This window comes from Bacillus sp. ISL-35, from assembly GCF_018613355.1.
Classification (GTDB): domain Bacteria; phylum Bacillota; class Bacilli; order Bacillales; family Cytobacillaceae; genus Mesobacillus.
In genome coordinates this window covers 77263-192295 of record NZ_JAGGQK010000001.1, presented here as the reverse complement: position 1 = coordinate 192295, position 115033 = coordinate 77263, and the positions used below count along the sequence as shown (strand labels likewise).

Genomic DNA, 115033 nt, shown 5'->3' with positions numbered 1-115033 from the left:
TGGCCGCTGAACTGGCCCATTTTTGCAATTGCCGTTTCAAAGTCAGAAGTGAATAGTTTCATGACAGGAGACAGGATGATAGCAATCAAAATCAGCCCCGTCACCATTTTTGTGTATTTTTGGAAACTTGAATTGGGCAGCAGCATATCCAGGACGGTCGCCAGGAGAATGAAAATGATGATATTCGTAACCCACTCTTTTATAAAATCCATTCCTTCTCCTCCTTACCTCACCATCATCGTTAAGTTTCCAGCGGCAATAATGACCGTGATCGTCAGGAAAAACATCAAAGACACAATGCCAAGCGCGGCAAAAACATAGATGATGCTTTTACTGATAATATCTAGACAGGTTATGACCGGCCCGCCACCAAGCGGCTGGAGGATTGCTGCTGCGAATTTATAGATAAAGGCAACCATGAGGATTTTGACTGCCGGGAAGGCTGCGATGATCAGCAGAATGGCAACACCCGCTATTCCAACCGTATTTTTCAGGAGCATAGAAGCGCTGATGACCGTATCGGTCGCATCTGTGAAAACGCGGCCTATGACAGGGACAAAATTGCCTGTAATGAATTTTGCTGTTTTGACAGTCACTCCATCTGTTATCGCTGAAGATGCCCCCTGTACGGAAATGACGCCAAGGAACACTGTCAGCAGGATTCCCAGAAGGCCGACGCTCCAGTTACGGAGCATGCTGGCGAGCTGCGTGACCTTGTAATGTTCAGACAGGATACTGACGATGCTCAAAAGTGTTGATAAGAATAACAACGGTAAAACCACATATTGGATGAACATCCCGCTGGTGTTCATCATAAACAGAATGACAGGATGGAAAAAAGCTGCTGAAATCAACCCGCCGGAAGTGGCCATCAATGCCAGCAGCAGCGGGATCAGGGCAAGGATGAACTGGATCATTGTCCCAATCGCGTCATTCGTGTAATCCACTACTACATGGAAGCTGTTAAGAGCGATGATGATCAGAACCATGAACACAATGGAATAAGCTACCTTGCTGATGGTGCTTTTTTCGAAGGAGTTTTGCAGGGCTTGAAGAAACATGCTGAAAATAGTCAGGAGGATCAAGGACCCCAGCAATTTTCCGTTTACAATGAACTCGTGAAAGGCGAAATTCACGATGCCTTTGAACCATTCTTTCAAAGAGAACTTCTTTTCACCGCTTATAAAATCATACAGGCTACCTTTCTGGCTTTCTGGCAGATATCCATCATATTTATTGATGATATCTTCCCAGAATCCCTTAAGCTCATCGATATTTAAATCTTCAAGCTGGGCTCTTGCGATTTTATCCGGGTTGATCACCGTGTTTGTTTCCGGTTCATCACCCGCAGCTTGTACACCCGGGATGAAAAAAAATAGCTGGATCAATAGTATGCCAAGTATGAACTGCAGACGCTGCTTCAACTTCTTTCACCTCTTTAGGGGCGGGACTTGAGTCAGCCCGGAATCAAGCGAATGATTGTTTCAATCATTACCGTAAGAATCGGAATGGCCATGGCCAGAATAAGGATTTTGCCGCCAAGTTCGATTTTTGAGGCGATTGCACCCTGGCCGGCATCCTTTGTGATTTGGGCTGCAAATTCGGCAATATAGGCGATGCCGATGATTTTCAGGATTGTTTCCACATAAACAACATTCACCCTGGCATTGGCCGCCAGCTTCTGGATCATCGAAATGATTTGATAGATTTGATCGACCAGGAATAGGAAAATAGCTGAACCTGTAAAAACAATCAGCAGAAAGGCAAAATTGGGCTTTTGCTCTTTGACAATCAGTGCCAGAAATGTCGCAATCAGCGCTACACCTGTTATTTGAAGGATTTCAATCGCAAAGCCCTCCCTTACCCCTGAAATAGGAATACCGATTTAATTTTTTGAAAAAGATCATCAACAATTGATGCAACCATGAAAAGGATATAGATGAATCCAAACAATGTTACCCACTGCGCATATTCCTTCTTCCCCACCTGATCGAGAATCGTATGCAAAAATGCCACCACAATGCCTACACCTGCTATTTTAAAAATAATATCCACTTCTAGACCCATCTTGTCCTCCTCCTAAACGCTACATCAGTAAGATGATTAATAATAAGCCAGATAAAAAGCCGATGCTCTTCACCATTTTTTCGTATTTCATCTGTTTCTCGCAGGCATCTGCTTCTTCTCTTTCAAGATGGGAGATCGTCAGGAGAATTTGTTTCTGCTGAGAATGCCTGTCATGCCTGCCAAGCGTTTCTCCAAATTGCTTCATGATTTCAAACTCTCCCTGTTTGAAGGCTGTCAATTTCCAGACTTCCTTCAGGCTCTCTTCCCATGCAGATTTGACTGTGGTTTCAGATTCAGTCAGCTTTTTGGAAAACGTCTCAAAAAACCATGAAAGGGGCTTCGCCATTTGCTCAGACAGCTTCCTAGAGGCTTCATGGAGCGGTGTATGCCCATACATGATTTCCGCTTCCAGTGACTGCAATGCCGACTTCAAAAGCCGAAGCTGCCTGGGCCGTTCACTAAGATGCCTTGAAGCTTCAAAACCTGTCCAGGTCGTCGACAGGATTATCAGTATAGCGCCGATTATTTTTATCATTTATGTCACTCTCACTTTTTGGCGGATTTCTTTTCCGCTTCCATCACGAATCGATGTGATTGTCCCAGGGCCAGAAATTCTTCCAAGTTCTACGAACCGGTCAAAGATACCCATGTCCAGAATTGGTTTCAAGGTTGGCCTTTTTTGGATATCCTCAAGAGAATCCCCATGTGTTGTCATGATCAGCTTGATTCCTGCATTGACAGCTTCAAGAATCGCATCGGCATCCTCTTTCCGCCCAATTTCATCCACGACAAGGATATCCGGACTCATTGAACGGATCATCATCATCATGCCTTCTGCTTTCGGACACGAGTCCAATATATCCACCCTGGGTCCGAAGGTTAGCTGCGGAACTCCCTTTACACATCCGGCAATTTCTGATCTTTCATCGACAATGCCTGCTTTTAAAGGCGGGACTTTTTTCTCGGGAATACCGCTTGAAATCATCCTGGCTATATCCCTGAGCAAGGTTGTTTTTCCTGTTTGCGGAGGACCGATAATCATCGTATGTTTCCAGCCGTTTTGGTATAAATGTGGCATCAGTGGTTCAGCACTCCCGATTTTTTCCCTTGCGATCCTGAAATTGAATGAAGAAATATCCCTGATTGCTTTTACAGAACCATTTTCCAGAATGACCTTCCCGGCAATCCCGACTCGATGGCCGCCAGCAATCGTAATATAACCGCGCTTTAATTCTTCCTCCAGGGTATACATAGAAAAATGCCCGAGCTTATTCAACAGCTGGACAGCATCCTCAGGGGGAATGATATACGGGAGGAATTTCGGTTTTCCTCTTACCGTTATTTCTAGCGGCCGGTTGATCCGGATCCGCACTTCTTCCATCCCATCTTTGTCATTAGGAGGCACTGCATCCAGCAATTCAGCAATCCGTTTCGGCAAATAAGATAAGATATCATCCATCATTGATCCTCCTGATTTTCGCTTACTTAATATGTATGCCTGCTTGGCCACTTTATGACCTGCACATTCATTCAGAACCGCTCCACAACCGATATTTCAATAGAGGACAAACCGAAAAAAAGAAAATAAATTCAGTTTTCAATGAAGAGACTAGTATGGAAAGGAGTTGATCAATATGAATGAAGATCATCAGAAGTTCCAGAAAGTACAAAGAGCGGACCGTGCCACGTACCTTGGAGGAGGCCGGAGTCCCAAGGAATCGCCAATGACCGACCCAAAGTATAACAACAAAAATGATACGGACAAGGCACCCGGGGCCGGCGAGTAAGATTTTTCCGTAAGTTCATCAATGTGATCCCTCCGCGTTATTTGTTTTTCTTTTCATACATAGATATGGGTAAGAGACAATAAATGTGGAGGGATGATGGATGGTTAATGGAGGATATGACGTCTACCATACGAACAATTCTGGAAACAAAAGAAAAATCACCGTCAGCGGCGAAGGGATTGTTTACTCTGCACCAAACAGGGCAACAGCTACAGTAGGAGTTCGGACAGAAAATCCAAACCTTCAAGCCGCCCAGACAGAGAATGCCGAAAAGTCTACTTCGATGTTAAGAGCATTACAAAACCTGGGGATCGCAAAGGATGATATAAAAACGGCAGATTTCCGGATCGACCCCATCTATACCTATGAGGAAGGCAAGCAGTTATTTCAGGGGTATCGTGTCACGCATTTGTATACCGTCACCATCAGGGATCTTGCCCAGGCGGGATTGGTCATTGATACGGCTGTGGCCAATGGTGCGAATGAGGTCATGAACATTCAATTCTCAGTCGCAGAGCCTCAAGCCTTATATAACCAGGCACTTTCAATGGCAGTAATCGATTCATACAACAAAGCACAAACAGTCACCCGGACGCTGGGATACCAAACTTCCATTTCCCCTCTCTCCATTACCGAAGAAACCCAAAAAGGATCTCCAGGCCCATTCCTGGTTGCTTCAATGGACACAAGCAGTGCAAAAGGAACGCCCATAGAACCGGGCAAGCTGGAGATTAAGGCAACCGTGACCGGAACGTATATTGTTTGATAAAAATCGAAGCCAGGCTGTCCGCCTGGCTTCTGTATTGCTTGAATACTTGACTGAGGACCACTATAAGCAGGAAAACTCTGAAGGTAAAAAGGACCATCACCAAAATGTGGATCTCTCTTTTCTCCTGACACAATTTGTCTATATTCACTTTTTGATTTTTAAGTTAAAATACCTCTATAAGTATATCTGGGAGGTTCATCATGAAGAAGTTATTCGCAGCATTCCTGTTCGTCTTATTAATCACCGGCTGTTCTGGCGGTACTTATACGGATGTTTCAGTCGACAAGGCAAAAGAATTGATTGATAGCGGAGAAGTTCAGGTCCTGGATGTCCGGACACCGGATGAGTTCGCTGCCGGCCATATACCCGGCGCAAAATTAGTTCCGCTGCAAGTCATCGAAAGCATGATTTCAGAGCTTGACCAAGACGAAAAATATCTGGTCGTTTGCCGCAGCGGAAACCGCTCAACCGAGGCTAGTGGTATTTTGGCGGATAAAGGATTCAAGAATATCTATAATATGACCGGCGGATTGAATGAGTGGAAGTATGATCTTGAACAATAATCCAAAAAGCATCTCGTGATTTTAACGAGATGCTTTTATTATGCTAGTGAAATAAAAAAAGGAACCTGCTGGCAAAATGCCGCAGATTCCTGAAAAATTATGCACGTGATACATAAGATGAATCTGTAGTGTTGATGATCAGTTTGTCGCCCTGGTTTATGAAGAAAGGAACCTGTACTGTCAGGCCAGTTTCCAATGTCGCAGACTTAGTGCCGCCAGAAGAAGTGTCACCTTTGATACCAGGTTCTGTTTCTGTTACTTCCAATTCAACACTGTTAGGAAGCTCGACACCAAGAGTTTCATGGCCGAATTGCATGATGTATACTTCCATGTTTTCCTTAAGGAATTTCAACTCATATTCAATAGAAGCGCCGGGCAATTCAATTTGCTCGTAAGACTCATTGTCCATGAATACGTGCTGGTCGCCGCTTGCATACAGGTACTGCATTTTGCGGTTCTCGATTTGTGCTTTCGCTACCTTTTCACCCGCACGGAACGTTTTTTCCTGGATTGCTCCAGTACGAAGGTTACGAAGTTTTGAGCGAACAAACGCTGCTCCTTTTCCTGGCTTTACGTGTTGGAAATCAAGAACACGCCAAATGCCATTGTCCACTTCGATTGTTAAACCGGTACGGAAATCGTTAACTGAAATCATTATTTGTCCTCCTAATGTGTCCTATAGTATGATGAGCTCTTTCGTAGAATGTGTCAGTGACTCATTATGGTCGAGGGTAATCACCGTATCATCCTCAATCCTTACCCCGCCAAGGCCAGCAATGTAAATTCCCGGCTCGACCGTCACCACCATACCTGTTTCAAGTATGGTGTCTGAGCGGAATGATAGGCCAGGCCCTTCATGTACTTCCAGACCAATTCCATGACCCGTAGAATGGCCAAAATACTCGCCATATCCCTTTTCAGTGATCAAGTTCCTTGTCAAAGCATCCGCTTCCTTGCCTGTCATGCCAGGTTTGATGCCTGCCATACCGCGAAGCTGGGCTTCAAGCACAATATCATAGATTTCCTTAAGCTTATCAGAAGGATTCCCTATTGCTACTGTACGAGTGATATCAGATACATACCCATTATAATATGCCCCATAATCCAGGGTTACAAAGTCTCCTGTTTCAATCACCTTGTCACTTGCTACTCCGTGCGGAAGGGCCGAACGATAGCCAGAAGCCACAATAATATCGAATGATGACGAGGTTGCTCCCTGTTTTCTCATAAAGAATTCAAGCTCATTCGATACTTCCAGCTCTGTTCTTCCAGGACGGATAAACTCAAGTATATGTGTAAACGCAGCATCTGCGATGGCTGCTGCTTCCTTTAATATCTTAATCTCTGAATCAGTCTTTATCAAGCGTAACTTTTCAATTTCACCAGACACAGGCACTAATTCTGCTTCGACGGCTTTATCGAAGGTTTTGTAAGCTGAGTATGTAACATGATTTTCTTCAAAGCCTAGCTTCTTGATCCCCAGTTTTTTAGCCTGCTCGGCCACCTCATCCTGGATCAATCCTTTATGCAGGACGACTTCATATCCTTCGCACTGCTTGGCTGCCTGCTCTGTATACCTGAAATCGGTGATGAATAAAGCCTTATCAGCACTAATCAGCACCATGCCTGCCGAACCAGTGAAACCCGTCATATATCGGCGATTGTAGTCGCTTGTAACGAGCATCCCATCAATTCCAAGCCTTTGGAAACTTTCGCGCAACTTTTGTATTTTTTCCATAACCTATTCCTCCTCTTTAACTTTCTTCTCTTTTGAATGCTTCAAGCGCGAGTTCATAGCCAAGAAGCCCCAGTCCTGCAATCTGTCCCTTGGATACAGGGGCGACCACTGATTTGTGCCTGAATTCTTCCCTCTGGTATACATTAGAGATATGTACTTCGATAACCGGACAGGTAATTCCTGCTATCGCGTCCCTTATGGCATAGCTATAATGGGTGAATGCCCCGGGATTGAAGATGATTCCGTCTATACCAGTGTCCTCTGCCTCATGGAGTTTGTCAATCAGTTCCCCTTCATGATTGGATTGAAAACAGACAACCTCCATTTGCTTCTCGGTCCCTAGCTGGATCATACGTTCTTCCAAATCCCTCAAAGTGCTGACACCATATATTCCGGGCTCTCTTTTCCCAAGGCGGTTCAAATTTGGACCATTGAGCATAAGTATTTTTTTCATGTTCAGGCTCCCGTAAAAAAAGAATGTTCACTAAGAACATTCTATCATAACTATTTTTGCGAAAACTACTTCCAGCCGCCTCAAGAGGTGATCTCCTGACGATTTTTTTCCTTGTTGCGATTCTCATTTTCCTCATAGGATATAGAATAACCGACAAACACACCATATAGCACATAGAAACAAAGCGAAGTGACCAAGGTGTTTTTTGACAGGTCCCAGAATGGTTTGATACCAGGGAACAGCGGATTGAGCACATAAAATACAAGGAAAAACAGCGCAACCCCAAAGGCGGCACCAGCCCACATGGTATTCAGCTTCCTCATAGCCACATAATAGACCATGGCGGCACCTGCTGAAAAAATGCCAATCGCTATGATTGAAATGACTGTCCCAAGCCACTGCTGCTTCCATTCTCCCAATGCCCAGGGTTCCAGGATCACGTTTGGGCGGATCTCGGTAAAATTAAATATATAGGCCAGATAAGCCAGCGCGCTCCAAAAAATCCCACCGAACAATCCTGTAACGATGCTCATCGCAATGAATGACATCGGTTTTTCTCTTTGATCCTGTTCTAAGTTGCCATGATTTTCTGCCATTTGTTGCACCTCCGGTTTTAGTATGTCCCTGTTGTTCAAATGAATTGCATATCTTGAAAAAATGTTACGGAGGCTTGTTCTTCATATAGAGGTTTTTTAGGATTTTTAGTAAAATGAAATTAACAGAAATCTTTCTCGTCTTAAGTCCAAATGCCATGAAAATGGAAATCTTTCGTTTAAGTCGCTTTTAAAAAGGAAAAAGTAGCAGGAGAAGAGTATAATATCGAAGAATTTGTATAAAGTAATCGATGGTAAGTTTAAAAGCTGGTGAAATTGCTCATGATGCTAGTAGGGAGGTGGCTTTCTTCGATGAATCGAACTTTTAAGTATATTTTTTCAGGGCTGATTGTCCTTGCAATTTTTGGTTTCGCCTTTACGCTGTTTACCGATCCTGTAAGTATTCTTGTTACGATGGCAACAATTGCGTTGATTGGTGCTGCAATCTATTTCCTCGTGACCCGCCTGTCGGGATCAAGTGCGGGCAGGGAGCAAAAGCGCGCATTCCAAAAGGCAGCAAAGCGGTCCAAAAAACGGTTCCAGGCAAAAGAAGCAAATGCATCCTCTAAGCGTTCAAAGATAAAATCCCTTGCATCGGCTCGGAAAAAGAAGGATGCTTCGCACTTGACAGTCATAGACGGTAAGAAAAGCAGGAAAAAAAATCGGGCTTCCTTTTAGAGCTCGATTTTTTTGATTTATAAAGAATCAGTAGCACCATGATTTGAAAAATTTTTCCGCATTCTTCTTTCCCAGTTCGATCAACTCTTGTTTTCTCTCATCCGACAGTTGGAATTCGGTGGTCAAATTCCCCTCCGTTGGAATGAATATGATATTCTTTTCATGCTTTCGCGAAATGTATCTGGAATCATGAGCATCCTTCATCGTCTCAAATAATGCTTCAAATAATTGCAGGGCATTTTTTATTTTATTCGTTGGCTGCTGGATCAGGTTTTGACTTAGCTTGACACCAAGTACTGGGCGTACTTTTTTCACATTTTCCTGGTCAAATAACCACATCGGAAAATTGCTTAGCACTCCGCCATCTACAACGATGTTCGCACCGACCCGGTCCCGCAGTTTTACCGGCTCGAAAAAGAACGGGAGACTGCAGCTCATTCTGATCGCCCTTGCCACAGGGAACGTCCTTGGATCAACACCATACTTTGGAAGATCATCAGGCAGGATCAATAATCTGCCGTTTGTGAGGTCCGAAGCGATGATCCGCAATGCATCAGGGGCGAGATCGCCAAATGTACGAAGCCCTCTGGCAGCCAGCACCTCCGCTATCCACCATTCCAATTCGTCTCCTTTATACAGTCCCAGCCGCCAGTATACAAAAAGCCATTTCGTCAAGGCCGACGGGAAGATCGTTTTCCTCGAATCGAGAAATTTTTTTAGGTCCAGTTCATCCAGAATGCCGGCCATCTCCGTACTTGTGTAGCCGGCAGCAAGCAAGCCAGCGATCAACGAACCCGCACTTGTTCCTGCGACTCTTTTAAAACGGAACCCTCGCTCCTCAATCGCGGCACAGGCACCAACCAGTGCCAATCCTTTGATTCCTCCGCCGGAAAAAACGCCGTCAATATACATATGAGCCACTCCCGTCGATGTAATCCCATCTTTACATCTTTAAGCGCTTCATTTGTAAAATAGTACGGCGTACAAGTAGAAAATTTCGGTTCAGTACCACAATAGAATTTAAGTGAAAATCACCTTAGCTATGCTGTGTACAGGAAGAGACAATCTTAATTTCTCCTTAAGTGAAATATTGTATTTCTGCTTCCGGAAAAAAGGAATGGATATAGCCGCGGATAGTTTCTTCAAGGTCTTTTGCTTCATCGGTCTGATAGACATACTTGCCAATTCCGTACCTTCCCCATTTGTATTTCCGTTTCTCTTCATCCATTTCCAGTTTAGATTTAGGATAACGCTTCTGAATGACATTTTTCGCAGGCTTGGTGAAGCGGTGCTGAATCAGCTCAAAACTTAGCCCAGTCAGGTCGATTCCTTCCAGCGAATGGCTCAGCCTTTCGAATAATTCCTGATAACCTTCTCTCCAGCCCTCATGGATATAGATTGGCGCCACGATGAAACCAAGCGGGTAACCTGCCTTTGCCACCTTTCTCGCCGCCTCCAGCCTTTCATCAAAAGATGATGTTCCTGGTTCAAAGTTTTTGATCACGTAACGGGCATTGACGCTGAAGCGGAATCTTGTTTTGCCATTATGTTTTGCGTCTAGCAGGTGATCAACATGATGATACTTAGTAACAAAGCGAAGCTGTCCATACTCTGATTCACCAAAGAATTCAATCGTTTTCTTTAAAGCGTGGGTTAAATGGTCAATGCCAACGATATCAGAGGTACATGCAGCTTCAAACCTGGTGATTTCAGGCTTCCTTTCATCCATGTACTTTTGAGCCTGATCGAAAATCTCCTCGAGATTCACATACGTACGGATATAAGGCTTGCTGCCAAGTGTCGTCTGCAAATAACAATAATGGCAATGGCCCATGCAGCCGGTCGCAAGCGGGATGGCGTATTCAGCGGACGGTTTGGAGGTGTCAAACTTCAGCGTCTTCCTGACCCCGACAACCAATGTCGATTTGGCATTCCGGTACTGCTGCAGTTCATTGTCGCCAGGGATATTTCGCACCTGATTATGTGAAGTTGTCTCCCGGATTTCCAGTCCCATTTTCTCGAACTTTTCCTTTAATTCCCGCCCGAGCGGATATTCCAATGCCCTCGGCTCGATATAAACAAGCTGTGGTACAAAAGCTTTCATCTTTAATTCCTCATTTCATTCCATATGTCAGTAGTGTTAGTATGGGCAGAAATGAAAAAAGAGGATGGAAAAAATATTTCCATCCTCCTGGCTCATAGAGATTACAATACGGTCAACCAGTTAGAAAATAAACAGGACAATATAATAAAGGAACATTGTAAGCAGACCGACTGGGACCCCGAAAGCCGACCATTCCCTGCTGGTTATATTTAGTTTTCCAGCAGCGATAATATTCGGGATATTACCCGGAATCAGCATGCCCCCGCTAATGACCAGGCCAAGCAAAACGGCCCGGATTGTTCCAGAGTCCATTGCAGGACTAATTTCTGCTGCAGCAAGGGTAGCATTATCCAGGATCGCAGATATCATGTTAATCCAATATAACATTGCTGGCGAAAGACCTATAACATATGTTTTGATAAGTAGCTCAAACCCATGTCCAAGAAATGTAAGACCCATTACGAATAGATAGATTTTAAAAGACCGAACAGCAATTTCCTCGTATGACTCAGGACGAGAGGCAGACTTCAAATTGCTTTTTTCACCATTTGGTCTTACAAGGATAATGGACATCACGCCAAAAATAATTAATGCTGGAAGAACTTCTCTCCCTATCAACTCCAGTAAATAAAAGAAGTCCTTGTCCAATCTGCTGATTGTGATTGTGGCTAATGGCTCACCAATCGGTGTCAAGGCAGCACCAAGTCCGATCGAGAAGCATGCCAATACGGTAAAACGAACTTCAGATTTACGATCGAGCGGAAGAACCTTTATAATCATAACCAGAATAATAGCAGCAATGATGGCAGTTATAACACTAGATGCCAGTCCAAGAAAAACAACCGTCAAACCGAAAAATAACCTGGGAGACAGTAATCTGCTTCCCCATAGGATCGATTTTTCCAATTCCGCCTTAAACCACTTGGCAAGCAGACCAGCTGCTAATACCGCAATCGTGATATTGATAGGGTCTATCACCGCTTTTTCGATGAGCTGCCGATCCATCACCCCACTAATAGTTGCTGACGCAAGACCCATAGCAAATAAAAAAAACTCCAAATTATGTTCAATCGTTTTTATGGAAAAAGGCAAAAATAAAACCAACAGCAAAATAATAATTAACCCAATCATCGCTTCCCCTGTCCTTTTTTCTACTTCTTTTACTATATACATAGGAGCAATCCTAATATTTAGAACATGGAGTTTTATGTTTCATGGAAAGGAATTGAGAATTTAAGCATAGAAATAGCCACGGCCTGGGCCGTGGCTATACTATTGATTCTATTTTATAAACCACACTTTAATTGCGCGTTACAGTTTGTGCAAGTATTACAGCCGCCGATTTCCTTCACTTCGCCTTTGCGGCACACCGGACATGTGTTGCCGACTTCAGAGCCGATCGTTACGTTAGTAGAACGCAATTCATTGATCGTGTCGACAAGCACAACATGCTGCTTTTGTTTCTCTTTCTTTTCAACGTCATCGTCCATTGAGTTCTCTTCTGCTTTAAGCGTCAATACTTGAGAATCGCGGGAGCCGTCAACATAAACAGTTCCGCCTTTCGCTCCTCCTTTATAAAGACGCTCATATACCTTTTCCACCTGCTCAACGCTGTAACCCTTCGGCGCGTTGACTGTCTTGCTGATCGAGCTGTCGATCCAGCGCTGGATGACACACTGCACATCAGCATGTGCTTCAGGAGCCAATTCCATCGCAGATACGAACCAGTTCGGCAGGTTCTCCGGATCTGCCTCCGGATTACAGTCAAGATATTCCTGGACGATATCCGCCTTCACCTCGATGAACTTGCCCAGCCGGCCGCTTCTAAAGTAAGAGAAGCTGAAGTACGGCTCAAGGCCTGTACTGACCCCAACCATTGTCCCAGTTGATCCCGTAGGAGCAACAGTCAATAAGTGTGAATTGCGAATTCCGTTCTCAAGGATTGATTCACGAATATCCTCAGGCATTTTCTTCATGAAACCAGTGTTTGTGAATGCCTTACGAAGTCTGTTTGTTTCTTCTTCTGTTCCGCCTTGAAGGAATGGGAAGCTTCCCTTTTCCTTGCCCAATTCTACGGATGCTCTGTAAGCAGAAGTCGCAATTGTTTCAAATACTTTATCGACAAGCTGGTTCCCTTCTGGTGAACCATATTCTGTCTCACAATAGATCAGAAGATCGTGAAGGCCCATGACGCCAAGACCGACACGGCGTTCGCCCAATGCTTGTCTCTTATTATCTTCAAGGAAGTAAGGAGTCGCATCGATGACATTGTCCTGCATGCGAACACCAACTTCTACCGTACGCTTCAATTTTTCAAAGTTAACTGTTTTGGTTTCCTTGTCCGCCATTTCTGCAAGGTTAACAGCAGCGAGGTTGCAGACAGAGTTTGGTGCGAGAGGCTGTTCCATTTGTTATCCTAAAGGCTTTTTATCCCTTAGTTCTAACGGTTCGGTTTTCCCGTTAGTTCAGCATATCTTTTCATTACATACTTTTTTCATAAATTGGAGTAGTTCTTTTCTTCCTTGATCTTTACCAAAAACAGCTTTAGAAATCACCCTTAAATCTTTAATCCCATACAGCCTTTCAATTTCAGTTGTCATTTCATTAATGGTAGTACTAATCTTATTAAATGGTGTGCTTAGTACCACGTCAGTATGAATAATTGACCAGTTAATGACAAACTTTTTAATTTCCTCATGAATAAACTTTCTTTTATTAACATATTCTCTCGTAGCAATTTCAATTGCATTTTTACCTGCACATACTTTACCGCAAAACTTTTGACTGGAAGTAACCAACACGTCAAACTCAGAATTGCAAATAAGGCATCGTCGCGTTACTCTAGGTGTTTTAATTTTACCTTTCTGAGAAAGACCTGACTTTCGGAGACCTTCTAACATTTTTCTTTTCACGTCATCGTCAGTATTCCAAAGTTTTCTTGTATGCTCTCCAATTTTTTTCTTTGCATCCAGAGTATGTTTTAGGTTATAGTGCGCATTCAATTTACCAGAGAATGATTTGTTAATAGTGGTATTTTCAGATTTTATCCAATGAGTTAAGACCGAATTAAGTGAGAATGGCATTTCCTTATAAATTCCCAAAAGTTCTTCATAAGAAAGCAATTCACACTCAATTTCAAATAGGGTTTCAATCTTCTCTAAAGCTTTTCTAGCGCTTATCTTCGCATTTATATTTCTTGACTTTATTTCAACTATTTTGAGTAAAGATCCTTTTTTATCATAGATGAAAAAATCCGGCTTATATATTTTATAGCCAATATCATAAGTTTTAGTTTCATAACTCCAGCTAATCTTATGATAATCAAGATATAGGGCGTATGCATACTCATAGGAACTACGTAAGTAAAATCCTTTATAAAAGCCTGCATAGCCTCTATTCATATAAATTCTCTCCAATTTATTTATCAGATTTCAAGTATTGTAATGTTGCGGCCTCGTGGATGGATTATATTCTGCTCGTGCAGGTTCACCATCTATGCGTTGCCCCTGACCTTGTTTTTACCCAAGGCCTTCGGTTCGGATTCCCATCACAGGGTTCCCGCTTTATTCCGCAATTTTTAACGTGAGGCAAACTAAGCTGCTCTACCACACGGGTTTGTCGCTACAACCTTCTGTCCATATGCCTGTGCGTTCGTCATGTCGTTGGCATTGTCGATGAAGAAAATACCAGGCTCCGCAGAGTACGTCGCACAGATGTTGATCAAGTTCCATAATTCTTTAGCTTTAATTTTTCTATAGGTACGGACTTTATAGCCAAGCTTTTCCCACTCGCGAACGTCCCCTACTTTGTGCCACTCTTCATTATAAATTTTCATCGTCTCAGCATCGTAGCTTTCTACATCTGGGAAGCGAAGTTCATAGTCTGCATCGTTGTCGACCGCATCCATGAAATCTTTTGTCAGTGTGACTGAGATATTTGCACCAGTCAGGAATTCTGAGTTATGAACTGTATAAGTTCCGCCTGTTGCAAGCTTTTCTTCAGCGGACTTGATAATATCTGCGCTGAATCCGCCATATCCTGGGATAGTTTTATAGTTCACAATTCCCTGGTACATTGCTTCTTCCTGAAGCGTCAGCGGCGTGAATTTCAGTTTTTCTTTTGCCATTTTCTTGATGGACTCATCGTTTGTGTTTTCAATCAGGAAACGAAGGATCCTTGGATTTTGCATTTTTGAAATGATGAATTCCACAATGTCAGGATGCCAGTCAGAAAGCATGATCATCTGTGCGCCCCTTCTGGACCCACCCTGCTCGACTAGATGTGTAAGCTTTGCGATGTCATCAAGCCATGAGACCGATCCGGATGATTTTCCGTTTACGCCTCTGGCTAGTGTGTTGCGCGGTCTTAATGTAGAACCGTTCGTTCCTACTCCGCCGCCGCGGCTCATGATTTCCATGACCTGCTTGCGATGCTCGGAGATGCCTTCGCGGGAATCCTTTACGAAAGGCATTACATAGCAGTTGAAGTAGGTAACGTCTGTGTCAGCGCCTGCTCCGTAAAGGACACGCCCTGCAGGAATAAAGTTCATTGATACTAGTTCCTGATAGAACTTTTCAAACCATTCCTGGCGCTTCTCTTCTGTTTTTTCAACAGCTGCCAGCCCAGTCGCATTCCGTTTTGCGATTTGTTCGTAGAATACTTCCAGAGGCTTTTCAATCACATCCAGGGATCGTTTGATAATGCCTGTGGCTGATTCTTCGGGGTCATCAAGCACTCCGCGAAACTCTTCGTCTACAAGAACTTTCGCTGTCTTGTTCTCCCAATCAATATCTTGTATGAATCCAAGTCCGCGTGCCGGGAACTTTGGGTCTTCCTTGATGGTGAGGACAACAAAATCCCCATTTGATAGTGTGATTTTTTCTGTGTCTTTAAAAGTATAGCGGTCCAGCATGACAAGTCGGGAGACGCCTTTGTGGGTAAGTTTCATTTCAGGTGTGATGGGGTGAACCTGCGGGAACAACTTGATATCCTCGTTCAGACTCTCAACATTCAGGCTCATTTTTTGTCCAATAGTAACAGACATTTCTACAACTCCTTCAAAGGTTTTAAATCTATTCTTTAAAGTGATACTAGAAGTATGTAACTCTAGCTGCTTTTTTTGAATTACCCTTACGTTATCATATCAAAACATCAAAAATCAATATATAGTGTATTTTTTATTTTCGACAACACTATATATGGTGTTTAGGTCAAAAGAACTTAATTTTGTCAAACATGAAAACTACTAAAAAAGAGAGATAAAAAGAGAGAAAGGCAGATTTTTTCCCTTAAACGATAAAAAACAACAAATTTCGAGGGTTGCACTTTTTACATTCCCCTCGACCTCTAGAAAATACTGGATAAACTAAAAAAAGCGGTTCACCCGCTTTTAAAATTTTTATCTTTTAAAATTCCACTCATCAGTTTCGTACTTGTTTTTCGCAAGTGCATTCACATAATCCAATTCTTCTTTACTTAAGGTATAAGGTTCCAATATAATTCCTAGTCCGTCCTCGAAACCTTCCTTGAATGCTTTCTTTGCTTCTTCTAGTTCAATCTTCCGGTTGCTGATCTCATTAATTGCTACTGCCTTAGTCTTGAAGGCGCGCTGCATCCTTTCTTTGACTCTGTCATTCGGGTACTTGAAGAGGCTGAATAGTTTATCCTCATCCAAATCCAACAGTATGGAACCATGCTGAAGGATAACCCCTTTCTGACGCGTTTGGGCACTTCCAGCAACCTTACGCCCCTCAACAACCAGCTCATACCAGCTTGGTGCATCAAAACAAACCGCAGATCGCGGGTTCTTGAGTGCATCTTTTTCGGCAGATGTTTTTGGCACGGCAAAATAAGCTTCCAGTCCAAGTTTCTGGAACCCCTGTAAAATCCCTTCTGAAATGACGCGATATGCCTCAGTGACTGTTTTCGGCATTTCAGGGTGGTCTTCTGTAACGATGACACTATATGTAAGTTCGTGTTCATGCAGGACTCCCCTGCCTCCGGTCGGCCGGCGCACAAATCCCAGTCCGTGCCGCTGTACAGCATCCATATCAATTTCGCGTTCAATTCTTTGGAAATAGCCAACTGAAAGTGTCGCAGGGTTCCAACCATAAAAGCGGACAACAGGCGGAATCTTTCCGGCACCATGCCAATCGAGTAACGCCTCATCTAACGCCATATTGAATGACGGTGAATTGTCTCCTGAATCAATAAATCTCCATACCTCTTTTTCCATTTCATTACCCCATTTAAAATTGTTCAAAGCTACGATTTTTTTAGTCTAACAAAATAATTTTCAAAAGCAAAGCAGCATGTTTGAAAGAATTTTGTTAAATTCCTTTGCTCTTAGGCAGGAAGGCTTATATAATTAAAGGTGGCTCAGCTAAGCTTGAAAGGAGAAATATGTTTTGGATACACTTATTTTTTTAATCGTCCTGACAGTTGCGGTGATTCTTTACTCTGTGTTTATGTATTTCCGCCAAAAGAAAATCCTAAAGACTTTGACAGAGGAAGAATTCAAAGCAGGGTATCGTAAAGCGCAGCTCATTGATGTCCGTGAACCTAATGAATTTGCAAACGGCCATATTCTTGGCGCAAGAAACATCCCGCTTACCCAGCTAAAAGCACGTCTGAAGGAAGTCAGACCGGACAAGCCAGTCTATCTTTATTGCCAGAGCGGATCCCGCAGCGGCCGTGCTGCACAGCTGCTTCACAAAAAAGGCTATAAAGACTTATCCCATCTTGAAGGCGGCTTCAAAAAATGGGGCGGCAAAATTAAAGCTAAATAAGCAATCTTCCCATAAAATAACCCCTCAGCAGAAATGCTGGGGGTTAGCTTTTTTATATAATAGCAATCTTTTTGGATTTGCTTCTTCTAGTAAAAATGTCTATAGTACCTCAGGTTTGTAAACCTGTCTGAAGTTGCTCCTGGTTCGGATAGCTTTCCGCTGACTTCCTTCAAACCTGTCCGAAGTTGCACCAAGTTCGGACAACTTTTCGATGATTCCCTTCAAACTTGTCTGAAGTTGCTCCTGGTTCGGACAACTTTTCGTTGATTTCCTCCTAACCTGTCCGAAGTTGCACCTAGTTCGGACAGCTTTCCGCTGATTTCCTTCAAACCTGTCCGAAGTTGCACCAAGTTCGGACAACTTTTCGTTGATTTCCATCAAACCTGTCTGAAGTTCCTCCTAGTTCGGACAGCTTTTCTCTGATTTCCTTCAAACCTGTCCGAAGTTGCACCTAGTTCGGACAACTTTTCGTTGATTTCCATCAAACCTGTCTGAAGTTCCTCCTAGTTCGGACAGCTTTTCGTTGATTTCCATCAAACCTGTCCGAAGTTGCTCCTGGTTCGGACAGCTTTTCGTTGATTTCCATCAAACCTGTCCGAAGTTGCACCTAGTTCGGACAGCTTTTCTCTGATATCCTTTAAACCTGTCCGAAGTTGCTCCTAGTTCAGACAGCTTTCCTCTAACTTCCTCCAAAGCTGTCTGAAGTTGCATCGTGTTCGGACAGCTTTCCCCTAACTTCCATCAAACCTGTCCGAAGTTGCACCTGGTTCAGACAGCTTTTCGCTGATTTCCTTCAAACCTGTCCGAAGTCTCTCTGGATCAGCCACAAATCAAAAATAGTCCTGCCGATGCTAACCGGCAGGACTGTTTAAAAACTATTCAGCTTTCTGATAGCGCAGAATTGGCTTCCTTGCAGCTGTTGTTTCATCCATACGGCCTACAACTGTAGAGTGTGGTGCTTCCTGGACGATTTCTGGATTCTCTTCTGCTTCTCGAGCGATCTGGATCATCGCATCGATGAAGGCATCAAGAGTTTCCTTGGATTCTGTTTCTGTCGGCTCGATCATGATCGCTTCTTCTACATTCAATGGGAAGTAGATGGTTGGCGGATGATAGCCGAAGTCAAGCAGGCGCTTGGCGATGTCCAACGTGCGGACGCCAAGCTTTTTCTGTCGCTTGCCGCTAAGGACGAATTCGTGCTTGCAGTGCCTGTTGAAAGGCAGGTCATAATATTCAGCAAGCCTTCTCATCATATAGTTGGCATTCAGTACTGCGTACTCTGTTACAGCCTTCAAGCCGTCTGGTCCCATTGTCCTGATATAAGTATAAGCACGGACATTGATGCCGAAGTTTCCATAGAAAGGTTTAACCCTACCGATTGACTGCGGACGGTCGTAATCGAATTTGTATACGCCATCCTGCTTCGTAACGATAGGCTTTGGCAGGAATGGAATCAGATCTGCTTTTACACCGACTGGGCCTGATCCCGGGCCGCCGCCGCCGTGTGGGCCTGTGAATGTCTTGTGAAGGTTCAAGTGAACAACATCAAAGCCCATGTCGCCAGGACGAGCCTTGGACATTACAGCGTTCAGGTTCGCTCCATCGTAATAAAGCTTTCCGCCTGCGCCGTGGACAATCTCGGCCATCTCAAGGATATTTTCTTCAAATAACCCCAGCGTGTTCGGGTTTGTCAGCATCAATGCAGCAGTATCTTCCCCAACAACCTTTTTAAGGTCCTCAAGGTCAACAAGGCCGTTTTCATCAGATTTTACCGTGATCGTTTCAAAACCGGCGACAGTAGCTGAAGCAGGATTGGTTCCGTGAGCAGAGTCAGGAACGATTACCTTCGTACGGTTTTGGTCACCATTGGCTTCATGGAATGCGCGGATCATCATTAATCCTGTCCATTCACCGTGTGCACCAGCTGCTGGCTGCAGGGTAACTTCATCCATACCGGTGATTTCAATCAAGTGTTCCTGCAGGTCGTACATCAATTCAAGCGCACCTTGCACAGAACTCTCATCCTGCAATGGATGTAAGTGTGCAAAGCCATTGAAGCGAGCGACATTTTCATTCATTTTTGGATTGTATTTCATTGTACAAGATCCAAGCGGATAGAATCCGGAATCAACACCGTGGTTGCGCTTCGATAATGCAGTATAATGGCGCATGATATCAAGCTCGGAAGCCTCAGGAAGTTCTGGTTCCTCTTCACGAAGGAACCCTTCAGGCAAAAGCTCTGATAAATCGGCTTCTGGAACATCCATTTCCGGAAGGCTGTAGCCGACACGGCCTGGTGTGCTTAATTCAAAAATGAGTGGCTGATCTTCCTTATGCATTGATATCCCCCATTTCCTTTACAAATGTATCGATTTCTTCTTTTGTCCTTAATTCAGTCACTGCAACAAGCATGTGATTCTCAAGTCCGGAATAATCACGGCCAAGGTCATAGCCGCCAATGATGTCCTTTTCGAGAAGCTTTTGGTTCACTTCTTTGACCGGCTTATTCAGCTTAACAACGAATTCATTGAAGGAATGGCCTTCAAATGCAATTTCAAAGCCATTTTCCTTGAACGTCTTTTTAGCGTAATGGGCTTTCTGAATATTGGCTACAGCCATTTCACGAACACCTTTTTTACCGAGGGCAGTCATTGCCACAGAGGCAGCAAGTGCATTTAATGCCTGGTTCGAGCAGATATTGGATGTCGCTTTATCACGGCGGATATGCTGTTCCCTCGCCTGAAGCGTCAATACGAATCCTCGGCGTCCCTGGTCGTCCTTAGTCTGGCCGACAAGTCTTCCCGGAACTTTTCTCATCAGCTTTCCAGTTACTGCAAAGTATCCGCAGTGAGGGCCGCCGAAAGCTGTCGGAATCCCGAACGGCTGTGCGTCTCCTGTCACAATGTCAGCGCCGAATTTCCCTGGAGGTGTCAATGCCCCAAGTGCAAGCGGATTGCTCGATACTACGAACAGAGATTTGTTTCCATGGACAATTTCTTCGATTTCTTTCATTGACTCTAGACCGCCAAAGAAGTTCGGATACTGGACGATAACAGCAGCGATATCTTCGCTTGCCATATCCTTCAATGCATCCAGGTCTGTTACACCATCTTTATGTGGCACTTCGACTACATCGATGTACTGTCCTTTTGCATAGGTTTTGACGACGTCCTTATATTCCGGATGGACTGCGCTTGAGATCAATACTTTCTTCCTTCTGGTATGGCCCGCACTCAGCATAGCTGCTTCTGCCAGTGCAGTTCCGCCATCATACATGGAAGAGTTCGCTACCTCCATGCCAGTCAATTCGGCGATCATCGTCTGGAATTCAAAGATTGCCTGTAGTTCACCCTGCGAGATTTCCGGCTGATATGGAGTGTAGGCAGTGTAAAATTCCGAACGTGACAGAACATGGTCAACAATGACCGGAATATAATGATCATATACACCTGCGCCAATGAATGAAGTATTCATTTTCAAATCAGCATTTTTGGCAGCCATCTGTGCAAGCTCCTTCATTAGAGCTGTTTCTGGCTTGGCTTTCTTGATATTATATTCTCCGGCAAAACGGACTTTTTCAGGAATATCGCTGAACAGTTCATCGATCGATGATACGCCGATGCTTTCCAACATTGCATTTTTGTCACTTTCCGTCAGCGGTAAATAGCGATGCTTCATAACTTTTTCCCCTCTCCGGCTTTTACTTTTTGTCCCTTTTATAAAAAGGTGTAGCTGAAACAGCAGCTTTCAAGCGTTTGCCGCGGATTTCAACTTCTACTTCGTTGCCTAACTCAGTTTCCTTTGTATCAATGAGTGCAAGCCCGATGTTCTTCTTGAGTGTAGGGGATTGCGTTCCGGTGGTAACCTCACCAATCCTGACTTCCCCTTTGTAAACAGGATAGCCATGACGCGGAATGCCACGGTCGATCATTTCAATGCCGACAAGCTTTCTTGGCAGGCCATTTTCTTTTTGCTGCTTAAGCGCATCTTTTCCAATGAAATCAGCTTCTTTGTTGAGCTTGACCGCAAAGCCAATCCCTGCTTCAAGCGGGCTGATTTCCGGCGACAGCTCCTGGCCGTACAATGCAAGGTTCGCTTCGAAACGAAGTGTATCCCTGGCACCAAGTCCGCATGGGAGGACGCCATCTTCTTTGCCGGCCTCAAGAATCTCTTTCCAGAGGCTGACAGCATCTTTTGAATCGCAATAAACTTCGAATCCGTCTTCCCCTGTATACCCTGTGCGAGATACAAGCGCCTTCTTTCCGTTCAAATCGACTTCTTCACTGAACTTGAAAAAGCCAATACTGCCGAGGTCATGTTCCGCGGACAGCTTTTGAAGGATCTCTTCAGCCTTCGGTCCCTGAATAGCAAGCTGTGCCATGCCTTCGGACAAGTTTTCAATTTTCACATTGCCTTCAAGATGTTTCTGCATCCAATCGAAATCCTTTTCAATATTGGAGGCATTCACTACTAGGAGGTAATGGTCATCTTCGATTTTATAGACAAGCAAATCATCCACAGTGCCGCCGTTCTCATAACACATGGCTGTGTACTGGGCACCGCCGTTCTTAAGCTTTGAAACATCGTTTGTCATCAATTTTTGTAAATAATCCAGACTATCGGGGCCCTTCACTTCGATTTCCCCCATATGGGAAACATCGAATAAACCAGCTTTTGTCCTTACTGCTTCATGTTCTTCCTTAATGCTTGAAAACTGGACTGGCAGCTCCCAGCCTCCAAAATCAACTGTTTTCCCACCATATTCCTTATACACTTCAAAAAGCGGTGTCCGTTTTAATTCCGTCATTATGTATCCCCCTTCGTCTCAGCCAAAATATCAGTTTACATCCATCCCAAAAGCTGCATTCAGTTAAGAAAGCAGAAAAGGACAGAGCACCCCCTCTTAATCTGAGAAGGTCTCTGTCCTTTCACCTGAAAGTTTACCTGTAAAGGCTTTCCCCTTTGGTGGCTCACACGAATGGAAGCGCTCTCCAGAGATGCGTCAAACAAGAGTTCTTTTGCCTGAGAGATTCACAATTTGCTTGCTCCTTCGGCGCTACCGGAGTAGTCTCTCCCCTAGTCGTCATCCGCATTTATATAATTTTCACATTTGGGCATGCTAGACGTTATTACCTATGTCTGCAAACTGATGTTTTCGGCCATAAAGTGACAAATTTCAAAACATTCAAAAGCTAACTACATCCTACCATTAGAAAGCCGATTTGGGCAATATTTTTTATATTAAAAGAGGTGGATAAAATGACCGTGCAAATTAACTATGATTCTTCCTGGCAGGACGAAATGGCTGAAAGAATAGAGAAGGACGGACCATGGGGAAATTGGGAGCTGTATAAACTTGCCGTTGAAATAGAAAAACATACCATAATCCCTGAATTTGAAGGTCTCCAGGCACCGATTCATCTCCCGGAACTAACCCCATTGCCGCATCAGCTTGAAGTGGCAAAGCAGGTTGTCGAAAATATGAATGGAAAAGCGATCCTTGCTGATGAAGTGGGACTGGGGAAAACGATCGAGGCCGGATTGATTTTGAAAGAATATATGATCAGGGGGCTGGTGAAAAAGGTCCTGATTTTAGTCCCAGCTTCGCTCGTCTCCCAATGGGCCATGGAACTGAACACCAAATTCCATATCCCTGCAATTGCCCAGAAGAAAAGCTATGTATGGGAGCAATGCGATGTGGTGGTTTCTTCAATTGATACGGCCAAACGTGCCCCTCACAGGGACATCATCAACAACTTAAATTATGACCTTATCATAATTGATGAAGCACATAAATTGAAAAATAATAAAACGAAAAACTATGAATTTGTCCAAAACCTGAAAAAACGGTTCTGTTTGCTGCTGACGGCCACTCCAATCCAAAACCGGATCGAAGAAATTTTCAACCTTGTATCTCTGTTGAAGCCCGGTCATCTCGGCAGTGAATCAGCGTTTTTTGATAAATACAAAAAAGATGCCCGGTCTGTCAATGATGATGAGCATTTAAGAGAACTTGTGAATAAAGTGATGATTCGCAACAGGCGTTCCGATACTGGAATCGAGTGGACAAAGCGACATGTAGAAACCATTCCTATCCATTTTTCCAATGAAGAGCGGGCTTTATATGATTCGATACAGGACTTAAGAAGTTCCGCTGGCGGTCTTGCGTCAAGCCAGTTCTCACTCATGACCCTCCAGCGGGAAGCATGCAGCAGCAGGGAAGCTGTCTTTTATACACTGAGAAATATGCTTCAACGGCAGGAAAACCCGTCCGTCGGATTTCAAAATACCATTGCCGGACTTATCAAACGAGTGGAAGCTGTAACGAAAAACTCCAAAGCCGAAAAAGCGCTTGAGTTGATCAAACAAATAGATGATAAAGTCATCATTTTCACCGAATATCGGGCTACCCAGCTGTACCTTCAGTGGTTCCTTAAGCAAAATGGCATCACCTCGGTTCCCTTCCGCGGTGGGTTCAAACGCGGCAAAAAGGACTGGATGAGAGAACTCTTCCAGAAGAATGTCCAGGTGTTGATCGCGACCGAGGCCGGTGGCGAAGGAATCAACCTGCAATTCTGCAGTCATATCATCAACTTTGACCTTCCCTGGAACCCAATGAGACTGGAGCAAAGAATCGGCAGGATCCACCGTCTTGGACAGGAAAAAGATGTGAAAATATACAACTTCGCAACGAAGGATACGGTCGAAGAGCATGTTATGAAGCTGCTTTACGAGAAAATCAACCTGTTCGAAAAAGTGATCGGCGAACTTGATGATATCCTGACAAAATTGGAGTTTGGCAATATCGAAGACCACTTGGTTGATATCTTCGGAAGGTCTTCATCAGAGGGGGAAATTCGGATCAAGATGGAAAACTTAACCTCGATGATCCAGTTCGCGGAAGATATGAAGGGGGAAAATCAGCGTGCAGCAACAGGAAATCCATAATTTTCTGGAAAGGTATTTCACGGCAAATAATTGTGAACTGGTTGAAAATGACAAAGGATACATGACTGTGCAGCTCACCATAGAGCTAGATAAGGAATTGATGAACCGCCCGTTTTACTGGCATTATCTTGAGAAAACCGGTGGAGTACCGAATCCAATGAAGCTTACCTTCATCACCGACAAACAACAGGCTCCAGATGATTTGAAGGGAGAAATTGTCCATTTTGGTTCGCCCCGCCTTCATCAAATCTTTGAATCGACCAAGAACCTTGCCGGTTTCATCCGGCTATATGAAAACAACCAGTATCCTGCACAAACCGCTTTGATCCCCTGGATCGGAATCAATATAAAAGTATCCTATCAATGTGACAGAAAACGGGATGTTTTCCATTCTATTGGACTCCACCTAATCAATGGCAGGATGGTGGAAAACTTTCATGAACGTTTATTGAAACTGCCGCTAACAACAAAAATACCGGATTATGCCTATACGCTTTCCCCTTTGATCAAGCCAAAGAGCGGAGTGAATAGAATCCAGGCTTATTTGACATCCAATATCGAGCAGGAGGATCATTCCTGGGCAGCTGATGCGAGAAAACGCTGGCAGAAGGACCTCGATTTACTTCATCATTTTTACGAAGATGAAGAAGAAAAATCCGAAAGCTTTGAAACAGAAAAAACAGCCCTAAAAGAACAATATGAACCAAAAGTCCAGCTCTCCATCATCAATGGCGGACTTTTCTATTTGACTGAAAATGCGATTAAGTAAACTCTGAAAAACACATAGTAAAGCCCGGCTTATCATCCTAGCCGGGCTTTAAGTCATCTTTTCTTTTTCTTTTTTACTCCGGACATCAGCATAAATGGAAGTATGCCGAACCACCTGAATAAAAAGGTCGCCTCTGCTTCCTTTTTTGCCTGTTTGATTTTCCGGCGCTCCTCTTTTGGCTGGTCAATATATTTCACAACGGTCTGGGTAAGGTATTTCACGTAATCATTTGTTTTCATGGTTACACCATCCTTCATACGTTATCAAGTATAACCATGTGTTATTTTTTAATACGCTGGATGATGTCATCGACAATTTGCTGAACTGTTTTGTCAGAAGTATTGATTTCAAGTCTCGCTGCTTCACGATACAATTGAAGTCGGCTCAAGTACAGCGCTTCAGCTGTTTTCATTTTATCCTTTCTCAATAACGGCCTGGAATTGTCATCCTTCAGCCTTTCCAGGATGTTTTCAAGCTCTGCATGCAGGTAGACAACATTTACTTTGTCTTTAAGATACAGTCTGTTTTCTTCCGATCCTATGATCCCTCCCCCGGTTGCAATAACGGCTTCATTTGAAGGCATTGATCGCAAAACCTCAGTCTCTAAAAGGCGGAACTTTTCTTCTCCTTCATTCGAGAATATCTCATTGATTGACATCCCCGTCCTTTTGACGATTTCCTCGTCTGTATCATATACTGCCACATTCATTCTACGAGACAATTCCTGCGAGACAGTCGTCTTGCCTGCACCCATGAACCCAATTAAATAAATCGCTCTCATATCTTGTCATCACCTGTCAGTTCTTTTCCTTCCATTTTATCATTCTGCCCTTTTCCTTGTCATATTGGCCAAAACCAACCCCTTTTTCTCCGCTGTCAAGCTCGAGGGTGAAAGTCACCTCATCAACGAAGGCAGATATGGACCGTGACTGGAAGCCAACTTTTCCAAATTTATAATAAAGTATACCGCTAGCGGGCAAATTGCCTTCCCTTAACAGAAGCTCAGCTTCTTTCATGGAGGACAGCATATAATATTCCTGGAGTCGAATGGTTTCGGTTTCTTTGGCAAACTTTTTCTCTGCAATATACTGTTCCGTTAAAATCAGAAAAAAGAAGGACATCAAAAGTAAAAAAATCATCGTTAATGGATAGATAAACCCTTTTTCATTTATAGCTGAACACCCCCCGTTTGAAAAAACTGGTGGACTCTAACCGAGTAATGAGTTCCATCTAAACCGACTGCTTTTATCATCACACCATCCGCAATTACTTCAAAAGTAAAGCTTGAGAGGTTCTGCATTAAAATTTCGTGCCCCTGATAATCAACTTTCCTTCGCATGCTGGAAGCGTACTTTTCATAAAGGATAAAATGGCCATTGACTTTCATTAACAGCTTATCAGGCTGGACCGTCAACTGTTCAGCTGTACGAACTTCCTTTTTTACCTGACTGCTGAACACATCCCACTCCATCCTTCTGATTCCCTTTTCAGTGACACTGTCATCAAGGATGATCCTAAAACCTAAAGGCAGCATTGAGGCAATCATTAAAAACACCAGCAATGATATAAGCATTTCCAGCATGGTAAAGCCCAGCTCATTCAGTTGAGGAACACTTTTTCTTGAGTTGCTGGTCGCTTTCATAGTGAACACATACCTCCCATTCAGAATTATTTTCATCTTTTGTCACTGTCAATTCATATTGATTCCCATTACGAGAAATCCAGTCTCTACCAGACGCTGTTCCTGCGATTTTCAAGTACATCAGTTCATCGAATAAAATAGAGTTTGCGTCTTCGTCTGTCCTTACATCCGCCGTCATTCCGATCACCACTATCGCTAAGGGCAGCATAATCGTACTCGCCATAAGGAATGCTGCCAGGGACAAAACCATATCTGCCAGAAAAAAGCCTTTATCATTCTTCAACAACATAAAATCGGCCCTTTCCAATCTGGATCATCATCCGGAATTTTTTTGAGCCCGCAGTAACATATAAAGACCCGAAACTATCGATATTCCCATCCGGCATATAGTGAAAAAGCAATTTCATCGTGCCTTGTTCAACCGAAACCTCTGGTGAATAATATCTATCGACCAGATAAGGAGAACCATAATTTGATCCCCTAATAAAATAGTGATGGTTCTCAGGAATGAATTGGACAGTGATTTGTTCCTGGTGGGATATGGCGTATTGCTGGCTGTACAGGAGGTCGGATTCTAGCTGGGTAAAGAAAAGTTCCTTTGCGAGGACATCGTTATGCGGAGTAAACAGAAAGACAGATGTAGCGGAGAGCATCAGGAAAGCTGATAGCACTATAAGCATTTCAACCATGGTGAATCCGCCGGTGTTCTTTATTTTCCAGATCATGACGCAGATTTCTGGACAGTCCCGTCGGATAAAATCTCGATTTTTGTTCCATCAGGACATGCGGCATCAGGGCTTTTTAGGTATTTTTCGTCATTTAGCTGCTGAAAAGTAGGAGTGACTTTCTTATCCATCTTATAAGCTTGTACCTGGGCTTCGACAAGTTTTATATAACCCTCGCAGCCTTTCTTGTTGATATTATTATTATGCGACGCAATATTCGGCACCGTAATGATCAACAAGACCGAAATCACCAGCAACACAATCATCATCTCGATCAAGGTAAACCCCTTTTGATTTCTCATTATTCTTTTCTCCTTTTCATGTTTTCAAGCTACTTTAAATCCCTTTCATCATTTGGAACATTGGAAGCAGAATGGCCAGATACAGTGAGATGACCAACAGGCCAATGAAGCTGTATAACACAGGCTGCACCGTTTTCATCGATTTTTCCATTTTTCCCTCAAGCTCTTTAAGGCAATGCCGGCTGTAAAAATAAAGCTCCTGATCCAGCTTTCCGTTCTTTTGTCCGTGTCTGATGATCCTTGGCAATTCAGCCTCAAAGAACGGATAGTCACCCACCGCCCTGTCAAAATCCTCGCCCGCTGCCAATTTTGAGATAATGTCCTTTCCGATTTCACTTGAAAATGGTTCATGGCGATTTTGCTCAAAAACCTTCAAGGCATCATGAACCGGAAGGCCCCCCGAAAACAGATAGCTTAACTGGACTGCGAAGGAATGCGAGTAAAGAAGCTTGATCAACCCGCCTGCAAACGGAAGTTTCACCAGTTTCGTTTTTTGTTGTAAGACTGGGAGTTTCCTGAATTTCATTTTGTAATAGAGGGTAAGCAGCACAGCGAGGCTGATAAGAAAATAGAATAAGAAGGGAACAATGTCATCAGCAGCACCAATCGTTGCCATGAAAATATTCGGTGCCATGTTCATATCCGAAAAAAGGGAGGTGAATTTCGGCAGCAACACCTTGTTGACGAAAAAAAATAAGATAAATGTGAGTGCTGCCAGGAACAGTGGATATGCGGCAAGCTTTTTCAACCTCTGATAATCGGCTTCACGTTTCAAAACCATATCAGACCCTTCAGTGACCGCATGGGCCAGTCCACCGTGCTGCTCAGCAAAATAAACATAGCTGATCAAATCTCTCTTGAAATTCAGTTCCGCCAGGATTAAATATAGAGGAAAGCCTTCGCGCAGCTTATCCAGACTTCTTTTGATATCACCTTTCCTTTTCATCTCCAGATGGAATGTCATCGATTCAATCGCTTCTGCTAAAGAATATCCCTGCGACAGCAGCTCCCCTGTCCTTTTCAGGAACCTGGCCTGTTCAGCGACAGGCCATTTATTCTCCCTCATTTAAAACCCACCTCTGATATTCCGATTCCTTGATAAAGCCCAGAGCGATGCCTTTCTTGATCGCATCTTTAAGCGTTTTGTAGTGGTAATTCTGATGTTCACCTTTTGCTTCCTTCAATACAGCAGATAAATCCCTTCCCGTAAGGATTTCAAATACATTTCCCCTTTTGCCGCTGCCAGAGGAATAGCAAAACGGCGAGCAAGTATCTTCACAATAAGGACATGTGAGTTCAACAAGCCTTTGTGCGGTTACTGCGATCAAGGTCTGTTCGATTTCAAGCCAATTGATCCCGAATTCAATCAGCCTGTAGATTGCTCCCCTTGCATCCCGTGTATGCATCGTCGTCAGTACCAAATGTCCAGTCAAGGACGCCCTTATTGCTGTTTCCGCAGTCTCCTTATCCCTGATTTCCCCGACCATAATGATGTCGGGATCATGCCGAAGAATCGCCTTTAAGCCGGCAGAATATGAGATTCCGGCCCGTTCATTGACCTGGACCTGAAGCACTGCTTCACTCGGTTTTTCAATGGGGTCTTCAAGTGTGATAACATTGCGATTGACCATTTCCGATGTTTCAGAAAGCATCGAATACAATGTGGTAGTTTTGCCGCTGCCTGTAGGGCCGGTAAAAATAATCAGACCATGAGCATGTTTTAAAAGGGAAATTAATTTTTTCGATGTGGATGGGAATAATGATATTTGGTATGAAGGAATTTGGTTTTGTTCGGGAAGGAGACGTATGACCATGCTTTCGTTCTGGTAGGCTGGCAGTGTGGAGATTCTCAAGCCAATTTTCCGATCGTCGTCCTGGTAGGTAAAGGCACCACTTTGCGGCCTTCTCTTTTCGCCTATATCCATCGAAGCGGTGAATTTAAAATGGGAAATGAGCCGTTCACAATCACCCTGTTCAAGAGTGTACCGGGGTAGCAGCTGATTGCCGAGCCTGAATTTTATCAGGGTATCTCTCTCTCGCGGGATGATATGAATGTCCGAAGCGCCGCTCTTTAAAGCATCTTTTAAAATATTTTCCGCCAGCAGTTCAATTGATTTTACAATAGGGATGCACCACCTTTTTCGTTATACAAAAGGATTTCGACATAGTTCCTCCTGTTCCTGCGAAAAAAATGTGATGAATGTGTATAAATGGTGACAGTTCTATTCATAATAACTACCGTAGCATCAATAACCTATCATTGGGCTATAGCCAAGCGGTAAGGCAACGGACTTTGACTCCGTCATGCGTTGGTTCGAATCCAGCTAGCCCAGCTATTTGGGGACTTCAGTCCCAAAAATAAAAAAACGGAAGCATCCACTTCCGTTTTTTTATTTGGCGATTTTTTTCAGCGCATCCGGATTGAATCCAACGATCAGCTTTTTCCCATCCGTCAAAATCGGACGCCTTAAAAGCTTTGGTTCTTTGATCACAAGATTGATCACTTCTGAAAGTGAAAGTTCATCTACATCAAGTTTGAGATTTTTAAAGGTTTCTCCCCTGGTCGCAAGCAGTTCATCGACGCCTTCAGTCGTTAACGTCAATATTTCCATCAGTTCCTTCTGGCTCGGCGTATCTTTGAACAAATGACGTTCATTGAATTTCACGCTGTTTGAAATCAGCCACTTTTTCGTTTTACGACATGATGTACAGCTTGGATAAGAAAAAAACGTCAGCTCTTCCATTAAGGGTTACCTCCTGGCGAACAAAATTATCTTCTGAATACATTGTATAACTTTTGTATAAGTTTTGTATAGTATTTTGTCATCATTTCGCCATTTAGTTGTGAACATTTTCTAAACATATAGTGTAAACAGTGTAAACCTTATTTTCCCTTGTATTATAATGAAGGCAAATTAGTGGTCTGAGGTGAAATAAGGTGGAGCAAACATTAAAAATTACAAGTGTTTTGTCTGATCCAACGCGTTACTATATTTATCAATACATCACAAAAAGGCATAAAGATGTGACTGTACAGGAAATCGCCGACAATTTTGAAATTCACCCAAATGTGGCAAGATTGCATTTATCAAAACTCGAAGATGTGAACATGCTGATTTCGGAGACAAAAAAGACGGGCAAGGGTGGACGTCCTAGCAGACTATACCGCTTGTCAGATGAAGTCATCCAGCTGCACTTCCCTTTCCGTGATTATCAGCTTCTGTCAAAAATCGCCATGACGACAATGATGTCACTTGGTGAAGCAGGAAAGAACGCTTTGTATATGACGGGAAAGCGATTTGGCGCAGAACTCATGGAACAGGAGATCTCACGCCATCCGCAAATGTCAGAAGAAATGACATTCGAACATAAACTGAACTCAATCAAAAATGCTGCTACGCTTGCTGGTTTCTATCCAGAGTTCGAACCTAATAGTGAGAAGACAAAAATTTATTTCCAGATTTTCAACTGCCCTTTCAAGGAAGTTGCCATGGAACATACTGAAACAGTGTGCAATATGCATTATGAGTTTTTGCGCGGCATGTTCGAATCCCTGTTTGGGGAAATTGAACTGATTGAAAAAGAAAATATGTTCACAGGCTGTGACTCTTGTTCATACCAGGCTGTTATCGCACAATAATCAATCCTTGTTTACTTTTCACTCCACTTTACTTTATAATATGATAGTGATGGACATGTAGGGTAAAGGAGGGATATCTTTGGATCGTATGTACAGAGTTTTAGGATTCTGGACGGGAATCTTTGCTGTCATGTTTTTCTTGGGTGACATGTATACAACGTCCTTGATTTTCTTTGGTCAAACTGGATTTTTCTTGCTTTTAAGTTACTTGAAACTGTCTGAGCGTATGTACATTTACGTCTTCGGCGCATACTTAACGGTTTTCTTTGCAGGTTTTACTTACTGGTCAACATTTATGATGCCACTAGGTGGAGCCGGACATTGATCGATTGTGCATGCTCAAATAAAAAAAGCGATGGTCATCCATCGCTTTTTTTATTTTGCCTGGAATAATTTTTTCGCCGGATCCCCCAGGCCTTTCCCCTGGATGACAACATCAAATGACTGGCTGATTCCGCCTGGCAGGATCAGACTCCGGATTGCGCGATTTCTCTTGCTTGCTTCGGAAAATGGATTCGGGTCTTGATGCTGCCCTAGTTCCTCGAGGAGGCCAGCAGCAATCAGGAATTGATCCTGCCTCATTTTTTGAAGGAATTTGAGACCCCATGCTTCGCCAATATCTTTGAGAGCATCAAAATGCACGTGGCTGGTGAGATCCATCTCCCCAGGATGCTCCAGGATGTCATGGTGCATCTGATGATTGTAATAGCCTCTCAGGCTCCCTTTTCTCCGCGATGGATGCATCCATTCATCTTTTGTATATCCGTAATCCACGGTCACCATCAAACCTTTATCCAGGTTTTCTGCTATCGAATGAATGAATGGTTCCATGGCAAGCGGAATTTCGATCCTTTGACCTTCAGCAAGCATGAATTGCTGATCATTTAGAAACTTAATAATCTCTTCATCAGAAACAGGAACTTTTATTTCTTTTAGTTGATCATCCTCACTGGCAACAAAAACCTCGTGCACGACGCCATCAATCTTTTCAACGACATGGACTGGAAAGGCATCAAATAACTCATTGGAAAAAATCATTCCCTGATGCATTTCTGTTTCTGCATATGTATCACCATGCACGATCCTGACATTTTCAAGACCTGCCAGCTCTGCATGCTGCAGACTTCGATGATAAGGACTTTTTTCGACAATATAGTATGTCAGCGTTTCTGCGTTCAGTTCCCGCCAGCCTTCAATGAATGCCCGTGCAAAACGGCCGTTTCCTGCTCCGATTTCACAAACAGATGGCGGCACGTTGAGTACACCGTACTTTTTCGCATACCACTTCCCTATTAATTTGCCAAACACATCAGACACATTGCTTGATGTATAAAAATCCCCTTCCTTCCCAATTTTTTTGCGTTCCTTAATATAATAGCCTTCCTCTGGATGATAGAGTGCAAGCTGCATATAGTCCGCATATGTGATCATCTTTTTTGGCGAAGCTTCAATAAACTCTTTGATTATTTCTTTCATAATGACTCCTTGAAAAGGGTTTTCACTATTGACATAGTGTATTCTTTATTATAAAGTTTTACTAGTAGCTTAACTATATCCCCTCCCATGATATGAATAGAACATCCCCCAGAAAAGCCCTTCTCAGCCGAGAAGGGTTTTTCTAGTTTATAAGTTTTTTTGAAAAATTCGGCTCTGTTAACCACGGCTGTTGATTTTCGTTCCAGGCGCTTCGCTTTCCGCGGGGCTGGCGCTGAGCCTCCTCGTCGCTTTGCTCCTGCGGGGTCTCACCTGACCAGCTGCGCCCGCAGGAGTCTACGCGCCTTCCACTACAATCAACAGGATTTTTAAAATCAACATTCAGCTTTAACAGAGCCTAAAATTAAAATCCATTTAAAAATGGATTGGAGTCCATTTCGATACCGATGGTCGTGGCTGGCCCATGTCCAGGCAGTACCTCGGTTTCCTCAGGCAATACCAGCAGTTTATCGTGAATGCTTTTGATTAACTGGTTATGGTTTCCTCCCGGCAAGTCAGTTCTTCCGATGCTTCCCTGAAACAGGGCATCTCCGGCCACGACAAAATTCGCCTTTGGGAAGTAAAAGGATACACTCCCCGGGGAATGCCCTGGTGTCTCCAAAACTTCGAACTTGAAATTCCCGATGGACATCTCACCTTCATCTTTGAACAAATAGTCCGCTGCTCTGGCTTTGATTGGCTCGTTCAGCATAAAGTGTTTCGATCCATTAAGTGCAGGATCGGTGAGCCAGTCTTTTTCTTTTTCATGGATAAAGACCTTAATGCCATACTTATCCCTTATTCTATCCACTGCACCGATATGGTCAAAATGTGCGTGTGTCAATACAATCGCTTCAGGCTTAAGTTCAAGCTGTTCGATCACCGCAGTCAACTTCCTTGGGTTTTCACCAGGATCCACAATCAGGCATGATTGACTTTCATCATAAACGACATAACAATTCGTCTGCAAAGGACCCAGGGGAATCTGTTTCCATTTCATTGTAAGCAGCCTCCGCTTCTATTGGTAATATGTATGTTTTTATTCTACACTAATGTAAGCTATGTTTTAAGGATTTGATAAGAAAGCAAAGCACAGTTGTCTGCCGGGAAGAGCCGGTTAATAAATTTCAAGACTGATCTTTCTAATTTGATAAGGAGAAGATAAATGAATTTTGTCATTGCAACAGAAGCAAACCCTTTTATTGCGGAGCTGCCCGATTTTAAGGAAGTACTTATGCAAGTTGCTCCACCGCATCTCATTTATAAGAATTTCTATATATATATCGAGCAAAAGGATGCAGATGAAGCGATTGGATTACTCAGGGAAGCGGACTTGCTTGAATCAACACATCTCCTGGTCAAAACAGAAGGCAGCCCCGGAGAAGATTTTTTCGACTATGGTTTCCATGTGGATGGCGCAACCTGTCTATTCGCTGATGAACTATCAGCGTTCCGATTTTTGGATGGCAATGGACTGCAAATGGAGATGGCCCTGATTCAGTTGGAGGAACATCTAATATTTAAGGCTGCAAATGGAATTTATTTTGCGGCGAACCACTATACTGAACTAATAATGGGTATAGTAAAAGCATATGGAGTAAAAGTTGAATTTTTAGACCTCGACAAATGGTGTAAAAAAATATAAAATAAAAAACGAGTGTATGCTTGTCATTACATACAGGCTGCCGCCTAAATTACAACCAAACATTTTTTCAAAGAACAGACTTAATGTCTGCCTAATTTATGAAGGGGGCTTTATCATGGGATTGGCAATTGTTTTCGCTTTAGTTACTCTGCTAGCCGGTTATGCAACTTTCTCGGCACTTAAAAACAAAAACATTCTTGGAATCATATTCGGCGGAGGAACATTCCTCGTTATTGGCTGGTTCACAGTCATGACAGTCCTTAACCACGGATTCCCGACAGCACACTAATTCAATCACAATAAAAGACCACCTTTGTCAGGTGGTCTTTTATATTTATATGGTCTATTGCTTAAGCAATTCGTTAACCCTGTTGACTTTATCCTCCATCTTTCTTTTTACATCCCGCCTGTCATCGATCCGGATATTAGTGGCCACTCGCTGAATACCCTTATTGAACGGTGCTTCATGGATTGCCTGGACTACTTCAAATAATACAGGCAGTTCTCCCTCAATCAAGGTATTCATCGGCGTGAGCTGATAACGGATTTTGCCCTGCTCTTCATAATTTTTTAGGATGCGCTGGATATCAGCCACATAGGAACTGACACTAGGTGTCTGAGTTCCGATTGGAATTACTGTTACATCTACAATTGCCATTCTAATCTCTCCTTGCTGAACGAATTATCGAACAATTTCAACGATTTCCTTCGTGTCGATATTCAACACTCTTTCTAACTGGAAACCATACAGGCACATTTCACCGGAAGGCGAGCAGGAAAGTGGTTCATTTGCCAGTTCAGAGAAAATCATTTCTTCTTTATTCTCCCCTAAATGATACCTCATCAAGTCAAAACCGCCATCATAAAGATCTGCCTCTCCTTGCTCCTTTGCCCGCAGATACATAAAAGCCTTTCCATCATCCATTAAATCATAAAAAGGAACAACCCATCCAGAGAAAGATGTCAGCAAAGGAGCGGTCAACCTCCCCGCAGGATGGATCCCGTCCCTGGTGAAGGTGTATAATCCAAATCCTGGATTTTCGCCTTCATCTACCTCGATCGTCAATAAATACTTTCCAATTGAATCAAATTGATATACGTCCTCAAACAATGTTTCGGAATGATCCCCGCTGACAGAAAAAGATTTCAATGGCGCCTTTAACGATATTTCATTCTCATTCCATTGCTGATAGACAAGCACATCCTCCGAAATCCACCTGACAAATGGCTCAGGCAAATGGAGTGCCTTCAGGCTGTTCTCCTTTAGATCCAGTAAATACGTGTTGAAATCCCATTCTTCTGTAAAAGCAGATACAACAAGCAAATCGTCATTGAATGGATTCCATTCAAAGGTCAATTCATATGATTCGATTTTCCCTGAATACAATTCCTTGCCTGATAAATCGATGACAGTCAGTACTGCTTCATCAGATGCGGAACTGTGAATCAAAACCTTATCCTTTTTTGGACTGATCTCAGCCGTGATGATTGGCTGGCTGCTTTTGTACAGCGATGTGGCTTGACCTGTTATTAGGCTGTATGAATAAAGAATTGAACTGTTTTCGTTTATATTTGAAATATAAAGTATCTCTGTATTGCTCAGCCATCCTGAAACCTTATTAAATTCCTCTTGCCTGCCTAGCTTGATGGGAATGACCTCGGAACCTAGAAAGGACATCCCTGGAGTTTCTTTAATGCGGTCAAGGCTATGGCCGGCTGTTTTGTGGAGTGATACATCCAGCTGCTGAGAGCACCCGGAAAGGATGAATGCAGAAGTGACAATGATGAATATGACCCATCTGACATAAGGTGTTTGATATGTATTCTCCTTCAATTGTTCCACTCCTACACCACCTTTTTGACAATGTATATATCTGTACGTTGAGAACAGCTAAATGTTTCAATGATTTTTGAAAAATCCAATAAAATTTACATTTGGTACAGTCATTGATGATAACATACACCTCTTTAAGTAAAAACTCAATTTTAAAATACACAAGGCAATCTTTCCATAACAAAAACCTGCGCCCCAGGGTCGCAGGTTTTTAACAGGTTATTTACTCTTTGGAATTCGGATCAGATAGATCCTTGCCTTCATTTTGCTCACCATAGAATCTCAGTAAATCTCCATAAATAATTTTATCGGAGTATCCAAGTTCATTATCTGCAGCTTCAAAATATGGTGCGCACGCTTCCTGATCTGTCGGTTCACCTGTGGCTTTATCAAAGCAGGTCTCACGAGTAAAGACATGATCCTTGGTGATGAAGCTGCCATCGCGAAGAACAGCAAAGTCACGGCGGTCCTTGGCGAACAGGTCAGATCCGAAATCGATATTATTCTTAGTGTCGATTCCCAGCAAATGCAGGATTGTCGGTTTGATGTCGATCTGTCCTCCGACCGTTGTCATTGTCTTGCCCTCTTGCCCAGGGATGTGAATGATCAACGGCACCTTTTGCAGCTGTGTGCTTTCAAATGGCGTGATTTCCTTGCCAAGATACTCACTCATCGCCTTATTATGGTTATCAGATATTCCATAATGGTCTCCGTAAAGAATAATGATCGAATCTTCATATAAGCCTTCATCTTTTAATTTCTGGATGAACTGCTTAATGGCTTCATCCTCATACCTGACAGTCGGAAAATAATTGTTGACTGTCTTGTCATTAGACGTGTATGGCGGTATAAATTGATCTTCTTCATTCAATTCGAATGGGAAATGGTTTGTCAATGTGATGAACTTCGAATAGAACGGCTTTGGCATCGCCTTCAAGTGATCAACGGACTGCTGCAGGAAGTCAATATCCTTCAATCCCCAGCCAACGGAATTCTCTTCATTCACCTCGTAATCCGGCAGCGAGTAGAACCGCTGATATCCTAATGATTGATACATAATGTCCCGGTTCCAGAAGCTCTTGTTGTTCGCATGCAAGGAAGCGGTGAAATAGCCATTTTCATTCAGGATTTCAGGTGTAGCGGTATATTCATTTCCAGAGTGCGTAAAGAAGACTGCCCCTCGGCTTAATGGATACAGGGAGTTTTCCACCAGGAATTCAGAATCTGAAGTCTTTCCCTGGCCCGTCTGGTGATAAAAATTATTGAAGTAATAACTTTCTTTGATGAAATCATTCAGGAATGGCGTAATTTCCTGTCCATTTACGGTTTGATTAATAACAAATTCCTGTGTCGATTCCAGCGAAATCAGGATGACGTTTTTGCCTTTTGCGATTCCAAACATCTCATCATTCGGCGGCAGATAGTTTGCTCGCACATAGTTGTCGATGTCAGCCAGTTCACTGCCGTCGGCCATTGCTCGCTGGGCAGAAGACTTCGACTGCAGGAATGCATCATAGAGATGGTAATTGTATGTTCCAATATTCTTGACGAGCATTTCTCTGTCGAAAGTCCTCGTCAAGAGCTGGGGACGTTCTGTTTCAGCCATTCCCATGTTGAATAAAGCAATCGCGACAGCGACAAGGAAATAGGCTCTGCGGTCCACTTTGCTATATTCATGCCAGCCCAAAAGAACTGGTTTGAATTTCATGATGAGTGCTAAAACGATGAAATCCGTAAAGTAAAGTAAATCACTGAAGTTGATCAGCTCCGTCACACTGCTCCCCAGATCACTCATATTGCTCGTCTGGAACAGAACGGGAATGGTCAGGAAATCATTGAAGAAGCGGTAAAACACGACATTCGCGAACAACACTGCGGATACTATAAAACTAGTAATCATAATATAACGTCTCTGAGCCTTTTCCTTCATGAACATGCTGAGTCCAAACAGAATCATCAGGAAGCTTAATGGATTTATGAACAGGATAATCTCCTGTCTCCAATTTTCGATTTTAATATCGAAGCTCGTCTTATAGGCTATATAAGTCTTCAGCCAAAGCAGGATTGTGGCGATGGCGACTAAAGAAACTTTAGGCCATTTATTGTTTTTCATCCGGTTGCTACCTCCCTGTTAATAAAAAACAGATTCGGGAATTTTTAGGTTTATTTTTCCATTCTCTCAAGAATCAAAGATAATCTTAATACTTTTTTTCTTAAAAAGCAAACAAAATTAGAAGCTAAAAAAGCGTAGACCATTCATTGTAATTTTCCACTATTATAGACGACTTAAACCTGGAAAAGTTTCAGAAATAACCATTTTCGGAAAATTGAAACTTTTGGCACGAATAAAATAAGGAGTTTTCTCATAGAAAACTCCTTCGCCATTTTAGTTATGTCCAATTTTATTTTTAACAAGCCAGGCAGCACCAATCACGCCGGCATCATTCCCTAGGGTAGCGATGCTGATTTCGGTCGATTGCGCTACACGCGGAAAAGAATTACGCAAGAATTGCTCTTTTACGGGGTTCAGCAAGACATCCCCCGCTTTAGAAACCCCGCCTCCCAGAACGATTTTCTCCGGATTGAGGGTATTAGCGATATTTGCAAGGGCAATTCCCAAATGCAAGGCAACTGTATCTATAACTATCAAGGCCAACTCATCATTCCGTTTCGCTGAATCGAAGACATCCTTGGCTGTTACAATTCCAGTTTCCTTGTACAATGCTGCAAGATCACCTTCAGAAGAATGAGCATTCAATAATTCAACAGCAATTCTTACAATGCCTGTAGCCGATGCAATGGTTTCAAGACAGCCTGTTTTTCCGCAATTACATGGAGCTCCGCCTTCTGCAAGTGAAGTAATATGGCCGATTTCACCGGCAGCGCCACTCACTCCGTGGACAATATCACCATTGGTAATGACTCCTCCGCCTACACCTGTACCCAGGGTTACACACACCAAGTCCTTGGCGCCATTTCCGGCACCTTTCCACATTTCCCCAAGAGCCGCACAGTTTGCATCATTATCGATAACTGCCGGGAGCGAGGTTTCCACTTCAAGCAAATCCTTAAGCGGATAAGGCTCTCGCCAGCCAAGGTTAACCGCTTCAAAAATAACACCGGTAGCCAGGTCAACAGGGCCGGGGGCTCCCATACCAATTCCCAAAATTTCACTTTTAGAATGCCCAAGCTTCTCCAGCTTCGCGTCAATTGCTTTTGCAATATTGACAGTTATATTTTTCCCTTCGTTAGAAACATCAGTGGGAATTTCCCATTTATGCAGGATTTCTCCATACAAACTGATGAAAGCAAGTTTCGTTGTCGTTCCTCCTAAATCTACACCAACAAGCCATTTTTCAGCCATCATGCTTCACCTTTTCTCTTTTGCTTTTTTTTCTTGTTCCATCCGGATTTCCTGCCTCAAGAGCAAGACCGCAGATTGGTAATCTTTTGTCTCGATCAATTGGGAATTATACAGTTCCTTGAGCTCAGCGTGCATGAGCTCCAAATCCGCCACCCTGTCTCCTATGTAAATGAATGTCCCGAAATTTTTAAGGAACTGCTGGATATCATAAATTGTCTTCAAATTAATCCCCTCAATTTGTGAAAATAAGAGCATGCTTTACCATACTTAGTATAAAGGATACCTTTTGCCCCCTCAAGTAGGCTGGACAAGATTTTCTGACAAAAACTGCACTAGTTATCAATTAGAAAAAGCAGCAATCGGAGATCGCTGCTTCTCAAAGTTAAGTTTAACGGTCAGGGTCCTGCGGTTTCAATATCCTTGGTCTCCTGTTTTTTAGAGGTATCGGTGATCTTATAAGCACATCCCTGAATGCCCGTGGATTGAAAGGGATGAATGGCCATAGATATGGCACACCGAACGATTTCATTCTGGCCAGCAGAATGATGAAGAGCACAATGCCAATCAGGAAACCATAAAGCTGGAAGGCCGCAGTCATGATCAATAAGAAAATCCTCACAAGCCGGTTTGCCAGGCTCATTTCGTAACTTGGCGTCGCAAATGTACCAATCGCTGCGATGGCCAGATACAGGATGACTTCATTTGTCAGAAGACCTACTTCCACGGCCACCTGTCCAATCATCAGCGCTGCGACCAGGCCAAGGGCAGTTGCCAGTGAAGTTGGTGTATGGATGGCCGCCATCCTGAGAACATCGATTCCAATTTCAATCAGGAAAAACTGTAAAAACAATGGAATCTCTCCGGGGTCATTTGGTCCGATAAATGACATCGATTTCGGCAGGAGTTCCGGCTTAACGGCGAATAAATACCATAACGGCAGCAGAAATAGGGACGACCATACCGCCAGGAAGCGTACCATCCTCAAATATGCGCCGACAAGCGGCTTATTACGGTACTCTTCAGCATGCTGAAGATGGTGCCAGAATGTTGTCGGTGTAATCAGTACGCTTGGGGAACCATCGACGATAATGCAAACATGCCCTTCGTATAAATGAGTGGCTGCTGTATCCGGTCGTTCCGTGTATCTTACGTTCGGAAATGGATTCCAATGCCGCCCTGAGATAAATTCCTCAATTGTTTTCTCAGCCATCGGCAGCCCGTCCGTATCAATTTTGCTGATCGCCCCCTTTATTTTCTCTACCATTTCAGGATCTGCGATATCCTCAATATAACAAATGACAATATCCGTTTGAGACCTTCTGCCTACCTGCATATATTCCATTCTTAATGTGCGGTCACGGATTCTCCTTCTCGTAAGCGACGTATTGAAGACCAAAGTCTCCACGAAGCCGTCCCTTGAACCTCGCACTACCCTTTCTGTGTCAGGTTCCTCTGGGCCGCGTACAGGATATGTCCTCGCATCAATCAGGATGATTTCTGTTAACCCGTCCACTGCAAGGGCGGTCGGTCCGGCCAGCACCATATCGACAACTTTATCAAGGTTATCCGTCGTCTCGACCTCTACATATGGAATATACGTCTTGACCAGTTTTTTTAATGTATCGACTTCAAGGGCCCCTGGTTCAAGCTTGGCCAGTAACTGCATGATATAAAGCATGATGTCGTCCTTGACAAATCCATCTACAAGGAACAGCGCCATATCTCTGCCGGCATATTCGACATCAAGCTGAATCACATCGAAACTTTTATCGACCCCTAATTCTTCTCTTAAGTAAGCGATATTTTCTTTTAAGTTCTCCTGGACCGGATGCTTCGTTTTTTCTGCCATAGACTAACACCTCTCATTACAACCGACCATTATTTTCCTGTCGATTCCTTTTTCCATCATAGCCAAAACAATTTAAAAACATACTTCAAGGCATGTGATCAGGACAAGTATCATATAGTGGTTATACCGACAAACCCTATTATCGGAAAAGGATGAGCAGGATGAAAAAGTTATGGTTTTTGAGTATAAGTGCAATGGCAATTGCTGTCTCTGCATTATTGATCCAATTCCAAATCGGCAACACTTCCGTCGAAACAATCACATTTTTCCCATTGAATGATGCAGTAAAGTATAAAAGTGCCAGTACTTCCTTAACGCTATTAAAAGACAAAAAAAACAATCAACATCAGGTTGATTGGAAGATCCATTCAAGCTTGGACCAAGAGGCTTATCTTCGCCAGGATATGGGACTCTTGTTCGCCAATGGGCTTTTAAAAGGGAAATTGGCCAAATGGGAGCAGGATACGGCAGATTTATCCCAGGAAGAACTTAACTCATACGGAGAAAGCGCAAGATATGACGCCATTTCTTTTCACTATGCAGAGCTTCATGGTGACGGGGATAGGATCACAAGTGCCCAAAGAATGTCCGATGACATGATCTATGTAGTCGACTCTCTGTTCAGTCCGCTCCAATCCTTCACCATCGCCAAAAGCAATCAAGAAAAGGAATGGAAAAAAGTGCTTGACCAAAGTGTGCGAAACAGGCTTGACCGAAGTTTGAAACAAGCTGAAAAAACATTCAGGTTCAAAGCGTCAGATTACCTATCCATCCCGCTGGATACAATCAGGAAATACGAAGATCAGCCTATAACAGGGTTTACGAAGAGGGAAACCGCTAACATACTGGGAAAGTTGTGGGAAGGGTTATATAAGAATTATTATCTGGGCATAAAAAAAAGCGATGGCACTGCCGTTGACCCAATTGGCAGTACCATGCCTTTGATTTTGATCGCTAAGGATAAAAGCCATCTGCTGGTTGTCACCCAGACAAGGACCGGAGAAAGCATCATCCTCAAGCAGCTTCTTCAAGATAGGAATTAATCTGCTCAAGTGTCTTTTTATAGCTTTCTTTTCCAGGATTTAGCTCAACTGCTTTTTTAGCGTATATACGCGCCAGATCTAGATTTTTTTCATCAAAAAAGATTAAGGCAAGATTATAGTACGCTTCATGAAAATCCGGTTCCATCTCGATCACTTTTAGAAGATTGATTTTGGCCTCTTCCAGCATTCCCAGCTTGATTTCGGTAAAAGAAAGCATAAACAAGGATTCTGCTGAGAGTTGCTCCGACTTGCCGTACTCTGTGAGAAGGTCATTTGCCTGCTGGTATTCTTCTTCCTTTACATGCTGCTGTGCAAGCACCAAAATGGACCTTTCATCGACCAGGTCAGCATTTTCGCTAAAACCATATTGTAAGGTGAAAAAGATCGCCGCAATCGTCACTGCCAGGAAGGAGGTTTGAAGCAAAAGGCGTCTTTTCATTGGGAGATGAAGAATTCCCGCTGCTGCAAACCCCCCGACCAGGCCTCCTATATGGCCCGCATTATCGATTCCGGGGATGGTAAATCCGAATGCCAGGTTGATGCCAAGTACAACAAGTATATTCAAACCCAATGTCCGCCAAAACAACCTTGGTTTTGCTACACCAAAATACAGCAAGGCTCCAAAGCAGCCAAAAATCGCTCCGCTTGCTCCAGCCGAAAGATTCGGGCTGTATATAAAACTGGCAAGCACTCCACTAAATCCTGCCAGGATGTATATAACCAAAAATCGAAAATTACCATACAGCCGTTCCACCATTGTTCCTAAATAATATAAAGCCAGGGTATTCATGAACAAATGGAGCAGGCCAATATGGATAATCACCGGCGTGAAGAAGCGCCACCATTCACCACCAAGGATCAGCGGGTTGAATTTCGCACCAAACTTGATCAGGGTGGAAGTATCTGTACTTCCCCCCGCCGCCTCAAGAACAAGAAACATTACTACCTGGATGGCAATGAATATATAGGTGAAAAAGGGTTTTCCGTAGTTAAAGACAGATTGTTCCTCTTTTGCCCTTTCTACCGCGCTTAAAAGAGTATTTTTTTTGATGGTCTCGATTTCTTCGCCAGAGTGTTCCTCGGCAAAATCAATTCTTAGTTGGTCATTGAACCTGCTTTCCAGTTTCCCTAAGGCTTCCCCCGCATTGGACCTTTCTATCAAAATGGACTCAACAGTGACCTTTCCATTTACAGAAAGATATGGCTCAGCAAGACGAAATTCATAATCATCCACTGGAGGATATGCACTAAAGTAGAGGTTTAGGATCTTTAATTCTCCTTTAGCAAACTTCCTGCGGATTCTTTCTCCATTTTCAGCGATCAAAATGATGTCACGTTGAAGCCAGTTGCTCCAGTCCAGATTATATTGAAGCAGGCGAACAACCTGCGTTTGCTTGTTTTCAGTCTTCTCCAGCCACAATTCTCCCTGATCCTGTGATACCTGGAGGATACGGTACTCCTTATTTACAATCAGGAATTCTGCAACTTTCCAAAACAAATACTCTTCCAAAAAAGCCAACTTCTCCCCTACTTTCCCGCCCAAAATCCGGCCACTATGTATTATCTATATTTTTTCCTCTCCCAAATTATTATAAACCAAATAACTTCCTACCAGATATAAAGAGGCCTTTAAAGCAGAAAAAGACCTTATAAAGGTCTTTTTACTGGAACTCCGAAGGCCCTGAAAATAATGAACCCATCATCTTGCTTCTGATTCCAGGCAGTCCCATGATCGAGCCCACTGCCACCCGGCGCAGGAAACTGTTTCCCAGAAGCATATTCATGACCCTGTATCTGTTCTCGAATACAAGGTATCCTGCGAGGCCAAGCATAAAAATTGAAACCATTTTTCTTGCCATATATATCCCTCCCTTTTTATTTTAGGAATAAAAGCACATTTTTATCCTTTCATACCAAAAAAAGATGGGTTAAAAATGTTACTATATATAATAGAAGAAAGCGGTTTCGTTTTTTGAAAAAGATAAAAGGGCTGCATCGTGGACAGCCCTTTTTCTTATGCTTTCATGACAGGATCCATGACCTTTCTCAATACCTCTACAGAATGGTCGAATTTTTGCTGTTCTTCTTTTTCAAGCGGCAGTTCGACGATCTCCCTTATTCCATTTCGATTTACGATCGCTGGCACACCAATGTAGATATCATCGTGTCCGTACTCGCCATCCAGATGGGCGGATACAGTCAGGATGGAGTTTTCATCCTGCAGGATGGCCTTCGTCAATCGAACAAGGCCCATGGCGATCCCATAATAGGTTGCGCCTTTACGCTGGATGATATGATAGGCTGCATCACGTACATTTGTGAAGATTTCCTCCAGGTCATCATGCTTGTAATGTTCCTGGTCTTTTATCATTTTGGCAATCGGCTTTCCGCCAATATCTGCATGACTCCATACAGGCAGTTCGGTATCTCCATGTTCCCCTATGATATAGGCATGGACATTACGTGAATCTACCTTGAAGTAGTCCCCAAGCAAGAATCTGAATCTGGCTGTATCGAGGATAGTCCCTGAGCCAATGACTCGTTCCTTTGGAAGTCCCGAGAATTTCCAGACAGCATAGGTCAGGATATCGACCGGATTGGTCGCGACAAGAAAAATCCCGTCAAAACCGCTTGCCATGATTTCATCTACTATGCTTTTAAAAATCCTCGTATTTTTCTCCACCAGATCCAGTCTTGTTTCGCCAGGCTTTTGGTTTGCGCCTGCACAAAGTACCACCAGGTCTGCATCCTTGCAGTCAGCATATGAACCGAACCAAATTTTCGTCTGTGAAAGGGCGAACGCCATTCCGTGATTCAAGTCCATTGCGTCCCCTTCAGATTTATCCTTATTCAGATCCACAAGAACCAATTCCTCTGTTACACCCTGGTTGACCATCGCAAAGGCATAACTTGATCCAACGAAGCCGGTTCCAACCAGAACAACTCGGTTTACACGATTTTTCATATCGCATTTCCCCCTAATGATATAATGGATGATTTAATTGTACGTTTTTTTACAATGGATATGTATCGCTGTTTGACAGAGTAAACGTTATCATTATAAACACTTTGTTACAATTCAATCCAGGTTTTTAAAGGAAGGAAAAGCAGCTTTTCAGCTGAGTGTTAGAGAATGCTATATAATAACATTCCCCCCATAGCCGCTGTAAAACATGAAAGAAAATTGACTGCATCATTATTCATCATGACCAGACCGGAAACATGTCGGGTCGGTTCAGAGCAATGTGTTGTTTTTTCTGTCAGCAAATTGCATTTAGCGCATGCAAAGCCCGCCTGGAGATAGGCCCCGAGCCAGGTATCAACCATCGTTCCCGTCACCCCCAACAGAAAAACTGCTACTGTCCATCCTGCCCCCAACTTAAACAGGTAATCAGCAATCAGGGCAATCAACAAAGAACCAGCCGCAGCTGAAGCTGTTCCAACAATTGAAATCGCACCTGAAGTTCCTCTTGGAACTCTTTTAAAAGATTTGATCGATAATGGCTGTACTTTGCTCAATACGCCTAATTCCGAAGCCCATGTATCTCCATTTGCACTGGCAAGTGAGCTTGCCAGTACAATGAACCAGACAGGATCAGGTGATATGAAATTTGCCAGGCCAGCGAGTGCTGCAGTTCCCCCATTCGCTGCTACCTGTGCCCAATCCCTTGCCGATCCCTTTTCATGTAATTCACCCAGTTGTTCTTTACGCTGGCTTTTATATTTGGAAAGCAGGCTAGAGGTTAGGAAGAAAACTCCCAATAATATCATTCCCTTGAATCCAAATCCTGCCCATATCAATATCCCAGTCAAAAAAGCCGCAAAAGCCCCAGATGGTTTAAGAAGCTGAAAATAGGCAGACATGCCTGCAACTCCAGCGATAAACCCTATGATCAGAATCTGGTCAATTTCCAATATGGATTACCCCTTCGCCGTGGATGATTTTCTGTACGGGTATGTCATGGCTCTCAACGGGGATTTCACCAACCAGCTGATCTTTGAAGGCCAAGGAAACGGTCATTCCCTGGAAGTCTGCCAGGAAACGGTCATAGTAGCCTCCTCCAAAACCAAGTCTATAACCGCTATGCGAAAACGCAAGTCCCGGGACCACCACCAAATCGATCTCCCCCCGGCCTACTGAATCTGTTTCGGAGACAATTGGCTCCAGCAGCCCATAAAAAACGGTTTCGAGTTGTGAGAATCGCTTCAGTTCCCTGAAATCAAGGCCCCTCGATTTAGGTTCACATTTCGGGACAACGATTCTTTTGCCCTGCTCCCATCCCTTCCTGATGATCTGAAACGTATCAACTTCAGGAGCCTTCGACACAGTGATGGCAATTGTTGTCGCAGAAATCCACTCATCAGACCGATACAGCTGCTGTGCAATCTGATAGGATTGATCCTCATATTCTGGCAGGTTAAGTTCTGACAGTTTTTCCTTTATCGACTTCCTGAGAATTTTTTTGGCATCCATACTTTTTTCCCCCAGACATTGCTATTTTATGTTCATCAGACATCTATGTATTAACAATACCATTCACACCATGAGGGAGAAAGGGGTTTGGAAAGGCTATTTGTTATAAACAAGCTGCTTTTACGATTATTTAGACATTTCCAGCTAGGCAGTCTCTCGGTAAGTGCCTCGAAATCCTAAATGCGATAGTGATTGTGGGGGAAGAACAACCCACAATGGAATTTTTGGCAAACAAAAAAGCAGCTGGGAAAAATCCCGCTGCTTACTTTGTTTCGCGATGTACTGTTGCTCGCTTATCTCTAGAGCAGTATTTCTTAAGCTCAAGACGATCTGGGTTGTTACGCTTATTTTTTTTAGAAATATAGTTGCGCTCTCCGCATTCTGTGCAAGCTAATGTAATGTTTACACGCATGTATTTTCCCTCCAAACTATTCAAGCTAGGTTCGTGCATACGACTTTTCTATAATATCACTATTTGTCGTGAATTGCTAGTGTGTTTTTTAAAAGGAGCGCATTCAAATGGACAACAGCATTTTTTTCCGTTCCTTCAATGATCCAACAGCTGCTTTTTCGGGTTTCACGGGGGTTCATTTTCAGATCGAGCGAGAATAGGCTGGCTGCAGCACCTTTTGCCATTGGCTGATAATTCAGCTTCCCTGACTCCCTGCAATTCCAAAGACGTTCAGTGCTTACATTCCAAATCGGCTGGACGGTACACTGTTTCATCAAGCCGCTGCTATTCAGTCCGTTGACAAGATATATTCTTTTATCTGCAAAATGAAAAATGACATTTTCATTCGGCGATACAAAACTGAATTGTTCATTCGCACTTTCAGCATGACGCTGCATCAGGATCAGCTTTGCGTCTTTTTCAGTTTTGGAATGGTTCGTTACATAAAGGTCAAAAAATTCAACCCTTGAATGTACATTTGCCTGCTTAATTTTTACCGATAATTCTTCCAGCGGCAAAAGTTTTTCAGTCATATTCCCCAACCAGTACACTTTCCCATTGATCCATATACCAGGACTGAAAATCAAAGGTTTCCTGACTGGCTCATATTTCTCTTCACTGTCAATTTGGAGATAAGCATTCATCTTCATTAAATACCCTCCTTTTGTAATTGTTTGATAACACTCTTTTATATAGTCTATCTGTTGACTTTGCATTTTGTGCCCAGCTGAATCTCTCAAGTACTCTCAACCTTCCTGTCATGGCGATTTCTTTTGCCGCAGGTTGATTTTCAAGAATCCATTCCAGTGTAATAGTAAGATTTTTTTCATTCCCCGGCTGCATATAGAAGCCGGTTTTATAATCCTCAATCAACTCCTGCATGCCTCCTGTTTTCGCCAGGACTGTCGGGACCCCGGCGGTAAGGGCCTCAGCTGCCGCAAGTCCGAATGGTTCATATTCACTTGGAAAAACAGCGATATCCGCTTTCCTCAGTAACGCGTCACGGATTGCTTCATTGACGAAGCCGATAAAATGAACAGAATCCTTGAGTCCCCGCTGAACTGCTTGTTCCCTGTATGTTTCCAGCAACGGTCCATTCCCGGCAACTACAAAACATACATCTTGATGCTTCCTCATAAGTCCAGCCGCTGAAAGCAATGTATCGAATCCTTTTTCCTTAACGACCCTTCCCATTGAAAAAATTAGTTTCTTGCCGGTTAAAAATGGGTACATCTGTTGAATCTCGAAATCCAGATTGCGCGTTTCTTCTAATCTAGCCCCATTCGGAATAACAGTGATTCTATCCTTTGAAACTTTAAATAATGTAATGACCTCATCCTCCATAAAATCGCTGCAAACTATCACTTCATTTGCCTGATGGCAGAGTTCATTTTCTTTTTGGAATATGAATTGCTGGAGATTAGAAAAGATGCCTTTATTTCGGCCATATTCCGTGCCATGGATCGTTGCGATCAATGGAATGTCCAATTTTTTGCTGATATATTCTGCTGCCGGACCCGTCATCCAGTCATGAGCATGGACAAGGTCGAATTGGACATGTTTATCCAATTGCAATGCTTCTTCGATGACTGCCAAATTAAATCCGCCTATCCAGGAAAGGAAATCAGCATCCCGGGCATTAAGTGGTGCTACACGGTGGATGTGGACCTCCCCATCTCTTTCATAATCTGGCTGGAGGGATGGATTGCTGGTCACAACATGAATCTGCTGATGGATGTTTGCAAGTTCCGTCGCGAGAGCATGGACATGTCTTGCGAGGCCACCTATAATTTGCGGTGGATATTCCCATGTGAGCATCAGGATCTTTTTCTTTTCATGACCTTCGCAGTCCTTCACTTGTTGATGCTCCCTTCAAGATTTTCATAATAAGTATAAGTGCTCACCTTTCCACACCATCCAGGCAAAAGTGGTTTGTTTCCTGCTTTCTGGTTAAAGGAATTTTGGATAATGACATTTGATCGAAGCATTGGAAAGAATGTATCTGTTTTGGGTTTGATCCCCAACTCAATTTGGTAATTGCTTGTGGCGTTAACACCCTTTAACAGCCAGCTTGATACTCCATGGCGAAGGATGGCTTCATGGATGACAGCTCCAGAGTCAAAATCATATAAGCGCAGAGCCTTGGTCAGCTGTGAATCAGGGAGTAGAAAGTATCTGCCTATGAAACGAACTTTTTCCTCCTGCAGGTGCCAGTAAACAAATAGCTTGCCTGGTGAGAGGATTTTTGCCTTTAAATGATCCTCAATCTTGTTTAATTGTTGATTGCTATTCGCCACGACAAACCTCCAAAACCATCATTATATGATTGAAAATTGAATTATATTCGTTAAATTTATGTTAGCACGTTCTCATGACAGCCACAATGAACGCAAATTGTCGTAATTTGCAGCCTGCTGAATCCACTTTACAGAAACGTCCATTTATTTTTCCATAGTCTTTTGGAATTACAAATTTGGAGGGGATTCGACAGTGTTTACAACGAATGGAAATCATAATAAGACAAATCTATCATTTTTTTTCAGGAAAAAAATATCAATCGAATTTTCGAATTTTGAATGGTAAACTTATTCTATGTGTTCTAATAACAGCTCGGGAGGAATAATAGATGGGCTACATCATCATCAGCCTGATTGTCCTGGCCGCCCTCCTTTTCGCACTTTCTTTCTTTTTGAAAGACCCCTACAAGGAATTGCGCGAGGAAATCGACCAGCTGACAATCCAGCAAATTCAGGATCTTTACCAGATCAAGAAAAAACTAAAAGTACTGGAGGAAGAATTGCTTGTAGGCGATGCAAACCTGGACAGGCAATCTTCATTTAATACAGGAAAAAAGCAAATTCACGAGATTATAAAAAACCAGGTATGGTCGCTTGCCCAGCAGGGGATGGACTTGAACCAGATCGCAAAGCAATCATCTCTTTCAACACAGGAAGTTCAGGAAATCATTAATGAATTCGTTGATAAAGGACAGATCGTATGAATAAACGAACAGCTCAAGCATTTGCACTAGGACTGCTTTTCGCAGCCTTGTTCATATGGGCCGGCAGCAATGTGATTGCTGGCAAAGAAAAAGAACCCGAAAAGAAAGTTGCCGTTTCAGACGCTAAGAAGATCCTTGAAGAAAAAGGATACAAGGTACTGAACAACAACGAATATGCCAAGCTTAACGAAACGAAAACAGCAGTTGTGAAAGAAGAGAAACCAAAAGAAGAAACACCTAAAGAAGAAGCACCTGCAGAGGAAGCAAAAGAAGAGAAACCATTCACACTGGTCATTGCAGGCGGCATGTCTCCAGGCGATGTAGCCACAATGCTAGAAAGCCAGGGAATCATCGATGATGAGAATAAGTTCGAACGATTCCTGATTGATAAGGGATACCATACAAAGGTACAAATCGGGAAATACGAACTGAAAAGCGGTCTTGATTACCACCAAATCGCCAAGATCATCACAAAAAACAGATAACAATCACCGAACGCAAAAGCCCCTCGATATCGAGGGGCTTTTTTTAATACTAAAAAAGAGCAAGGATTTCCCTTGCTCTTTCGTCTTATTGATTCAGATCATATCTTTTCCCTTTGACAAGGTAAAAAACATTTTCGGCTATATTTGTTACATGGTCAGCTGCCCGTTCGAGATAACGGCTGATGAATGATAGCTGAGTGATCTGGGCAAGCTGTTCCGGTTTGGTCTGAGCCAGGCTCAGCAATTCCTTGATCGTTTGCCCGTACAGATCATCGACCTGGTCGTCCATCTGGGCCACTTGCCTTGCTTTACCAAGGTCCTCTTCATTATAAGCTTCCAATGAAAGTTTAAGCATTTCAACTGATAATTGATGCATCTGTTTGATGTGCTCAATCGGTTTAACAAGCGGTTCTTTTCCAATCCGGATTGTTGATTTCGCAATATTGACCGCGAAGTCCGCCATTCTTTCAATATCAGTTGCGATTTTGATCGCAACAATCAACCTTCTTAAATCGACAGCAACCGGCTGTTGCTTGGCGATCAAAAGTATAGCAAAATCATTGATTTCTTCTTCCAGGATATTTGCTTCGGCATCATCTTCAAGGATTTTCAGAGCAAGTTCAATATCTTTGTTTTCAAGCGCCACCAGTGACTGGTTTAGCGCATGGACAGCAAAATTCCCGAGCTCAAGTAATTTTTCATGCAGTGTCTTCAGGTCTTCGTCGAATTTCCCTCTTACTACCATTGTCCTCATCCTTCCAATCAAAATTCAAGATTGTCCATCAACCAAAACGACCGGTAATATAGTCTTCCGTCCTCTTATCTGATGGGTTTGAGAAAATCTTATCCGTCTCAGCAAACTCGATGACTTCTCCATTCAGGAAGAATGCAGTCTTGTCGGAAATACGCGCAGCCTGCTGCATATTATGCGTAACGATGATGATGCTGTAATCTTTCTTTAATTCCTGTACAAGCTCCTCGACCTTCAGGGTTGAGATTGGGTCAAGTGCTGACGTCGGTTCGTCCATCAGGATGACATCCGGTTCAATTGCAAGTGCTCTTGCGATACAGATACGCTGCTGCTGTCCGCCCGACAGGCCGTATGCATTCTGGTTCAGACGATCTTTTACATCATCCCAGATTGCGGCACCTCGCAAGCTTTTCTCAACAATTTCGTCAAGTACTTTCTTATCACGAATCCCGTGGATTTTCGGTCCATAAGCGATATTATCATAAATTGATTTCGGGAATGGATTCGGTTTCTGGAAGACCATCCCTACACTCGTTCTCAGATCCTCGACCTGATAGGACTTTTCAAGGATATTTCTTCCCCTGTATAAAATCTCCCCAGAAATCTTGACCGAAGGAACTAGTTCAACCATCCGATTCAAAGTTTTGATGTAAGTCGACTTACCACACCCGGAAGGGCCAATGATTGCAGTCACTTCATTTTCGTTGATCGCGAGGTTGATATTTTTTAATGCGTGTCCTTCACCATACCATAGGTTAAGGTCTTTTGTTTCATAAACAACCTTGGTATTCTCTGGAGCATTTTTCACCGTGTCGGATTTCACTGTTGCTTTTGTCTTCTCTGTCACTGCTGACATAAGTTAAAACCTCCCAGACTAATATCTCTTTTGGAATTTATTGCGGATTAAAATGGCAATTGAATTCATCACAAATAACACTAGTAACAGAATGACAATTGTCGCAGCTGCCAGGTTGGCATATTCGGCAACAAGAGCAGAGTCAATTGTCCAATAATAAATTTGCACCGGCAGAATCGTGAACTTATCAAAGATTCCGTCTGGAATAGGTATTAACAGTGCTGGAATACCAATAACAACAAGCGGCGCCGTTTCACCTATCGCCCGTGAAAGCGCCAGGATTACACCAGTAAGAATTCCCGGAATTGCAGCTGGCAAAACAACATTTTTGATTGTTTGCCATTTGGTGGCACCCATGCCGTACGAAGCTTCACGCAGGAATTGTGGTACTGCGCGAATGGCTTCCTGGCTTGCCACAACTACTACTGGCAGTACTAGCAATGCCATCGTCAATCCTCCTGCAAGGACTACGGATCCCAAATTGAGAGCTCTGGCGAACACTGTCAGGCCAAGGATTCCAAACACTACTGAAGGAACACCGGCCAGGTTGGAAATATTCGTTTTAATGAAAGATGCTATACGGCCTTTTGCCGCATATTCTTCAAGATAAATTGCAGTACCAATACCAAGCAGCATTGTCACCGGTGCAACTACGAGCATTAGCCAAAATGTACCCGTAATCGCTCCCCAGATGCCTGCTCTTTCTGGATCAGTCGATAATCGATTCATAAGGAAGTCCATATTGATCCATGGTAATCCGTCTTTAAGAACTCGATAAATCAAAACAACCAGTACAATAAGTCCGAACATGGTTGCAAGGAAAAAGAGTGCCTTTGCCAGATTATTGGCCAATAAACGCGAGCCCATTTTTTTCTGGACTTGAGTGGAATCTACATATTTCATATTAATATTCCTCCCTGAACTTTCGAGAGATATACTGGGCAACCAGGTTCATAATCAGCGTAAATACAAACAAAGTCATGGCAACTGCATACAGGCTGTAGTATAACGTTGAGCCTGCTGCGGCTTCCCCGCCGGTTACTTCTACAATATAAGCGGTCATTGTCTGCATCGATTGTGTGACATCAAAAGTGAAATTCTTCGAACTTCCACTTGCGATCGTCACAATCATCGTCTCGCCTATAGCCCTCGAAATTCCAAGGACAAACGACGCGATGATACCAGAAATCGCTGCGGGAATGACCACTTTCCAGGTTACTTCAAGCTTTGTTGCACCAAGGGCCAATGCACCTTCCCTCATCGCATTTGGCACGGAACTCATGGCATCTTCTGACAGTGAAGCGACCATCGGGATGATCATGATTCCCATGACAATTCCTGGACTGAGAATATTTGTTGGTTCCAGCCCCGGGACAAATGACCTTAATAAAGGTGTTACGAAAGTAAAGGCAAAGAATCCATATACAATGGTTGGTATGCCTGCCAGAATCTCAAGAATTGGTTTTAACAGCCTGCGTGTCTTTTCAGAAGCATACTCACTCAGGAATACGGCAGTCATCAGGCCAACAGGGATCGCAACAAGCATAGCGATCGCGGTGGAAATGAGAGTTCCGGTCAATAATGGCAAAACACCGAATACCGCATTTTCCCCCAAAGGCTTCAGTTTAGTGCCAGTGAAGAAATCTATGAATGGAACGTCTTTAAAAAAGGCGATTGTTTCCGTTAATAATGTAAGAACAATTCCGATTGTCGTCAGGACAGAGATTGCTGCAATCCCAAATAAAATTTTAGGGATGAACTTTTCAGTATAATTTGTAAAGCTCTTCGTCTTTTTCTTTTCAGAAATCATCTCACGAACATTCAACTTTTTGCCGTTCTCGTGAACAACGCTTTTTGCCATGCGAAAAACCCCTTTCATCCTTCTCATCCAAGGAAGAACTTTCCCTTATAGTACCCCAGGGATCATGTATTAATTTAAAAACACACACAAGAGATGAGAAGGTCTTGCCTCTCATCTCCTGGTGGTAAAGGATTTACTTCTTCATTCCATTCAATGTATCAAGAGTTGATTTGATGTCTTCATCTGATAATGGTGCGAAACCAGTTTCTTTCGATACATCCTGTGCATTGTTCATTGTGTAGATTGCATAATCAAGTACTTGTGGCTTCTCTTTCGCCTGGTTCACATTCAAATATGTGAAAACAGGACGAGTGAATGGCGCGTAATCACCATCTTCTTTGATTGTATCCAGTGAAGGTTCAACCGGTCCTTTGCCGAAGTCGACTTTAACTGCAGAAAGCTTGTCTTTATTGCTCTCATAGTAACCATAACCGAAGAATCCAATCGCGTTTTTATCTTTAGAAACAAGGTCTACTAAAGTAGAGTAATCTTGCTGTAAGTTAATGTTTTCTGGAAGATCCTGTTCTTCCAGGATTGTTTCAAACATGAATTCGTAGGTTCCATGGTTTTCATTAGGGCCATAAGTCTTGATTTCTTCATCCGGGAAATCAGCACGAACATCTGACCATTTTTTCTTACCGGCACTTGCAAGGAAAATATCTTTTACTTCTTGTTCAGTGAGCTCTTTAGCCCAGTCATTGTCTTTATTGATAACGATTGTAATACCATCAAGTGCAACCTTCATTTCCTGTACTTCGATGCCAAGCTCTTCAGCTTTCGCTTTTTCCTCGTCCTTAATCTGACGAGAAGCATCGTTGAAGTCAGTTCCGTTTTTAGCAAGGAATTTCTTAAAACCTGCCGAAGTTCCGGAGCGGCTTACTTCTACTGAGACGTTTTCCTGTTCGCCCATATAGTTCTCAGCCATACGTGCCATCAAAGGATAAACTGTACCAGATCCGTCAATGACGACGCTGCCTTCTAGTTCTTCCCCGTTTCCACCTTCGTTATCTCCACCGCCGCAAGCTGCCGTGAATGCCATTACAGCTGCAAGCATTAAAAACAGGCTCATCTTTTTAAGACTCTTCATTCTTAAATTCCTCCTACGAGATGTGGTTGTTTTGTCCTACAAGACCAAGAATACTGTTTTTCTTTTAAGGATGTTTTAACTTAATGTAAAGGTTTTGTAAATTTGCGAGAAAGATGTATACTCCTGTCGAAAACAAGTATTGTATGGTTTGTCGGTTGGGCATAGTATTCCCAAACCACAAAAAAAACTGCCTCATGTGAGACAGTTTAAGGATATTTATTGCTCGATATCTTCTGTAATTTCTTCTAATAGTTCCGTTCCTGCTTCTTTCTTTTCAACTTCCTGTACCGGTTGTTCCGGGTTCATATTTCCTTCCATACGTTTCTTTTTCAATTCAAAATACGTATCAAGGACCCTTCGGCCGATATCATTATTTGCATGGTGACCTGTATTGCCCTCATATGCCCATGGGACCATGACAGCAATGGCGATTTCCGGATTCTCATATGGAGCATATCCAACAAGACTTAAGTTCATGACTTCTGGAGGCTTGTCATAATTTTTCCTTTTGGGTCCATCATAGAATGCCTGTGCAGTCCCTGTTTTCCCGGCTGGTTTATAATCAGCGGTATAAAATGCTCCATATGCTGTACCGCCAGGTTCCTGCATGACTCTCCTGAATCCTTCCTGCACTCGGTCGAACCATTCAGGCTTGGCATCAACCTTATTCAGGATGACAGGCTCAAATTCATTGACAACAGGACCAACCTCATCATTTTTCATGACCGGTTCCCTGATTTCCTTGACAATTCTCGGCTGAAGTCTGTTTCCGCCGTTTGCGATCGTTGAAACATATTGTGCCAATTGAAGCGGGGTGTACGTATCGTACTGTCCGATAGCAAAGTCGAGCAAGAGACCTGGCCTTCTTTCGGTACCCTTAAAACCGATCATTTCATTTGGCAGGTCAATCCCCGTCCTTGCGCCAAGGCCAAATTGGCTGAAATGATTCCTCATTGTATCAAAAGCCTGCGGCTCAAGATACAATGGCTGATCATACTTATAATTTCCTTTTCCAATATTGATTGCAGTCCTGAACATATACACATTCGATGACACTTTCAAGGCATTGCGGTCATCCAATGTACCCAATCCCGCTTTCCAGGACTTCTTCGGGTTGGTGCCTTTAATTTTAATCGGTGTGTCATAAAACTGTGTACCTGGACTGATCGCCCCAGTGCTGAAACCTGTCAAAATTGTGGCACCTTTAACTGCAGACCCGACGTTATATGAAGTCGTGAAATTGCCGCTCGCGAAATCCTGCATGACATTTTTGCCTGTTTCTTCATCCCTGACAATCTGCTTACCTGCCAGCGTCAAAACTTCTCCTGTATTAGGATCCATCAATACGACAAATGCTCTGTCTAAAAGTCCCGTTCTCGATGTCTGCTTCGCCTTCAGCAATTCTTCTTCAATTATTTTATCCACAGCTAACTGCAAATCCATGTCAATTGTCAGCACAAGGTCTTTCCCACGCTGACCCTCAGAGATCACTTTGGTATCTAAAACATTTCCGCCTTTATCGGTGATGTTCTTTACCTTTGCTTTCTGTCCGTGCAGGACATCTTCATATTGCTGCTCGATATAACTTAAACCTACCCTGTCATTCCTGCTATAGCCTCTCGCAAGATAATACTCAAGCTTTTCTTTTGGAAGTCCCTTTTCGGAATCACTAACCTTCCCCAGGATTGTCTTGAGTGTTTTATCATAGCTATATTGACGCTCCCAGTCTGTCGTGGTGTCCACTCCAGGCAGCATTTCGAGATTTTCACTTACAATCGCGAACTCTTCAGGCGTCAAATCTTTCTTGACGATTTGAGGAGACAGCGCATAACCGCTCATCATCTCCCGTAAAATTGCAAGGATTTCCAAATCATCCTTTTTTAACTCGTTCAACTCATTCTCAGTGATGCGCTCAAGCTGAAGATTGTATATAGCTTTATCATCAAGCTTTTTTTCATCATACTGTGCCCATTCTTTTTCTGTGATTTTTTCTCGGGCGCGTTCTTCATTCGTTAAGATCCAGTAGTCCTTTTTGTCTCTTTCACGGACTTTCTTTAGGTCATCTTCTGAATCCTTGACGATTAATTTCGCAAGTCTTTCTGCTACCATGAGCATTTCCTTCGTTTGGGTGCTCTGGCTCTTGGTATAGGTGATTGCATTGCTCGGGGTATTGTCGACAATTGCCTTCATATTCCGATCATACATTTTCCCTCTTGGAACAGGATTATTTACGGTCACATCTTCTGTCCGTTCGATTTCCCTTTTAAAATCCTCACCGTAAACAATCTGAACGATGCCCAGCCTTAGAATCAGCATCGAAAATAACACAAACACCGCAAAAAACACCATATTCAGCCTGAATGGCACATGCGTTTTTTTCTTTTTCTTTTTGTTCAAGCCTCTCCCACCTCTTCAGTCTGTATGTCCATGGCTTATTGACTATCCTTTATTTTAACTAAAATCATCATCTTTTTCTATCAATAAACAACACCAGAATATTTTTCCAGCAGAATGAAAACCGGGCTTTACGCCCGGTCCTTTTGCTGGTACTTCTGGAAGTCTTCCAGGCTATGCAGCTTTTAAGTGAATTTTCCTTATAAAGAAGTAAATCATTGTATGGCCGCTTCCAAGGATGACCAGAAGGATGGGGATCGCCTCTTTCTCACTGAACAGATTAATTGCCAGCAGGAATAATAATATTGAAGTGACACGGCCCAGATTCAAAAATAATTCCCTGACGACAATATATTCAACCCTCATTTCAGCCGCTTTCCAGCCGCGCCCTATCACGTCGTAGGTCATTGAAGCGTAAGGAACAAGGAGTAGAGGGTAAGCAACTGCAATCATTGCAGCATATAAGAGAAGCCGGAAGTAGCTGAGGTCAAATACAATCAGGAAGATCGCAAGGAACAGAATCAGTCCGCCGACTAGAATTGCTTGTTTCCGATATTCTTTTTTCAGGGTACGGGATACAAAGTAATAAGCAAGAAATGATATCCCGGAATTAATCAATCCATAGGTACCCAAAGCCATTTCGCTATCGGTGGCAATAAAAACGAAAACGGAAACGATGAACACAAATACCCCTTCTCTGAGTCCCTGGAAAAAATGCGCATTTGTAACCATCCGCCAATTTTTGTCATGCTTCCTTTCAGTAATAATCCGCCGGAACCAGTACTTGCCGTGCGCAGGCCGGCGCTTCAGGAAGAAACTCAATAAAACAGCGATTGAAAACAATCCCAGTGATAGTCCGAATACCACTGTATAACCTGTCAGCTTTTCCAGTCTTGAAATGATGAAACCCGCAGCCACCGGTCCGATCATGCCTCCAACAGAACCTAAAATTCCGAGAAATCCATTGAAGAAATCACGCGTTTCAGGCTCCGTGATCTCAAAGGTGAGGACATTGTATGCAAGCCAATAGAAACCATAGCCTATTCCCAAAAGGACACCCAACAGTAATAAAAAATCGGATGCTTTGGTGCCCACAAACAAAACCGTGACATAAAACAGTGCCAGAAAGATAACACCAATGCGAAGCACAATGACCCTGTCGACCTTCTTTGCCCATCTCCCAGCGAGGATAAAGGTGAGAGGCTGGGCAACGACAATCGATAGGTTATACATTGCCAAATCGGCTAGCTCGCCGGATTGCTTCCATAAATAGATATTAACGAAAGTATTTGAAAGGGCAATGCTTAATGAGTACAAACCCCCAATAATCAATAGGAGCGCCAAATCCTTTGTCAGCTCAATGTCTCCTAATAATTTGTTTACTTTGCTCATGATCGACTCCCCTTTTCTCTTGGGTAGTTTCTAACAAAGCAATCGGGGTTATTCAGTTTTCTGGAGGGTCTTTCTAAGCAAAACTTGACAAAATAAAAAGAGAGGCTGCAATTACTGCAGCCTCTCGCATTTTCACTCTATTATTTTGCAGAAGCGAAACGCTTGCTAACTTCTTCCCAGTTAACAACGTTCCAGAATGCACCAATGTATTCTGGTCTTCTGTTCTGGTAGTTCAGGTAGTAAGCATGCTCCCAAACATCCAATCCAAGGATCGGAGTCTTACCTTCCATTAATGGAGAGTCCTGGTTTGGAGTGCTAGTCACTTCAAGCTCGCCATTGTTAACAACTAGCCAAGCCCAGCCAGAGCCAAAGCGAGTAGTTGCAGCTTTAGAGAACTCTTCCTTGAAGCCTTCAAATCCGCCGAACTTTGAGTTGATTGCTTCAGCTAATTCTCCAGTAGGCTCGCCGCCTCCGTTCGGAGAAATGACTTGCCAGAATAGAGAGTGGTTCGCATGTCCGCCGCCATTGTTGCGAACTGCAGTTCGTGCAGCTTCAGGAACAGCATCAAGGTTAGAAACGACTTCTTCAACAGATTTAGCTAGAAGTTCTTCGTTTCCTTCCAAAGCGTTGTTAAGATTTGTCACATAAGTGTTGTGGTGCTTTGTGTGGTGGATATTCATTGTTTCCTTGTCGATGTGTGGCTCAAGTGCATCATATGCGTAAGGTAATTGTGGTAATTCAAATGCCATTTTTAACATCCTCCTATGTATCGTGTTCCACTTTCGGAACAATCTTTCATACAATTCAGTAATTAGAATTGTTCTAAAAGTGCTTCATGATTAGATTACCAAAGAACGGTAATGGTTTCAAATAAAATGCTTTGGTTTAACAAGAATAAACTTCCCCGATCCTTCTTTTTTTATTCCTAAAGTTTTTGATGGGCTTACAAGACCATGAACTTATTATGTTTTATGCATGATGAAAAGGCGGAACAGGCAACTTCAGACAGGTTTGGGGGAAATGCAGCAAAAGCTGTCCGAACTTGAGGCAACTTTAGACAGGTTAAGTGCAAATCTAGCAAAAGCTGTCCGAACCTGAGGCTACTTTAGACAGGTTAAGTGCAAATCCAGAGAAGTTGTCCGAAGTAGAAATTACTTCAGACAGGTTTGGAGGAAATGCAGGAAAAGCTGTCCGAACCTGAGGCTACTTCAGACAAGTTTGGGGGAAATACAGGAAAAGTTGTCCGAACCTGAGGCAACTTCAGACAGGTTTGGGGGAAATGCAGGAAAAGCTGTCCGAAGTAGCGGTAACTTCAGACAGGTTTAGAGGAAATGCAGGAAAAGCTGTCCGAACCTGAGGCAACTTCAGACAAGTTTGGGGGAAATACAGGAAAAGTTGTCCGAACCTGAGGCTACTTCAGACAGGTTAAGTGAAAATACAGGAAAAGCTGTCCGAACCTGAGGCTACTTCAGACAGGTTTGGAGGAAATGCAGGAAAAGCTGTCCGAAGTAGCGGTAACTTCCGCCTGGTTTGGAGGATATTCAGCACAAGCAGTCCGAACTAAGCGATACTTCCGACAAGTTTACGTTTGGAAAGAGCATAAGTGCCTTACACTCCAATCAACTGGATTTAAGAGTAGGGATAAAGTTTCAGAAAATCGTCAATATTCCCCGAATGCAGTGGTGTCAACGATATTTGTCGCACCTCTCCAAAAACATACCCATTTATTCCCAAAACACAATTGACACAGTAGCAACAATTCTTTTAAATCAAAGTATAGAGAGGAATACTAAGGAGACGATCCTGATGGACAAAAATATATCATTATATAGTTTAATTTTACAAAGCTTCATTGATAAGGAAACGATTCAAAAAATCAAAGCGGACACCATCCTTTTTCAGGAAGATGAAAATGTTCAGAACGTTTATATTATCCTGAGTGGAAGTGTCTCGGTCGGCCGTGTCCACATGAAGGGCAAGGAATTCATCCTTAAAATCCTGCATGGTGAAGAAATGATTATAGAATATGAATTGTTCAAGCATACTCCGCGATATCATTTTTCTGCAAAGACGCTGACAGACTGTGAAGTCCTGATGATCAAAAGAGAACAGTTCGAGGAATTTGTCCTTAACGATAAAACCGCGATGAACGCACTGGTGAATTGGCTAAGCACAAGATACCTCAAGGCACAAATGAAGTGCCAGGACCTGATCATGAACGGAAAAAAAGGCGGATTGTACTCCATATTGATCAGGCTATGCAACAGTTACGGCGTGATGACAGATGAAGGAATCCTGATTGATTTGCCGCTTACACACCAGGAACTGGCCAATCTAACCTATGGAACCCGTGAAGTAATCCAAAGGATGCTGAAGGAATTGCGCGAAAAAGACATCATTGCCTATGACCAGCTAAAATTCACTGTAAAGAACCTTAGCTATTTAAAGCGGGAAGTCGATTGCCAGAATTGTTCATTTGAAATCTGCGGTTTGAATTGATTTCTGTGAATAAATAAAAAAATCGTGCTGCTTCAGCACGATTTTTTATATGATCAGGAAGAAATAAACAAGCATGATTGCCATGATGACGCCTTTCGTCACTACGCTGCTGACAAATCCCACCACTGAACCGAAACCGATTTTAATTGCATCATTCAGGTTCTTTTTATTGACCAGCAATTCAGCAATTGCCGCTCCGATAAACGGACCGACGAGGATACCGACAATTGGGATGACAAAAGGTCCCACGATCAGTCCGATTGTGCTTCCCCATATACCAGCCTTGCTTCCCCCATACTTTTTGACACCGATGATGTTCGCAATATAGTCTGCACCGAACAACAGGGCTACAAACGCACCCTGAATCGTCCAAAAGAACCAGTTAAATGGGTCAAAAGAATAAAAAACACCATATAGAATAAAACCGCCCAGCATGAAAAGAACACCTGGCAGGATCGGTATTACCAGGCTGGCAAATGCGCCTGCGAACAATAGCCCTATTATTGACCAGTATAATGCATCCATACAATCCACCCTTTTCACTGCAGACTTTGAAATCTAAAGATAAAAATAAGCAAGGGTCTCCCCTTGCTTATTTTACCACTATTTCTGTTCTCCCAAAACGTACTCTGCGATATTTACTGCATGGTCGCCGATTCGCTCAAGGTTGCTGATGATATCGACGAATACGATTCCAGCCTGGCCAGAACACTGACCTTCATTCATACGCAGAATGTGCTGCTTTCTTAATGTCCGTTCCATGCGGTCAATTTCATCTTCTTTTGTTACAACCGCCCGGGCTGCATCAAAATTCTTCTGATCAAGAGCCTGCAATGCCTCTTCGACCGTACTCACAGTCAGGTTGAACATTGTTTCAAGATCATCCATGGCTGTGTCTGTCATTCTCACCTTGTTAGCCTGCTGGTATTCAATCAGTTCGATGATATTTTCAAAATGGTCGCCGATTCTTTCAATATCCCGAACAGTGTCAATCAACATGCTGTGTTCTTCAGACTCATGTTCAGATAAAGAGCTTGTCGCAAGGTCCACCAGATAGTCTGTAATCTTGCGGTCAAGATTATTAATGGCTTCCTCAAGCTGATAAGCATTCCCGGAATGCTTGGTATTTTTTGTTTTCAAAAATTCATTTGTTTCTTCAAGTCCCTTTAACGCAAACTTACCCATGCGTAGAACTTCTTCTTTAGCTTGGCCAAGCGCGATAGACGGTGATTGTTCGATGAATACCGGATCAAGATGCTGTGCCTTGTAGTCGACAATCGAGTCTTCCCCGGGAATCAGCTTGGTTACGATTAACGCCAATACTGCAACAAATGGCAGTTGGATGAGGGTATTCGTCGTGTTGAAAATCCCATGAGCAAAAGCGATAGTCATTTCAGGGTTAAGAGAAAGTTGATCCCTGAGCATTTCTATCAATATGGTAAATGGCTTCAATAATATTAAAAACAGTGTTGTACCTATTAAATTGAATAATACATGGGTAGCAGCAGCCCTTTTTGCTGCAACAGAAGTGCCGATGGCAGCCAGGACAGCTGTGATGGTTGTCCCAACATTATCACCAAATAATACTGGAAGAGCTCCCTGAAGGTTGATCAGGTTTTCAGCGTGCAAGCCCTGAAGAATACCAATCGTTGCACTTGAACTCTGAACGATCACTGTGAATAGCGTACCGATGACAACTCCAAGTAATGGGTTTGAGCTTAGTTCCACAGTCAAATCGTGGAAGGCTTCAAGACTGCGCAACGGCTTCATTCCGCCACTCATTAATTCCAATCCATAGAATAAAGCACCAAAGCCGAAAACAATTTGTCCAACGTTATGGACTTTTTTATTTTTAAAGAAGAATAACAGTATTGAACCAACGGCAATGATTGGCAGAGCATATTCACCCACGTCGATACCAATGATAAAGGCAGTCACTGTCGTACCAATGTTGGCACCCATAATGACTCCGATTGCCTGGCGCAATGTCATGAAACCGGCACTTACCAGCCCGACCGTGATAACAGTTGTCGCTGAACTGCTTTGGACAAGTACCGTTACGATCAAACCAGCTAAAACACCCATCACCGGGTTGGTCGTAAAACGATCCAGCACCTCTCTGAGGCGGTCTCCAGCTGATTTTTGCAGCCCATCTCCCATGAATTTAATGCCGTATAAAAAAATTCCAAGACCCCCAAAGAATTCAAACAGCATTTCTTGTAAATTCAATTCCATTTTTTCAACCCCTAGATTTATTTCGACAAACATCTACAAACAAAATCATTATCAGGGATTTATGAATAAAAAGTAAACTGTTTAAGCTTCAAATTTACAATAGCTTAACATTACTGAGTTTTGTTACAGAAATGTTACAAAAGCGATTTGAATTACTTGTTATTATCTCCTTTGTAAAGCTAAAATAGACAATGGAATCTATTAAAGGACGTGTATTGATGAATCTTTTTACCCAAATGGCCAAAAGTCTGTATTCACCTAAAGATATTGCGACCACCCGCTTTCAGGGTATCGGCAAAACCATTCTATTTGTTTTCTTATTAACGTTACTATCCATTTTGCCAGTTATATTCTATATGTTTACTACCATTTCCGAAGCAATTGACTCCGCAAAACAAGCTGTTACAAATGAATTGCCTTCCTTTTCAATAGAAGAAGGCGTGCTGAAATCGGATATTAAGGCACCTGTCACCTTGAAAAGAGATCATTTCACGATCATTTTTGATTCAACGGGCACAGTAGAAGAAAAAGATATGACGAATATGGAGGCTACAATCGGAATGCTGAAGCATGAAGTTGTCCTAAGTGCTGGCGGGCAAACCCATACGGCTCCCTATTCCCTTTTCTCGAGTGGGGACTTATCCAAAGAGGATGTTCAATCCCTAATTGAAACGGCTGAGTCTTCTCTCCCCGTTATGCTAGGACTACTGTTTATTATCATTTTTGTTTTTTCTGCAGGCATGAAATTCATAGAAGTCTCGATACTGGCCCTTTTCGGTTTACTATTAAAAAACCTTGCCGGAAGGAGACTTCAATACAGACATGTATGGAGAATGTCCGCCTACAGCACAACTCTTCCCACTCTGTTTTTCACATTGATGGCATTCCTTAAAACGACTGTGCCATTTAGTTTTGCCATTAACTGGTTTGTCGCATCGATGATTCTTCTATTAGCAATAAAAGAAATACCACCTGTGCAAAAAAATGAAGAGATTTAAAAATGCGCCCCTGGCGCATTTTTTAGTTTCTACCCAACTCCCTGATTCAGTCCAGCTTAAACCCTATCTACCTGACCCAAAAAATTAATAGGTATTTTTTCTATTAAATTGGTTCTTAACTCTATTTTTCCAGCATAAATAATGATATAAGCTGTTTAGGAGGAAAGTTCCATGAAAAAACTGGCAGGATTCCTGGTTTTCCTGGTTTTAGCATATGCGGTTTATAATGATTTAAGCATAGGAACGCTTCCGGCTGCGAATACACCAGAACCCGAATTAAGAGAAGCAGAAATAGAAGAAGCTGATAGTCTGGCTAAGGAGAAGATTCCTTATTTCGAGCATGAAGTCAAGCCTGGCGATACGGTACTTTCTGTACTCGACAGCAACTCAGAAAAACCGCTCGCAGTGCCGGTTTCACAAGCGGTAGAAGACTTTAAACAGCTTAATGGAGGGACAGACCCTCAGAAAATCAAATTTGGCGATACCTATAAATTCCCGGATTACAGCAGTCAAAATTAACAAAGCCTAACTAAAGAAGTCTTTCCTTGTCAATTTGAACAAAAGATTGATAAAATGGGGTTGTGCATCATTAGGAACTTTTACATGAATTCCATTGTTTAAAGGAGCGAATCACTGTTGAGTGAAATAATACATCGTACCAAAACCCGCCCGATCAAGGTTGGGAATTTAACTATTGGCGGCAACAATGAAGTGGTCATCCAGAGTATGACAACCACCAAGACTCATGATGTCGAAGCGACTGTTGCCGAAATCAAACGCCTTGAAGAAGCAGGCTGCCAGATTGTCCGCGTCGCATGCCCGGATGAAAGAGCAGCCAATGCGATCTCTGAAATAAAAAAGCGAATCAATATACCGTTGGTTGTTGATATCCACTTTGATTACCGCCTGGCGCTTAAAGCAATCGAAGGGGGAGCCGACAAAATCAGGATCAACCCCGGAAATATCGGCAAGCGCGAAAAGGTAGAGGCTGTTGTAAAGGCGGCAAAAGAGAAGGGTATTCCGATTAGGATCGGTGTGAATGCCGGATCACTAGAGAGACGAATTCTTGAAAAATACGGTTATCCTACTGCGGATGGCATGGTGGAAAGTGCCTTGCACCATATCAAGATCCTTGAAGATCTTGATTTCCACAATATTATCGTTTCCATGAAGGCTTCTGACGTGAACCTTGCGATTGAAGCATATGAGAAAGCGGCGAAGGCCTTCGATTATCCGCTGCATCTTGGAATCACCGAATCAGGAACTTTATTTGCCGGAACTGTAAAAAGTGCTGCTGGCCTGGGAGCTATCCTTAGCAAAGGGATCGGGAACACGGTCAGGGTATCACTAAGTGCAGATCCGGTAGAGGAAGTAAAGGTAGCAAGAGAGCTATTAAAGGCGTTCGGCCTGGCTGCCAATGCCGCCACATTGATTTCTTGCCCAACCTGCGGACGGATCGAGATCGATTTGATCAGCATCGCCAATGAGGTGGAAGAATACATCTCAAAAATCAAGGCACCAATCAAAGTAGCCGTTCTTGGCTGCGCTGTGAACGGCCCAGGTGAGGCGCGTGAAGCTGACATCGGCATTGCCGGCGCCAGAGGGGAAGGACTGCTTTTCCGCAAAGGAGAAATTGTCCGTAAAGTACCTGAGGAAACAATGGTAGAGGAATTAAAGAAAGAAATCGATAAAATCGCTGAGGAGAAGCTTCAGGAAGCTGCCCTCCAAAAATAATCACAAAAAATGCCCGGGATGCCCGGGCATTTTTTGTGGCATTTTCCGTCAAAAAAACGGAAGGATAAAGATGCCAACCAGAATGGAGATTGTCCCTATTCCAATCGCCCAAGTGCCGATTGAGGAACCACGGCGGCGGGCCATGAAGCCAAGGACAATTCCAGCTGCTCCGAAAAGAACAGGTAAAATAAACAGCGACAAGATCGATAGGGCAAGAGCCGAGTATGCAAGGCCCCGTCCTCCAGTTGTACTTTCCTCTTCTGACCTTCTTCTGAAAGCAGGGGGGGCAGGAGCAGCAATTTCAGCCGCTGTCTCCTCATCATAACGTTCCTCACGAACAGGCCCGGCAATCGCAGTCATCTCCTGATAGTGATCGTCACGGCCGCGTCCGGCAATTGCCGTCATTTCCTGGTAGTGCTCATCGCGCCCAGGTTCGGCGATTGCTGTCATTTCCTGATAATGCTCATCACGCGAAGGAGTATACAGTTCTGTTGCTGTTTCCTCCTGGTAGATCTCGTCACGCGCGTCCCTTATAGTAATGACATCCTGCTTAGGTTCAGTAATATATTCGGTACCAATCTGTTTTCGCTCTTGGTCTGCCACTTTAATCCCTCGCTTTCTTAAGTGGAGCATTTATTATTGTTTACGAGTGGAATGGTTTTCATCATGGCAATGTTTAACTAAGGCACGAAAAAGTAAATCTTTTGCGGGCTGTTCTTATTTGGTAAAATTAAAAGGAGATCATTGTTTAAGGAGCAGACTATGAAAAGACGTTTTGGCATAGATATCGATGGAACAGTCACCTGTCCCACTACATTTGTACCGTATTTGAACGAAGCATTCGATTTGGATATTACTCTTGATGATATCAAGCAGTATGATTTTATGCCGCTTGTAACCGTGAGTGAAAAAGAGTTTGCAGCATGGTTCAAAGAAATGGAACCGGTGATCTATTCCAAATCCCCTTTAGCAGCCGGTGCAAAGGAAATCCTGAAAAGCTGGGAAAGTGAGCATGAATTGTATTTCATCAGCGCGCGGGGCACACATTTACTTGAACTTACTCAAGAGTGGTTTACCGCCAATGAACTTAAGTATCATGATATTCACCTGATTGGTTCTCATGATAAAATTCAGGCAGCACGGAAATATGATGTGGATATTTTCTTTGAGGATAAACATGATAATGCGGTCAATCTGCATGAAAAACTGAAGATTCCAGTCATCCTTTTTGACACCCCTTATAACCGGGAGCCAATCCCTGATGGCGTCATTCGAGTAAACAACTGGCAGGAAGCCAATAAGTGGGTAAGAAATTGGATAGAAAACAGCTAAACGGCCATTTTTCGGATGGCCGTTTTTTCATTTCAATATTGGACGGAATAGAGGGCCCTAGTGTATGCAGTCCGGGCATCTTCCGTATATTTCAAATTTATGGCCCGAAATATCATAGCCCTTAAAGCTTGATTCGATATTCCTCATTGGGCAAGTCTCAATCTCTTTTGTTTTTCCGCAGTCAAGGCAGATGAAATGGTGATGATGCTCTTTATGTGAACAGGTAAAACGGAAATGTTTTTCTCCTGATAGCTCCGTCATCTCCAGAATCCCCAGCTCGACAAACACACTTAAATTACGATAGATCGTATCAAATGACAATCCAGGGTAATTCTCCTTCATTTGCTCAAGAACATCACGTGCCGTCAAATATTTATCATGGTCGGAAAACATCTGGAGCATGTCCTCGCGCTTACCTGTATGTTTATACCCCTGTTCCTTCAGCAGGTTCATTGCTTCATTCACATTCATGGTATCACCTCTTTAAATGGATCTTGTTGCACTGCGTTTTTTTAGCCAGATAGCCAGCACAAGGATGAATACAGCAATCATGACAATGGTTCCCCCAGGTGCAAGGTCCATGTAGTAGGACAGGAACAAGCCGCCCAGCACAGAAATTTCACCGAATAGGATGGAAAAGAAGATCGTCTGCTTGAACCCTTTGGCGAACCGAATGCTTGCTGCCACCGGCAAAGTCATAAGGGACGAAACAAGCAGGATGCCAACGATCCTCATGGAAGCCGCGATCACCAGCGCCACCATGATGATGAAAATAAAGTGCAATGACTTTGCCGCAATTCCGGTTGCCCTCGCATATTCTTCGTCAAATGATAACAGAAACAACTCTTTGTATAGTAAAGCAACGAGTGCAATCACCAGGATGCTGATGACCAAGATGGTCCATAAATCCGCCCTGCTTACCGCGCTAACGCTCCCAAATAAATAACTGAACAAATCCGTATTGAAGCCGTCGGCAAGTGAAATAAAAATAACACCGAGGCCGATTCCACCCGAAAGGATGATCGGGATGGCCAGTTCCTGATAATGCTTATAAACCGTGCGGAGTTTTTCAATGAACAGCGATCCGCCAACCGAAAAAGCCATTCCCATGTAAAGCGGGTTGAGGCCGCTGAAAACCATGAATTTTTTCTCAAGCAGCAAGCTTGCTGCGATTCCCGCCAAGGTAACATGGCTAAGGGCATCGGCTATAAGGGAAAGCCTTCTTACCACAATGAAAACACCGAGAAGGGGAGCGATTACACCAATGATCATGCCAGTCAAAAAGGCATTCTGCAAAAACTCATATTGCATCAGTCCACTAATCATGATGGTGCCCTCCCTCGTGATGATGATCATGAGTCAATACATGCACATCATGCCCATATATCTCTGACACATCATTCAGCTTCAATTGTTCGAATTCCTCTGCGCTTCCATGGAAATGCATATTTTTATTCAAGCATGCTACATTTGTGACTTTTTCGGAAATCGTCCCGATATCGTGCGTCACCAAAAGCAAAGTAATGCCCTTCTCCTTGTTAAGTGTTTCGAGCATTTCATAAAAGGAGTTTACATTCTGGACGTCGACACCGACTGTCGGCTCATCGAGGATCAACAATTCCGGTTCGCTCACCAGTGCCCTGGCAATGAACACCCTCTGCTGCTGGCCGCCAGAAAGCTCACCAATATTCCTGTCCAAGAATTTCCCCATCCCGACAGATTCAATCGCCTGTTTAATCTTTACATGGTCAGTTTTCTTTAAAAAATGGAACAGACCAAGTTTTTTCGTCAACCCGCTGGCCACTACCTCAAAAACAGTAGCAGGGAAGCCTGTGTTAAAGGAATTGGCCTTTTGCGACACAAACCCGATTTTATGCTGCTCCCTAAACTTATTGATATCCTGTCCAAACAGACGGATAGTACCTGTTTGCGGCTTGATGAGACCAAGCATCAGCTTCAGCAGCGTCGACTTTCCGGATCCATTAGGACCAACGATTGCCAAAAAGCTACCTCGATGAATAGACAGGTTTATATTTTCAAGTACATTCTCTTTATCGTATCGGTAATATACATCCTGTACCTGGACGATATAGTCATTCGTATCCACTTTTATCACCTGCAAAATAAGAATCATTCCGATTTACTTAATGTAGTATATCTCTTACTGCCCATAAAGTAAACAAAAGAACTTCTCCCCTCAAGAAAATTGTCACGAATTTAAAACTGGGCACATACCCTACTATGAAGGAGTGATGATCTTTGGCTATTTTTGAAAATATCATTAACCATAAAATAGGCAACATTACGGCGGATGAGCTGCTGAAATACGCCTCTCAATTCAATATATCCATAACAAAGGCACAGGCAGATAAAATCGCCGGATACTTACGCGGTAAAAAGGTCAATATCTTTAATGATTCAGAAAGAACGGCACTCATCAAGCAAATTGCCAGAATCACCAGCCCGGAAACAGCCAGGGAAGTGAATAAGTTGTTTGTGAAATTCACGAAATAGTGCATTATGTCCGTCATGGAATTCCATGGCGGACATTTTTTCTTTTTTCTCCGCTATTTCTGTCCGTCATGAGTCGGATGACGGACACTTTTTCCCTTTTCTCCACTGTTTTTGTCCGTCATCAAACCCGATGACAGACACTTTCATCTGTACCTCCACCATTTCTGTCCGTCATGTTGTTATTATTCCCTCTATAAGTAAATCCTCATTATTTGCATTTAACCCTAACAAAAAGAAAAAAGCTGTGGACCTGGTCCACAGCTTTTGTTTAGTCATTCATGATTGTGTCTAGCAGGTTTTCTTCGAATTGCTTGTTTTTCAGCATTGCGATTTCGTGTTTGTATGGCGCTTTTTTATTATTCTTGTCAGGGCCAACAAAAGGTGTTTCCAGGATTTTTGGTATTTGCATCAGTTGCGGATGGTGGACGATATAATTTAATGCTTCAAAGCCGATATGGCCGAAACCGATATTTTCATGGCGGTCTTTCCTTGTCCCGAACTCATTTTTGCTGTCATTGATGTGCATGACTTTAAGCCTGTCGAGTCCGATGATCTTATCGAATTCGTTCAACACGCCATCGAAATCCTCGACGATTCGATAACCCGCGTCATGGGTATGGCATGTATCAAAGCAGACAGAAAGCTTGTCATTGTATTTGACACCGTCGATGATCATCGCCAGCTCCTCAAACGACTTCCCGCATTCAGATCCTTTTCCGGCCATGGTTTCCAGAGCGATTTGGACTTTGTCTTCCGCGCTAAGGACCTCGTTCAGGCCTTCAATGATTTTCTCGATTCCTTTGTCTGCGCCCGCTCCTACATGGGCACCTGGATGCAGCACGATTTGCTTGGCGCCAAGGGCTTCGGTCCTGTCGATTTCACTCCGCAAAAACCTTACTCCCAAATCGAAGGTGTCAGGATTCTGGGTGTTCCCAATATTGATGATATATGGGGCATGGACAACGATTTCGCTGATGCCATTCTGCTCCATATGCAGTCGTCCTGCTTCAATGTTCAGGTCCTCGATTTTCTTTCTTCTTGTATTCTGAGGTGCTCCCGTATAGATCATGAAAGTATTTGCACCATATGAGACAGCCTCTTCACTTGCTGCAAGCAGCATTTTTTTGCCGCTCATCGAAACATGTGATCCAATTAACATCTAGATCTCTCCTAAATCCCTTTATTTATTTCTCTTCTGAATACGGTTTTCCCGTTTTTTGATTTTATCCATTTCGTATTTCATTTTCTTTTTATAACCTGGTTTTACCTTTTTAGGCTTGGACACAAGCGTCTTTGCCTTAGCCTCGCCTGCCGTTTCCTTCTTCTTTCGGTTCTGGCGACGGTTTCGCTCTTCAATCTCGGTGAATTCACCTTTTTTCAAGTCGATGTTGTTAAAAGTAATTCCCATCTTTTCAAGGCGAACCAATGCATCTTCATCGCTCTGCTCGTAAATGGTCAAAGCAACTCCTGAGGATCCGGCACGTGCGGTCCTTCCCACCCTGTGGATATAAAAATCAAGGTCCGTAGGCAGCTCATAATTTATGACATGGCTGATTCCCTGAATGTCAATCCCTCTTGCTGCCAGGTCAGTCGCAACCAGATATTGGAACTCAAGGTCTTTGATTTGCTTCATGACCCGTTTTCGCTCACGCGGGCTGAGGTCACCATGGATACGGCCGACCTTCATTCCCTTTTGAATCAGCCCATCCGCAATTTCGTCTGCTTTTTTCTTTGTATTCGCGAAGACGATTCCCAAATATGGATTGAATGCCAGCAGGGCCGAATGCACAAGGCCAATTTTATCCCGGTGCCTTGCAGGAAGAAGAATATGCTCGATCTTCGCGGCTGTGGCCTGTTTAGGGTCGATTTGGACAAATTTAGGATTTTCCATGTACTTTTTCAAAAATGGTTTAAGTTTTTCAGGAATGGTGGCCGAGAATACGAGCATCTGAAGCTTTTCCGGCATGCGGGATGCAAACTGGTCGATGTCCTCGATGAATCCCATATCGAGCATCAAATCTGCCTCATCAATAACGAGGATATTGGCTGTGTGCACAAACAATGCGTTTTCCTTAACAAGGTCATTAATCCTGCCTGGAGTCCCAATCACGATCTGTGGCTGGGTCTTCAGCTTCTCGATGGTCCTTTGCTTGTCCGTTCCGCCAATATAGCAGCGGGCAGTGATCTGCTCTCCGTCAGGTGCATGTTCAGCAATTTTAAGAACTTCATGATAAATCTGGTTCGCAAGTTCACGCGTCGGCGCTGTGATGACTGCCTGTACTTCATTGCGCGATGGATCAATCCTGTTCATGATTGGCAGAACATAGGCATGTGTCTTTCCCGTACCTGTCTGTGATTGACCAATCGCACTGTCACCCTTCAGTACGGTCGGAATCAGGCGCTCCTGGATTTCAGTCGGCTCATAAAAGCCTAATTTATTGATTGCATCTATAATGAACGGCTTTAGTTCATAACGTGTAAATTTCGTTTCACTCATTGAAAATCTCCTTCTTTTCCCCTGTCCCGCAAGTATTTCCGGGATTACAGCCTGTTCCGTAAGCTGTTCTTTTCAGGTTCATCCTGTAATTATAATAAAGATTGCAGAAAATCTCCAATCAGTACTATCTTAACCTTTCCTATGAAAAAAACAAACCTGTTTCAAGACATACTTTTTTCCTTAAACCATTCCAGACTTCCCGCATATCCTAATAGGAGATGAAATATTGGAAAGGAGGGGTCTCAATGCTACAAGGACCCCGTATGAATCCACGCGGAATGCAGAATCGCTTCCAAGGCCCCCGCATGATGGGAGGGCCGGGGATGGGCCAGCGTCCGATGTATTCAAATCCATTCGCTCAAGGCCCAATGATGCCTCAGGGCCAGATGCCGCGAATGGGGGGCAGGAATATGCGCTCAAGACAGGGCGGCGGACTGCTCTCGAAGATATTGGGAAGAGGCAACGGCGGCCAGCGAAATGGTCCAGCAGGTTTCTTAACTGGAGCCAATACAGCGACACGGGGAGCGGGTACAGGCGGAGGAATCCTGAAATCACTCGCGGATCCATCCGCACTGAGCGGTTTTCTTACAAACACGCAAAAAGTTTTGAATACGGCGCAGCAGTTCGGCCCGATGGTCCAGCAATATGGTCCGCTTGTCCGCAACCTGCCATCGATGTGGAAATTATATCGAGGATTGAAGGATCTTCCGGATGCAGATGAACAAACAGCTGAATCAGAGACAGACCACCCTGAAAAGAACAAGAACGAGAACAGGAGTAAGACCAAGAGTAAGAACAGGAAGAAGCCGGTGAAAACCGAAAACACGGCTGCATCACGCAAACCAGCCCCAAAGCAGAGTAACGGGGCATCAACACCAAAACTTTTCATTTAATCTGAACAATAGTTAATTCTTCCTTCTGGGAATCCTCTTTTGTAATCTTTCTATAAGTTTTATATAATAAAAGAAAGAATCAGAGGTATTCTTAGGAGGATGACTCAATGAATGTAATTAAAATATCGCCGCGCGGCTATTGCTACGGCGTTGTCGACGCAATGGTCATTGCCCGCAATGCAGCACTGGATAAAAGCTTGCCGCGACCTATATATATACTTGGAATGATTGTCCATAACAAGCATGTTACCGATGCATTTGAAGAAGAGGGCATCATCACTTTGGACGGAAACAACCGCAAGGAGATCCTAGAAAAGGTTGAGGGCGGGACAGTTATTTTCACTGCGCATGGTATCTCCCCTGAGGTCAGGGAGCTTGCCAGGAAAAAAGGGCTGGTATCGATCGATGCTACATGCCCGGACGTTACGAACACCCATAACCTGATTCGCGAAAAGGAAAAAGAAGGATTCGAAGTCATTTACATTGGCAAAAAAGGCCATCCAGAACCTGAGGGTGCTGTAGGCGTGGCCCCTGGGATCGTTCATCTTGTCGAAACAGCTGCTGATGTGGAAGCGTTGAATTTACAGGCTGAAAAATTGATTGTCACCAACCAGACAACCATGAGCCAGTGGGACGTTGCCGAGATTATGGAAAAAGTAAAAGAAAAATATCCTCACGCAGAGGTGCACAGGGAAATCTGCATGGCGACGCAAGTACGCCAGGAGGCAGTGGCCGAGCAGGCGAAAGAAGCGGATGTCCTGATTGTTGTTGGCGACCCAAAGAGCAACAACTCCAACCGCCTTGCCCAGGTGTCACAAGAGATAGCCGGCACCAAAGCCTATCGGATTGCCGATATTAGCGAGCTTGAAATCGATTGGATCAAGGATGCCGAGACAGTTGCCGTCACTTCCGGCGCATCGACTCCGACACCAATCACAAAGGAAGTCATCACTTTCCTTGAACAGTATGATCAGGAAAACGAAGCAACCTGGGTAAAAGAGAAAAAGGTGCCACTCTCTAAAATTTTGCCAAAGGTTAAGAAAACCGAAGCAAGTGTATAATAGGAAAGCAGCCCGAATGAATTCGGGCTGCTTTTTTGGTACCAGAGGATCCTTCCCCCGCCTTCTAAAAGGACTTAGGTTAGTACCCCTCTATTGGTTTATTTCAGATAAATGTAAAAGGATCCGTGTCAACTTCTGAAGCCATAAACTGGACATCATACCCCTTTTCCTTACTGAGCCTTTCCATAACGCTGGCGGTTCCTTTCTTCATGATTTTTTCGACATTATGTCCCGGATCGATCATGTTCAAGCCGTCCATCAGTGCATCATGTGCAGTGTGATAATAGATATCTCCAGTTATATACACATCAGCTCCGCGGAACTTTGCCTGAGAGAAATACTTATTCCCGTCACCGCCAAGGACAGCTGCTTTTTTCACCTTAGCATTTAAATCTCCGACAACGCGGACCCTATCGACACCAAGTGCTTCCTTAACATAGTTTGCATAGTCTGCCAGAGTCGTCTCCTCGACTTTTCCGATTCTGCCTAGTCCAAGCTGTTCTCCGCTATTCTCAAGTCGATATACATCATAGGCGACCTCTTCATATGGGTGCGCTTTAATCATCGCCTGGATTACCTTTTTTTCGATACTCTGCGAAAAAACCGTCTCTACCCGGACTTCATTGACCGCTTCCAGCTTTCCTTGTTCGCCGATATGCGGATTTGTATTTTCGCCAGGCAGGAATCGTCCCTTTCCGGAGGCTGAGAAGGAACAATGACTATAATTGCCGATCGCCCCGGCCCCTGCGTTTCCTAAGGCTTCACGGATTTGCTCTGCATTTTCCTCAGGGACAAAAACAACCAGTTTCTTCAGCTGGTCTTCATAAGTCGGAACCAGTACCTGGGGATCCTTGAGACCAAGTGCGTCAGCAAGGAGATCATTCACTCCGCCTTTTGCCACATCTAGATTCGTATGTGCAGCATAAACGGCAATGTCATGTTTGATCAGTCTGGCAATCATCCTGCCTGCCGGTGTGTCCGTCGCAATTTTTTTCAATGGCCGGAAAATTGGCGGGTGGTGGGCAATGATTAATTGAACATTTTTTGCAATCGCCTCTTCGACCACCTCCTCTGTAACATCCAGAGCGATCAGGACATTTTCGACCGGCTGGTTCAGGGCTCCAATTTGCAGGCCTATTTTGTCGCCTTCCATGGCAAAGGCTTTGGGGGAAAATTGTTCGAAAAGCTGGATCACTTCATGACCGTTTACTTTTTTCACTGGAACGCCTCCTCTGCCATTTTCAGTTTCTTCTCTAATTCCTTCCTCTTGCTTTCTGTATCTTCATTTTGAACAGCTCCATCCAGCTGCTTTAAGATCCGCTGCCAATTTTTCATCTCTGCATTCCATTTTTCAACGAATACCGCAGACGCTTCTCTCAATAAAAATGGCCCAAACAGAATGCCATTCTCAAGATTGATGTCCTGATAAGCTTTTAGTGGTTCGCCTTTTTCGGCAACAAGGATTTCGTAGATCTTTCCATCTTCTTTCAGGATTTCTTCTTCTACAAGCTCCCATCCATTGTCAATCAGCCATCTGCGCACTGCAAAGCTTCCGACATTCGGCTGTAACACCAGCCTGCTTACGCCTTCGAGCTTCGATTTTCCTTTTTCCAAAATTGATGAAATCAATGTTCCGCCCATGCCGGCAATCGTAATGCAATCCACTTCACCTGGTTCAATCACTTCGAGTCCGTCACCCTTGCGGACGGTAATCCAATCTGTTAGTTTCTCCTCCTGGACCTGCTCAAGGGCAGATTGGAACGGTCCGTTGGCAACCTCACCTGCGATGGCCTTCGGAACGGTCCCCTTTTTAACGACATTACAAGGAAGGTAGGCATGGTCGGAGCCGATATCAGCAAGCCTGGCACCTTGTGGAATATAATTTGCAACGGCATTCAGCCGGTCTGAGAGCTTCTCAGCATTCATAAAAGTCACCTACTAAATCATATTTTGCTTTTATAAGTATATGAAAATCGCCCGCCCCTTGTCCAATTATCGGAAAAAGACAGCGGAAGTCAACTGGATTGCAGGCTGTTTAAAATAGTAAAGGCCCTCTGCAAAAAGCAAAGAGCCCTTAAAAAATTACTTCAATTCTTTTACAATCCATTCAGCCATTTGTTCTTCCTTGCCTGCAGCCATTCCAGGAGGCATGTTGCCTTTACCATTTGTCAGAATGTCTTTGATTTCATCTTTGGAGTACTTGCTGCCTACACCCTTCAGTGACGGACCAGATACACCTTCATACTGGTTGCCGTGGCAGCCTGCACAAGTCTGCTGGTAAAACTCTTCTGGGTTCACTTCAGCAGTTTCTTCGGTCTTTCCGCCGCCTTCTTTTTCCTTTGCAAGATCCTTAGCATCACCAAGACCCTTGAAGGAAAGCAGGAACATCAAGCCGATCCCCATTACCATGATCAATACAAACGGGATAATTGGATTACGATTCATCATATACCCTCCTTTATGTACAACATCAACTAAATAATGATTTCACACAGATATTATTTTACTTGAAAAACGTTTACAGGGAAAGTAAAAAAGCAAACTTTGTCACACATGTTCACAATTTAGACAAAAAACTCCATCAATTGATGAAGTTTTTGATGATTAAGGCATATTTAGGTTGCCCTTTTAGCAGCCAATTAATCTTGCAATCACCATTCTTTGCACTTCAGATGTTCCTTCGCCAATCTCCAGCAGCTTCGCATCTCGCATATAGCGCTCGACTTCATACTCACGCATATAGCCGTACCCGCCATGGATCTGTACAGCCTGATCTGCGACTTCCATTGCGATTTCTGAAGCATATAGCTTACACATCGAAGCCTCCTTCGAGAACGGGCGTCCCTCGTCCTTCAGCCATGCCGCCTTATAGACCATATTGCGTGCAAGTTCAATTTTCATTGCCATGTCAGCAAGCTTGAACTGGATTGCCTGGAACTGGGATATAGGTCTTCCAAATTGCTGTCTTTCTTTTGCATACTGCAAAGCTTTCTCATAAGCAGCCTGCGCTACCCCTACTGCCATAGCGCCAATACCGATCCTGCCGCCATCAAGTGTCACAAGGAATTGCTTGAAGCCTTCCCCTTTCTTTCCAAGCAGGTTCTCAACCGGGACATGTACATCCTCCATCACCAGCTGTGTGGTATTGGATGCATTCAGGCCCATTTTTTCATAATTGTCGATGACAGTGAAGCCTGGTGCATCTGTCGGCACAATGATCGCACTGATTTCTTTTTTGCCATCGTTATTGCCGGTGATGGCAGTCATTGCCAGATGTTTGGCATAGCTTGCATTGGTAATAAAGTTTTTGCTGCCATTGATGATGTATTCACCATCCACTTCTTTGGCAGTAGTCTGAGTCCCGCCTGCATCCGAGCCCGCATTCGGTTCAGTAAGCCCAAATGCACCCAGGGATTCTCCTGTACAGATAGGTGTCAGGTATTTCTGCTTTTGTTCTTCTGTGCCGAATAGGTTAATAGGAGCTCCTCCAAGAGATATATGAGCCGAGTAAGTAATCCCGGTGGAAGCACATGCCCTGCTCAACTCCTCCGTGACAATGGCGAAGCTGACCGTATCAGCGCCTGCACCACTATATTCCTCAGGAAAAGGCAGCCCAAGCATTCCAAGTTCACCGAGCTGCTTGAAAATTTCTGTCGGAAACTGTTTCGTTTTATCCCTTTCAATTGCTCCAGGAGCTACTTCTTCCTCGGCAAATTCTCTAATCGTCCTTTTAATCATCGCCTGTTCTGATGTTAAATCAAAATTCATTTCCATCCCCCTCAAGACATTGAATGCGTTTACATTCTACATTATAAAGGTGAACAGACAATTTTCTCAACATTTAAAAACTTTTTAATTTTGAATTATTATATGAATATAGCAACCAACAGAACTATTAGCCCAGCTATTCCTGATACTTTGAAGGACACCATCTTCCACTTCATGCCTGCTGCAAGCCATAACAGACAGTTGAGGGCAGTGATCATATAGAGAATAGCATGTTTGTCCGGAAATAGTATTTCCCCCGCCTGTATGGATGTGATCAGTAAGAGGAGTGCCGAAGAAAGCAAAATGACTAAATCCATAAGAGAATTCTTCAGCATATAAAGAGCGGTTAACAGGGAAGTTATTCCAAAAAATATTGTCAAACCGATTTGCAAAAAAAGAGACAATTCAGTAAAATAAAATAAAAAAACTGAAAGCGGTAACAATCCAATCAAGACAATCTTAAGAAGATTTAAAGGTCTATTGCTTTTGTTGCCGATGGATTCGCCCTCTGTACTTCCTTCGGTATATAGGTTCAGGAGAAAGTCACAATAATGATCCGGCAGCAGCCTGCTTTCTTTCCAGTATTTGATTTCATTCGTAATGATTTTCCTGCGATGGTCATCCATTTGTCGGCACATCCTGTCTCAAACATTTATACAGAAAAAAAGGAATAATTTACTCTTATTTTAAAAAGTAAATTATTCCTTGGCAATCCTATTCTAAAAAGTCTTTCAAACGCTTGCTTCGGCTTGGGTGTCTTAGCTTGCGCAGAGCCTTGGCTTCAATCTGACGGATTCGTTCGCGTGTAACCCCGAACACCTTACCCACTTCTTCAAGCGTACGTGTACGGCCATCATCCAGGCCAAAACGCAGTCTCAGGACGTTCTCTTCACGGTCTGTAAGCGTATCTAGGACATCCTCTAGCTGCTCCTTCAAAAGCTCATATGCTGCGTGTTCGGAAGGAGAGGTAGCATCCTGGTCTTCAATGAAATCCCCAAGGTGTGAATCATCCTCTTCACCGATTGGTGTTTCAAGGGAGACCGGCTCCTGGGCGATTTTAAGGATTTCTCGGACTTTTTCTGGTGAAAGGTCCATGTCTTCACCAATTTCTTCAGGTGTTGGTTCGCGTCCTAAATCCTGCAGGAGCTGTCTTTGCACGCGGATCAATTTGTTGATTGTTTCAACCATATGGACAGGGATCCTGATTGTCCTCGCCTGGTCAGCAATCGCACGAGTGATAGCCTGTCGGATCCACCAGGTAGCATAGGTACTGAACTTGAACCCTTTACGGTAGTCGAATTTCTCAACTGCCTTGATCAAGCCCATATTCCCTTCCTGAATCAGGTCAAGGAAGAGCATGCCTCGGCCTACATAGCGTTTCGCAATACTTACGACAAGTCGAAGGTTTGCTTCGGCAAGCCGTCTTTTTGCTTCTTCATCGCCCTGCTCGATTCTTTCCGCAAGGTTGATTTCTTCCTCTGCAGAAAGAAGGTCTACTCGGCCAATTTCCTTCAGGTACATTCTTACCGGGTCATTGATTTTAACACCCGGAGGGACACTTAAATCATTCAGGTCGAATTCTTCATCGTCCTTGGCGAGCTGTTTGATATCCGGATCTTCCTCCTCATCACTTTCACCGACAAGTTCAATTCCCTGTTCACCGAGGAATTCGTAATACTCATCCATTTGATCGGAATCCAGTTCGAAGCTTGAAAGCCTCTCTGCAATATCATCATAAGCAAGGACACCTGTTTTCTTTCCCAGTGCCGTTAACTGGTCTTTCACTTGTTCAACTGTCACTTCATTTTCGGTGACTTCTTTAGAACGGGCTGACTTTTCAGCCATATGTCCCCCTCCTTCCAAAAATCAAAAACAATCAGCATAAGCTTTATAATGTCTTGCGCAATTGGATAATCTCTGTAGCGATTGTCGCAGCGCGCAAAAAGTCGTTTTGACGTTCTGCCTGTTTTTGTTCTGCCATTTTTTCCTTTATTTTTAACATTTTTTGATAATTCAAGACCTGCTTGATATAATCAGATAATTCCTGATCGCTGATTTCCTCGTTCAGAGGCATCATCTCAATATCAGCAACAACCCTTTTTAGCTTATTATCCTGAAGATAATTTAAGAACGCACTTGGATCAGGGTCATGTCCTTTTTCATAGTATGCAAATAAATAAGTAATAATAGCCTGGTGTTCATCAATATTCATCATGCTCCCTGCCAGCAGTTCCTGGACCTTATAGGTGACGTCTGCGTCTCTCATCATATGAAAGATGAGACGTCTCTCGGCAGTATGGTAGGCAGGCTTAAGCTCTGCTTTCCTTGTATAAGCCGCTGGCCTTGTTTCGGGACGGTGCTGGTTTTGCTTTCTTGGAGCTGATGCCTGTTCCAGCTGGTTAAGCTGTTGAATCAGAGCATCAAGCGACAGCGAGAATTCATTCGCCAGTTGGCGCAGATACAAATCTTTTTCCACTGCCTTATCAAGTGTACTGATTTCTTTAAGTACTTCTTCGATATATTGAAGGCGATCTCCTTCATTCTGAAGGTTTTTTCCCCGACGGTAATATAGTAATTTAAATGCCATCAAGGTGGAGCTGGATCCAATAATATCGTTTCTGAACTTTTCCTCGCCATGCACCTTTATGAAATCGTCTGGGTCCATCCCGTCCGGCATTATCGCGACCCTGACAGCGAACCCTGCCTTCGACAGCATGTTAGAGGCCCTGAATGCCGCTTCGATGCCGGCTTTATCCGAGTCATAACAAATCGTTACAGCCTGCACATTTCTTTTGAGCAAGGAAATATGGTCTTCAGTCAACGAAGTTCCCATCGAGGCGACTCCGTTTTCTACGCCTGCACGGTTGGCGGAGATGACATCCGCAAACCCCTCGAATAGAACAGCTTGCTGCTGTTTTCGGATTGAGCCGCGCGCAAGGTGAAAATTATATAAAATTTTACTTTTATTAAAGATCTGCGTCTCAGGGCTATTTAGATATTTGGGCTCTTCGTCCCCCATTGCTCTCCCTGAAAACGCAATCGTATTGCCCTGGTGGTCCAGGATTGGAAACATAATCCTGTTCCGGAACCTGTCAAAGTATGTCCCATCGTTTTCCCTCTGGATGACCAATCCTGCCTTTGCCATCACCCCAGGCGAAAAACCTCTTTTTTCAAGCAGTTTCACTGCAAAATCCCAGGACGGCAAGGCATAGCCTATTTGGAACCTGTTAATGGATTCTTCGGTGAATCCTCTATTCAGAAGATACTCCAGGGCATCCTGGCCCTCTTTTGTGTTTACCAGCAAATGATGGTAGAATTTACGCAAGAGTTCATGCGCTTCGATCATTTGCTTCGAACCTTCGGGCAATTGTGGATTCCTGCTGGCTGCGGCGCCTTCCAGCTTCAGTTCTATATTTGCCATTTCGGCAAGTTTTACTGCAGCTTCCTGAAAAGACAGTCCATCGATATCCATCAGGAATGAAAACACATTCCCTCCAGCTCCACAACCAAAGCAGTGGTAAATCTGCTTATCGGGTGAAACCGAAAATGATGGGGAATTTTCTCCATGAAATGGACAAAGCCCAAAATAATTGCGGCCCTGCTTTTTCAATTGGACATAATCACCAATGACATCGACTATTTCAACCGCCTGCCGGATTTCATTTACTTTTTCCTCGGCAATCCTCTCTGCCATATGCATGACCTCAAATTAGTTGTGATTCCTTGAACATATCTTAAAATTCGACAAAAGCATGTTCAATTCCTTTATGAATTTTTCTCTGTCTTTTTCGGTGAAAGGTTTTGGGCCTTTCCCATAGAAACCCTGCCTCCTGGCCTTGGCAGAAATATGTCTTAGCTCAAGTGCAGTCTGGATTCCTTTTTCTTCGTATAAACTTCCCCTCGGGGAGATGGTGTAAACCCCTTTCGCAATGAGTGTAGATGCAAGTCCAATGTCTTGCGTCACTGCAAAATCACCTTTCTTAACGTGATTCATTAAATAAAGGTCTACAGCCTCCTTATAGGAATCGACAAAAACCCAATTCTGCCCCTGAAGATCATTCTTCATATGAGCGTATGAAGCCACAAAAACAGCTTCGATGGAAAACTTCGAAGCAATTTCGACAATTTCCTTTATGACCGGGCAAGAGTCTGCGTCCACAAAAAGGGACTGACTGTTGATTTCACTAGTATTAATTCTACATCACTCCGCATATTCCTTCTTCAGGAATGTATTTTTTACAGGGAATTTTGTCGAATTTTTTCGCGGTCAACATCTTGACAACTGATAGTAAATAGTTTATTCGTAATCTGTCAAGTCTAAACCTAAACAGATACATTTTTATCACAATTTTTTATTATAGTATAAGAAAGCCTATTTTTCCATTATTTTTTCTCGAAAATAAACTGGGTTTTACAGTAGAAGCTGCGGAACGCGAAAATTCCGAGACCAAAATACTTCAAAAAAAGAAAAGCACATACGATATATGTGCTAATTGTTAATCTGCCTGTTGCGGACCGTATTGAGGATGACATTGGCCGTTTCTTCTACGGCTTTATTTGTCACATCGATTACTGGACATCCGATTTTCTCAACGATTCCATCGAAATACTGTATTTCTTCTTTAATCCTCTCGATATTGGCGTAAATTGCCTGGTCATTCAATCCGAGGGAAATCAGTCTCTCGCGCCTGATCTGGTTCAACTTATCTGGCGTAATTCTAAGGCCAAAGCATTTTTCCTTTGGAACAAGAAATAATTCTTCTGGTGGATCAACTTCAGGTACAAGCGGCACATTCGCCACTTTATATCGCTTGTGTGCCAGGTATTGTGATAAAGGCGTCTTGGAGGTCCGTGAAACTCCTACAAGGACGATATCCGCCTTTAGTATGCCCCTTGGATCGCGGCCGTCATCATATTTAACCGCAAACTCTATGGCTTCAACTTTCTTGAAATAATCTTCGTCAAGTTTGCGTACAAGACCAGGTTCATATAATGGTGTCTCGCCGCTGACTACCTGGATCTGCTGCATGAGCGGACCTATGATGTCGCATGCATAGATTCCCTCTTTACTGGCAGACTCCTGCAAATAATCGCTTATTTCAGGCTTAACCAATGTGTAAGCGATCATTCCGCCATCATGCTTGGCCATTGAGATGACTTCATCAATATGTATTTTATCCTCAACATAAGGAAATCTTTTTAGAGATACATCCAAATGTTCGAATTGGCTGATGGCAGCCTTTGTCACGAGCTCCGCTGTCTCGCCGACAGAGTCAGAAACCACATAAATTATAGGTGTTTTATCCATTCTCCAATCAACCCCTTCTCCGCCTTGATTCTTATTCTTCTCCTAAGGCTACAAAAGCCTTGGTAATGTTTGTCTTTGTCAATCTCCCAACAATCTCATATCCTTCATCTGTATCCTTGATGATTGGCAGGGCATCAATCTGTTTTTCAATCAATTCCTTTGCAGCTTCAATCAGCAAATCATCCCGCCGGCAAACCGTTATATTCGGCATCCTTGTCATGATGATATTTACTGGCAACGTGGACAGCTCCTGCTTCCCGATGCTTGCCCTCAATAAATCTTTCCGGGACAGGACACCTACGAGTTTTGAAGCCTTATCTACAACGAATAATGTACCTACATCCTCAAGGAACATTGTAACAATCGCATCATAGACCGATACATTTTCAGGAACGACGACCGGGATGGACTGATAATCCCTGACAAGGATTTTTTTCAGATTCTCAGAAAGCAGCTGATTACCGGACTTTCCAGTAAAGAAATACCCGACACGAGGCCTGGCATCCAGATATCCCGCCATTGTCAGGATGGCTAGATCGGGCCTGAGGGTAGCTCTGGTCAGATTAAGTTTCTCTGCTATATGTTCTCCGGTGATCGGTCCGTTATCCTTCACGATTTGCAGGATCTGCTCCTGTCGTTTATTCAGTTCGATTGTCCTCACCACCCATCGGGATATTATTTATCCCGTATTCTTGGTTTCCCTGCTTTTTCGGGATGGTCTCATATGCGGACCACTGACGTTTTATGTATAAGGGTTTCCCGAAAAAAGCTTAATAAGATTATTATATACTACATGAGGTAACCAAAAGAAAGAATTTTATTAACCTTCTTATCAATCTAATGACTTTTTCTTTTTTCTAAGATGATTCCTAGCAAATGTACTTATTAAAGTGCCTCCCTACGCAGGAAGGCACTCTTTCAGTTCGATGATGTATCTTAAATCTTTGGCTCTGTTAACACGACTGTTGATTTTCGTTCCAGGCGCTTCGCTTTCCGCTGGAAGAATAATGAAAAAGCTCAACTGCCAGCTTTTTCATTATTCTTCCTGGCTGGCGCTGAGCCTCCTCGTCGCTTTGCTCCTGCGGGGTCTCACCTGACCAGCTGCGCCAGCAGGACATTGATTAGCTTCCTCGAATTTACCCACGCACGATGGAAATACGTTAGCATTTTCGGAGGAGTCTTTGCGCCTTCCACTACAATCAACAGAGTTTATAAATCAACATCAAGCTTTAACAAAACCTAATCTTTAAATAAGCATACTATTTGACGACGATGTCATTGACCTTGCCAAGTTTCATGATCAGAACCGCCAGTGCTGCCATTTGATTCAAGCGGTTTTCCCGGAAATCAGGGTTTTCTGCCATGACCATGGTATGCTCAAAATAGTCATTGATTTCCGGCTTGATCTCAGCCAGAAGCTGATAATAGGAAGCTGCATCCATTCCATCTTCGGCCTTCTTGCCGAGTTCGAGATACTTTTCATATAACTTTTGCTCATACTCATTTTCGAAACGTTCTGGTTCGATTTCACCAAGCACTTCTTTTTTGCTGGCAATATTCAGGACACGGCTCAATGCTTCCATGTTTTCCTTAAAGTCTTCCCTGCCGCTGGCATCCTGAAGTGCTGCTGCTTTATTAATAAGGTCGGAAACGATACCGACTTCCCCGCCAAGTACAGCATCGATGAGGTCGTAGCGGATTCCCCGCTCCTGCAGCATGTGCTTGACTCTCAGCTTAAAGAACTGGATCAAGTCATGGTATACCTCTTCTTCAGAGCGCTTGCCGATTCCTGCTTCAGAAACAAGGTTAAGCGATAAGCCGACAAGGTTTTCAAGGGTGATGTCCCACTTCTTTTCAATAAGCGTCTGGACAATCCCTGCCGCCTGTCTCCTTAATGCATAAGGATCCTGTGAGCCGCTTGGAATGATGCCCAGTGAGAAAAACGCAACAATCGTGTCAAGTTTATCGGCAATTGCAACCAGTGCACCTGCAGGTGATCCCGGAATAGAGTCATCTGCATTGCGAGGCATATAATGCTCATTGATTGCAGTTGCCACATCCTTGCTTTCGCCTTTTTGGAGAGCGTATTTTTCTCCCATGATTCCCTGGAGCTCCGGGAACTCGTAGACCATCTGTGAAACCAGGTCGAATTTGCTGATTTCCGCTGCTCTGTCTGCGGCGCTTACGATTTCTGGTGCGAACTCCATTCTTTCAGCAATCAATCCGACAAGCTTGCGGACACGTTCAGATTTTTCAGCGATTGTCCCGATTTCTTCGTGGTAGACGACATTCTTTAATTTTTCCAAAGCTGCTTCAATCTGCATCTTTTGATCTTCTTTATAGAAAAACGCTGCATCTGCTAATCTTGCTCTTAATACTTTTTCATTTCCGCGGGCAACTTTTTCGATATGAAGGTGGTCACCATTCCTTACAGTGATGAAATGAGGAAGAAGCTCACCTTCAGCAGACTTGACAGGGAAGTATCTCTGGTGCTCCTTCATCGATGTAATCAGGACTTCACTTGGGATATCCAGGAATTCTTCTTCAAAACGGCCATATAAGGCTGTTGGATATTCAACCAAATTGTTGACTTCTTCCAGCAAGTCTTCATCAACAGGGATTACCCAGCCATTTTCTTCCTCGATTTTTTCAAGCTGGGAAGTAATCGCTTCTTTCCGCTTTTGCGCATCTGCGACAACATACTGGCCTAATAATACTTCCTCATATTCTTCAGGAGCTGATAACTGAATTTCTCCTTCTCCGAGAAAACGATGGCCTCTTGTCATGTTGCCTGTTTGGACACCGGCTATTTCAAAAGGAATGATCTCGTTGCCGAACATAGCAACAATCCATTTGATCGGGCGGACATAACGGAGTTCAAGATCTGCCCAGCGCATGTTTTTCGGGAAAGTCAGCCCTGTGATGATCGCATTTAACTCGACAAGCAAATCAAAGGTTTCCTGTCCTTTAATAAATTTCTTTACATGGGCATATTCGACTCCGTTGATCTCCTTGAAATAAATATCTTCGACCGTCATTCCCTGGCCGCGTGTGAAACCCATTGCTGCCTTGGACCACTCGCCATCTTCTGTTAGAGCAATCTTTTTCGCCGGGCCTTTTGCCTCTTCCTCGCTGTCCTCCTGGCGCTCATCTACATTCGCGACAAGCAAGGCAAGCCGGCGAGGGGTGGAAAAGAGGCTGATGCTCTCAAATCCAATATTATTCGTATTCAGCCAGTTCTCTACTTTGGAAGCCAGCTGGTTAATAGAATCGGTAATGAATCTTGCAGGCATTTCTTCGAGACCAATTTCAAGCAATAAATTCCGTTTAGTCATTTTCAACCTGCTCCTTCCTTTTAATGATTGGGAAGCCCAGTTTTTCTCTTTCTTCATAGAATGTCTTCGCGACTTTCTTGGCGAGGTTGCGGATACGGGCAATGTATCCCGTTCTTTCTGTTACGGAAATAGCACCGCGAGCATCAAGAATGTTAAAAGTATGCGAACACTTCAGCACATAATCATAAGCAGGATGGACAAGTCCTTCATCCATTTGGCGATTCGCTTCCTTTTCGTAAATATTGAAAAGGTTGAACAGCATATCTTTGTCAGAAGTTTCAAATGTGTACTTGGAATGTTCATATTCAGGCTGACCGAATATATCCCTCACTGTAAAACCGTTTGTCCACTCAAGATCAAAGACATTTTCTTTATCCTGGATATAAGACGCAAGGCGTTCGATTCCGTAAGTTATTTCAACAGATACTGGTTTGCAGTCAAGCCCGCCTACCTGCTGGAAATAGGTGAACTGGGTGATCTCCATTCCATCCAGCCATACTTCCCAACCAAGACCAGCGCAGCCAAGTGACGGGTTTTCCCAGTTATCTTCTACAAAACGGATATCATGTTCCAGCGGGTCAATTCCCAGCGCTTTCAGGGAATCCAGGTAAAGTTCCTGGATATTGTCTGGAGACGGCTTCATGATCACCTGGAATTGATGATGCTGATAAAGCCTGTTTGGGTTCTCTCCGTAACGGCCGTCTGCCGGGCGGCGTGATGGCTCTACATAAGCAACATTCCATGGCTCAGGTCCAATTGCCCGTAAAAAAGTATATGGGCTCATCGTTCCTGCCCCTTTTTCGGTGTCATAAGCCTGCATTAGGACGCATCCCTGTTCAGACCAGTGTTTTTGCAGTGTTAAAATCATGTTTTGGATATTCATCTTTACACCTCCGGAAAATTTTCAATTCTAAAATTGTGGTCGATTATTTACAACAAAAAAACTCCCGCCTCCTATGCATCGTTTTCATGCATAGGGACGAGAGTTTACCCGCGGTTCCACCCTATTTGCTGCCAGAAAGCAGCCACTTTAAAAGTGATGTCGCTCCGGAACGCCTTCCTTACTTTCTGCCATCCGGCTCACACCATACCCGGACTCGCTAATGCAGAGGGAGTTAAGTACTCCTTTCCTTCACAGCAACATATGTAATTGTATTTTCGCAAATCACAAAAAGCTTTTGATTTGAGAATAGCGAAAACAATCGGCAATGTCAATAGTTAGAGACGGTCCCTGAAGGAATCCATCTGGTCCAGGAACTTCCTTGTTTTTAAATAAAGTCCTGAATATTCATCATAGTATGCGGAGATAACTTTTTTCAATTCGGCCTTTGTCTCAGGCTTAACTGAAATATTACCCAGTCGGCTAAGGTCCAACAGATAGAATAGGCGGAGCAGCCTTACGGTACCAGGAGATATCTTGATTCTGTAAGGATCTGTTTCATAGCAACGATGGCAAAGGAGCCCGCCCTCTCTGATTGAAAAGTGGAACTCTCCTTCTGTGCTCCCGCAATTTGTACACCTGTCCAGAACCGGATACAATCCCTGGACATTGAGCATTTTCATTTCATAGATAAATGTGAGGATTTCCATATCATAGCCCTCATTCATATAGTTGAGGGTCTGAAGGAGCAATTCAAACATAAAAGGGTTCGACTTCTTATCCTCAGTCACTTTATCCGTCAGATCTACAACATAACTGGCATGGGCTGTCAGAAAAATATCCTCCCGGATCGAACGCATGGATGAAATTATCTCTCCCTGCTGCAGTCCGCCCAGGCCTGAGCTTGCCTGGAAAAGATAGTGGCCGTACGTAAAAAGCTGGGTGACGGCAGAGAGCCTGCTGCTGGGCTTTTTCGCACCTCTTGCCATCACACCAACTTTTCCGAATTCCCTGGTATATAAAGTTACAATTTTATTGTTCTCGCCATAATCAGTTGTCCTAATGACAATGCCTTCGCATTTCTGCAGCATCTGAATCACCATCCATTACTACAGACAAACCTATGAGATTGGAAAATCAATTTCTGCTAGTTCATCCTCCTGATAACCGGGTATTTCTTGATTGTCTTTCTCTAATTCCTTAAAGAGAAGATACGTGTCAATGTTACCTGTTTGCGAAAACACCTTCCAGGTAAAATCCAACATCGAAAACCCCACCTTTCGTTTTTTCACTAGCAATGCATCTATCCCAAATCCTTATGAATATCATAGCCTGTCAATCAGATTTTCATGTTACGCAAAAATTGTAAATCCTGTTTATGAATAATATTTGGAATCCGTTAATATGTTATTGATGGAGCATTTGCCAAACAGGCTTAATATTCATCTTCCCTGAAACCGAAATCTCGAAGCTGAGTGGCTTTGTTTCTCCAATCCTTCTGGACCTTGACCCATAATTCCAGGAATACCTTTGAACCAAGGAGACTTTCGATATCATGGCGTGCTCGTTTGCCAATCTCCTTCAGCATGCCTCCCTGCTTGCCGATGATGATTCCTTTCTGGGAGTCCCTCTCGACAATGATTGTTGCCATGACATGCACCATATCCTTTTCAGGCTGGCGTTCCATTTTTTCGATCACGACAGCGAGTGAATGAGGAATTTCTTCCCTTGTCAGGTGCAACGCTTTTTCCCTGATCAGTTCAGAAACGATGAAGCGTTCCGGGTGATCTGTTACCTGGTCGGCTGGATAAAACTGTGGTCCTTCCGGCATTTTTTCCTTGATTTGCTGAAGCAGCCGATCAATATTGTTCCCTTCAAGCGCAGAAATCGGAACGATCTCGGCAAAATCAAATTTCTCTTTGTAAGACTCGATCAGTTTCAACAGCTGATCTGGATGAATAAGGTCAATTTTATTGATGACAAGGAAAACAGGCGTCTTCACATTCTGGAGTTTTTCAATGATGAATTCTTCTCCGCGTCCATATCCTTCCTGGGCATTGACCATAAACAACACCAAATCGACTTCCTTCAAGGTATTTTGTGCAACCTTCATCATGAAATCGCCAAGACGGTGCTTTGGTTTATGGATTCCCGGAGTGTCAATGAAGATCAACTGAGAGTCCTCTAGCGTCAATACTCCCTGCACCTTGTTCCGGGTCGTTTGCGGCTTATCGCTCATGATTGCAATTTTTTGCCCGATTACCCTGTTAAGAAAGGTAGACTTTCCCACATTCGGTCTTCCAATGATTGATATGAATCCTGATTTGTGCGATTTATTATTTGGGTCTTGATTATTAAAATTCATCCTGTAATTCCCTTCTCCACTTTATTTTAACTCATTTCCAGTGTGATTTCATCGTTTGTAGCAAAAATGAAATATAAATTTTTAAATTTTCTAAAAACATACAAGCAGTGATTGTACGCTGTGATGATATTTTACTGAAGTTTTTTCCTGTTTTCAAATCGGTTCAAACATATAAGAAATTTTTGTCTCGAAAATGGCCTCCAAAAAGAAAAGTTGCCCTGTTCGGACAACTAACTGAACCATGCTGAAATTTTTGGCAAAAAGATAATCATACCAATAATGACGCTCACGATCGCAAAAATGAGCACAGCACCGGCAGCAATGTCTTTCGCCTGTTTAGCAAGCGGATGGAATTCTTCTGTATACATGTCAACCGTTCTTTCGATTGCCGTATTCATCATTTCCAACGAGACCATTCCGCCAATACACAGGATTATCGCAATCCATTCGTATTTGTTCATCTCAAAAATGAAGCCTGATAGAACGACGATAACTGAAATAACGAAATGGATTTGCACATTTCGTTCCCGAGCTGCAGCCGCAATTCCTTCAAACCCGAATTTGAAGGAGGAAGTCAAAGGATGCTTCCTCCGTTTATCAGCGTCCAAGGCCATATCCTTCGAGTAGTTCTCTTTGCCTGTCAAACATCTGTTTTTCATCATTTTCGTTCATATGATCATAGCCCAATAAATGCAGGAAACCATGGACAGTTAGAAAGCCAAGCTCTCTCATGAAAGAATGGTTGTATTCCTCTGCCTGTTCCCTCGCCTTAGGAATGGAGATGATGATATCGCCCAGGATACGGGGGATTTCCTCCCCGACAATCTCCAATTCACCTTCGCCCATTTCCTCCAATGCGAAGGAGATGACATCTGTCGGCCGGTCTTTATCCCGATATTCCCTGTTGATCTCCTGAATGCGTTCATTTGAAACGAAAGTGACAGAAAGCTCACTTCCGTCCTGGACATTCTCATTCACCGCAGCATAATTCAAAAGCTTTTCAATTTCAACCAACTGCTCTTCTGCCAATTCATTTGTCTCATCCAAAAAATCGATTTCTAGACTCATGCCTGCTTCACCTTCTGCTTATTCATTTCTGGATATTCAATTCTGGAATGGAAAATTCCCTTTAAGGTCTCACATAGTGTTTCTGCAACCGTATCCAGCTCTTTTAGGGTGATGTCACATTCACTCAGCTGGTCATCCTGAAGCCGGTCCCTGATAATATTATCGACCAATGTTTCAATTTGCTCATGTGTCGGATGGTTCATCGAACGCACGGCAGCTTCCACACTGTCGGCAATTCCGATGACCGCAGACTCTTTTGTTTGCGGCTTTGGTCCTGGATAGCGGAAATCTTCCTCTTTTACTTCATGGCCATTTTGTTTTGCCTTATGGTAAAAGAATTTCAGCAAAGTAGTCCCATGATGCTGCTCGGCGATATCAATGATCTCCTTAGGCATCCGATGCTTGCGAAGCATCTCGGCACCATCCGTCGCGTGGGCGATGATGATATTTTTGCTTGTCAAAGCTGGCAATTTATCATGAGGGTTATCCATATTGATCTGGTTTTCGATAAAAAACTGCGGGCGTTTCGTCTTCCCAATATCGTGATAATAGCATCCAACCCTTGCAAGAAGGCCGTTTGCCCCGATTGCCTCACATGCGGCTTCCGATAGATTGGCGACCATGACACTGTGATGGTAGGTTCCCGGTGCTTCTGTAAGAATCTTTCTTAAAAGCGGGTGATTAGGATTGGACAGTTCGATCAGCCTTAAAGTCGAGAGAATGCCAAAACCCGCTTCAAAAAACGGCAGCAGGCCAATCGTCAGTACAGCTGAGACAATTCCGGAAACAAACGCGGCAGTAATATAAAATCCATATTCCAACCCAGAATATTGGCTGTTCCTCAGGAACAAAATTGAAAGAATGACAATCAGGTTGATCACTGAGACAAATAAACCAGCCTGGAGGATCTTGGACCTCCGGTTCTGTTTTTGCAAAAACAGGATTGCCGCCAAACCGCTCATTAAAATATAAATTCCCAGAGAGACATTCAATGTCCCGGTAATGCCTTCGTTGAAAATGATCGTGCCGATTACCGCGAGGATGGCCACCTGCAATAGAGCAAGCCTTTCATTGATCAGGATCTTGATCAGCATCGCTCCCATAGCTGCAGGGAATATATAGCCAATCTCCGAGTACTCAAATTCATCGAACAGACTGACCAGTTTCATCAATAAAATCGCGGTAATAAAAATAATACTGAAAATTAACAGGTTCTTTTGTTTTTTATCAGCATTTTCCATTTCATTAAAAACGACATAAAGTCCAAACAAGGTCAATGCTGTCAGCATCGCGAGCCCGATGAACGGCTTATATGAATTTTCACTTTCCAACAGGCCGACAAGCTGAAGTTTCTTATAGATGTCCCTGCTGATCAGCTGTCCCTCATCCACAAGAATTTGGCCTTCAAGAATCCTCACTGGTTCCACACTGTCCATCGTTTGCTGGCGAAGGTCCTCGGTAGCTTCCGGATCGTAAAATTCATTCTGGACGACAGCATATCGGCCAATTTCGATGACCGCCCTCTTTAAGCTGCCGTTTAGACTGGTATACTTCAATTCTTCCTCAACATTCAATTTTGCATTCTCCACTTCATCCGCGGGAACACTATGCTTCATTGTATTATTGATTGCTGTGACGGTGAGGTCCTTTGCGACTTGAAGTTCTTCCTTTGGAGCTTGAAGCAAAGCTATGAATACCTCATCTGACAGACTCTTCGTTTCACTCTCGGTCAATTTCGTTTTCAGCGTTTGGATTTTTTCGTCAATCGTCGGGCCTTGAGGTTCGGCAACATCTTCTCCATCAGCCTCTGCCGCTGTTTTCTTCTGTTGGTCAATCTCTTTCTGTGCTTCTGCATTGACTTCAGACACAGAACCAAATATCGAAGTGACAAGATCCACCCTGTTCTGGGCATATTCCCTCTTGACCCGATAAACATCATTCACCTGTTCGACTGCTTCCCGGCGATTAGCTTCTGTGCTCTCTTTATCCTCAATGGTAATAGGAGACCGGATGGTTTTCTCTGCCACAGAGAATAACTCGAGATTAAGCTTTTCAGGCTTAACATTGGTGTACATAGCCGAATACATGACAATGCCAATAAGCAAGAATAACAAAACCCGGAAAATCTTTATATTCAACAAGTTTAAAATCGCAGTTAATTGGACCTGCAGCTTTTCCATATCCTTACAGCCCTCCCGTTAAACAAATAGAACCAGTTTGAGAATAACTGGGAAATCAGCTAACTTTATGTACCATCATATCAGTTTTTATCCAAAGTTTCATCACTATTTGTAATAACCACGGTCAACAGGAGCAGAATTGTACTTTTTGATGGAAAAGCAAAAGTCCGCTCTCATTTTTTTCTGGAGCGGACTGTGGTTGTTCATTCGTTTTTCCCATACGCTTCAATGATTCGTCCGACAAGCGGATGACGCACAACATCTGCCTGTTCAAGGTGCACAAAAGAGATACCGGAAACATCCATCAATACCTTCTCGGCCTCCACCAGGCCTGACTTAGCGCCTTTTGGCAAATCGATTTGGGAGGTGTCACCTGTTATGATCATTTTGGAGCCAAATCCCAGACGCGTCAGAAACATCTTCATCTGGGCCTGTGTCGTGTTCTGGGCTTCATCGAGAATGACGAACGCATCATCAAGAGTCCTTCCCCTCATATAAGCCAGGGGTGCGATCTCGATCGTTCCCCTTTCAATCAGACGCAATGTATGTTCAGTGCCCAGGATATCATGCAAGGCATCATACAGCGGACGGAGATAAGGGTCGACCTTTTCCTTCAAGTCCCCCGGGAGGAAACCGAGGCTTTCTCCAGCTTCTACTGCAGGCCTTGTTAAAATGATTTTGGATACCGTACCATTTTTCAGCGCCGTGACGGCCATGACGACAGCAAGGTAGGTTTTCCCAGTACCAGCCGGGCCGATACCAAAAACCAGGTCGCGGCTTTTAATGGCATTCACATAATGTCTCTGGCCAAGTGTCTTGACCCTGATGGATTTACCTTTTACATTTTTACTTATTTCTTCATCATATAAATCCCTGAAATATTCCAAAGTCCCTTTTTCGGCCATTTGAATGGCGTAAACAGCTTCTCTCTGGCTGACGCTTATGCCTTTGCGGATCACCGCAAGCAGGTTTTCCAAAACAGCCTGGGCCATCGCGACCTTCTCTTCAGGCCCAGAGATCCCGATTGTCTCACCGCGTGTCACAATCGAGACCCCAAGCTCCTGTTCAATCAATTTCAGGTTGATATCTGCATTGCCGAATAATGAAACGGCTTCAGTTGGATTCGCTAGTTGGATTTCAGTCGTCTTTAAGTCTTCTGTCATTCTCAGTCTCCTTGAATAATTGGTTGTCCTTCTGCAATATCTTCAATGATTGTAAAATGTGTGATTAGTCTTACTTTATCATTCTCAATTGACTGATGTAAAATTTTTTCCCCTTTTATGATAGCATTTTCAGGAAGGGTGTTTTTTATATCCTTTCTGGCAAGTTCTTTTGCACTTTCGATCGCTTCCTCCCTGGTATAGATGCGGGTAACCTGTTCCCGTTCCCTGATTGTCTTTTTTTCAATCTTAGCCGGAAGCTCCCATTTGAAAAATTTTATTGGCTGCTCAGAGACTTCTGTTTCATACTCCTTGAATTCATTCTTCCCAAAACCCCATACAGGCATTGCTTTTCCGGCTATTTTCAGAGAATAAATTCTTTTTTCATTCCCGTTATAGACCTGGAAAGTACTTTTCAAAGGCAGTTCCACCTTAGTTGAATACCATGTTTCCCCAAGGACTTCACCGGTGGCTGCTACCAACCTTTGGTCATTTTCATTCCCATATAATCCTGACACAAGGAGCTGACCCGGCTTCACAAAATCATTCACTTCCACCACTGGATCCCCTTTTTCCACGAAGATCTTGACAATGGCCGCCTTCTTTTTCGCTACCAGATTCCTTGGGCCAATTGCTTCCGCTTTTTCAGGCTCACTTTTCTCGACAGCCTGAAAATGATAGGTCGTCCCCTTCAGCTCTACGCCAATCCATGTCAAAGCTCCTACCTTATCTGTCAGTTCCTTCTGGATGCTTTCGACATTGTCGATCGAAAACTGCATTTTCCCGACACCAATTCCCATCTTGTCCAATTCCTTGCGAATTTGATATTCAGTCGCAGGGCTGGCGCCATTTATTTCAATCCCCCACACCATATTGGAAAGGAGCATGATCAATGCGAAAAACAAAATTGCCCCAGCTAAAAACCCACTGTTTGTCCATAATTTCTTTAAAAAGAAAGGGCCTCCCGCCCTCTCCAGGAACCTGATTTTACAGTGACTATCCCTCGCGGGGATCCTCAGCTTTTTTACATCCTGCAGATTGACATAAAAAGTGACCGCCTCAGAACCATGTTTCTTCACATTCCAAATTGACACGCCATTACGCGTCAGCTGGTTCAGGAATCTTTCTATGCCCTTGCCTGTCAATTTCACCTTCACAGTGCCAGAAAAGGTGTGAATCCATTGGTTTTTCATTTGACTCCCCCTCAACTTCAATCATTTATATATAGAACCTGATCGATTTTTCCTTCGAGTAATATCTCTTCAGGCAATATTGTCTTGATCACGAACGCCTTGCCCTTGACCAGAAGCTGGCCGCCTTTGATCATCAGCCTCACTTCACCATCTGAAAAAGCGAGCAGGCCCCGATGATTTTCTATATAAATATGGACTTGCCCAATCATCGTGATTCTAGGGAGATCCATCATGACATCTTGAGGAAGATCCATTTTTTGTGTCATCCATTTGCGTACATACTGGCTCCATTTTTTTGCCATAAAAAAAAGAACCCCCTTTCATCTCATATGTATGAGAAAAAAGGAGGTTCTAGCACCATTTTTAACTTTATCATAAGCATTCTTTCAAACCGGCAGCAACGGTCAAAATCCTTTGCCTAATATCTCCTCGACGGGTTGTAATGCTTTTTGGCACGGGGCTTTCCAAGGACTTCAGCCCAGATCAATCCCTCTACCAGAGTGTCTTTATCCGGCTGGAACACGACCTCGGTTTGCACCTGCTCTCTTTTTTGGTTCAGCCGGCCAGATGTTTGACTGGATGACATTCTGCCAGTTTGCTGTTTTTTTGCCGATTCTTCAGTTTGGCGCTTTCGTTCTTGATATTTCTTTTGAATATCTGTCAGGACTTCAACGCCTGAATCGACGGGGCTCTGACCTCTCTTATCCCTGCTTGGTTCTGCAGGCCTGCGGTTCTCGGACCGGGGATTGTAATCATTATTCTTTTCAATCTCAGGACGGAGCGGCTCCGTTCTCGCTTCTGCCGGCTGCCTTCTAGCAGGCGCAGGACGAGGCGGCTGGACTGGTCCGGGCGGCCTGACAGGACGGCGCTGCGGTTGCTGGCTGCCATCCTTCTTTTTTTGATTGAACAGACTCGAGATCACCCCGATCAGAATGAACAGGGCTATTGGATTACTTAATAATTCTAATAAAATTTGCATGTGGAGCCCCCCTTTCTTTTATCGGGTTCTCTCATCATTGATTATTCTTATCGTCTTTTTTACCGTTTGACAGCTTCCCGATGGAACCTCTCATATCTGTGTCGGCTTCGATATTCTGGATATTCATATAGTCCATCACACCAATATTGCCTTCACGAAGCGCTTCGGCCATTGCCAATGGTACTGTAGCTTCCGCTTCGACGACTTTCGCTCTCATTTCTTCGACGCGAGCCTTCATTTCCTGTTCTTGTGCAACAGCCATCGCGCGGCGCTCTTCGGCTTTCGCCTGGGCAATCTTCTTATCTGCTTCCGCCTGCTCAGTCTGCAGCTCGGCACCGATGTTTTTGCCGATATCAACGTCCGCGATATCAATCGATAGAATTTCAAATGCCGTTCCTGCATCAAGACCTTTGGAAAGAACGGTTTGCGAAATCATATCAGGATTTTCCAACACCTTTTTATGGTTGTCGGAAGAACCGATTGTCGATACGATTCCTTCACCAACACGGGCAACAATCGTTTCTTCGCCAGCACCCCCGACGAGTCGGTCGATGTTCGCTCTGACTGTGATTCTCGCTTTTGCCTTTACCTCGATTCCATCCATGGCCACACCAGCGATGAATGGAGTTTCAATGACCTTCGGATTAACACTCATTTGTACAGCTTCCAGAACGTCACGGCCTGCCAGGTCAATCGCAGCCGCCCTTTCAAATGAAAGCTCAATATTCGCCCGATGTGCAGCAATCAAGGCATTAACAACCCTATCCACATTACCCCCTGCCAGATAGTGGCTCTCCAGCTGGTTTGTCGTTACATTCAAACCTGCTTTATGTGCTTTGATCATCGGATTGATGACCCTGCTTGGGATTACCCTTCTTAATCTCATTCCGATCAGCGTGAAAATGCTGACCCTTACACCCGCTGCCAAAGCTGAAATCCACAGCATCACCGGCACGAATGTCAGCAATACACCAAGGAAAATGATCCCAAGTGCAACTGCAATTAATACAAACGCTGTACCTGCATCCATTTGAACTGCCTCCTAAAAATTATATTCCCCAGGCTTTTGATCTTCAGTGTTAGAAAATCGATCGATCAATGCCTTTGGTTTTATCTCTACTTGTTATGGTTTTTCATCGTTTTGTTTTGTAAAATCACAATGAAAATCCAAATTAGATTTCATCAATCTCTCTTACTACGATTCTTGAACCTTCTGTTTTGACAATCCTTACTTTTTTTCCTTTTGGAACAAAGCCGCCCTCGCTGACCACATCAATGCGTTCATCCTCGACAATGATGGTGCCTGAAGGCCTGAGAGGCGTCAGAGTCACCCCTTCTACTCCAATCAGTTCCAGACGATTCTTATTCGACACATAGCCTTTTTCAGTGCTTGTTGAATCGGTCAGTATGATTCTCTTAAAAAATTTCATCTTTTTTCCAAACACCCTTATCATCAAAATAGATAAAACAATGGACGCTGTCAAGGCAACCAATAAAGAGATCCCCATATGGACCACATTATCCGATGCCATAAAAAAGCTCGCTACAATGGCCAGTAAACCAATGACTCCGGTAATTCCGCCTGGGATGAACAACTCGAGCAGGATCAACCCGACTCCGAGCGCAAACAGGATCAATGTTTCAAAACCGGCCAGTCCGGCAACCATATGTCCATAGAAGAATAATAGCAGCGCTGATAAACCAGCAATACCCGGCAGTCCAAAACCAGGAGAGTAAAGCTCAAGGACCAAACCAAGGCTGCCAATTGTCATGAGGATCGGGATCACAACAGGATGGGTGATGAATCTCGCCAGCTTTTCCGCGAAAGTTTCGTCCACATTCCTGATTTCGGCATCCTCATAGCCCAGTTTATCCAGCAATTCATTGAGATTTTTGACTGTTCCTTCCGAATATCCCACATCAAGCGCTGTTTCTGTCGTTAAGGTTAGTAATTTCCCCTTACCTGCCCCGAGTTCAGGAAGATCGATGCTATCGTCCGCCATCGCCTGGGCGTATATCGGATCTCTCCCACTTTCAACAGCTGCAGCTTTCATGGCTGCGAACCAGTAAGACTCTGCCTTCTTTCCAGCAGTATTGCCCTGCTGGTCGATGATTGCAGCCGATCCCATCGTAGCCCCAGGAACCATATAAATCTCATCTGCATTCAGGGAAATATAAGCACCGGCGGATAATGCTTTTTTATTGACGAAGGCCACTGTTTTCAAGTCAGTTCCCGTCAACAATTTTCCGATCCCATCAGCGGCATCGACAGCTCCGCCAGGTGTATGCACATCAAAAATGATTGCTTCCGCACCGGCCTCTTCAGCCTCTCCCACCGCTCTTTTCAGGAAGGAAAGCAGGCCTTTTTCCACCGTTTCTTCAATCGGCACCACATAAACCACTTTTTGGTCAGCATCCGCAGTGAAAGGATTGACCAGACTGGCCAGTGACAAGAGGATGATGATGCTGGCAATCACTGATTTGATTTTCAATTCGGCACCTCCATTCATTAAAAATAAGGCCATAGTGGTAATACGCATGGGTACACCAAAAGGTTTCAATGTTTTTTTACAGATTTGCTAATTATGTATTTTGAAATGGGGGCTCTTGGATCCTGCAAACTGTAGTGTGGAATGTAATGGGTTCCATGCAGCAACCATAACACATGAATCATGCTGGTCTACCTTTTATTATGCGCTAAAAAGGCCGCAAGAGCATCCTGCGGCCTTCGAGCTTTTTATGAAAGGTGTTGTTGTACAAGTTTATTAACGAGAGATCCGTCTGCTTTGCCTTTTACTTTAGGCATAAGGACAGCCATTACTCTACCCATATCGGCTTTCGATGCCGCACCGGTCTCTGCGATAGCTTCTTTGACGATTTCCGTCACTTCTTCTTCGCTAAGCTGCTGTGGCATGTAAACTTCGACATGCTTTAGTTCTGTTTGTATCTTTTCAACGAGGTCTTGACGACCAGCTTTTTCAAATTCCTGGAGGGAATCTTTGCGTTGTTTCACTTCACGAGAAAGTACAGTTAACTCTTCTTCTTCGGATAATTCCTGCTTGCCAAACTTGATTGCTTCGTTCTGCAGGGATGCTTTGACCATCCGAATCGTCGTGAGTCTGTCCTTTTCTTTGTTCTTCATCGCTTGTTTCATATCATTATTTAAACGCTCGAGCAGGCTCAAGTTAATTCCACCCTCTCTTAGAACTTGCGTTTTCTAGCAGCTTCAGACTTTTTCTTACGCTTTACACTAGGTTTTTCGTAGAATTCGCGCTTTCTAGCTTCTTGGATAGTACCTGATTTAGATACAGTACGTTTGAAGCGTCGAAGAGCATCTTCAAGCGATTCGTTTTTACGAACGACAGTTTTAGACATTCTCTTTCCCTCCCTCCGAGCACAACACACTAACACCAAAACACATGGGATACCATGTACCTTGCAATTATAATATATCACTGGCAAGAGGTCAACTGTATTTAGCCCTTGTTTTAAATTATGTATTTTCGCCCTCAACTATCCTGAAAAAAGAAAATCCATGCATGTCCCTTTTTCCTTTTCATACATTTAAATGAAAGGATGGTGCTCATGGTCTATCTGCTATTATTTCTTCTTTTTCTCACTGTATTTATCGGAGGTATGACCCTGCTCCGGAGAGGCTTGTTCGAGCTTTCAGCAAGCAGGATGAAAAACTGGCTGGCTCTTATGACAGATACACCAATAAAGGGAATGATAGCCGGAATGATAGTGACGGCTTTTTTACACAGCAGTTCTGCTGTCATGGTCATTACAATCGGTTTGATTTCTGCTGGCCTGCTAAGATTTTCGCAATCAATCGGCATCATTCTTGGATCCAATATCGGGACAACCTTCACTCTCGAAATCATAACTTTCAACATTGACGCATTCATCGTGCCCTTTGCGATCATCGGAGCGATTCTATTGGTTTTTCGCAACCGAACCTGGCAAAATTTTGGCGCGATTTCTTTTGGCATCGCCGCTATTTTTGCAGCCATGCGCGGCTTCACCTTTCTCGCCGACCCTGTAACAAGTATGCCGGTAGTTGAACAAGCACTCGTCAATTTGAACAACAGTCATTGGATCAGCATAGTTACCGGTACTGTTTTAACAGCAATCATCCAATCCAGCACCGCGATGACCGGGATCGTCATGGGATTCTTGTCAGAAGGAACATTATCGATGGACTCCGCCATAGCCGCCATGCTTGGCGCCAATATCGGGACGTGTATTACCGCTCTGCTTGCATCGATTGGCGCTGGCAAAGAGGCAAGACTGACGGCTTTTGCCCATGTATGGCTGAACATTGCAGGAGCAGCCTTGTTTTTCCCCTTCATTGGCCAGATTGCGGCACTGGCCCCTTTGACAGCCGACAGGCCTGAAGTCCAGCTGGCGCATGTCAGCGTCGTTTATAACATACTCGCTTCATTGCTGGTTCTGCCTGTCGCCGAAAAATTCGGGGTGATGATTGAAGTGATTCATGGGAAGAATCGGTGAGCTGGGGTCTATTGAAGCTGCCTGGTGGTGGATATATATTATAACCTGGATGTGGTCGATATTTTTCAAAATCCGTCGATAAAATCTGAAATGTGGTCGAAATATTTCAGAATCCGATGATAAAACTTGAAATGTGGTCGATATAATTAAATTTTCGCCAATATCTTTTTAAATAGGTGATTCATCCTGGTATACGGTTGCAGTTTGCGTCGCAGCAAAGATGATTTTATGAAAATATCACAAAAAAGAGCTGGCATTTGGCCAGCTCTTTGCAATTTCCTTATATAACAGCTTGTTCTGCTGCGATTTCATCTTCAAGCACGCGTACGAATTGGCCTTCATTGTAAGGATATCCAGATTTTATAATCTTCACCTTGACGATTTTACCGACCATATCCTCAGCAACAGGGAAAACAACCTTTAGATAGTTGTCTGTGTACCCAACATAAAGCCCGCTTTCTGGAGCTTCTTTGTAAAGTTCCTCAGGAATTACTTCCAGTACGTCATCCTCAAACTGTGAAGCATATTCCTTTGCAAGCTGGTCAGATAGTTCAATCAAGCGGTGAACTCGTTCGTTCTTTACCTCTTCATCAACCTGGTCATCCATTCTTGCGGCAGGAGTACCTGTCCGTTTTGAATATGGGAAGACATGAAGTTCTGAGAATTTGTGCTCTTTTACAAAGTTAAAAGTCTCCATGAATTCTTCTTCTGTTTCACCAGGGAATCCCACGATGACATCAGAAGTGACTGCCAGACCCGGCAGTACTTCTTTAAGACGATCAAGACGCTCTCCGAAAAATTCCATCGTGTACTTGCGGCGCATTCTTTTCAAGACGGTATCAGATCCGGATTGAAGCGGAATGTGCAGGTGACGGACGATGATATTGGACTGGTCGATTACTTCAATCACTTCGTCAGTAATCTGGCTTGCCTCGATAGAAGAGATACGCAGACGCTTAATCCCTTTTACTTGTGCCTCTAAATCTCTCAGCAATGCTGCGAGATTATAATCCTTCATATCTTCGCCATAGCCGCCTGTATGGATGCCTGTAAGGACAATTTCCTTATAGCCGGCATCAACAAGCTGCTGAGCCTGGCGAATGACTTCCTGCGGATCGCGGGATCTCATCAGACCGCGTGCCCATGGAATGATACAGAAAGTACAAAAGTTGTTGCAGCCTTCCTGGATTTTCAATGACGCTCTTGTACGATCCGTGAAGGCAGGTACGTCAAGCTCTTCATATACACGGTTCTTCATGATGTTGCCGACAGCATTGATTGGCTGGCGTTCTTGCTTGTACTGCTCGATATATTCAAGCATTTTCACACGGTCCTGAGTTCCAACGACAATGTCAACTCCAGGAATCGCCATGATTTCTGCAGGTGATGTCTGGGCGTAGCAGCCGGTTACACAAATAACAGCGTCCGGATTTTTGCGGACAGCGCGGCGGATGACCTGGCGGCTCTTTTTATCCCCAGTATTCGTGACAGTACATGTGTTGATAACGTAGACGTCAGAGATCGATTCAAAATCCACTCTTTCGTATCCTTGTTCCTTGAATAATTGCCAGATGGCTTCTGTTTCGTAATGGTTAACCTTGCAACCTAATGTATGAAAAGCAACTGCAGGCATGATCTTCACCTCAATAGTTCAAAATGATAGGAAACAGCAGACAATGCATAGAGCGGTGCTGTTTCAGTACGTAAAATTCGTGGTCCAAGACCACAAGCCATAAATCCATTTTCAGTTAAAAGATTGACTTCCTCGGCAGTCAATCCCCCTTCTGGGCCAAAAACAAACAGGAGACTTTCACCGTTCTCCATTTTCGAGAGAGCCGCAGACAGGACAGATGCTTCCCCGGTTTTTGCCTCTTCCTCATAGGCAATTAGCTTATAAGTATAATCATCGGCATGCTTGACTAATTGTTTTAGGCTGACCGGCTCCTTAACCGACGGTACAATATTGCGATGGGACTGTTCTGCCGCTTCTTTGGCTATCTTTTGCCAGCGTTCAACCTTTTTGCCAGCTTTCTTGCTGTCCCATTTCACAATCGAGCGGGATGCGGTGAAGGGGACAAATTCATAGGCACCCAGTTCAGTGCCTTTTTGAATGATCAATTCGAGCTTATCCCCTTTGGGCAGACCGCTCGCAATCACGACATGGACGGGAAGCTCCCTCGTCCCTTCCTCCCATTTTACAACGTTTGCCACAACCATTTCATCGGTAATTTCTTCAATCTGGCAAACTGCGCTTTTGCCATTGGGAATAACGCAGATGATTTCATCCCCGGTCTTCATCCTCATCACTCGAACAATATGATGAAAATCATCGCCGCTAATACGGAATTGCTCCTGACTTTCTTGATCGTCAATAAAGTAACGCTGCATCACAGCACCCGCCTTCAAAAAAAGCTGTTTTAAAAAGACAGAAAAAAGGGGTTAAGCTGTTCCCCTTTTTTCTACATTATTTCTTTTTCCCGATAATCGCAACCCAGTCTTCCATTGTCATAATCTCTTCTATTTCAAAGCCTGCATTGATCATCGCATCTTTGACTACTTCTTTCTTCTGCTGGATGATTCCAGAAGTAATGAAATGACCGCCACTCTTGACGATTTTGCCTGCATCGTCAGCAAAACGGAGGATGACCTCTGCGAGTATATTCGCGACAACAATATCGGCCCCTTCTGCTACTCCGTCAAGAAGGTTGTTTTGTGAAATGGTTGCAACATCATGGACTTTGTTGAGCTTGAGGTTAAGTTTCGCCACCTGGACGGCTACATCATCGAGGTCCATCGCTTCCACTTTTCCTGCGCCTAGTTTCGCTGCGGCAATACTAAGGACACCAGAACCTGTTCCGACATCGACGACCCGGTCGCCAGGGCGTACCGTTCTTTCCAGCGCCTGTATGCACATAACGGTTGTTGGATGGGTCCCCGTACCAAAAGCCATGCCTGGATCAAGTTCGATGATCAGTTCGTCCGTATTCACTGGAGTGTACTCCTCCCAGGTAGGGACGATCGTGAACTTTTCAGAAATCTTCACAGGGTTATAGTACTTTTTCCAGGCAGTTGCCCATTCTTCCTCATTCACTTCGCTGATTGATACTTTATTCAATCCGATATCAATATTGTAGATGATCAGATTATTGATTGCTTCTTTAATTTCATCGACTGTTTCTCCCAGGAAGCTGTTTACAGGGAGATACGCCTTGACGATGACGCCTTCTTCAGGATAATCATCTGGATTGAGTTGGTATATTTCCCCGAACTGGTCCTCTCTTTCCTTCACAAGCTCAAGTGGATCTTCAATCACGACACCGCTTGCGCCTGCTTCATGCAGGATATTTGAAATCGGCTCAACCGCTTCATTTGTTGTTAAGATGCTGATTTCGGACCATTTCATTTATACCAACTCCATTCGATTAATCACCTTTAATGGCGCGTTTCACTTTTGAAAAAAAGCTTTCCTCTTGCTCTCCAAGTGGAGATTGCCCGCTAACTTCCGCAAACTCGCGCAACAGCTGTTTTTGTTTTTCAGACAGCTTTGTCGGAGTCACGATTCGTACGAGGACATGCTGGTCTCCTGTACCATAGCCGCGGACATTCGGAACTCCTTTGCCCTTCAAGCGGAATTTGGTTCCAGTCTGTGTTCCTGCAGGCACTTTCAGCTTTACCTTGCCGTGCAGTGTCGGTACTTCGACTTCGTCACCAAGCGATGCCTGGACAAATGTGATTGGCATTTCACAATAAATGTCATCACCGTCACGCTCGAAAAATTCATGCGACCTGATGTGGAAGACAATATAAAGATCTCCTGGAGGTCCGCCGTTAATTCCAGCTTCCCCTTTTCCAGCCACTCTCAACTGTTGGCCATCATCGACACCCGCCGGGATTTTAACATGAATCTTGTTTCTTCTCGTAACCTTCCCGGTACCAGAGCATGTTGAACATTTTTCTTTGATTTCCTTGCCTGTTCCATTACAGTAATGACACACTCGTCGGTTAACAATACGTCCAAACGGCGTGTTTTGCTCCACGCTGATCTGTCCGCTGCCATGACAGTGTTTACAAGTATCCACTTTTGTACCCGGTTTTGCACCTGTTCCGTCACATGTGTCACATTCTTCTTCACGAGGAATCTCGATATCTGTTTCCTTGCCGAATACAGCTTCCTCGAATTTCAATGTCATCGTGTACTGAAGGTCAGCACCCTGTCTTGGCGCATTTGGATCACGACGTCTTCCGCCGCCTCCGCCAAAGAAGGAATTGAAAATATCTTCAAAGCCGCCAAACCCGCCGCCGAAGTCAGCTCCGCCGCCAAAGCCCTGGTTAGGATCCACATGTCCGAACTGGTCATATTGGGCGCGCTTCTGATCGTCACTAAGGACCTCGTACGCTTCTTTTACTTCTTTGAACTTTTCATCTGCTCCCGGCTCTTTATTGATGTCCGGATGGAATTTTTTTGAAAGCTTGCGATAAGCTTTCTTTATTTCATCCTTGGTGGCCGAATTACTGACACCAAGGACTTCATAGTAATCCCGTTTACTCATGATTACCACTCCCGAATCTTTTCACATAAAGATAATTCTAACATTCCCGTATATTCATACGCAATATTTAAAATATCTGTTCTGCGTTAATTTAGTTCTCTTTTTAGTTGAAGTTCTATTACATGAAAAAAGCCAAAGCCAAGTAATACCTGACTTTGACTTTTTGGTTGCTATCTAAATGTTTTACTTGTCGTCATTTACTTCTTCGAACTCTGCGTCAACGACGTTGTCGTCTTTCTTTGTTCCTTCTTGACCTTCAGCGCCTTGCTGAGCCTGCTGCTGCTTTGCAGCTTCTTCATAAAGCTTGACGCTCAGGTTTGTCACGATTTCTTGAAGAGCATCCTTCTTAGTGCGGATTTCTTCGATTTCGCCTTTTTCGATCGCAGCCTTCAGTTCGTCTTTTGCTTCGTTCGCTTTCTTTACTTCTTCTTCATCTACCTTACCTTCAAGATCCTTCAAGGTCTTTTCAGTAGTGAAGACGAGCTGGTCAGCTTCGTTGCGAAGTTCTACTTCTTCTTTCAGCTTCTTGTCAGCTTCTGCATTCTCTTCCGCTTCTCTTACCATGCGGTCGATTTCTTCATCAGACAAGCCTGTAGAAGACTTGATTGTGATTTGCTGTTCCTTGTTTGTACCAAGGTCCTTCGCACGAACGTTTACAATACCGTTTTTGTCAATATCGAATGTTACTTCGACCTGAGGTATTCCACGTGGTGCTGGAGGAATATCAGTCAATTGGAAGCGTCCCAGTGTCTTATTGGCAGATGCCATTGAACGCTCACCTTGAAGCACATGAATGTCAACAGCAGTCTGGTTGTCAGCAGCTGTAGAGAACACCTGTGATTTAGAAGTAGGGATTGTTGTGTTACGGTCGATCAGCTTTGTGAATACGCCGCCCATTGTTTCGATACCTAGTGAAAGCGGAGTAACGTCAAGAAGAACGACATCTTTAACATCACCAGAGATTACGCCGCCCTGGATTGCTGCACCCATTGCGACAACTTCATCAGGGTTAACGCCTCTGTGAGGGTCTTTTCCAGTTTCCTTCTTGATTGCTTCCTGAACAGCCGGGATACGTGTAGATCCACCGACAAGGATGACTTTGTCCAGTTCAGATGGGCTCAAGCCGGCATCTTTAAGTGCCTGGCGAGTAGGTCCCATAGTGCGTTCTACTAATCCGGCAGAAAGCTCTTCGAATTTAGCGCGAGTCAGGTTCAATTCAAGGTGAAGCGGTCCAGCTTCCCCTGCAGTGATGAACGGAAGGGAAATCTGTGTTGAAGTTACGCCCGAAAGATCCTTCTTCGCTTTCTCTGCTGCATCCTTAAGACGCTGAAGGGCCATTTTGTCTTTAGAAAGGTCGATTCCGTTTTCTTTCTTGAATTGTTCCACCAAATAGTCAATGATGACCTGGTCGAAGTCGTCACCGCCAAGACGGTTGTCACCTGCAGTAGATTTTACTTCAAATACGCCATCGCCCAGTTCAAGGATGGAAACGTCGAAAGTACCGCCGCCAAGGTCATAAACTAGGATTGTCTGGTCTTCGTCCATTTTATCAAGCCCGTATGCAAGTGCTGCAGCTGTCGGCTCGTTGATGATACGCTCAACTTCAAGGCCTGCGATTCTGCCTGCATCCTTTGTTGCCTGACGCTCAGCATCATTGAAGTACGCTGGTACTGTGATGACTGCCTTCGTTACAGGCTCACCAAGATAGTCTTCAGCATAAGACTTCAAGTATTGAAGAATGACAGCTGATAGTTCCTGTGGTGAATATTCTTTGCCTTCAGCTTCCACTTTATGGTCTGTTCCCATGTGGCGCTTGATGGAGATGATCGTATTCGGGTTAGTGATTGCCTGGCGCTTAGCCACCTCACCCACCTGGCGTTCGCCATTTTTAAACGCGATGACAGAAGGAGTCGTTCTGTTGCCTTCTGGATTCGGGATTACCTTTGGTTCGCCGCCTTCTAATACGGCAACACAAGAGTTTGTTGTTCCTAAGTCAATACCGATGATTTTACTCATATTCAATTACCTCCTGGTTCTTTTATGTAACCACTGTTATTGGTTCACTTTTACCATCGCTGGACGAATGATGCGGTCCTTCAGCATATAGCCTTTTTGGAATTCTTCAACAACAATGTTAGGACCATAATTTTCATCTTCAGCCTGCATCACTGCCTGGTGAAGATGCGGGTCAAATTCTTTGCCTACTGCATCAATTACTTCAACGCCTTCATTCTTAAGGGCGTCAAGCAAGCTGCGGTACACCATTTCCACTCCCTGTTTAAGAGATTTAGCCTGGTCATTATCCACATCCATCTTCAATGCACGTTCGAAGTTATCGATGGCCGGAAGCAGATCGGTAATAATGCTTTGGGCTCTATATTTAGCGCTCGCTTCAAGTTCAATCCTTGAACGGCGGCGGAAGTTGTCAAAATCAGCCTGAAGGCGCAAGTAACGGTTGTCGGCTTCCTCAAGCTTACCTTCCAACTCAGCGATTTTCTGCTCCATCGGATCCTGTTGCTCTTCCTCTTGAGCCGGAATATCTTCAGTCTGTTCAGAAGCTTCATTTTCGGCAAAAACCTCTTCAACCGTTTCTTCTTCTGTCTGGCTGTTCAATTCTTGCTCAGTGTTGTTTCTCTCTTCTGTCACGTTAACTCACCTCCCTCAAAGTATCGCGGCAATGATCACCAGCCGCTTATTCCAGGTTACCTGGATATATTTCAATGAAGCATAATCGCTTCAGTAGAAAACACATGACGATTCAGGATGGAACAGGCTGCTCCACCCTTAATCAATATTTCCATGCTTATTTATTTTGATACAGCTGTGTAAGCACCTTGGACAAATCGGTACTGATCAGTTGAAGCAAGCTGATAACCCGCGAGTACTCCATCCGTGTCGGACCTAAAACTGCGATAGACCCCAGCTTTTCTTCCCCGATGGAATAAGTGGCAGTGATCAGACTGCAATTTTCCATAGCTGAATTATCGTTTTCCGTACCAATCCTGACATTGATGCCGGCCGGGTTTTTCCTGATGAGGTTATATAAGTTATCTTCATGCTCGATCATATTCATCAGGTTACGGATTTTTTCAACATCGTTGAATTCTGGCTGGCTGAGGATATTCGTCTTCCCGCCAAAAAACACCTTTTCATGGGCTGGCATATTCAATGTGTCCATGATTGTATTTAGGAGAGTGTCATAACTGCTGATATGCTGACGCAGCAACATAGCAATCTCCTTGTAGATCTTGGAATTCAGGTTGGTAAGCGGAACGCCGGCCAATCGCTCGTTCAGGATATTGACCATTTTTTCAACATCAGATGGATCGATGCTGGTAGGAAAATGGAACATCCTGTTTTCCACATGCCCTGTGTCAGTCACGATAATGGCTATCGCTGTATCCTTATTCAACGGAATGATCTGCAGCTTTTTCAGCCTGTTATCTTTTACAGCCGGTCCTAATACGATTGATGTATAATTGGTCATTTCAGATAGAATCTTTGCCGATTTCTGGACGATTTTCTCAAGCTCGTATATTCTTTCAGCAAAAATCGATTTGATCGCTGCCATATCAGAGCGGTTCACTTTTTGCGGCAACAGAAGGTTATCGACATAAAAACGATAACCCTTTTCGGAAGGAATCCTTCCTGAGGATGTATGGGTCTTCTCGATAAATCCCATATCCTCCAAATCGGCCATTTCATTCCGGATTGTCGCCGAACTGAAATTAATTTCTTCTTTTTTCGACAAGCTCCTCGAACCTATCGGCTGAGCTGAACGAATAAAGTCATCAACAATCACCTGCAAAATGAGCACCTGACGATCTGTTAACAACATCATCACCTCTGTTAGCACTCTATAATAACGAGTGCTAATTCTAAAAATAATTTATCAGTAATCGATAAGGATGTCAATGATTTGATACCCCAATGAATGATTGAAAAACTTCATTGCCAAGCATACGTCCCTGTCTTGTCAGGAAGATTCGTTCATCACTGGTTTCCAGCAGGTCTTTCCTAGTCAAATCATCAATTTGTCCTGCGAAAAATTGCATAGGGTTCCGCCCGAATTTTTCTTCGAAATGTCGAACGGAAACACCTTTTGTCTTCCTTAACCCCAGGAACATTTCTTCTTCCATTTGTTCTTCAAGGGTAACCTTATGCTTATCCATGAGCGGCAGCTCTCCCCTGTTGATCGGTTCTATATACTTTTTCAAGGGGCCGTAATTCGACTGTCTCATTCCTTTTACATAACTATGCGCGCCTGCACCAAAACCGTAGTACTCCTCGTTGTTCCAGTAGGTTAGATTATGCCTGCTTTCGTATCCGGGGACGGCAAAATTGCTGATCTCGTATTGATGGAGTCCGTTTTTTTCCATATGATCCATAAGCGTTTCATACATTTCCGCTTCGGCATCCTCGCCAGGGATTGGCAGTTTCCCTTTTTGCATTAAATTATAAAACACTGTTTTTGGTTCAATGATCAATGAATAACCAGAGTAATGCACCAGTCCCAGAGAAAGGGCCGTTTCGATGGATTCGATGAAATCCTCCTTCGTCTGACCGGGAAGACTGTAAATCAAATCGATGCTGATATTATCGAAGCCTGCTGCTTTCGCATTTTCGATTGATTCGAATACATCCTTTGCCCGGTGGCTGCGTCCGATTTTTTCTAAAAGTTCATCATTAAAAGTCTGTACTCCAAAACTCAGACGGTTAACACCGGCGTCTTTCAGGATGGCGAGCTTTTCTTTTGAAAGGTCGCCTGGATTCGCTTCGAATGTATACTCTGTATCTTTATTGAAGTTCAGCTTATCCTGGATTGACTGAACCAATTTGCCCAACTGCCTTTCATCCAATGCAGTCGGAGTGCCTCCGCCAACAAAGATCGTATCAAGGACATCCTGATCACCTTTTACTGTTAACTCCATTTCTTTTGCAAGGGCATCAAGATAGTCATCAACAGGCTGCCCTTTCATAAAGACTTTATTGAAATCACAATAGTGGCAAATATGATGGCAGAACGGAATATGGATATATGCTGATTTCATTAATTTTCACTTCCCTGGTTTATTGAAAAAAGAGGCCAGAATCGCTTGGTTTACCCAGCACATCCAGCCTCCCCTCTATTTTATTTCTTTGTATTGTTATCGTCCATCTTCAGTACTGCCATGAAGGCTTCCTGCGGCACTTCGACAGAACCGACCTGCTTCATGCGCTTCTTACCTTCTTTTTGTTTTTCAAGAAGCTTCCGTTTACGTGAGATATCCCCGCCATAACATTTTGCCAGTACGTTTTTGCGCATCGCCTTGATGGTCGAACGCGCAACAATTTTCTGGCCGATGGCCGCCTGGATTGGCACTTCGAACTGCTGGCGAGGGATTAGATCCTTCAATTTTTCAACGATGACCTTTCCTCTTTCATAGGCAAAATCATTATGAACGATGAAACTCAAAGCATCAACTTTTTCAGCATTCAGCAGGATATCCATCTTCACAAGCTTGGATGGCTTGTAGCCGATCAGCTCGTAATCGAAGGAAGCATAACCTTTGGTGCTTGATTTCAGCTGATCAAAGAAATCATAGACGATTTCTGACAGCGGGATTTCATACACGATGCTGACGCGTGTTTCATCCATATATTGCATGTCGATGAAAATACCGCGCTTTTCCTGGCAAAGCTCCATGATTGCTCCGACATAATCATTCGGCGCCATCATCGTTGCTTTTACATATGGCTCTTCTACACGGTTGATCTTTTGCGGATCAGGCATATTGGATGGGTTGTCCACCTTAATTTCAGTGCCATCTGTCATGATGACATCATAGATAACGCTTGGCGCTGTCGTGATCAGGTCGATCTTGAATTCACGCTCGATGCGCTCCTGGATGATTTCCATGTGAAGAAGTCCCAGGAATCCGCAGCGAAATCCGAAGCCTAATGCCTGTGATGTTTCCGGCTCGAATTGAAGCGCAGAATCATTCAGCTCCAATTTTTCAAGAGCTTCCCTCAGGTCATTGAATTTCGCTGAGTCAATTGGATACAGACCGCAATAGACCATTGGGTTCAAGCGACGGTATCCAGGAAGTGCTTCGGCAGCACCTTTTTTCGCATTTGTGATCGTATCACCGACACGTGTGTCGCCGACGTTCTTGATTGCCGCAGTCAGGAAACCTACATCTCCGACAGTCAGTTCAGGTGAAGGAGTAGCCTTTGGAGTGAATACTCCGACTTCTGTTACTTCGAACTCCTTGCCTGTCGCCATCATTTTGATTTTGTCGCCGACCTTGACCGTTCCATCGACAACGCGGATATATGCAACTACACCGCGGTACGCGTCATACAAAGAGTCGAAAATCAATGCTTTTAACGGCGCATCAGGATCTCCCTCTGGGGCTGGAACCTTCTCGACGATTTGCTCAAGAATTTCTTCAATCCCGATTCCTGCTTTTGCGGACGCCAGGACAGCTTCAGATGCATCCAGGCCGATCACTTCTTCAATTTCATTTCTGACACGTTCAGGATCCGCACTTGGCAGATCGATTTTATTGATGACCGGCACGATTTCCAGGTCATTATCGATTGCAAGGTAAACGTTCGCCAGCGTTTGTGCCTCGATTCCCTGTGCCGCATCGACAACAAGGACAGCACCTTCACATGCTGCAAGGCTTCGGGACACTTCATAAGTGAAGTCTACGTGTCCAGGAGTATCGATAAGGTGGAAAGTATAGATCTCTCCATCCTTCGCCTTGTACTTTAGTTGTACTGAGTTCAGTTTTATCGTGATTCCACGCTCACGCTCAAGATCCATCGAATCCAGCAGCTGATCCTTCATTTCACGCGCAGTCAATGCATTCGTCTTTTCCAGGATCCGGTCAGCCAACGTGGACTTTCCGTGGTCAATATGGGCGATAATCGAAAAATTTCGTATTTTGCTTTGTCTATTAAGTCTATCTTCTCTGCTCATTGCGTTCACTCCTACTATACTCGCGCATGTACACTATTGTTGATTATATCAGCAGGAATATCAAGATTCAATAAATAATGGAGGAAGAGGGGCGCAGGGCTGGCAGGAATGCGTCATTAATGCGTCCACGGAATGTTCACAGAATATTGGGAACCTGTTAGGTAAAATAAGTGTAAGAAGGGAGATGAATTATGTTTTTAAAAGAACGCTATGAGTCGGAAGAGTTAAAAGTTCTTAAGGCATTGAACACACGGATGGATTTACAAGAGAAAGAGAAACAATATTATTTGAATCTACAAAAAGGGTTTGAAGGCGAGGTGATGTTTGATGGGTATTTGAAACAAATAGTCATTCGATCACTGATCCTGAATGATTTGCTGTTTGAGCAGAATCATTCACATTTTCAAATTGACTCGCTGATGGTTTCCCAGAGACTCTCCTACCTATTCGAAGTGAAGAATTTTGAAGGAGAGTATTATTTTGAAGGTGATACATTTAAGACAATTAACGGAAACGAAGTAAAAAATCCACTGCTTCAACTAGACAGAAACGTTTCACTTCTAAGACAATTTTTTAATAGTATTGGAATTAAAATCCCCATTGAGCCTTATCTCGTTTTTGTCAATCCCGATTTCACTTTGTACCAGGCCCCTCTTAACAGGAGAATCATCCTCCCAACAAACCTTAACCGTTTTATCCACCAATTGAATAACCAGCAGTCTACTTTGAACCACCAGCATGGGAGATTGTCCGAGAAATTAATAGCATCCCATATTACGAAATCTCCTTTTAGCAAAGTTCCCCATTATGATTATTCACAGCTGCGAAAAGGTGTATTTTGTCAGGCATGTGGGTCGGGTATAGCAGAATATCACTCACTTATCCTAACATGCCCAAAATGCGAAAAACCTGTGAATACTAAAAGCGCGCTGGTGCGAAGTATTGAGGAGTATCAAATTTTATATCCATCTGAAAAGTTATCAACCAACACAATCTATGATTGGAGTGGCGAGTTAATTCCCAAGAGAACCATCAGACAGACATTGAAGGAGAATTTAATAGTTTCAGGATATGGCCAATGGTCATATTATGAATGAATTTTTGGTCACCAATGAGTTTCATTGGTGACCTATTATTTTGTGCTTAGAGGTCAATCAGCTTTATTGGCGACCTTATTTCCAAGCATTTGAAATTATAGTGTTGCAATTCGTCCTATCGGCGGTACTTTTTCCAGTATCTTGAGTTTCATGGTTCTAATTCGACCTATTGGTTACACCGTTTCCCAGTATCTGGTGTTTCGAGGTTCCAATTCGCTCTATTGGTTACATCGTTTCCCAGTATCTGGTGTTTCGGTGTTCCAATACGCTCTATTGGTTACATCGTTTCCCAGTATCTGGTGTTTTGGTGTTCCAATACGCTCTATTGGTTACACCGTTTCCCAGTATCTGGTGTTTCGATGTTCCAATACGCTCTATTGG

At 43.6% G+C, this 115033-nt stretch carries 121 protein-coding genes, 1 tRNA gene, 2 pseudogenes, 1 riboswitch and 1 other annotated feature (1 of these 126 cut by a window edge); of the genes and pseudogenes, 25 read left to right on the top strand and 99 right to left on the bottom strand.

Going from position 1 to position 115033, the window contains the following annotated elements; all coding sequences use genetic code 11:
* The 6 genes in view from spoIIIAF to spoIIIAA are tightly spaced (at most 32 nt apart) and all read right to left on the bottom strand, a layout consistent with a single transcriptional unit that may run on beyond the window.
* Window positions 1-212: the beginning of a stage III sporulation protein AF gene (gene spoIIIAF / locus J7E38_RS01005; RefSeq protein ID WP_214704453.1), read on the bottom strand. The gene continues 418 nt to the left of window position 1, outside the view; 212 of the gene's 630 nt are visible here — the first part of the coding sequence; the start codon lies at window positions 210-212; its stop codon lies off the left edge, out of view.
* A 12-nt stretch (window positions 213-224) separates the two neighbouring features.
* Window positions 225-1424, bottom strand: a complete 1200-nt coding sequence (gene spoIIIAE / locus J7E38_RS01000) for a stage III sporulation protein AE (RefSeq protein WP_214704454.1) — start codon at window positions 1422-1424, stop codon at window positions 225-227.
* A gap of 32 nt (window positions 1425-1456) precedes the next feature.
* The gene (gene spoIIIAD / locus J7E38_RS00995; RefSeq protein ID WP_186326758.1) at window positions 1457-1846 is read right to left on the bottom strand and encodes a stage III sporulation protein AD; all 390 of its coding nucleotides are present in this window, start codon (window positions 1844-1846) and stop codon (window positions 1457-1459) included.
* 14 nt (window positions 1847-1860) lie between these two features.
* Window positions 1861-2067, bottom strand: a complete 207-nt coding sequence (spoIIIAC, locus tag J7E38_RS00990; protein ID WP_009794945.1) for a stage III sporulation protein AC — start codon at window positions 2065-2067, stop codon at window positions 1861-1863.
* A 19-nt stretch (window positions 2068-2086) separates the two neighbouring features.
* Window positions 2087-2602, bottom strand: a complete 516-nt coding sequence (gene spoIIIAB, locus J7E38_RS00985) for a stage III sporulation protein SpoIIIAB (protein ID WP_144476362.1) — start codon at window positions 2600-2602, stop codon at window positions 2087-2089.
* Window positions 2603-3526 (bottom strand): stage III sporulation protein AA, encoded by a 924-nt coding sequence (gene spoIIIAA, locus J7E38_RS00980; protein ID WP_215038064.1) that lies wholly within the window; start codon window positions 3524-3526, stop codon window positions 2603-2605.
* Window positions 3527-3701: 175 nt separating this feature from the next.
* On the opposite strand from spoIIIAA, the gene J7E38_RS00975 reads away from it, so the two are divergent.
* From J7E38_RS00975 to J7E38_RS00965, 3 genes are all read left to right on the top strand, one after another.
* Window positions 3702-3854 carry a hypothetical protein gene (locus J7E38_RS00975; RefSeq protein WP_214704458.1) on the top strand — a complete coding sequence of 51 codons (153 nt, stop codon included), beginning with the start codon at window positions 3702-3704 and terminating at the stop codon, window positions 3852-3854.
* Window positions 3855-3954: 100 nt separating this feature from the next.
* A complete protein-coding gene (locus tag J7E38_RS00970; RefSeq protein ID WP_214704459.1) occupies window positions 3955-4620 on the top strand; it encodes an SIMPL domain-containing protein in 666 nt (221 codons plus the stop codon).
* Window positions 4621-4823: 203 nt separating this feature from the next.
* Complete coding sequence (locus J7E38_RS00965; RefSeq protein ID WP_214704460.1) at window positions 4824-5186, top strand: rhodanese-like domain-containing protein; 363 nt, start codon at window positions 4824-4826, stop codon at window positions 5184-5186.
* Window positions 5187-5283: 97 nt separating this feature from the next.
* Here J7E38_RS00965 and efp read toward each other — a convergent pair whose 3' ends face one another.
* From efp to J7E38_RS00945, 4 genes are all read right to left on the bottom strand, one after another.
* On the bottom strand, window positions 5284-5841 hold the full coding sequence (gene efp / locus J7E38_RS00960; protein ID WP_214704461.1) for an elongation factor P: 558 nt from the start codon (window positions 5839-5841) through the stop codon (window positions 5284-5286).
* 21 nt (window positions 5842-5862) lie between these two features.
* Window positions 5863-6924 carry a M24 family metallopeptidase gene (locus J7E38_RS00955; RefSeq protein WP_214704462.1) on the bottom strand — a complete coding sequence of 354 codons (1062 nt, stop codon included), beginning with the start codon at window positions 6922-6924 and terminating at the stop codon, window positions 5863-5865.
* Between the two features lie 16 nt (window positions 6925-6940).
* A complete protein-coding gene (gene aroQ / locus J7E38_RS00950) occupies window positions 6941-7378 on the bottom strand; it encodes a type II 3-dehydroquinate dehydratase (RefSeq protein WP_214704463.1) in 438 nt (145 codons plus the stop codon).
* Window positions 7379-7458: 80 nt separating this feature from the next.
* Window positions 7459-7974 (bottom strand): YqhR family membrane protein, encoded by a 516-nt coding sequence (locus J7E38_RS00945; RefSeq protein WP_214704465.1) that lies wholly within the window; start codon window positions 7972-7974, stop codon window positions 7459-7461.
* 309 nt (window positions 7975-8283) lie between these two features.
* Here J7E38_RS00945 and J7E38_RS00940 point away from each other — a divergent pair, with 309 nt between their 5' ends.
* Complete coding sequence (locus J7E38_RS00940) at window positions 8284-8649, top strand: SA1362 family protein (protein ID WP_214704467.1); 366 nt, start codon at window positions 8284-8286, stop codon at window positions 8647-8649.
* A gap of 27 nt (window positions 8650-8676) precedes the next feature.
* On the opposite strand, the gene J7E38_RS00935 is transcribed toward J7E38_RS00940, so the two are convergent.
* The 7 genes and pseudogenes from J7E38_RS00935 to J7E38_RS00905 form a co-directional block, all read right to left on the bottom strand.
* Window positions 8677-9561 (bottom strand): patatin-like phospholipase family protein, encoded by an 885-nt coding sequence (locus J7E38_RS00935; RefSeq protein ID WP_214704468.1) that lies wholly within the window; start codon window positions 9559-9561, stop codon window positions 8677-8679.
* Between the two features lie 166 nt (window positions 9562-9727).
* Window positions 9728-10753: a spore photoproduct lyase gene (gene splB, locus J7E38_RS00930; RefSeq protein ID WP_214704469.1), complete on the bottom strand. Its 1026-nt coding sequence runs from the start codon at window positions 10751-10753 to the stop codon at window positions 9728-9730.
* 120 nt (window positions 10754-10873) lie between these two features.
* Entirely contained in the window at window positions 10874-11926 is a 1053-nt protein-coding gene (locus tag J7E38_RS00925; protein ID WP_214704470.1) for a DUF1646 family protein, read from the bottom strand.
* A gap of 113 nt (window positions 11927-12039) precedes the next feature.
* Window positions 12040-13158, bottom strand: a pseudogene (locus tag J7E38_RS00920) (vitamin B12-dependent ribonucleotide reductase); the annotation flags it as partial.
* A gap of 60 nt (window positions 13159-13218) precedes the next feature.
* Window positions 13219-14154, bottom strand: a complete 936-nt coding sequence (locus J7E38_RS00915; RefSeq protein ID WP_214704472.1) for a PDDEXK family nuclease — start codon at window positions 14152-14154, stop codon at window positions 13219-13221.
* A gap of 203 nt (window positions 14155-14357) precedes the next feature.
* Window positions 14358-15797: pseudogene (locus J7E38_RS00910) on the bottom strand (vitamin B12-dependent ribonucleotide reductase); the annotation flags it as partial.
* Window positions 15798-16151: 354 nt separating this feature from the next.
* Window positions 16152-16988 (bottom strand): lipoate--protein ligase family protein, encoded by an 837-nt coding sequence (locus J7E38_RS00905; protein ID WP_214704474.1) that lies wholly within the window; start codon window positions 16986-16988, stop codon window positions 16152-16154.
* A gap of 232 nt (window positions 16989-17220) precedes the next feature.
* On the opposite strand from J7E38_RS00905, the gene J7E38_RS00900 reads away from it, so the two are divergent.
* Complete coding sequence (locus tag J7E38_RS00900; protein ID WP_215038121.1) at window positions 17221-17541, top strand: rhodanese-like domain-containing protein; 321 nt, start codon at window positions 17221-17223, stop codon at window positions 17539-17541.
* Window positions 17542-18416: 875 nt separating this feature from the next.
* Here J7E38_RS00900 and gcvPB read toward each other — a convergent pair.
* From gcvPB to gcvT, 3 genes are read right to left on the bottom strand one after another with little or no spacing between them, the layout of a single operon-like run.
* On the bottom strand, window positions 18417-19880 hold the full coding sequence (gene gcvPB, locus J7E38_RS00895) for an aminomethyl-transferring glycine dehydrogenase subunit GcvPB (RefSeq protein ID WP_214704476.1): 1464 nt from the start codon (window positions 19878-19880) through the stop codon (window positions 18417-18419).
* Complete coding sequence (gcvPA, locus tag J7E38_RS00890; protein ID WP_214704477.1) at window positions 19873-21219, bottom strand: aminomethyl-transferring glycine dehydrogenase subunit GcvPA; 1347 nt, start codon at window positions 21217-21219, stop codon at window positions 19873-19875. Before gcvPA ends, gcvPB begins: the two co-directional genes overlap by 8 nt.
* Before the next feature lie 22 nt (window positions 21220-21241).
* Window positions 21242-22348 carry a glycine cleavage system aminomethyltransferase GcvT gene (gcvT, locus tag J7E38_RS00885; RefSeq protein WP_214704478.1) on the bottom strand — a complete coding sequence of 369 codons (1107 nt, stop codon included), beginning with the start codon at window positions 22346-22348 and terminating at the stop codon, window positions 21242-21244.
* Window positions 22349-22541: 193 nt separating this feature from the next.
* Window positions 22542-22628, bottom strand: a riboswitch (glycine riboswitch).
* A gap of 172 nt (window positions 22629-22800) precedes the next feature.
* Here gcvT and J7E38_RS00880 point away from each other — a divergent pair.
* Together J7E38_RS00880 and J7E38_RS00875 are read left to right on the top strand one after the other, a co-directional pair.
* Window positions 22801-24489 carry a DEAD/DEAH box helicase gene (locus J7E38_RS00880; RefSeq protein ID WP_214704479.1) on the top strand — a complete coding sequence of 563 codons (1689 nt, stop codon included), beginning with the start codon at window positions 22801-22803 and terminating at the stop codon, window positions 24487-24489.
* Window positions 24467-25258 carry a YqhG family protein gene (locus tag J7E38_RS00875; RefSeq protein WP_214704480.1) on the top strand — a complete coding sequence of 264 codons (792 nt, stop codon included), beginning with the start codon at window positions 24467-24469 and terminating at the stop codon, window positions 25256-25258. The genes J7E38_RS00880 and J7E38_RS00875 overlap by 23 nt, the downstream gene beginning before the upstream one ends.
* Before the next feature lie 53 nt (window positions 25259-25311).
* Here J7E38_RS00875 and J7E38_RS00870 read toward each other — a convergent pair whose 3' ends face one another.
* Genes J7E38_RS00870 through comGA form a run of 9 tightly spaced genes read right to left on the bottom strand, consistent with a single transcriptional unit; the run spans window position 25312 to window position 30050 of the window.
* A complete protein-coding gene (locus J7E38_RS00870) occupies window positions 25312-25497 on the bottom strand; it encodes a YqzE family protein (RefSeq protein WP_214704482.1) in 186 nt (61 codons plus the stop codon).
* A 41-nt stretch (window positions 25498-25538) separates the two neighbouring features.
* Window positions 25539-26039 carry a shikimate kinase gene (locus J7E38_RS00865; RefSeq protein WP_214704484.1) on the bottom strand — a complete coding sequence of 167 codons (501 nt, stop codon included), beginning with the start codon at window positions 26037-26039 and terminating at the stop codon, window positions 25539-25541.
* Between the two features lie 16 nt (window positions 26040-26055).
* A complete protein-coding gene (gene comGG, locus J7E38_RS00860; protein WP_214704486.1) occupies window positions 26056-26379 on the bottom strand; it encodes a competence type IV pilus minor pilin ComGG in 324 nt (107 codons plus the stop codon).
* 47 nt (window positions 26380-26426) lie between these two features.
* Window positions 26427-26900: a competence type IV pilus minor pilin ComGF gene (gene comGF / locus J7E38_RS00855; protein WP_214704487.1), complete on the bottom strand. Its 474-nt coding sequence runs from the start codon at window positions 26898-26900 to the stop codon at window positions 26427-26429.
* The gene (locus tag J7E38_RS00850) at window positions 26854-27189 is read right to left on the bottom strand and encodes a hypothetical protein (protein WP_214704488.1); all 336 of its coding nucleotides are present in this window, start codon (window positions 27187-27189) and stop codon (window positions 26854-26856) included. The genes comGF and J7E38_RS00850 overlap by 47 nt, the downstream gene beginning before the upstream one ends.
* Entirely contained in the window at window positions 27173-27625 is a 453-nt protein-coding gene (gene comGD / locus J7E38_RS00845) for a competence type IV pilus minor pilin ComGD (protein WP_214704489.1), read from the bottom strand. Before comGD ends, J7E38_RS00850 begins: the two co-directional genes overlap by 17 nt.
* The gene (comGC, locus tag J7E38_RS00840; protein WP_214704490.1) at window positions 27622-27927 is read right to left on the bottom strand and encodes a competence type IV pilus major pilin ComGC; all 306 of its coding nucleotides are present in this window, start codon (window positions 27925-27927) and stop codon (window positions 27622-27624) included. The genes comGD and comGC overlap by 4 nt, the downstream gene beginning before the upstream one ends.
* A gap of 34 nt (window positions 27928-27961) precedes the next feature.
* The gene (gene comGB, locus J7E38_RS00835; RefSeq protein WP_214704491.1) at window positions 27962-28993 is read right to left on the bottom strand and encodes a competence type IV pilus assembly protein ComGB; all 1032 of its coding nucleotides are present in this window, start codon (window positions 28991-28993) and stop codon (window positions 27962-27964) included.
* Window positions 28980-30050 carry a competence type IV pilus ATPase ComGA gene (comGA, locus tag J7E38_RS00830; RefSeq protein WP_214704814.1) on the bottom strand — a complete coding sequence of 357 codons (1071 nt, stop codon included), beginning with the start codon at window positions 30048-30050 and terminating at the stop codon, window positions 28980-28982. Before comGA ends, comGB begins: the two co-directional genes overlap by 14 nt.
* Window positions 30051-30188: 138 nt before the next feature.
* Here comGA and J7E38_RS00825 point away from each other — a divergent pair.
* Window positions 30189-30260 (top strand) — tRNA-Gln (locus J7E38_RS00825).
* A 57-nt stretch (window positions 30261-30317) separates the two neighbouring features.
* Here the strand turns inward: J7E38_RS00825 and J7E38_RS00820 are convergent.
* Complete coding sequence (locus J7E38_RS00820) at window positions 30318-30671, bottom strand: Spx/MgsR family RNA polymerase-binding regulatory protein (RefSeq protein WP_214704492.1); 354 nt, start codon at window positions 30669-30671, stop codon at window positions 30318-30320.
* A gap of 194 nt (window positions 30672-30865) precedes the next feature.
* On the opposite strand from J7E38_RS00820, the gene J7E38_RS00815 reads away from it, so the two are divergent.
* Both J7E38_RS00815 and J7E38_RS00810 read left to right on the top strand, forming a co-directional pair.
* Window positions 30866-31567, top strand: coding sequence for a helix-turn-helix transcriptional regulator (locus tag J7E38_RS00815; RefSeq protein ID WP_214704493.1), 702 nt, complete (start codon window positions 30866-30868; stop codon window positions 31565-31567).
* A 79-nt stretch (window positions 31568-31646) separates the two neighbouring features.
* Window positions 31647-31892, top strand: coding sequence for a DUF2626 domain-containing protein (locus tag J7E38_RS00810; protein WP_079509735.1), 246 nt, complete (start codon window positions 31647-31649; stop codon window positions 31890-31892).
* A 50-nt stretch (window positions 31893-31942) separates the two neighbouring features.
* Here J7E38_RS00810 and J7E38_RS00805 read toward each other — a convergent pair whose 3' ends face one another.
* Together J7E38_RS00805 and J7E38_RS00800 are read right to left on the bottom strand one after the other, a co-directional pair.
* A complete protein-coding gene (locus J7E38_RS00805) occupies window positions 31943-33043 on the bottom strand; it encodes a class I SAM-dependent methyltransferase (protein WP_214704496.1) in 1101 nt (366 codons plus the stop codon).
* A 361-nt stretch (window positions 33044-33404) separates the two neighbouring features.
* The gene (locus J7E38_RS00800) at window positions 33405-34040 is read right to left on the bottom strand and encodes an MBL fold metallo-hydrolase (RefSeq protein ID WP_214704498.1); all 636 of its coding nucleotides are present in this window, start codon (window positions 34038-34040) and stop codon (window positions 33405-33407) included.
* A gap of 165 nt (window positions 34041-34205) precedes the next feature.
* Between J7E38_RS00800 and J7E38_RS00795 the strand changes: the two genes are divergently transcribed.
* Entirely contained in the window at window positions 34206-34685 is a 480-nt protein-coding gene (locus tag J7E38_RS00795; RefSeq protein WP_214704499.1) for a hypothetical protein, read from the top strand.
* Between the two features lie 115 nt (window positions 34686-34800).
* Complete coding sequence (locus tag J7E38_RS00790; RefSeq protein ID WP_214704500.1) at window positions 34801-34974, top strand: DUF2759 domain-containing protein; 174 nt, start codon at window positions 34801-34803, stop codon at window positions 34972-34974.
* A gap of 54 nt (window positions 34975-35028) precedes the next feature.
* On the opposite strand, the gene J7E38_RS00785 is transcribed toward J7E38_RS00790, so the two are convergent.
* The 6 genes from J7E38_RS00785 to J7E38_RS00760 all read right to left on the bottom strand — a co-directional run bounded on the left by J7E38_RS00785 (window position 35029) and on the right by J7E38_RS00760 (window position 41732).
* The gene (locus J7E38_RS00785; RefSeq protein WP_214704501.1) at window positions 35029-35343 is read right to left on the bottom strand and encodes an MTH1187 family thiamine-binding protein; all 315 of its coding nucleotides are present in this window, start codon (window positions 35341-35343) and stop codon (window positions 35029-35031) included.
* 24 nt (window positions 35344-35367) lie between these two features.
* Window positions 35368-36528 (bottom strand): YqgU-like beta propeller domain-containing protein, encoded by a 1161-nt coding sequence (locus J7E38_RS00780; RefSeq protein WP_214704502.1) that lies wholly within the window; start codon window positions 36526-36528, stop codon window positions 35368-35370.
* A 214-nt stretch (window positions 36529-36742) separates the two neighbouring features.
* Window positions 36743-38632, bottom strand: coding sequence for an LTA synthase family protein (locus tag J7E38_RS00775; protein WP_214704503.1), 1890 nt, complete (start codon window positions 38630-38632; stop codon window positions 36743-36745).
* Window positions 38633-38905: 273 nt separating this feature from the next.
* Entirely contained in the window at window positions 38906-39883 is a 978-nt protein-coding gene (locus J7E38_RS00770) for an ROK family glucokinase (protein WP_214704504.1), read from the bottom strand.
* Window positions 39884-39889: 6 nt separating this feature from the next.
* Window positions 39890-40105, bottom strand: a complete 216-nt coding sequence (locus J7E38_RS00765) for a YqgQ family protein (RefSeq protein ID WP_214704505.1) — start codon at window positions 40103-40105, stop codon at window positions 39890-39892.
* Window positions 40106-40271: 166 nt separating this feature from the next.
* Entirely contained in the window at window positions 40272-41732 is a 1461-nt protein-coding gene (locus J7E38_RS00760; RefSeq protein WP_214704506.1) for a spore germination protein, read from the bottom strand.
* A 161-nt stretch (window positions 41733-41893) separates the two neighbouring features.
* On the opposite strand from J7E38_RS00760, the gene J7E38_RS00755 reads away from it, so the two are divergent.
* Window positions 41894-42775, top strand: a complete 882-nt coding sequence (locus J7E38_RS00755; RefSeq protein WP_214704507.1) for a hypothetical protein — start codon at window positions 41894-41896, stop codon at window positions 42773-42775.
* Here J7E38_RS00755 and J7E38_RS00750 read toward each other — a convergent pair.
* The 9 genes from J7E38_RS00750 to J7E38_RS00710 all read right to left on the bottom strand — a co-directional run bounded on the left by J7E38_RS00750 (window position 42747) and on the right by J7E38_RS00710 (window position 49997).
* Complete coding sequence (locus J7E38_RS00750) at window positions 42747-44285, bottom strand: rhomboid family intramembrane serine protease (protein WP_214704508.1); 1539 nt, start codon at window positions 44283-44285, stop codon at window positions 42747-42749. The two genes, J7E38_RS00755 and J7E38_RS00750, sit on opposite strands and share 29 nt — an antisense overlap.
* A 151-nt stretch (window positions 44286-44436) precedes the next feature.
* Window positions 44437-44634, bottom strand: a complete 198-nt coding sequence (locus J7E38_RS00745) for a hypothetical protein (RefSeq protein ID WP_214704509.1) — start codon at window positions 44632-44634, stop codon at window positions 44437-44439.
* A gap of 155 nt (window positions 44635-44789) precedes the next feature.
* Window positions 44790-45740, bottom strand: a complete 951-nt coding sequence (locus J7E38_RS00740; RefSeq protein ID WP_214704510.1) for an L-lactate dehydrogenase — start codon at window positions 45738-45740, stop codon at window positions 44790-44792.
* Between the two features lie 161 nt (window positions 45741-45901).
* Window positions 45902-46690: a DUF92 domain-containing protein gene (locus J7E38_RS00735; RefSeq protein ID WP_214704511.1), complete on the bottom strand. Its 789-nt coding sequence runs from the start codon at window positions 46688-46690 to the stop codon at window positions 45902-45904.
* Window positions 46680-47249, bottom strand: coding sequence for a 5-formyltetrahydrofolate cyclo-ligase (locus tag J7E38_RS00730; RefSeq protein WP_214704512.1), 570 nt, complete (start codon window positions 47247-47249; stop codon window positions 46680-46682). The genes J7E38_RS00735 and J7E38_RS00730 overlap by 11 nt, the downstream gene beginning before the upstream one ends.
* Window positions 47250-47511: 262 nt before the next feature.
* Window positions 47512-47661 carry a 50S ribosomal protein L33 gene (gene rpmG / locus J7E38_RS00725; protein WP_084221782.1) on the bottom strand — a complete coding sequence of 50 codons (150 nt, stop codon included), beginning with the start codon at window positions 47659-47661 and terminating at the stop codon, window positions 47512-47514.
* Window positions 47662-47720: 59 nt separating this feature from the next.
* Window positions 47721-48350: a hypothetical protein gene (locus J7E38_RS00720; protein WP_214704513.1), complete on the bottom strand. Its 630-nt coding sequence runs from the start codon at window positions 48348-48350 to the stop codon at window positions 47721-47723.
* Window positions 48322-49557 (bottom strand): glycosyltransferase family 4 protein, encoded by a 1236-nt coding sequence (locus J7E38_RS00715; RefSeq protein WP_214704514.1) that lies wholly within the window; start codon window positions 49555-49557, stop codon window positions 48322-48324. The genes J7E38_RS00720 and J7E38_RS00715 overlap by 29 nt, the downstream gene beginning before the upstream one ends.
* Window positions 49554-49997 carry a DUF4912 domain-containing protein gene (locus J7E38_RS00710; RefSeq protein WP_214704515.1) on the bottom strand — a complete coding sequence of 148 codons (444 nt, stop codon included), beginning with the start codon at window positions 49995-49997 and terminating at the stop codon, window positions 49554-49556. Before J7E38_RS00710 ends, J7E38_RS00715 begins: the two co-directional genes overlap by 4 nt.
* A 329-nt stretch (window positions 49998-50326) precedes the next feature.
* Here J7E38_RS00710 and J7E38_RS00705 point away from each other — a divergent pair, with 329 nt between their 5' ends.
* Both J7E38_RS00705 and J7E38_RS00700 read left to right on the top strand, forming a co-directional pair.
* Window positions 50327-50701: a hypothetical protein gene (locus J7E38_RS00705; protein ID WP_214704516.1), complete on the top strand. Its 375-nt coding sequence runs from the start codon at window positions 50327-50329 to the stop codon at window positions 50699-50701.
* On the top strand, window positions 50698-51186 hold the full coding sequence (locus tag J7E38_RS00700) for a hypothetical protein (protein WP_214704517.1): 489 nt from the start codon (window positions 50698-50700) through the stop codon (window positions 51184-51186). The genes J7E38_RS00705 and J7E38_RS00700 overlap by 4 nt, the downstream gene beginning before the upstream one ends.
* An 85-nt stretch (window positions 51187-51271) precedes the next feature.
* Here J7E38_RS00700 and phoU read toward each other — a convergent pair whose 3' ends face one another.
* The 8 genes from phoU to J7E38_RS00660 form a co-directional block, all read right to left on the bottom strand.
* Window positions 51272-51931, bottom strand: coding sequence for a phosphate signaling complex protein PhoU (gene phoU / locus J7E38_RS00695; protein ID WP_214704518.1), 660 nt, complete (start codon window positions 51929-51931; stop codon window positions 51272-51274).
* A 37-nt stretch (window positions 51932-51968) separates the two neighbouring features.
* Window positions 51969-52793 (bottom strand): phosphate ABC transporter ATP-binding protein PstB, encoded by an 825-nt coding sequence (pstB, locus tag J7E38_RS00690; protein ID WP_214704519.1) that lies wholly within the window; start codon window positions 52791-52793, stop codon window positions 51969-51971.
* 18 nt (window positions 52794-52811) lie between these two features.
* Window positions 52812-53696, bottom strand: a complete 885-nt coding sequence (gene pstA / locus J7E38_RS00685) for a phosphate ABC transporter permease PstA (RefSeq protein ID WP_214704521.1) — start codon at window positions 53694-53696, stop codon at window positions 52812-52814.
* 1 nt (window position 53697) lies between these two features.
* Window positions 53698-54654 carry a phosphate ABC transporter permease subunit PstC gene (pstC, locus tag J7E38_RS00680; protein WP_215038055.1) on the bottom strand — a complete coding sequence of 319 codons (957 nt, stop codon included), beginning with the start codon at window positions 54652-54654 and terminating at the stop codon, window positions 53698-53700.
* Between the two features lie 133 nt (window positions 54655-54787).
* A complete protein-coding gene (locus J7E38_RS00675) occupies window positions 54788-55741 on the bottom strand; it encodes a PstS family phosphate ABC transporter substrate-binding protein (protein WP_214704523.1) in 954 nt (317 codons plus the stop codon).
* A gap of 216 nt (window positions 55742-55957) precedes the next feature.
* Window positions 55958-58090, bottom strand: a complete 2133-nt coding sequence (locus J7E38_RS00670) for a peptidoglycan D,D-transpeptidase FtsI family protein (protein WP_251030167.1) — start codon at window positions 58088-58090, stop codon at window positions 55958-55960.
* Window positions 58091-58309: 219 nt separating this feature from the next.
* Window positions 58310-59527 carry an MFS transporter gene (locus J7E38_RS00665; protein ID WP_214704526.1) on the bottom strand — a complete coding sequence of 406 codons (1218 nt, stop codon included), beginning with the start codon at window positions 59525-59527 and terminating at the stop codon, window positions 58310-58312.
* A gap of 140 nt (window positions 59528-59667) precedes the next feature.
* Complete coding sequence (locus tag J7E38_RS00660) at window positions 59668-60276, bottom strand: superoxide dismutase (RefSeq protein WP_214704528.1); 609 nt, start codon at window positions 60274-60276, stop codon at window positions 59668-59670.
* Between the two features lie 1057 nt (window positions 60277-61333).
* Between J7E38_RS00660 and J7E38_RS00655 the strand changes: the two genes are divergently transcribed.
* Window positions 61334-62026 (top strand): Crp/Fnr family transcriptional regulator, encoded by a 693-nt coding sequence (locus tag J7E38_RS00655; RefSeq protein WP_214704529.1) that lies wholly within the window; start codon window positions 61334-61336, stop codon window positions 62024-62026.
* A gap of 45 nt (window positions 62027-62071) precedes the next feature.
* Here the strand turns inward: J7E38_RS00655 and J7E38_RS00650 are convergent, their stop codons facing one another.
* Window positions 62072-62551, bottom strand: a complete 480-nt coding sequence (locus J7E38_RS00650; RefSeq protein ID WP_214704530.1) for a DUF456 domain-containing protein — start codon at window positions 62549-62551, stop codon at window positions 62072-62074.
* A 78-nt stretch (window positions 62552-62629) separates the two neighbouring features.
* On the bottom strand, window positions 62630-64261 hold the full coding sequence (locus tag J7E38_RS00645; RefSeq protein WP_214704531.1) for a Na/Pi cotransporter family protein: 1632 nt from the start codon (window positions 64259-64261) through the stop codon (window positions 62630-62632).
* 218 nt (window positions 64262-64479) lie between these two features.
* On the opposite strand from J7E38_RS00645, the gene J7E38_RS00640 reads away from it, so the two are divergent.
* From J7E38_RS00640 to ispG, 3 genes are all read left to right on the top strand, one after another.
* Window positions 64480-65259 carry a DUF1189 domain-containing protein gene (locus J7E38_RS00640; protein WP_214704532.1) on the top strand — a complete coding sequence of 260 codons (780 nt, stop codon included), beginning with the start codon at window positions 64480-64482 and terminating at the stop codon, window positions 65257-65259.
* A 171-nt stretch (window positions 65260-65430) separates the two neighbouring features.
* Window positions 65431-65778 (top strand): LysM peptidoglycan-binding domain-containing protein, encoded by a 348-nt coding sequence (locus tag J7E38_RS00635; RefSeq protein WP_214704533.1) that lies wholly within the window; start codon window positions 65431-65433, stop codon window positions 65776-65778.
* A gap of 117 nt (window positions 65779-65895) precedes the next feature.
* Window positions 65896-66993, top strand: coding sequence for a flavodoxin-dependent (E)-4-hydroxy-3-methylbut-2-enyl-diphosphate synthase (ispG, locus tag J7E38_RS00630; protein WP_215038047.1), 1098 nt, complete (start codon window positions 65896-65898; stop codon window positions 66991-66993).
* A gap of 48 nt (window positions 66994-67041) precedes the next feature.
* On the opposite strand, the gene J7E38_RS24245 is transcribed toward ispG, so the two are convergent.
* Window positions 67042-67596 (bottom strand): DUF4190 domain-containing protein, encoded by a 555-nt coding sequence (locus J7E38_RS24245; RefSeq protein ID WP_214704534.1) that lies wholly within the window; start codon window positions 67594-67596, stop codon window positions 67042-67044.
* Between the two features lie 159 nt (window positions 67597-67755).
* Between J7E38_RS24245 and J7E38_RS00620 the strand changes: the two genes are divergently transcribed.
* Complete coding sequence (locus J7E38_RS00620) at window positions 67756-68325, top strand: 5' nucleotidase, NT5C type (protein ID WP_214704535.1); 570 nt, start codon at window positions 67756-67758, stop codon at window positions 68323-68325.
* A 57-nt stretch (window positions 68326-68382) separates the two neighbouring features.
* On the opposite strand, the gene zur is transcribed toward J7E38_RS00620, so the two are convergent.
* The 3 genes from zur to J7E38_RS00605 are packed head-to-tail and all read right to left on the bottom strand — an operon-like array spanning window position 68383 to window position 70432.
* The gene (gene zur, locus J7E38_RS00615) at window positions 68383-68796 is read right to left on the bottom strand and encodes a zinc uptake transcriptional repressor Zur (RefSeq protein WP_214704536.1); all 414 of its coding nucleotides are present in this window, start codon (window positions 68794-68796) and stop codon (window positions 68383-68385) included.
* A 12-nt stretch (window positions 68797-68808) separates the two neighbouring features.
* The gene (locus tag J7E38_RS00610; protein WP_214704537.1) at window positions 68809-69651 is read right to left on the bottom strand and encodes a metal ABC transporter permease; all 843 of its coding nucleotides are present in this window, start codon (window positions 69649-69651) and stop codon (window positions 68809-68811) included.
* Window positions 69644-70432 (bottom strand): metal ABC transporter ATP-binding protein, encoded by a 789-nt coding sequence (locus J7E38_RS00605; protein WP_353049926.1) that lies wholly within the window; start codon window positions 70430-70432, stop codon window positions 69644-69646. Before J7E38_RS00605 ends, J7E38_RS00610 begins: the two co-directional genes overlap by 8 nt.
* Before the next feature lie 152 nt (window positions 70433-70584).
* Here J7E38_RS00605 and J7E38_RS00600 point away from each other — a divergent pair, with 152 nt between their 5' ends.
* Entirely contained in the window at window positions 70585-70839 is a 255-nt protein-coding gene (locus J7E38_RS00600; RefSeq protein WP_214704539.1) for a DUF2624 domain-containing protein, read from the top strand.
* 268 nt (window positions 70840-71107) lie between these two features.
* Here the strand turns inward: J7E38_RS00600 and J7E38_RS00595 are convergent, their stop codons facing one another.
* Together J7E38_RS00595 and J7E38_RS00590 are read right to left on the bottom strand one after the other, a co-directional pair.
* On the bottom strand, window positions 71108-71998 hold the full coding sequence (locus J7E38_RS00595) for a deoxyribonuclease IV (protein WP_214704541.1): 891 nt from the start codon (window positions 71996-71998) through the stop codon (window positions 71108-71110).
* A 21-nt stretch (window positions 71999-72019) separates the two neighbouring features.
* Window positions 72020-73336 (bottom strand): DEAD/DEAH box helicase, encoded by a 1317-nt coding sequence (locus J7E38_RS00590; RefSeq protein ID WP_214704543.1) that lies wholly within the window; start codon window positions 73334-73336, stop codon window positions 72020-72022.
* A 245-nt stretch (window positions 73337-73581) separates the two neighbouring features.
* Between J7E38_RS00590 and J7E38_RS00585 the strand changes: the two genes are divergently transcribed.
* Both J7E38_RS00585 and J7E38_RS00580 read left to right on the top strand, forming a co-directional pair.
* Window positions 73582-74229, top strand: coding sequence for a YqfQ family protein (locus tag J7E38_RS00585; protein WP_214704545.1), 648 nt, complete (start codon window positions 73582-73584; stop codon window positions 74227-74229).
* Window positions 74230-74336: 107 nt separating this feature from the next.
* Window positions 74337-75290: a 4-hydroxy-3-methylbut-2-enyl diphosphate reductase gene (locus J7E38_RS00580; RefSeq protein WP_214704547.1), complete on the top strand. Its 954-nt coding sequence runs from the start codon at window positions 74337-74339 to the stop codon at window positions 75288-75290.
* Between the two features lie 103 nt (window positions 75291-75393).
* On the opposite strand, the gene J7E38_RS00575 is transcribed toward J7E38_RS00580, so the two are convergent.
* From J7E38_RS00575 to rpsU, 27 genes are all read right to left on the bottom strand, one after another.
* Entirely contained in the window at window positions 75394-76509 is a 1116-nt protein-coding gene (locus J7E38_RS00575) for a Nif3-like dinuclear metal center hexameric protein (protein ID WP_214704549.1), read from the bottom strand.
* Window positions 76506-77216, bottom strand: a complete 711-nt coding sequence (locus J7E38_RS00570; RefSeq protein WP_214704551.1) for a tRNA (adenine(22)-N(1))-methyltransferase — start codon at window positions 77214-77216, stop codon at window positions 76506-76508. Before J7E38_RS00570 ends, J7E38_RS00575 begins: the two co-directional genes overlap by 4 nt.
* Before the next feature lie 156 nt (window positions 77217-77372).
* Complete coding sequence (cccA, locus tag J7E38_RS00565; RefSeq protein ID WP_214704817.1) at window positions 77373-77735, bottom strand: cytochrome c550; 363 nt, start codon at window positions 77733-77735, stop codon at window positions 77373-77375.
* 183 nt (window positions 77736-77918) lie between these two features.
* The gene (locus tag J7E38_RS00560) at window positions 77919-79058 is read right to left on the bottom strand and encodes an acyl-CoA dehydrogenase family protein (RefSeq protein WP_214704553.1); all 1140 of its coding nucleotides are present in this window, start codon (window positions 79056-79058) and stop codon (window positions 77919-77921) included.
* Window positions 79059-79156: 98 nt separating this feature from the next.
* Entirely contained in the window at window positions 79157-79684 is a 528-nt protein-coding gene (locus J7E38_RS00555; protein WP_214704555.1) for a hypothetical protein, read from the bottom strand.
* Between the two features lie 88 nt (window positions 79685-79772).
* Window positions 79773-80903: an RNA polymerase sigma factor RpoD gene (gene rpoD / locus J7E38_RS00550; RefSeq protein ID WP_214704556.1), complete on the bottom strand. Its 1131-nt coding sequence runs from the start codon at window positions 80901-80903 to the stop codon at window positions 79773-79775.
* Window positions 80904-80946: 43 nt separating this feature from the next.
* Window positions 80947-82752, bottom strand: coding sequence for a DNA primase (gene dnaG / locus J7E38_RS00545; RefSeq protein WP_214704557.1), 1806 nt, complete (start codon window positions 82750-82752; stop codon window positions 80947-80949).
* 15 nt (window positions 82753-82767) lie between these two features.
* A complete protein-coding gene (locus J7E38_RS00540; protein ID WP_214704558.1) occupies window positions 82768-83217 on the bottom strand; it encodes a YaiI/YqxD family protein in 450 nt (149 codons plus the stop codon).
* Between the two features lie 330 nt (window positions 83218-83547).
* The gene (locus J7E38_RS00535) at window positions 83548-84366 is read right to left on the bottom strand and encodes a pyruvate, water dikinase regulatory protein (RefSeq protein WP_214704559.1); all 819 of its coding nucleotides are present in this window, start codon (window positions 84364-84366) and stop codon (window positions 83548-83550) included.
* A 31-nt stretch (window positions 84367-84397) separates the two neighbouring features.
* Window positions 84398-85027, bottom strand: coding sequence for a transcriptional regulator CcpN (gene ccpN / locus J7E38_RS00530; protein ID WP_214704560.1), 630 nt, complete (start codon window positions 85025-85027; stop codon window positions 84398-84400).
* A 292-nt stretch (window positions 85028-85319) separates the two neighbouring features.
* Window positions 85320-85484 carry a hypothetical protein gene (locus J7E38_RS00525; protein ID WP_214704561.1) on the bottom strand — a complete coding sequence of 55 codons (165 nt, stop codon included), beginning with the start codon at window positions 85482-85484 and terminating at the stop codon, window positions 85320-85322.
* 141 nt (window positions 85485-85625) lie between these two features.
* Window positions 85626-87701 carry a glycine--tRNA ligase subunit beta gene (gene glyS, locus J7E38_RS00520; protein WP_214704563.1) on the bottom strand — a complete coding sequence of 692 codons (2076 nt, stop codon included), beginning with the start codon at window positions 87699-87701 and terminating at the stop codon, window positions 85626-85628.
* Window positions 87694-88584, bottom strand: coding sequence for a glycine--tRNA ligase subunit alpha (gene glyQ, locus J7E38_RS00515; protein WP_214704565.1), 891 nt, complete (start codon window positions 88582-88584; stop codon window positions 87694-87696). The genes glyS and glyQ overlap by 8 nt, the downstream gene beginning before the upstream one ends.
* Window positions 88585-88673: 89 nt before the next feature.
* Window positions 88674-88846 (bottom strand) — a binding site (T-box leader).
* Between the two features lie 73 nt (window positions 88847-88919).
* Window positions 88920-89672, bottom strand: a complete 753-nt coding sequence (gene recO / locus J7E38_RS00510) for a DNA repair protein RecO (RefSeq protein WP_214704567.1) — start codon at window positions 89670-89672, stop codon at window positions 88920-88922.
* Between the two features lie 30 nt (window positions 89673-89702).
* Window positions 89703-89846: a YqzL family protein gene (locus J7E38_RS00505; RefSeq protein WP_084221752.1), complete on the bottom strand. Its 144-nt coding sequence runs from the start codon at window positions 89844-89846 to the stop codon at window positions 89703-89705.
* A 170-nt stretch (window positions 89847-90016) separates the two neighbouring features.
* Window positions 90017-90946: a GTPase Era gene (era, locus tag J7E38_RS00500; protein WP_214704568.1), complete on the bottom strand. Its 930-nt coding sequence runs from the start codon at window positions 90944-90946 to the stop codon at window positions 90017-90019.
* Between the two features lie 230 nt (window positions 90947-91176).
* The gene (locus J7E38_RS00495) at window positions 91177-91560 is read right to left on the bottom strand and encodes a diacylglycerol kinase family protein (RefSeq protein ID WP_215038045.1); all 384 of its coding nucleotides are present in this window, start codon (window positions 91558-91560) and stop codon (window positions 91177-91179) included.
* Window positions 91544-92014, bottom strand: a complete 471-nt coding sequence (gene ybeY / locus J7E38_RS00490; protein WP_214704570.1) for an rRNA maturation RNase YbeY — start codon at window positions 92012-92014, stop codon at window positions 91544-91546. Before ybeY ends, J7E38_RS00495 begins: the two co-directional genes overlap by 17 nt.
* The gene (locus J7E38_RS00485) at window positions 92011-94194 is read right to left on the bottom strand and encodes an HD family phosphohydrolase (RefSeq protein WP_214704571.1); all 2184 of its coding nucleotides are present in this window, start codon (window positions 94192-94194) and stop codon (window positions 92011-92013) included. Before J7E38_RS00485 ends, ybeY begins: the two co-directional genes overlap by 4 nt.
* A gap of 203 nt (window positions 94195-94397) precedes the next feature.
* Window positions 94398-95357, bottom strand: a complete 960-nt coding sequence (locus J7E38_RS00480; protein ID WP_214704572.1) for a PhoH family protein — start codon at window positions 95355-95357, stop codon at window positions 94398-94400.
* A gap of 2 nt (window positions 95358-95359) precedes the next feature.
* A complete protein-coding gene (gene yqfD, locus J7E38_RS00475) occupies window positions 95360-96547 on the bottom strand; it encodes a sporulation protein YqfD (protein WP_214704573.1) in 1188 nt (395 codons plus the stop codon).
* 17 nt (window positions 96548-96564) lie between these two features.
* Window positions 96565-96849: a sporulation protein YqfC gene (gene yqfC / locus J7E38_RS00470; protein ID WP_214704575.1), complete on the bottom strand. Its 285-nt coding sequence runs from the start codon at window positions 96847-96849 to the stop codon at window positions 96565-96567.
* A gap of 116 nt (window positions 96850-96965) precedes the next feature.
* Window positions 96966-97526, bottom strand: coding sequence for a hypothetical protein (locus tag J7E38_RS00465; protein WP_214704577.1), 561 nt, complete (start codon window positions 97524-97526; stop codon window positions 96966-96968).
* A 34-nt stretch (window positions 97527-97560) separates the two neighbouring features.
* Window positions 97561-98556 (bottom strand): flotillin-like protein FloA, encoded by a 996-nt coding sequence (floA, locus tag J7E38_RS00460; protein WP_144476157.1) that lies wholly within the window; start codon window positions 98554-98556, stop codon window positions 97561-97563.
* 142 nt (window positions 98557-98698) lie between these two features.
* Complete coding sequence (locus tag J7E38_RS00455) at window positions 98699-100018, bottom strand: NfeD family protein (RefSeq protein WP_214704578.1); 1320 nt, start codon at window positions 100016-100018, stop codon at window positions 98699-98701.
* Between the two features lie 245 nt (window positions 100019-100263).
* On the bottom strand, window positions 100264-100710 hold the full coding sequence (locus tag J7E38_RS00450; RefSeq protein WP_214704579.1) for a GatB/YqeY domain-containing protein: 447 nt from the start codon (window positions 100708-100710) through the stop codon (window positions 100264-100266).
* Between the two features lie 17 nt (window positions 100711-100727).
* Complete coding sequence (rpsU, locus tag J7E38_RS00445) at window positions 100728-100901, bottom strand: 30S ribosomal protein S21 (protein ID WP_015595024.1); 174 nt, start codon at window positions 100899-100901, stop codon at window positions 100728-100730.
* 210 nt (window positions 100902-101111) lie between these two features.
* Between rpsU and J7E38_RS00440 the strand changes: the two genes are divergently transcribed.
* Window positions 101112-102038, top strand: a complete 927-nt coding sequence (locus J7E38_RS00440; RefSeq protein WP_214704580.1) for a Na/Pi symporter — start codon at window positions 101112-101114, stop codon at window positions 102036-102038.
* A 280-nt stretch (window positions 102039-102318) separates the two neighbouring features.
* Here the strand turns inward: J7E38_RS00440 and mtaB are convergent, their stop codons facing one another.
* From mtaB to lepA, 9 genes are all read right to left on the bottom strand, one after another.
* The gene (mtaB, locus tag J7E38_RS00435; RefSeq protein ID WP_214704581.1) at window positions 102319-103671 is read right to left on the bottom strand and encodes a tRNA (N(6)-L-threonylcarbamoyladenosine(37)-C(2))-methylthiotransferase MtaB; all 1353 of its coding nucleotides are present in this window, start codon (window positions 103669-103671) and stop codon (window positions 102319-102321) included.
* Window positions 103672-103676: 5 nt separating this feature from the next.
* Entirely contained in the window at window positions 103677-104426 is a 750-nt protein-coding gene (locus J7E38_RS00430) for a 16S rRNA (uracil(1498)-N(3))-methyltransferase (protein ID WP_214704582.1), read from the bottom strand.
* A gap of 76 nt (window positions 104427-104502) precedes the next feature.
* Window positions 104503-105441 carry a 50S ribosomal protein L11 methyltransferase gene (prmA, locus tag J7E38_RS00425; protein ID WP_214704583.1) on the bottom strand — a complete coding sequence of 313 codons (939 nt, stop codon included), beginning with the start codon at window positions 105439-105441 and terminating at the stop codon, window positions 104503-104505.
* Between the two features lie 19 nt (window positions 105442-105460).
* Entirely contained in the window at window positions 105461-106588 is a 1128-nt protein-coding gene (dnaJ, locus tag J7E38_RS00420) for a molecular chaperone DnaJ (RefSeq protein WP_214704584.1), read from the bottom strand.
* A gap of 183 nt (window positions 106589-106771) precedes the next feature.
* Complete coding sequence (dnaK, locus tag J7E38_RS00415; protein ID WP_214704585.1) at window positions 106772-108604, bottom strand: molecular chaperone DnaK; 1833 nt, start codon at window positions 108602-108604, stop codon at window positions 106772-106774.
* Window positions 108605-108640: 36 nt separating this feature from the next.
* Window positions 108641-109234 (bottom strand): nucleotide exchange factor GrpE, encoded by a 594-nt coding sequence (gene grpE, locus J7E38_RS00410; protein ID WP_214704586.1) that lies wholly within the window; start codon window positions 109232-109234, stop codon window positions 108641-108643.
* A gap of 157 nt (window positions 109235-109391) precedes the next feature.
* Window positions 109392-110423, bottom strand: a complete 1032-nt coding sequence (hrcA, locus tag J7E38_RS00405) for a heat-inducible transcriptional repressor HrcA (RefSeq protein WP_214704587.1) — start codon at window positions 110421-110423, stop codon at window positions 109392-109394.
* Window positions 110424-110499: 76 nt separating this feature from the next.
* Window positions 110500-111639 carry a radical SAM family heme chaperone HemW gene (hemW, locus tag J7E38_RS00400; RefSeq protein WP_214704588.1) on the bottom strand — a complete coding sequence of 380 codons (1140 nt, stop codon included), beginning with the start codon at window positions 111637-111639 and terminating at the stop codon, window positions 110500-110502.
* Window positions 111640-111719: 80 nt separating this feature from the next.
* Window positions 111720-113555 (bottom strand): translation elongation factor 4, encoded by a 1836-nt coding sequence (gene lepA / locus J7E38_RS00395; RefSeq protein WP_214704589.1) that lies wholly within the window; start codon window positions 113553-113555, stop codon window positions 111720-111722.
* Window positions 113556-113746: 191 nt separating this feature from the next.
* On the opposite strand from lepA, the gene J7E38_RS00390 reads away from it, so the two are divergent.
* Complete coding sequence (locus J7E38_RS00390) at window positions 113747-114652, top strand: nuclease-related domain-containing protein (protein ID WP_214704590.1); 906 nt, start codon at window positions 113747-113749, stop codon at window positions 114650-114652.
* The last annotated feature ends 381 nt before the right edge of the window (window positions 114653-115033 follow it).

Excerpts from the sequence above, each read along its gene's own strand:
- hemW (WP_214704588.1), bottom strand. The coding sequence starts at position 111,639 with ATGAAATCAGCATATATCCATATTCCGTTCTGCCATCATATTTGCCAC.
- J7E38_RS00570 (WP_214704551.1), bottom strand. The coding sequence starts at position 77,216 with ATGAATGCTGAGAAGCTCTCAGACCGGCTGAATGCCGTTGCAAATTAT.
- gcvT (WP_214704478.1), bottom strand. The coding sequence starts at position 22,348 with ATGACGGAATTAAAACGGACACCGCTTTTTGAAGTGTATAAGGAATAT.
- rpsU (WP_015595024.1), bottom strand. The coding sequence starts at position 100,901 with ATGTCTAAAACTGTCGTTCGTAAAAACGAATCGCTTGAAGATGCTCTT.
- floA (WP_144476157.1), bottom strand. The coding sequence starts at position 98,556 with ATGGATGCAGGTACAGCGTTTGTATTAATTGCAGTTGCACTTGGGATC.
- comGB (WP_214704491.1), bottom strand. The coding sequence starts at position 28,993 with ATGAGGGAGAATAAATGGCCTGTCGCTGAACAGGCCAGGTTCCTGAAA.
- J7E38_RS00865 (WP_214704484.1), bottom strand. The coding sequence starts at position 26,039 with ATGAGAGCGATTTATTTAATTGGGTTCATGGGTGCAGGCAAGACGACT.
- comGC (WP_214704490.1), bottom strand. The coding sequence starts at position 27,927 with ATGAGAAATCAAAAGGGGTTTACCTTGATCGAGATGATGATTGTGTTG.
- J7E38_RS00905 (WP_214704474.1), bottom strand. The coding sequence starts at position 16,988 with ATGGAAAAAGAGGTATGGAGATTTATTGATTCAGGAGACAATTCACCG.
- J7E38_RS00465 (WP_214704577.1), bottom strand. The coding sequence starts at position 97,526 with ATGCAAATTTTATTAGAATTATTAAGTAATCCAATAGCCCTGTTCATT.
- J7E38_RS00495 (WP_215038045.1), bottom strand. The coding sequence starts at position 91,560 with ATGGCCTTGGACGCTGATAAACGGAGGAAGCATCCTTTGACTTCCTCC.
- J7E38_RS00675 (WP_214704523.1), bottom strand. The coding sequence starts at position 55,741 with ATGAAGAGTCTTAAAAAGATGAGCCTGTTTTTAATGCTTGCAGCTGTA.
- J7E38_RS00480 (WP_214704572.1), bottom strand. The coding sequence starts at position 95,357 with ATGACAGAAGACTTAAAGACGACTGAAATCCAACTAGCGAATCCAACT.
- J7E38_RS00730 (WP_214704512.1), bottom strand. The coding sequence starts at position 47,249 with ATGGATGCCAAAAAAATTCTCAGGAAGTCGATAAAGGAAAAACTGTCA.
- J7E38_RS00665 (WP_214704526.1), bottom strand. The coding sequence starts at position 59,527 with ATGAGCAAAGTAAACAAATTATTAGGAGACATTGAGCTGACAAAGGAT.
- J7E38_RS00940 (WP_214704467.1), top strand. The coding sequence starts at position 8,284 with ATGAATCGAACTTTTAAGTATATTTTTTCAGGGCTGATTGTCCTTGCA.
- pstB (WP_214704519.1), bottom strand. The coding sequence starts at position 52,793 with ATGTCAGCAGTGACAGAGAAGACAAAAGCAACAGTGAAATCCGACACG.
- J7E38_RS00650 (WP_214704530.1), bottom strand. The coding sequence starts at position 62,551 with ATGGATGCATTATACTGGTCAATAATAGGGCTATTGTTCGCAGGCGCA.
- mtaB (WP_214704581.1), bottom strand. The coding sequence starts at position 103,671 with ATGCCTGCAGTTGCTTTTCATACATTAGGTTGCAAGGTTAACCATTAC.
- J7E38_RS00915 (WP_214704472.1), bottom strand. The coding sequence starts at position 14,154 with ATGAATAGAGGCTATGCAGGCTTTTATAAAGGATTTTACTTACGTAGT.
- J7E38_RS00700 (WP_214704517.1), top strand. The coding sequence starts at position 50,698 with ATGAATAAACGAACAGCTCAAGCATTTGCACTAGGACTGCTTTTCGCA.
- J7E38_RS00945 (WP_214704465.1), bottom strand. The coding sequence starts at position 7,974 with ATGGCAGAAAATCATGGCAACTTAGAACAGGATCAAAGAGAAAAACCG.
- J7E38_RS00740 (WP_214704510.1), bottom strand. The coding sequence starts at position 45,740 with ATGAAAAATCGTGTAAACCGAGTTGTTCTGGTTGGAACCGGCTTCGTT.
- J7E38_RS00660 (WP_214704528.1), bottom strand. The coding sequence starts at position 60,276 with ATGGCATTTGAATTACCACAATTACCTTACGCATATGATGCACTTGAG.
- dnaK (WP_214704585.1), bottom strand. The coding sequence starts at position 108,604 with ATGAGTAAAATCATCGGTATTGACTTAGGAACAACAAACTCTTGTGTT.
- ybeY (WP_214704570.1), bottom strand. The coding sequence starts at position 92,014 with ATGAGTCTAGAAATCGATTTTTTGGATGAGACAAATGAATTGGCAGAA.
- J7E38_RS00970 (WP_214704459.1), top strand. The coding sequence starts at position 3,955 with ATGGTTAATGGAGGATATGACGTCTACCATACGAACAATTCTGGAAAC.
- cccA (WP_214704817.1), bottom strand. The coding sequence starts at position 77,735 with ATGAATCGTAATCCAATTATCCCGTTTGTATTGATCATGGTAATGGGG.
- dnaJ (WP_214704584.1), bottom strand. The coding sequence starts at position 106,588 with ATGAGTAAACGGGATTACTATGAAGTCCTTGGTGTCAGTAATTCGGCC.
- J7E38_RS00655 (WP_214704529.1), top strand. The coding sequence starts at position 61,334 with ATGGACAAAAATATATCATTATATAGTTTAATTTTACAAAGCTTCATT.
- J7E38_RS00790 (WP_214704500.1), top strand. The coding sequence starts at position 34,801 with ATGGGATTGGCAATTGTTTTCGCTTTAGTTACTCTGCTAGCCGGTTAT.
- efp (WP_214704461.1), bottom strand. The coding sequence starts at position 5,841 with ATGATTTCAGTTAACGATTTCCGTACCGGTTTAACAATCGAAGTGGAC.
- J7E38_RS00440 (WP_214704580.1), top strand. The coding sequence starts at position 101,112 with ATGGTCTATCTGCTATTATTTCTTCTTTTTCTCACTGTATTTATCGGA.
- J7E38_RS00585 (WP_214704545.1), top strand. The coding sequence starts at position 73,582 with ATGCTACAAGGACCCCGTATGAATCCACGCGGAATGCAGAATCGCTTC.
- J7E38_RS00485 (WP_214704571.1), bottom strand. The coding sequence starts at position 94,194 with ATGGAAAAGCTGCAGGTCCAATTAACTGCGATTTTAAACTTGTTGAAT.
- J7E38_RS00635 (WP_214704533.1), top strand. The coding sequence starts at position 65,431 with ATGAAAAAACTGGCAGGATTCCTGGTTTTCCTGGTTTTAGCATATGCG.
- splB (WP_214704469.1), bottom strand. The coding sequence starts at position 10,753 with ATGAAAGCTTTTGTACCACAGCTTGTTTATATCGAGCCGAGGGCATTG.
- J7E38_RS00975 (WP_214704458.1), top strand. The coding sequence starts at position 3,702 with ATGAATGAAGATCATCAGAAGTTCCAGAAAGTACAAAGAGCGGACCGT.
- J7E38_RS00955 (WP_214704462.1), bottom strand. The coding sequence starts at position 6,924 with ATGGAAAAAATACAAAAGTTGCGCGAAAGTTTCCAAAGGCTTGGAATT.
- J7E38_RS00595 (WP_214704541.1), bottom strand. The coding sequence starts at position 71,998 with ATGTTAATTGGATCACATGTTTCGATGAGCGGCAAAAAAATGCTGCTT.
- zur (WP_214704536.1), bottom strand. The coding sequence starts at position 68,796 with ATGAATGTGAATGAAGCAATGAACCTGCTGAAGGAACAGGGGTATAAA.
- yqfD (WP_214704573.1), bottom strand. The coding sequence starts at position 96,547 with ATGAAAAACCAATGGATTCACACCTTTTCTGGCACTGTGAAGGTGAAA.
- J7E38_RS00820 (WP_214704492.1), bottom strand. The coding sequence starts at position 30,671 with ATGGAAGAGCTGACGTTTTTTTCTTATCCAAGCTGTACATCATGTCGT.
- J7E38_RS00555 (WP_214704555.1), bottom strand. The coding sequence starts at position 79,684 with ATGGATGACCATCGCAGGAAAATCATTACGAATGAAATCAAATACTGG.
- J7E38_RS00870 (WP_214704482.1), bottom strand. The coding sequence starts at position 25,497 with ATGAAAACAAATGATTACGTGAAATACCTTACCCAGACCGTTGTGAAA.
- J7E38_RS00900 (WP_215038121.1), top strand. The coding sequence starts at position 17,221 with ATGTATTTCCGCCAAAAGAAAATCCTAAAGACTTTGACAGAGGAAGAA.
- J7E38_RS00525 (WP_214704561.1), bottom strand. The coding sequence starts at position 85,484 with ATGTCCTGCTGGCGCAGCTGGTCAGGTGAGACCCCGCAGGAGCAAAGC.
- comGF (WP_214704487.1), bottom strand. The coding sequence starts at position 26,900 with ATGAAAGCGACCAGCAACTCAAGAAAAAGTGTTCCTCAACTGAATGAG.
- spoIIIAA (WP_215038064.1), bottom strand. The coding sequence starts at position 3,526 with ATGGATGATATCTTATCTTATTTGCCGAAACGGATTGCTGAATTGCTG.
- spoIIIAC (WP_009794945.1), bottom strand. The coding sequence starts at position 2,067 with ATGGGTCTAGAAGTGGATATTATTTTTAAAATAGCAGGTGTAGGCATT.
- J7E38_RS00535 (WP_214704559.1), bottom strand. The coding sequence starts at position 84,366 with ATGGATAAAACACCTATAATTTATGTGGTTTCTGACTCTGTCGGCGAG.
- era (WP_214704568.1), bottom strand. The coding sequence starts at position 90,946 with ATGAATTTTAATAATCAAGACCCAAATAATAAATCGCACAAATCAGGA.
- J7E38_RS00880 (WP_214704479.1), top strand. The coding sequence starts at position 22,801 with ATGACCGTGCAAATTAACTATGATTCTTCCTGGCAGGACGAAATGGCT.
- pstC (WP_215038055.1), bottom strand. The coding sequence starts at position 54,654 with ATGGCAAAAAGCGTTGTTCACGAGAACGGCAAAAAGTTGAATGTTCGT.
- comGD (WP_214704489.1), bottom strand. The coding sequence starts at position 27,625 with ATGATCTGGAAAATAAAGAACACCGGCGGATTCACCATGGTTGAAATG.
- glyS (WP_214704563.1), bottom strand. The coding sequence starts at position 87,701 with ATGACTAAACGGAATTTATTGCTTGAAATTGGTCTCGAAGAAATGCCT.
- J7E38_RS00720 (WP_214704513.1), bottom strand. The coding sequence starts at position 48,350 with ATGAAGATGAATGCTTATCTCCAAATTGACAGTGAAGAGAAATATGAG.
- J7E38_RS00645 (WP_214704531.1), bottom strand. The coding sequence starts at position 64,261 with ATGGAATTGAATTTACAAGAAATGCTGTTTGAATTCTTTGGGGGTCTT.
- J7E38_RS00850 (WP_214704488.1), bottom strand. The coding sequence starts at position 27,189 with ATGTTGTTGAAGAATGATAAAGGCTTTTTTCTGGCAGATATGGTTTTG.
- gcvPA (WP_214704477.1), bottom strand. The coding sequence starts at position 21,219 with ATGAAGCATCGCTATTTACCGCTGACGGAAAGTGACAAAAATGCAATG.
- J7E38_RS00795 (WP_214704499.1), top strand. The coding sequence starts at position 34,206 with ATGAATTTTGTCATTGCAACAGAAGCAAACCCTTTTATTGCGGAGCTG.
- rpmG (WP_084221782.1), bottom strand. The coding sequence starts at position 47,661 with ATGCGTGTAAACATTACATTAGCTTGCACAGAATGCGGAGAGCGCAAC.
- J7E38_RS00800 (WP_214704498.1), bottom strand. The coding sequence starts at position 34,040 with ATGAAATGGAAACAGATTCCCCTGGGTCCTTTGCAGACGAATTGTTAT.
- J7E38_RS00620 (WP_214704535.1), top strand. The coding sequence starts at position 67,756 with ATGAAAAGACGTTTTGGCATAGATATCGATGGAACAGTCACCTGTCCC.
- J7E38_RS00580 (WP_214704547.1), top strand. The coding sequence starts at position 74,337 with ATGAATGTAATTAAAATATCGCCGCGCGGCTATTGCTACGGCGTTGTC.
- J7E38_RS00640 (WP_214704532.1), top strand. The coding sequence starts at position 64,480 with ATGAATCTTTTTACCCAAATGGCCAAAAGTCTGTATTCACCTAAAGAT.
- J7E38_RS00430 (WP_214704582.1), bottom strand. The coding sequence starts at position 104,426 with ATGCAGCGTTACTTTATTGACGATCAAGAAAGTCAGGAGCAATTCCGT.
- J7E38_RS00755 (WP_214704507.1), top strand. The coding sequence starts at position 41,894 with ATGAAAAAGTTATGGTTTTTGAGTATAAGTGCAATGGCAATTGCTGTC.
- J7E38_RS00925 (WP_214704470.1), bottom strand. The coding sequence starts at position 11,926 with ATGTATATAGTAAAAGAAGTAGAAAAAAGGACAGGGGAAGCGATGATT.
- aroQ (WP_214704463.1), bottom strand. The coding sequence starts at position 7,378 with ATGAAAAAAATACTTATGCTCAATGGTCCAAATTTGAACCGCCTTGGG.
- J7E38_RS00965 (WP_214704460.1), top strand. The coding sequence starts at position 4,824 with ATGAAGAAGTTATTCGCAGCATTCCTGTTCGTCTTATTAATCACCGGC.
- J7E38_RS00610 (WP_214704537.1), bottom strand. The coding sequence starts at position 69,651 with ATGATTAGTGGACTGATGCAATATGAGTTTTTGCAGAATGCCTTTTTG.
- phoU (WP_214704518.1), bottom strand. The coding sequence starts at position 51,931 with ATGGTAGTAAGAGGGAAATTCGACGAAGACCTGAAGACACTGCATGAA.
- J7E38_RS00745 (WP_214704509.1), bottom strand. The coding sequence starts at position 44,634 with ATGGCAAGAAAAATGGTTTCAATTTTTATGCTTGGCCTCGCAGGATAC.
- recO (WP_214704567.1), bottom strand. The coding sequence starts at position 89,672 with ATGCTGCAGAAATGCGAAGGCATTGTCATTAGGACAACTGATTATGGC.
- J7E38_RS00390 (WP_214704590.1), top strand. The coding sequence starts at position 113,747 with ATGTTTTTAAAAGAACGCTATGAGTCGGAAGAGTTAAAAGTTCTTAAG.
- gcvPB (WP_214704476.1), bottom strand. The coding sequence starts at position 19,880 with ATGCATAAGGAAGATCAGCCACTCATTTTTGAATTAAGCACACCAGGC.
- J7E38_RS00590 (WP_214704543.1), bottom strand. The coding sequence starts at position 73,336 with ATGAGTGAAACGAAATTTACACGTTATGAACTAAAGCCGTTCATTATA.
- J7E38_RS00775 (WP_214704503.1), bottom strand. The coding sequence starts at position 38,632 with ATGAAAAACAATAAATGGCCTAAAGTTTCTTTAGTCGCCATCGCCACA.
- J7E38_RS00670 (WP_251030167.1), bottom strand. The coding sequence starts at position 58,090 with ATGGTGTTTTTTGCGGTGTTTGTGTTATTTTCGATGCTGATTCTAAGG.
- spoIIIAB (WP_144476362.1), bottom strand. The coding sequence starts at position 2,602 with ATGATAAAAATAATCGGCGCTATACTGATAATCCTGTCGACGACCTGG.
- J7E38_RS00805 (WP_214704496.1), bottom strand. The coding sequence starts at position 33,043 with ATGAAAGAAATAATCAAAGAGTTTATTGAAGCTTCGCCAAAAAAGATG.
- pstA (WP_214704521.1), bottom strand. The coding sequence starts at position 53,696 with ATGAAATATGTAGATTCCACTCAAGTCCAGAAAAAAATGGGCTCGCGT.
- J7E38_RS00760 (WP_214704506.1), bottom strand. The coding sequence starts at position 41,732 with ATGGCAGAAAAAACGAAGCATCCGGTCCAGGAGAACTTAAAAGAAAAT.
- prmA (WP_214704583.1), bottom strand. The coding sequence starts at position 105,441 with ATGAAATGGTCCGAAATCAGCATCTTAACAACAAATGAAGCGGTTGAG.
- lepA (WP_214704589.1), bottom strand. The coding sequence starts at position 113,555 with ATGAGCAGAGAAGATAGACTTAATAGACAAAGCAAAATACGAAATTTT.
- J7E38_RS00770 (WP_214704504.1), bottom strand. The coding sequence starts at position 39,883 with ATGGCTGAAAAATGGCTTGTTGGTGTAGATTTAGGAGGAACGACAACG.
- glyQ (WP_214704565.1), bottom strand. The coding sequence starts at position 88,584 with ATGAATATCCAAAACATGATTTTAACACTGCAAAAACACTGGTCTGAA.
- J7E38_RS00505 (WP_084221752.1), bottom strand. The coding sequence starts at position 89,846 with ATGTTGGATTTTACCTGGAAGGTGTTTTCGCAAACAGGTAACATTGAC.
- J7E38_RS00560 (WP_214704553.1), bottom strand. The coding sequence starts at position 79,058 with ATGAATTTTGATTTAACATCAGAACAGGCGATGATTAAAAGGACGATT.
- dnaG (WP_214704557.1), bottom strand. The coding sequence starts at position 82,752 with ATGGCAGAGAGGATTGCCGAGGAAAAAGTAAATGAAATCCGGCAGGCG.
- J7E38_RS00705 (WP_214704516.1), top strand. The coding sequence starts at position 50,327 with ATGGGCTACATCATCATCAGCCTGATTGTCCTGGCCGCCCTCCTTTTC.
- J7E38_RS00785 (WP_214704501.1), bottom strand. The coding sequence starts at position 35,343 with ATGGCAATTGTAGATGTAACAGTAATTCCAATCGGAACTCAGACACCT.
- J7E38_RS00935 (WP_214704468.1), bottom strand. The coding sequence starts at position 9,561 with ATGTATATTGACGGCGTTTTTTCCGGCGGAGGAATCAAAGGATTGGCA.
- comGG (WP_214704486.1), bottom strand. The coding sequence starts at position 26,379 with ATGTCCTTCTTTTTTCTGATTTTAACGGAACAGTATATTGCAGAGAAA.
- rpoD (WP_214704556.1), bottom strand. The coding sequence starts at position 80,903 with ATGGCTGAAAAGTCAGCCCGTTCTAAAGAAGTCACCGAAAATGAAGTG.
- yqfC (WP_214704575.1), bottom strand. The coding sequence starts at position 96,849 with ATGGCAAAAAAATGGAGCCAGTATGTACGCAAATGGATGACACAAAAA.